This is a genomic window from Pseudomonas urmiensis (assembly GCF_014268815.2).
Lineage (GTDB): Bacteria > Pseudomonadota > Gammaproteobacteria > Pseudomonadales > Pseudomonadaceae > Aquipseudomonas > Aquipseudomonas urmiensis.
In genome coordinates this window covers 4949645-5064987 of record NZ_JABWRE020000001.1, presented here as the reverse complement: position 1 = coordinate 5064987, position 115343 = coordinate 4949645, and the positions used below count along the sequence as shown (strand labels likewise).

General features: G+C 58.5%; 97 protein-coding genes and 1 pseudogene (2 of these 98 running past the window's edge). 64 read left to right on the top strand and 34 right to left on the bottom strand.

The genetic code is table 11. The features are described 5' to 3' along the window. The 4 genes from glyQ to HU737_RS22880 all read left to right on the top strand — a co-directional run. Positions 1-443 carry the 3' end of a glycine--tRNA ligase subunit alpha gene (gene glyQ / locus HU737_RS22895; RefSeq protein WP_186553140.1) on the top strand. Its footprint begins 505 nt before the window's first position, so 443 of the gene's 948 nt are visible here — the last part of the coding sequence; the start codon falls outside the window, past its left edge; it ends in the stop codon at positions 441-443. Beyond that, positions 440-2494, top strand: coding sequence for a glycine--tRNA ligase subunit beta (gene glyS, locus HU737_RS22890; RefSeq protein WP_186553139.1), 2055 nt, complete (start codon positions 440-442; stop codon positions 2492-2494). Before glyQ ends, glyS begins: the two co-directional genes overlap by 4 nt. A gap of 3 nt (positions 2495-2497) precedes the next feature. Beyond that, positions 2498-3025, top strand: coding sequence for a D-glycero-beta-D-manno-heptose 1,7-bisphosphate 7-phosphatase (gene gmhB / locus HU737_RS22885; RefSeq protein WP_186553138.1), 528 nt, complete (start codon positions 2498-2500; stop codon positions 3023-3025). Between the two features lie 64 nt (positions 3026-3089). Beyond that, a complete protein-coding gene (locus tag HU737_RS22880; RefSeq protein WP_186553137.1) occupies positions 3090-3860 on the top strand; it encodes a lysophospholipid acyltransferase family protein in 771 nt (256 codons plus the stop codon). A 191-nt stretch (positions 3861-4051) separates the two neighbouring features. On the opposite strand, the gene HU737_RS22875 is transcribed toward HU737_RS22880, so the two are convergent. Beyond that, positions 4052-5671, bottom strand: a complete 1620-nt coding sequence (locus tag HU737_RS22875; protein ID WP_186553136.1) for an MFS transporter — start codon at positions 5669-5671, stop codon at positions 4052-4054. Positions 5672-5768: 97 nt separating this feature from the next. Next, the gene (locus HU737_RS22870; RefSeq protein WP_186553135.1) at positions 5769-7418 is read right to left on the bottom strand and encodes a GMC family oxidoreductase; all 1650 of its coding nucleotides are present in this window, start codon (positions 7416-7418) and stop codon (positions 5769-5771) included. A 377-nt stretch (positions 7419-7795) separates the two neighbouring features. Between HU737_RS22870 and HU737_RS22865 the strand changes: the two genes are divergently transcribed. After that, positions 7796-8683, top strand: coding sequence for a LysR family transcriptional regulator (locus HU737_RS22865; protein WP_186553134.1), 888 nt, complete (start codon positions 7796-7798; stop codon positions 8681-8683). Here HU737_RS22865 and HU737_RS22860 read toward each other — a convergent pair. The 3 genes from HU737_RS22860 to HU737_RS22850 all read right to left on the bottom strand — a co-directional run bounded on the left by HU737_RS22860 (position 8672) and on the right by HU737_RS22850 (position 11760). Beyond that, positions 8672-9490, bottom strand: coding sequence for a sulfite exporter TauE/SafE family protein (locus tag HU737_RS22860; RefSeq protein ID WP_186553133.1), 819 nt, complete (start codon positions 9488-9490; stop codon positions 8672-8674). The genes HU737_RS22865 and HU737_RS22860 overlap by 12 nt on opposite strands. Beyond that, positions 9487-10767, bottom strand: a complete 1281-nt coding sequence (locus tag HU737_RS22855) for an NAD(P)/FAD-dependent oxidoreductase (RefSeq protein ID WP_186553132.1) — start codon at positions 10765-10767, stop codon at positions 9487-9489. The genes HU737_RS22860 and HU737_RS22855 overlap by 4 nt, the downstream gene beginning before the upstream one ends. A 108-nt stretch (positions 10768-10875) precedes the next feature. Next, positions 10876-11760, bottom strand: a complete 885-nt coding sequence (locus tag HU737_RS22850) for an MBL fold metallo-hydrolase (protein ID WP_186553131.1) — start codon at positions 11758-11760, stop codon at positions 10876-10878. Positions 11761-12068: 308 nt separating this feature from the next. Between HU737_RS22850 and HU737_RS22845 the strand changes: the two genes are divergently transcribed. The 3 genes from HU737_RS22845 (at position 12069) to HU737_RS22835 (ending at position 15933) form a co-directional block, all read left to right on the top strand. Then, a complete protein-coding gene (locus HU737_RS22845) occupies positions 12069-13376 on the top strand; it encodes a sigma-54 interaction domain-containing protein (RefSeq protein WP_225915640.1) in 1308 nt (435 codons plus the stop codon). A 170-nt stretch (positions 13377-13546) separates the two neighbouring features. Next, positions 13547-15028 carry a DUF3300 domain-containing protein gene (locus HU737_RS22840; protein WP_186553129.1) on the top strand — a complete coding sequence of 494 codons (1482 nt, stop codon included), beginning with the start codon at positions 13547-13549 and terminating at the stop codon, positions 15026-15028. A gap of 14 nt (positions 15029-15042) precedes the next feature. Beyond that, positions 15043-15933 carry a DUF2950 domain-containing protein gene (locus HU737_RS22835; RefSeq protein ID WP_186553128.1) on the top strand — a complete coding sequence of 297 codons (891 nt, stop codon included), beginning with the start codon at positions 15043-15045 and terminating at the stop codon, positions 15931-15933. Positions 15934-16035: 102 nt separating this feature from the next. On the opposite strand, the gene gyrB is transcribed toward HU737_RS22835, so the two are convergent. The 4 genes from gyrB to dnaA are packed head-to-tail and all read right to left on the bottom strand — an operon-like array spanning position 16036 to position 22245. Beyond that, complete coding sequence (gene gyrB / locus HU737_RS22830) at positions 16036-18456, bottom strand: DNA topoisomerase (ATP-hydrolyzing) subunit B (protein WP_186553127.1); 2421 nt, start codon at positions 18454-18456, stop codon at positions 16036-16038. A 4-nt stretch (positions 18457-18460) separates the two neighbouring features. Further along, positions 18461-19564: a DNA replication/repair protein RecF gene (gene recF / locus HU737_RS22825; RefSeq protein ID WP_186553126.1), complete on the bottom strand. Its 1104-nt coding sequence runs from the start codon at positions 19562-19564 to the stop codon at positions 18461-18463. A gap of 13 nt (positions 19565-19577) precedes the next feature. Beyond that, entirely contained in the window at positions 19578-20681 is a 1104-nt protein-coding gene (gene dnaN / locus HU737_RS22820; protein ID WP_186553125.1) for a DNA polymerase III subunit beta, read from the bottom strand. Between the two features lie 40 nt (positions 20682-20721). Continuing rightward, positions 20722-22245: a chromosomal replication initiator protein DnaA gene (gene dnaA / locus HU737_RS22815; RefSeq protein WP_186553124.1), complete on the bottom strand. Its 1524-nt coding sequence runs from the start codon at positions 22243-22245 to the stop codon at positions 20722-20724. Positions 22246-22851: 606 nt separating this feature from the next. Here dnaA and rpmH point away from each other — a divergent pair. The 25 genes from rpmH (at position 22852) to HU737_RS22690 (ending at position 49634) form a co-directional block, all read left to right on the top strand. Then, entirely contained in the window at positions 22852-22986 is a 135-nt protein-coding gene (gene rpmH, locus HU737_RS22810) for a 50S ribosomal protein L34 (protein ID WP_002551315.1), read from the top strand. A 13-nt stretch (positions 22987-22999) separates the two neighbouring features. Further along, positions 23000-23404: a ribonuclease P protein component gene (rnpA, locus tag HU737_RS22805; protein WP_186553240.1), complete on the top strand. Its 405-nt coding sequence runs from the start codon at positions 23000-23002 to the stop codon at positions 23402-23404. Further along, positions 23397-23642: a membrane protein insertion efficiency factor YidD gene (yidD, locus tag HU737_RS22800; protein ID WP_011536514.1), complete on the top strand. Its 246-nt coding sequence runs from the start codon at positions 23397-23399 to the stop codon at positions 23640-23642. Before rnpA ends, yidD begins: the two co-directional genes overlap by 8 nt. 2 nt (positions 23643-23644) lie before the next feature. Further along, positions 23645-25330 (top strand): membrane protein insertase YidC, encoded by a 1686-nt coding sequence (yidC, locus tag HU737_RS22795; protein WP_186553123.1) that lies wholly within the window; start codon positions 23645-23647, stop codon positions 25328-25330. A gap of 92 nt (positions 25331-25422) precedes the next feature. Further along, a complete protein-coding gene (mnmE, locus tag HU737_RS22790) occupies positions 25423-26793 on the top strand; it encodes a tRNA uridine-5-carboxymethylaminomethyl(34) synthesis GTPase MnmE (protein ID WP_186553122.1) in 1371 nt (456 codons plus the stop codon). Positions 26794-27387: 594 nt separating this feature from the next. Next, complete coding sequence (mnmG, locus tag HU737_RS22785) at positions 27388-29280, top strand: tRNA uridine-5-carboxymethylaminomethyl(34) synthesis enzyme MnmG (protein WP_186553121.1); 1893 nt, start codon at positions 27388-27390, stop codon at positions 29278-29280. Then, the gene (gene rsmG / locus HU737_RS22780; protein ID WP_186553120.1) at positions 29277-29927 is read left to right on the top strand and encodes a 16S rRNA (guanine(527)-N(7))-methyltransferase RsmG; all 651 of its coding nucleotides are present in this window, start codon (positions 29277-29279) and stop codon (positions 29925-29927) included. Before mnmG ends, rsmG begins: the two co-directional genes overlap by 4 nt. Before the next feature lie 18 nt (positions 29928-29945). Next, the gene (locus HU737_RS22775; RefSeq protein WP_186553119.1) at positions 29946-30737 is read left to right on the top strand and encodes a ParA family protein; all 792 of its coding nucleotides are present in this window, start codon (positions 29946-29948) and stop codon (positions 30735-30737) included. Positions 30738-30746: 9 nt separating this feature from the next. After that, a complete protein-coding gene (locus HU737_RS22770; RefSeq protein WP_186553118.1) occupies positions 30747-31619 on the top strand; it encodes a ParB/RepB/Spo0J family partition protein in 873 nt (290 codons plus the stop codon). Between the two features lie 149 nt (positions 31620-31768). After that, positions 31769-32185, top strand: a complete 417-nt coding sequence (locus HU737_RS22765) for a F0F1 ATP synthase subunit I (protein WP_186553117.1) — start codon at positions 31769-31771, stop codon at positions 32183-32185. 7 nt (positions 32186-32192) lie between these two features. Next, complete coding sequence (atpB, locus tag HU737_RS22760) at positions 32193-33062, top strand: F0F1 ATP synthase subunit A (RefSeq protein WP_186553116.1); 870 nt, start codon at positions 32193-32195, stop codon at positions 33060-33062. A gap of 144 nt (positions 33063-33206) precedes the next feature. Then, on the top strand, positions 33207-33464 hold the full coding sequence (gene atpE, locus HU737_RS22755; protein ID WP_003097235.1) for a F0F1 ATP synthase subunit C: 258 nt from the start codon (positions 33207-33209) through the stop codon (positions 33462-33464). Between the two features lie 57 nt (positions 33465-33521). After that, the gene (locus HU737_RS22750; protein ID WP_186553115.1) at positions 33522-33992 is read left to right on the top strand and encodes a F0F1 ATP synthase subunit B; all 471 of its coding nucleotides are present in this window, start codon (positions 33522-33524) and stop codon (positions 33990-33992) included. 12 nt (positions 33993-34004) lie between these two features. Beyond that, positions 34005-34541, top strand: coding sequence for a F0F1 ATP synthase subunit delta (locus HU737_RS22745; protein ID WP_186553114.1), 537 nt, complete (start codon positions 34005-34007; stop codon positions 34539-34541). Positions 34542-34562: 21 nt separating this feature from the next. After that, complete coding sequence (atpA, locus tag HU737_RS22740; RefSeq protein WP_186553113.1) at positions 34563-36107, top strand: F0F1 ATP synthase subunit alpha; 1545 nt, start codon at positions 34563-34565, stop codon at positions 36105-36107. 48 nt (positions 36108-36155) lie between these two features. Then, complete coding sequence (gene atpG, locus HU737_RS22735) at positions 36156-37016, top strand: F0F1 ATP synthase subunit gamma (RefSeq protein ID WP_016489911.1); 861 nt, start codon at positions 36156-36158, stop codon at positions 37014-37016. Between the two features lie 27 nt (positions 37017-37043). Beyond that, the gene (gene atpD / locus HU737_RS22730) at positions 37044-38420 is read left to right on the top strand and encodes a F0F1 ATP synthase subunit beta (protein WP_016502294.1); all 1377 of its coding nucleotides are present in this window, start codon (positions 37044-37046) and stop codon (positions 38418-38420) included. A gap of 43 nt (positions 38421-38463) precedes the next feature. Next, entirely contained in the window at positions 38464-38883 is a 420-nt protein-coding gene (locus HU737_RS22725) for a F0F1 ATP synthase subunit epsilon (protein WP_186553112.1), read from the top strand. Between the two features lie 124 nt (positions 38884-39007). Beyond that, on the top strand, positions 39008-40375 hold the full coding sequence (gene glmU / locus HU737_RS22720) for a bifunctional UDP-N-acetylglucosamine diphosphorylase/glucosamine-1-phosphate N-acetyltransferase GlmU (protein WP_186553111.1): 1368 nt from the start codon (positions 39008-39010) through the stop codon (positions 40373-40375). Between the two features lie 197 nt (positions 40376-40572). Next, a complete protein-coding gene (locus HU737_RS22715; protein ID WP_186553110.1) occupies positions 40573-41349 on the top strand; it encodes a DeoR/GlpR family DNA-binding transcription regulator in 777 nt (258 codons plus the stop codon). A gap of 2 nt (positions 41350-41351) precedes the next feature. Next, the gene (glmS, locus tag HU737_RS22710) at positions 41352-43187 is read left to right on the top strand and encodes a glutamine--fructose-6-phosphate transaminase (isomerizing) (RefSeq protein WP_186553109.1); all 1836 of its coding nucleotides are present in this window, start codon (positions 41352-41354) and stop codon (positions 43185-43187) included. 284 nt (positions 43188-43471) lie between these two features. Beyond that, on the top strand, positions 43472-44323 hold the full coding sequence (locus HU737_RS22705) for a TnsA endonuclease N-terminal domain-containing protein (RefSeq protein ID WP_186553108.1): 852 nt from the start codon (positions 43472-43474) through the stop codon (positions 44321-44323). After that, on the top strand, positions 44320-46488 hold the full coding sequence (locus tag HU737_RS22700) for a TnsB C-terminal domain-containing protein (protein WP_186553107.1): 2169 nt from the start codon (positions 44320-44322) through the stop codon (positions 46486-46488). Before HU737_RS22705 ends, HU737_RS22700 begins: the two co-directional genes overlap by 4 nt. After that, the gene (locus HU737_RS22695; RefSeq protein ID WP_186553106.1) at positions 46485-47948 is read left to right on the top strand and encodes an ATP-binding protein; all 1464 of its coding nucleotides are present in this window, start codon (positions 46485-46487) and stop codon (positions 47946-47948) included. Before HU737_RS22700 ends, HU737_RS22695 begins: the two co-directional genes overlap by 4 nt. A 15-nt stretch (positions 47949-47963) precedes the next feature. After that, positions 47964-49634: a TnsD family Tn7-like transposition protein gene (locus HU737_RS22690; protein ID WP_186553105.1), complete on the top strand. Its 1671-nt coding sequence runs from the start codon at positions 47964-47966 to the stop codon at positions 49632-49634. A 716-nt stretch (positions 49635-50350) separates the two neighbouring features. Here HU737_RS22690 and HU737_RS22685 read toward each other — a convergent pair. Continuing rightward, on the bottom strand, positions 50351-50749 hold the full coding sequence (locus HU737_RS22685; protein WP_186553104.1) for a hypothetical protein: 399 nt from the start codon (positions 50747-50749) through the stop codon (positions 50351-50353). Positions 50750-51148: 399 nt separating this feature from the next. Here HU737_RS22685 and HU737_RS22680 point away from each other — a divergent pair, with 399 nt between their 5' ends. The 3 genes from HU737_RS22680 (at position 51149) to HU737_RS22670 (ending at position 54452) form a co-directional block, all read left to right on the top strand. Beyond that, positions 51149-51964, top strand: coding sequence for a MarR family transcriptional regulator (locus HU737_RS22680; protein WP_186553103.1), 816 nt, complete (start codon positions 51149-51151; stop codon positions 51962-51964). A 304-nt stretch (positions 51965-52268) separates the two neighbouring features. Then, positions 52269-53966 carry a TnsD family Tn7-like transposition protein gene (locus HU737_RS22675; protein WP_186553102.1) on the top strand — a complete coding sequence of 566 codons (1698 nt, stop codon included), beginning with the start codon at positions 52269-52271 and terminating at the stop codon, positions 53964-53966. Positions 53967-54050: 84 nt separating this feature from the next. Beyond that, positions 54051-54452 carry an antitoxin Xre-like helix-turn-helix domain-containing protein gene (locus HU737_RS22670; protein WP_186553101.1) on the top strand — a complete coding sequence of 134 codons (402 nt, stop codon included), beginning with the start codon at positions 54051-54053 and terminating at the stop codon, positions 54450-54452. 30 nt (positions 54453-54482) lie between these two features. On the opposite strand, the gene HU737_RS22665 is transcribed toward HU737_RS22670, so the two are convergent. The 3 genes and pseudogenes from HU737_RS22665 to HU737_RS26295 all read right to left on the bottom strand — a co-directional run. Then, on the bottom strand, positions 54483-54911 hold the full coding sequence (locus HU737_RS22665; RefSeq protein WP_186553100.1) for a hypothetical protein: 429 nt from the start codon (positions 54909-54911) through the stop codon (positions 54483-54485). Then, on the bottom strand, positions 54908-56761 hold the full coding sequence (locus HU737_RS22660) for a DEAD/DEAH box helicase (protein WP_186553099.1): 1854 nt from the start codon (positions 56759-56761) through the stop codon (positions 54908-54910). Before HU737_RS22660 ends, HU737_RS22665 begins: the two co-directional genes overlap by 4 nt. Positions 56762-57318: 557 nt before the next feature. Further along, positions 57319-57519 (bottom strand): annotated as a pseudogene (locus HU737_RS26295) (cyclase family protein); the annotation flags it as partial. Between the two features lie 985 nt (positions 57520-58504). Between HU737_RS26295 and HU737_RS22655 the strand changes: the two are divergent. The 5 genes from HU737_RS22655 (at position 58505) to HU737_RS22635 (ending at position 68002) form a co-directional block, all read left to right on the top strand. Beyond that, on the top strand, positions 58505-60040 hold the full coding sequence (locus HU737_RS22655; RefSeq protein ID WP_225915639.1) for an alpha/beta fold hydrolase: 1536 nt from the start codon (positions 58505-58507) through the stop codon (positions 60038-60040). Beyond that, positions 60037-62583 carry an AAA-like domain-containing protein gene (locus HU737_RS22650; RefSeq protein ID WP_186553097.1) on the top strand — a complete coding sequence of 849 codons (2547 nt, stop codon included), beginning with the start codon at positions 60037-60039 and terminating at the stop codon, positions 62581-62583. The genes HU737_RS22655 and HU737_RS22650 overlap by 4 nt, the downstream gene beginning before the upstream one ends. Positions 62584-62802: 219 nt before the next feature. Next, a complete protein-coding gene (locus tag HU737_RS22645; protein WP_186553096.1) occupies positions 62803-64722 on the top strand; it encodes an ATP-dependent nuclease in 1920 nt (639 codons plus the stop codon). Next, positions 64719-66629 carry a UvrD-helicase domain-containing protein gene (locus tag HU737_RS22640; RefSeq protein ID WP_186553095.1) on the top strand — a complete coding sequence of 637 codons (1911 nt, stop codon included), beginning with the start codon at positions 64719-64721 and terminating at the stop codon, positions 66627-66629. Before HU737_RS22645 ends, HU737_RS22640 begins: the two co-directional genes overlap by 4 nt. A gap of 446 nt (positions 66630-67075) precedes the next feature. Beyond that, positions 67076-68002, top strand: a complete 927-nt coding sequence (locus tag HU737_RS22635) for a hypothetical protein (protein ID WP_225915638.1) — start codon at positions 67076-67078, stop codon at positions 68000-68002. Between the two features lie 742 nt (positions 68003-68744). Here HU737_RS22635 and HU737_RS22630 read toward each other — a convergent pair. Continuing rightward, entirely contained in the window at positions 68745-69203 is a 459-nt protein-coding gene (locus HU737_RS22630) for an HIT family protein (protein ID WP_186553094.1), read from the bottom strand. Positions 69204-69618: 415 nt separating this feature from the next. Between HU737_RS22630 and hcnA the strand changes: the two genes are divergently transcribed. Genes hcnA through hcnC form a run of 3 tightly spaced genes read left to right on the top strand, consistent with a single transcriptional unit; the run spans position 69619 to position 72556 of the window. After that, positions 69619-69924, top strand: a complete 306-nt coding sequence (hcnA, locus tag HU737_RS22625; RefSeq protein ID WP_186553093.1) for a cyanide-forming glycine dehydrogenase subunit HcnA — start codon at positions 69619-69621, stop codon at positions 69922-69924. After that, a complete protein-coding gene (gene hcnB / locus HU737_RS22620; protein WP_186553092.1) occupies positions 69921-71315 on the top strand; it encodes a cyanide-forming glycine dehydrogenase subunit HcnB in 1395 nt (464 codons plus the stop codon). The genes hcnA and hcnB overlap by 4 nt, the downstream gene beginning before the upstream one ends. Before the next feature lie 2 nt (positions 71316-71317). Continuing rightward, on the top strand, positions 71318-72556 hold the full coding sequence (gene hcnC, locus HU737_RS22615) for a cyanide-forming glycine dehydrogenase subunit HcnC (protein WP_186553091.1): 1239 nt from the start codon (positions 71318-71320) through the stop codon (positions 72554-72556). A 55-nt stretch (positions 72557-72611) separates the two neighbouring features. On the opposite strand, the gene lpdA is transcribed toward hcnC, so the two are convergent. Continuing rightward, positions 72612-74012 (bottom strand): dihydrolipoyl dehydrogenase, encoded by a 1401-nt coding sequence (lpdA, locus tag HU737_RS22610; protein WP_186553090.1) that lies wholly within the window; start codon positions 74010-74012, stop codon positions 72612-72614. A 185-nt stretch (positions 74013-74197) separates the two neighbouring features. Between lpdA and cfaB the strand changes: the two genes are divergently transcribed. Next, the gene (gene cfaB / locus HU737_RS22605; protein WP_186553089.1) at positions 74198-75382 is read left to right on the top strand and encodes a C17 cyclopropane fatty acid synthase CfaB; all 1185 of its coding nucleotides are present in this window, start codon (positions 74198-74200) and stop codon (positions 75380-75382) included. A 7-nt stretch (positions 75383-75389) separates the two neighbouring features. Here the strand turns inward: cfaB and cls are convergent, their stop codons facing one another. Next, a complete protein-coding gene (cls, locus tag HU737_RS22600; protein ID WP_186553088.1) occupies positions 75390-76829 on the bottom strand; it encodes a cardiolipin synthase in 1440 nt (479 codons plus the stop codon). A gap of 130 nt (positions 76830-76959) precedes the next feature. Between cls and HU737_RS22595 the strand changes: the two genes are divergently transcribed. After that, complete coding sequence (locus tag HU737_RS22595) at positions 76960-77487, top strand: DUF3617 domain-containing protein (RefSeq protein WP_186553087.1); 528 nt, start codon at positions 76960-76962, stop codon at positions 77485-77487. A 39-nt stretch (positions 77488-77526) separates the two neighbouring features. Here the strand turns inward: HU737_RS22595 and folE2 are convergent, their stop codons facing one another. Beyond that, positions 77527-78414 carry a GTP cyclohydrolase FolE2 gene (gene folE2 / locus HU737_RS22590; protein ID WP_186553238.1) on the bottom strand — a complete coding sequence of 296 codons (888 nt, stop codon included), beginning with the start codon at positions 78412-78414 and terminating at the stop codon, positions 77527-77529. Positions 78415-78437: 23 nt separating this feature from the next. Next, on the bottom strand, positions 78438-78815 hold the full coding sequence (locus tag HU737_RS22585; RefSeq protein ID WP_186553086.1) for a glutamine synthetase: 378 nt from the start codon (positions 78813-78815) through the stop codon (positions 78438-78440). A gap of 110 nt (positions 78816-78925) precedes the next feature. Between HU737_RS22585 and zigA the strand changes: the two genes are divergently transcribed. Genes zigA through HU737_RS22570 form a run of 3 tightly spaced genes read left to right on the top strand, consistent with a single transcriptional unit; the run spans position 78926 to position 81769 of the window. Further along, on the top strand, positions 78926-80134 hold the full coding sequence (gene zigA, locus HU737_RS22580) for a zinc metallochaperone GTPase ZigA (RefSeq protein ID WP_186553085.1): 1209 nt from the start codon (positions 78926-78928) through the stop codon (positions 80132-80134). Then, positions 80131-80760 carry a DUF1826 domain-containing protein gene (locus HU737_RS22575; protein WP_186553084.1) on the top strand — a complete coding sequence of 210 codons (630 nt, stop codon included), beginning with the start codon at positions 80131-80133 and terminating at the stop codon, positions 80758-80760. Before zigA ends, HU737_RS22575 begins: the two co-directional genes overlap by 4 nt. 40 nt (positions 80761-80800) lie before the next feature. Then, the gene (locus HU737_RS22570; RefSeq protein ID WP_186553083.1) at positions 80801-81769 is read left to right on the top strand and encodes a CobW family GTP-binding protein; all 969 of its coding nucleotides are present in this window, start codon (positions 80801-80803) and stop codon (positions 81767-81769) included. On the opposite strand, the gene HU737_RS22565 is transcribed toward HU737_RS22570, so the two are convergent. Next, positions 81766-82167, bottom strand: coding sequence for a DUF3301 domain-containing protein (locus HU737_RS22565; protein WP_186553082.1), 402 nt, complete (start codon positions 82165-82167; stop codon positions 81766-81768). The genes HU737_RS22570 and HU737_RS22565 overlap by 4 nt on opposite strands. 119 nt (positions 82168-82286) lie before the next feature. Here HU737_RS22565 and pdxY point away from each other — a divergent pair, with 119 nt between their 5' ends. Continuing rightward, positions 82287-83159: a pyridoxal kinase PdxY gene (pdxY, locus tag HU737_RS22560; RefSeq protein WP_186553081.1), complete on the top strand. Its 873-nt coding sequence runs from the start codon at positions 82287-82289 to the stop codon at positions 83157-83159. Here the strand turns inward: pdxY and HU737_RS22555 are convergent. After that, positions 83156-83641 (bottom strand): acyl-CoA thioesterase, encoded by a 486-nt coding sequence (locus HU737_RS22555; RefSeq protein ID WP_186553080.1) that lies wholly within the window; start codon positions 83639-83641, stop codon positions 83156-83158. The two genes, pdxY and HU737_RS22555, sit on opposite strands and share 4 nt — an antisense overlap. Before the next feature lie 322 nt (positions 83642-83963). Between HU737_RS22555 and HU737_RS22550 the strand changes: the two genes are divergently transcribed. Continuing rightward, the gene (locus tag HU737_RS22550) at positions 83964-85724 is read left to right on the top strand and encodes a cation:proton antiporter (protein WP_186553079.1); all 1761 of its coding nucleotides are present in this window, start codon (positions 83964-83966) and stop codon (positions 85722-85724) included. Between the two features lie 137 nt (positions 85725-85861). Here HU737_RS22550 and HU737_RS22545 read toward each other — a convergent pair whose 3' ends face one another. The 3 genes from HU737_RS22545 to uvrD form a co-directional block, all read right to left on the bottom strand. Next, a complete protein-coding gene (locus tag HU737_RS22545; RefSeq protein ID WP_186553078.1) occupies positions 85862-86269 on the bottom strand; it encodes an SMI1/KNR4 family protein in 408 nt (135 codons plus the stop codon). Positions 86270-86383: 114 nt separating this feature from the next. After that, entirely contained in the window at positions 86384-87238 is an 855-nt protein-coding gene (locus HU737_RS22540) for a Tim44 domain-containing protein (RefSeq protein ID WP_186553077.1), read from the bottom strand. Positions 87239-87485: 247 nt separating this feature from the next. Then, entirely contained in the window at positions 87486-89669 is a 2184-nt protein-coding gene (uvrD, locus tag HU737_RS22535; protein WP_186553076.1) for a DNA helicase II, read from the bottom strand. 250 nt (positions 89670-89919) lie between these two features. Here uvrD and HU737_RS22530 point away from each other — a divergent pair, with 250 nt between their 5' ends. Beyond that, positions 89920-92235: a putative bifunctional diguanylate cyclase/phosphodiesterase gene (locus HU737_RS22530; RefSeq protein WP_437182250.1), complete on the top strand. Its 2316-nt coding sequence runs from the start codon at positions 89920-89922 to the stop codon at positions 92233-92235. Between the two features lie 4 nt (positions 92236-92239). On the opposite strand, the gene zwf is transcribed toward HU737_RS22530, so the two are convergent. After that, positions 92240-93682, bottom strand: a complete 1443-nt coding sequence (gene zwf / locus HU737_RS22525) for a glucose-6-phosphate dehydrogenase (RefSeq protein ID WP_186553074.1) — start codon at positions 93680-93682, stop codon at positions 92240-92242. Between the two features lie 103 nt (positions 93683-93785). Here zwf and hexR point away from each other — a divergent pair, with 103 nt between their 5' ends. Both hexR and HU737_RS22515 read left to right on the top strand, forming a co-directional pair. After that, positions 93786-94652 (top strand): transcriptional regulator HexR, encoded by an 867-nt coding sequence (hexR, locus tag HU737_RS22520; RefSeq protein ID WP_186553073.1) that lies wholly within the window; start codon positions 93786-93788, stop codon positions 94650-94652. A gap of 159 nt (positions 94653-94811) precedes the next feature. Next, positions 94812-95030, top strand: coding sequence for a PA3496 family putative envelope integrity protein (locus HU737_RS22515; RefSeq protein ID WP_186553072.1), 219 nt, complete (start codon positions 94812-94814; stop codon positions 95028-95030). Here HU737_RS22515 and HU737_RS22510 read toward each other — a convergent pair. After that, positions 94972-95934: a LysR family transcriptional regulator gene (locus tag HU737_RS22510; RefSeq protein ID WP_186553071.1), complete on the bottom strand. Its 963-nt coding sequence runs from the start codon at positions 95932-95934 to the stop codon at positions 94972-94974. The genes HU737_RS22515 and HU737_RS22510 overlap by 59 nt on opposite strands. A gap of 189 nt (positions 95935-96123) precedes the next feature. Here HU737_RS22510 and HU737_RS22505 point away from each other — a divergent pair, with 189 nt between their 5' ends. Both HU737_RS22505 and oadA read left to right on the top strand, forming a co-directional pair. After that, positions 96124-97539, top strand: coding sequence for an acetyl-CoA carboxylase biotin carboxylase subunit (locus tag HU737_RS22505; RefSeq protein WP_186553070.1), 1416 nt, complete (start codon positions 96124-96126; stop codon positions 97537-97539). A gap of 11 nt (positions 97540-97550) precedes the next feature. Beyond that, complete coding sequence (gene oadA, locus HU737_RS22500; RefSeq protein WP_186553069.1) at positions 97551-99359, top strand: sodium-extruding oxaloacetate decarboxylase subunit alpha; 1809 nt, start codon at positions 97551-97553, stop codon at positions 99357-99359. A 119-nt stretch (positions 99360-99478) separates the two neighbouring features. On the opposite strand, the gene HU737_RS22495 is transcribed toward oadA, so the two are convergent. Genes HU737_RS22495 through HU737_RS22485 form a run of 3 tightly spaced genes read right to left on the bottom strand, consistent with a single transcriptional unit; the run spans position 99479 to position 101259 of the window. Beyond that, on the bottom strand, positions 99479-100156 hold the full coding sequence (locus HU737_RS22495; protein WP_186553068.1) for a GNAT family N-acetyltransferase: 678 nt from the start codon (positions 100154-100156) through the stop codon (positions 99479-99481). 14 nt (positions 100157-100170) lie between these two features. After that, positions 100171-100617 (bottom strand): GNAT family N-acetyltransferase, encoded by a 447-nt coding sequence (locus tag HU737_RS22490; RefSeq protein ID WP_186553067.1) that lies wholly within the window; start codon positions 100615-100617, stop codon positions 100171-100173. 12 nt (positions 100618-100629) lie between these two features. Next, complete coding sequence (locus tag HU737_RS22485; protein WP_186553066.1) at positions 100630-101259, bottom strand: FMN-binding negative transcriptional regulator; 630 nt, start codon at positions 101257-101259, stop codon at positions 100630-100632. Positions 101260-101348: 89 nt separating this feature from the next. On the opposite strand from HU737_RS22485, the gene pdxR reads away from it, so the two are divergent. Next, entirely contained in the window at positions 101349-102875 is a 1527-nt protein-coding gene (gene pdxR, locus HU737_RS22480; RefSeq protein ID WP_186553065.1) for a MocR-like pyridoxine biosynthesis transcription factor PdxR, read from the top strand. Between the two features lie 118 nt (positions 102876-102993). On the opposite strand, the gene HU737_RS22475 is transcribed toward pdxR, so the two are convergent. From HU737_RS22475 to aspA, 4 genes are all read right to left on the bottom strand, one after another. Next, complete coding sequence (locus HU737_RS22475) at positions 102994-104097, bottom strand: polyamine ABC transporter substrate-binding protein (protein ID WP_186553064.1); 1104 nt, start codon at positions 104095-104097, stop codon at positions 102994-102996. Beyond that, positions 104094-105140, bottom strand: a complete 1047-nt coding sequence (locus tag HU737_RS22470; RefSeq protein ID WP_186553063.1) for a histone deacetylase family protein — start codon at positions 105138-105140, stop codon at positions 104094-104096. The genes HU737_RS22475 and HU737_RS22470 overlap by 4 nt, the downstream gene beginning before the upstream one ends. A gap of 271 nt (positions 105141-105411) precedes the next feature. Next, positions 105412-106404, bottom strand: a complete 993-nt coding sequence (locus HU737_RS22465; protein WP_186553062.1) for an AraC family transcriptional regulator — start codon at positions 106402-106404, stop codon at positions 105412-105414. Positions 106405-106567: 163 nt separating this feature from the next. Next, on the bottom strand, positions 106568-107992 hold the full coding sequence (aspA, locus tag HU737_RS22460) for an aspartate ammonia-lyase (protein ID WP_186553061.1): 1425 nt from the start codon (positions 107990-107992) through the stop codon (positions 106568-106570). 180 nt (positions 107993-108172) lie between these two features. On the opposite strand from aspA, the gene HU737_RS22455 reads away from it, so the two are divergent. The 5 genes from HU737_RS22455 to HU737_RS22435 all read left to right on the top strand — a co-directional run bounded on the left by HU737_RS22455 (position 108173) and on the right by HU737_RS22435 (position 111784). After that, complete coding sequence (locus HU737_RS22455) at positions 108173-109102, top strand: LysR substrate-binding domain-containing protein (RefSeq protein WP_186553060.1); 930 nt, start codon at positions 108173-108175, stop codon at positions 109100-109102. 172 nt (positions 109103-109274) lie between these two features. Next, positions 109275-109766 carry a 5-(carboxyamino)imidazole ribonucleotide mutase gene (purE, locus tag HU737_RS22450; protein ID WP_186553059.1) on the top strand — a complete coding sequence of 164 codons (492 nt, stop codon included), beginning with the start codon at positions 109275-109277 and terminating at the stop codon, positions 109764-109766. A 10-nt stretch (positions 109767-109776) separates the two neighbouring features. Continuing rightward, the gene (locus HU737_RS22445) at positions 109777-110859 is read left to right on the top strand and encodes a 5-(carboxyamino)imidazole ribonucleotide synthase (protein ID WP_186553058.1); all 1083 of its coding nucleotides are present in this window, start codon (positions 109777-109779) and stop codon (positions 110857-110859) included. Between the two features lie 96 nt (positions 110860-110955). Then, a complete protein-coding gene (locus tag HU737_RS22440; protein WP_119137131.1) occupies positions 110956-111201 on the top strand; it encodes a GlsB/YeaQ/YmgE family stress response membrane protein in 246 nt (81 codons plus the stop codon). 49 nt (positions 111202-111250) lie between these two features. Continuing rightward, the gene (locus HU737_RS22435) at positions 111251-111784 is read left to right on the top strand and encodes a DUF3299 domain-containing protein (protein ID WP_186553057.1); all 534 of its coding nucleotides are present in this window, start codon (positions 111251-111253) and stop codon (positions 111782-111784) included. A gap of 106 nt (positions 111785-111890) precedes the next feature. On the opposite strand, the gene HU737_RS22430 is transcribed toward HU737_RS22435, so the two are convergent. Next, on the bottom strand, positions 111891-112787 hold the full coding sequence (locus tag HU737_RS22430) for a D-hexose-6-phosphate mutarotase (RefSeq protein WP_186553056.1): 897 nt from the start codon (positions 112785-112787) through the stop codon (positions 111891-111893). A 70-nt stretch (positions 112788-112857) separates the two neighbouring features. Then, positions 112858-113256 (bottom strand): acyl-CoA thioesterase, encoded by a 399-nt coding sequence (locus HU737_RS22425; RefSeq protein ID WP_003253317.1) that lies wholly within the window; start codon positions 113254-113256, stop codon positions 112858-112860. Positions 113257-113615: 359 nt separating this feature from the next. Between HU737_RS22425 and HU737_RS22420 the strand changes: the two genes are divergently transcribed. Then, positions 113616-114905 (top strand): MFS transporter, encoded by a 1290-nt coding sequence (locus HU737_RS22420; protein WP_186553055.1) that lies wholly within the window; start codon positions 113616-113618, stop codon positions 114903-114905. Between the two features lie 200 nt (positions 114906-115105). Next, positions 115106-115343, top strand: partial view of a phosphate ABC transporter substrate-binding protein PstS gene (locus HU737_RS22415; protein ID WP_186553054.1) — the start only. It continues 761 nt past the right edge of the window; only the first 238 of its 999 coding nucleotides appear in the window; it begins with the start codon at positions 115106-115108; its stop codon lies beyond the right edge, outside the window.

The following is a 115343-nucleotide window of genomic DNA, read 5'->3' as shown; positions in this document are numbered from 1 at the left end:
TGGAGCGTCTGGCCATGTACATCCAGGGCGTCGACTCGGTCTACGACCTGATCTGGGCCGATGGCCCGTTCGGCACCGTGACCTATGGCGATGTGTTCCACCAGAACGAAGTGGAGCAGTCGACCTACAACTTCGAGCACGCCAACGTCGAGAAACTGTTCGAGCTGTTCGACTTCTACGAAAGCGAAGCGAACCGTCTGATCAAGCTCGACCTGCCGCTGCCGACCTATGAAATGGTCCTGAAGGCTTCGCACACCTTCAACCTGCTCGACGCCCGCCGCGCCATCTCGGTGACCGAGCGTCAGCGCTACATCCTGCGTGTGCGTACCCTGGCCCGGGACGTGGCGCAAAGCTATCTGCAAGCTCGCGCACGCCTGGGCTTCCCGATGGCGACCCCTGAACTGCGTGATGAAGTGTTGGCTAAGCTGGAGGCTGCACAATGAGTGCTCAAGATTTCCTGGTTGAACTGGGCACCGAAGAGCTGCCACCCAAGGCCCTCGCCAGCCTCGGCGACGCCTTCCTGGCAGGCATCGAGAAAGGCTTGCAGGCCGCTGGCCTGAACTACACCGCCAAGCAGGTCTATGCCGCGCCGCGCCGTCTGGCCGTGCTGATCCGTCAGCTCGACGTGCAGCAGCCAGACCGCAGCATCAACGTCGACGGCCCTCCTGTGCAGGCTGCGTTCGATGCTGAAGGCAAACCGACCCAGGCGGCACTGGGCTTTGCCAAGAAATGTGGCGTCGATCTGTCCGAGATCGACCAGAGCGGCGCCAAGCTGCGCTTCTCCCAGCACATCCCGGGCAAGGCTACCACCAGCCTGTTGCCGACCATCGTCGAAGATTCGCTCAACGACCTGCCGATTCCTAAGCGCATGCGCTGGGCGGCCAGCCGTGAAGAGTTCGTGCGTCCAACCCAGTGGCTGGTCATGCTGCTTGGTGACCAGGTCGTCGACTGCACCATCCTCAAGCAACAGGCCGGGCGCGAGTCGCGTGGCCACCGTTTCCACCACCCGGAAAACGTGGTCATCACCACCCCGGCCAACTACGTCGAAGACCTGCGCAAGGCCTACGTGCTGGCCGACTTCGCCGAGCGCCGCGAGCTGATCGCCAAGCGCACCGCGGAACTTGCCATGCAGCAGGAAGGCACGGCCATCGTGCCGCCGGCGCTGCTCGATGAAGTGACCGCGCTGGTCGAGTGGCCTGTGCCGCTGGTGTGCTCGTTCGAGGAGCGTTTCCTCGACGTGCCGCAAGAAGCGCTGATCACCACCATGCAGGACAACCAGAAGTACTTCTGCCTGCTCGACAGCGAAGGCAAGCTGCTGCCGCGCTTCATCACCGTGGCCAACGTCGAGAGCCGCGATCCGAAGCAGATCGTCCAGGGCAACGAGAAGGTCGTGCGTCCGCGCCTGACCGACGCCGAGTTCTTCTTCAAGCAAGACAAGAAGCAGCCGCTGGCAACCTTCAACGAGCGCCTGAAGAACGTGGTGTTCCAGGCTCAGCTGGGCAGCGTCTACGACAAAGCCGAGCGTGTCTCGAAACTGGCAGCCTTCATTGCCCCGCACATTGGTGGCGACGCCCAGCGTGCCGCGCGTGCTGGCCTGCTGTCCAAGTGCGACCTGGCCACCGAAATGGTTGGCGAATTCCCTGAAATGCAGGGCATCGCGGGCTACTACTACGCCGTCAACGATGGCGAGCCAGAAGACGTTGCCCAGGCCCTGAACGAGCAGTACATGCCGCGCGGTGCTGGCGCTGAACTGCCACAGACCCTGACTGGCGCTGCCGTGGCCATCGCCGACAAGCTCGACACCCTGGTCGGCATCTTCGGCATCGGCATGCTGCCAACCGGTAGCAAAGACCCGTACGCCCTGCGTCGCGCCGCCCTGGGCGTGTTGCGCATCCTGATCGAGAAGCAGCTGGACCTGGACCTGACCGACGCCGTGAGCTTCGCCGTCACCCAGTTCGGCAGCAAGGTCAAGGCTGCTGGGCTGTCCGAGCAAGTCCTGGAGTTCATCTTCGACCGCCTGCGTGCGCGTTATGAAGACGAAGGCATCGACGTTGGCACCTACCTGTCGGTGCGTGCCCTGAAGCCGGGCTCTGCCCTGGACTTCGACCAGCGCGTACAGGCCGTGCAGGCCTTCCGCAAGCTGCCGGAAGCCGAAGCCCTGGCGGCGGTGAACAAGCGCGTGTCGAACCTGCTGAGCAAAGCCGAAGGCGCTATCGCCGAACAGGTCGAGCCGAAGTACTTCGACAATGCCAATGAGTTCTCCCTGTACTCGGCCATCCAGCAGGCCGACCAGGCCGTGCAACCGATGGCAGCTGCGCGTCAGTACAGCGAGTCGCTGGCTCGCCTGGCGGCCCTGCGTGATCCGGTCGACGCCTTCTTCGAGGCGGTGATGGTCAACGCCGAAGACGCCAAGGTGCGCGCCAACCGTTATGCCCTGCTCAGCCGCCTGCGCGGTCTGTTCCTGGGCGTGGCCGACATTTCGCTGCTGGGGTAAGCCTTGAAACTGCTGATTCTCGATCGTGACGGGGTGATCAACTTCGACTCCGACGCCTACATCAAGTCATTGCAGGAGTGGATCCCCATTCCCGGCTCGATCGAGGCCATCGCGCAGTTGAGCAAGGCCGGCTGGACGGTGGCGGTCGCCACCAACCAGTCCGGCATTGCCCGTGGCTATTACCCGCTGCAAACCCTCGAGGCCATGCATGCGCGCCTGCGCGAGCTGGTGGCCGAGCAGGGTGGTGAAGTCGGTCATATCGTCTATTGCCCGCATGGACCGGACGAGGGCTGCGACTGCCGCAAACCCAAGCCTGGCATGTTGCGGGCAATCGCCGAGCATTATCAGGCAGACCTGAGCGGCATCTGGTTTGTTGGAGACAGCAAAGGTGACCTGGAGGCCGCCCTGGCCGTCGGAGCACAACCAGTGCTGGTGAAAACCGGCAAGGGTGAGAAGACCCTGAGTAAAGGCGTCCCGCAAAACACCCTGATTTTTGACGATCTGGCCGCTGTGGCCAGAGCACTTATTTAAGAGGGTGCGCCACGCTGGCGCACTTTTTCATTAGGCGGGCATGCCCGCAACGGTACTTGCCACTATGTCGATCCTGCAGGCGATCAGAATCTTTCTTTTTTACCTGCTGCTGGGCACCAGCTCGTTGCTGTGGTGCACCCTGAGCTTCTTCGTTGCGCCGTTTCTGCCGTTTCGCCAACGCTATCGCTTCATCAACGTCTACTGGTGCCGTTTCGCCGTGCTGCTGGCGCGGGTGATCCTCGGTATCCGCTACAAAATCACCGGCGCCGAGAACGTGCCGGATACGCCGTGCGTGATCCTCTCCAACCACCAGAGCACCTGGGAGACGTTCTTTCTCTCCGCCTACTTCCAGCCGCTGAGCCAGGTGCTCAAGCGTGAGCTGTTGTATGTGCCGTTCTTTGGCTGGGCGATGGCCATGCTGCGGCCGATCGCAATTGATCGCGACAACCCGAAAGAAGCTTTGCGTCATGTCGCCAAGAAGGGCGACGAGCTCCTCAAGCAAGGGGTTTGGGTGTTGATCTTCCCGGAAGGCACCCGCGTGCCCCATGGCCAGATTGGCAAGTTCTCCCGTGGCGGCACTGCGCTGGCAGTCAATGCCGGCCTGCCAGTCCTGCCAATTGCCCACAACGCTGGCAAGTTCTGGCCCAAGTCGGGCTGGGGCAAGCGGGCAGGGGTGATCGAGGTGGTGATTGGTCAGCCAATGTATGCCGAAGGCAGCGGCCCACGGGCGATTGCCGACCTCAATAACCGCGCCGAAGCGTGGAACGAGGCGACCCAGCGGGCCTTGGGGTCACTGCCGCCAGCGGCAGAAAACACCGAGCAGCGCACGGCCTGACGTTCTGTGGATAACTTGTGAGCAACTTTTGGATTAACGCTCAGAGATATGATCTAAGTTGTTGAATTAGCTATTTATTTCTCTGTATGACGTTTTTCTGAAAATCGTGCATAAGTTTTTTTGAGCGATAAAAAAACCGGCTTTTACGCCGGTTTTTTTGTGCCTGCTATAGAGGCGTCTCGCTCTTCAGGTCAAACCTTGTCGATATCCACATCCTTGGTCTCTTTCAGGCAGAAGATCCCCACCACCAAGCTGATCCCGGTGATCAATACCGGGTACCACAGCCCGTAGAAGATATCCCCGGTGTACACCACCAAGGCGAATGAAACCGTCGGCAGGAACCCGCCAAACCAGCCATTACCGATGTGGTAGGGCAGTGACATCGAGGTATAGCGGATCCGCGTCGGGAACAGCTCGACCATCACCGCCGCCAGCGGCCCATAGGTCATGGTGGCAATCAGGATCATCGCGACAATCAGCACCACCACCATGAACTCGTTGACCTGCGACGGATCGGCCTTGGCCGGATAGCCCGCCTGCTCGATGGCCGCACGCATGGCCGCTTCGTCGAAGCCATTGATGGTGGTCTCGCCAATGCTCACCACCACTTCGCTGCTCGCCCCTGCAGCCGAGCTGTACGGCAGACCCTGTTTGACCAGGAAGGTCTTGACCTTGTCGCACGGGCTGTCGAAACGCGCCTTGCCTACTGGGTCGAACTGGAAGGTGCAGCTGTTCGGATCAGCCGTCACCACGATCGGTGCCTGACGGCTGGCAGCGTCGATCTGCGGGTTGGCGTAATGGCTCAGGGCTTTGAACATCGGGAAGTACAGCACTGTCGCCAGCAGCAGGCCGAGCATCAGGATCGGCTTGCGTCCGACCCGATCCGACAGCCAGCCAAAGAACACGAAGAACGGCGCGCCGATCACCACGCTGATGATCAGCAGGGTGTTGGCCTGGGCCGGGTCCATCTTGAGCATCTGGGTCATGAAGAACAGCACATAGAACTGCGCGGTGTAGAAGGTCACCGCTTGCCCGGCGTTGATACTGAACAGGGCAGTCAGCACCACTTTGAGGTTCGGCCAATTGGTGAACGACTCACGAATCGGCGATTTACTCACCTTGCCTTGGGCCTTCATTTTCACGAACGCTGGCGACTCGTGCATGCTCATGCGGATCCAGGTGGAGATGCCCAGCAGCACGATCGACAAGAGGAACGGCAGGCGCCAGCCCCAGGTCTCGAACTGATCGCCGCTGATGTAGCGGCTGCCGAGCACCACCAGCAGCGACAGCAGCAGGCCCAGGGTCGCGGTAGATTGGATGAAGCCGGTGTGGAAACCGCGCTTGCCAGGTGGGGCGTGCTCGGCGACATACGTGGCTGCACCGCCATACTCACCGCCCAGCGCCAGGCCTTGGAGCATGCGCAAGATCACCAGGATGATCGGCGCGGCAATGCCAATGCTGGCGTAGGTTGGCAGCAAGCCCACGGCGAAAGTGGACAAGCCCATCAGCACGATGGTGATCAGGAAGGTGTATTTACGCCCGATCATGTCGCCCAAGCGGCCGAATACCAACGCCCCGAATGGCCGCACCAGGAAGCCTGCGGCGAACGCCATCAGGGCAAAGATGAACGCGGTGGTGTCGTTGACCCCAGCGAAGAACTGCTTGCTGATGACCGCCGCCAACGCGCCATAAAGAAAAAAGTCATACCACTCGAAAACGGTCCCGAGGGATGACGCGAAAATGATCTTTCGTTCCTCGCGACGACTGGAGCTGCTCGCCGCTGCACCCTGCTCTTGGATGTAATCCGACATCGTTGCTGTCCTCGGCCTACAGGCCACAGTGATTATTCTTGTTGTTCCACTGTCGGCAGCCCCTGACCACAAGCCGCCGGTTGTTGCACGCGCCTGGTCAGGGCGTCGGTATCGCGCTTGCGTCGCTGAGGTTGGTCTGGGTAGCAGCCCCCTTGAGGATCAGTTGTGCCGCCTTCTCGGCGATCATCAGTGTGGGTGAACAGGTATTGCCGGAAACGATCTGCGGCATGATCGACGCATCAGCCACGCGCAAACCAGGAATGCCATGCACGCGCAGCTGGTTATCCACAACGTCCAGCGGCCCATTGCCCATGCGGCAAGTGCCAACCGGGTGGAAGATCGTGGTGCCGATCTTGCTGGCCGCCTCGTGCAGTTGTTGCTCGCTCTGCAGGGCGAGGCCTGGCAGATATTCCTGGGGCTCGAAGGCTGCCAGGGCAGGGGCCTGGACGATACGCCGGGTCAGGCGGATAGCGTCGGCGGCGACGCGCAGGTCGTGCGGATCGCTGAGGTAATTGGGATCGATCAGGGGTTCGGCATTCATGTCCGCAGAGCGGATATCGATGCGTCCACGGCTGGCCGGGCGCAGGTTGCAGACCGATGCGGTAAAAGCAGGGAAGCGGTGCAGCGGCTCGCCGAAGCGTTCAAGCGATAGCGGCTGGACGTGGTACTGCAAATTGGCGGTAGCCTGATCAGGGCTGGAGCGTACGAACGCACCCAGCTGACTTGGAGCCATTGCCAAGGGGCCGCTGCGGTCATACAGATAACGCAGGCCCATGCCCATCTTGCCCCACAGGCTGTTGGCCATCTGGTTGAGGGTGCGGGTGTTGCGAATTTGATAGATCAGGCGCAGTTGCAGGTGATCTTGCAGGTTGCCGCCGACGCCGGGCATGTCATGCCGAACGCCGATGCCCAAGCCTTCGAGGAGCTTGCGTGGGCCTATCCCGGAACGCTGGAGAATGCCTGGCGAGCCGACAGATCCTGCGCAGAGGATGATTTCCCGGCGCGCCTTGAACTCATGCCAGGCGCCTTGCCAACGGGCCTTGACCGCGGTCGCACGGGTGTTGTCGAGCAGCACCTGATCAACCTGGACATCAGTCAGGATGGTGACGTTGGGGAGTTTGAGGATCGGCCGCAGAAAGGCCTTGGCCGCATTCCAGCGTACGCCGCTGCGCTGGTTGACCTGAAAGTATCCACAGCCTTGGTTGTCACCGGTGTTGAAGTCATCGACCTTGGCGATCCCGCTTTGCTCGGCGGCGTCGCGGAAGGCATCGAGAATCGGCCAGCTGTAGCGTTGTTGCTCGACCCGCCATTCACCGTCGGCGCCGTGGCTGTCGCTGCTGCCGGCAAAGTGATTCTCGCTGGCCTTGAACAGCGGCAGCACATCGCTCCAGGCCCAGCCGGCATTGCCTTGCTCAGCCCAGCGGTCGTAGTCCGCCGCCTGGCCGCGCATGTAGATCATGCCGTTGATCGATGAACAGCCACCCAGCACTTTGCCCCGTGGATAACCCAGGCTGCGACCGGCCAGGCCGGCTTGCGCTTCGGTTTTGAAGCACCAGTCGGTGCGCGGATTGCCGATGCAATAGAGGTAACCGACGGGAACGTGAATCCACGGATAGTTGTCGCGCCCGCCCGCTTCGAGTAGCAGCACGCGGCAGCTAGGGTCGGCGGACAAACGATTGGCCAGCAGGCAACCGGCGGGACCGGCGCCCACGACCACGTAGTCGTAGACAGAATCGGCTGATGGCATGTGTAACCTCGCGCCTGATTATTATTCTTGTCGCCCTTCATCTTAGTGAGTAATTTCGCAGAGGAAACACGAGATTTTGCGCAACGGCTGTGCGTTTTAGCACAGCCCAGGTAGCTGCGAGAGTCGGTAGTGTGGGGCGGGTATGGGCGCATGCGAGGCGCGTGGGAGCGATATTTGACGGATGCATGTGGGAGCGGGCTTGCCCCGCGACAGCAGTAGTGCTGCCACCATCGCTATCGCGGGGCAAGCCCGCTCCCACGAGATCTACGAGTCCAACGAGATCTACGAGTCCCACGAGCCATACGAGTCCTGCATCCTCCTGCGTAGTGCCTCGACGGCCGCGCTCAGAACCCTCGCCATCACGCACAAGGATCAGCATGTTCGACTGGAATGATCTGCGGTTTTTCCTCGAGTTGCAGCGCAGCGGTCGCCTGCTCAGCGCTGCCAAGCGGCTCAATACCACCCACAGCACCGTCGCCCGGCATATCGAGAACATCGAAAAAAGCTTGGGTACGGCACTGTTCGTCCAGCATGCCCAGGGCTATGAACTGACGCCTTCCGGTCAGGCCCTGCTCAAGCATGCTGAGGCCATGGAAAATGTCGCGCTGCTGGCGCAGGAGGAAATCACCCAGGCGATTACGCCGCTAGGCAAGATTCGCCTAGGGGTCACCGAAGGCATCGGCATCATGTTCTTCACTCCGCGCATGAGCGATCTGTTCGAGCGCTACCCGGGGTTGGAGGTAGAGCTGGTGGCGGTGCCGCGCTTCGTCAGCATCCTTAACCGCGAAGCGGAAATCAGCATCCATCTGGAGCGGCCCAACGCCGATTTGCTGATCACCCGCAAACTCACCGACTACCGCCTGGCGCTCTACGCCAGTCGCGAGTATCTCGACCGTTCCCCACCGCTGCAGACCCGCGAGGACCTGGCCCGGCACAGCTGGATTGGCTACGTCGACGACCTGCTGTTCAGCCAGGAGCTGCTGTTTCTCAACAGCTTTTGCCGGGCGCCGAATGTGGTGTTCCGCAGCACCAGCGTGATCGCCCAGCAACACGCAGCGCGTGCCGGCCTGGGTATCGCCGTGCTGCCGAACTTCATGGCCCGGCATGACCCGACCCTGGTGCGCGTGCTGCCGAGTGAGACAATCCAGCGCAGCTACTGGATCTGCACCCGGCGCGAGCTGCACAAATCAGTACGCCTGCGGGTGGTCTGGGATTACCTGCTCGCCCTGTGCGCAGCCGAGCAGGCAGACCTGCTAGCCGAGTAGCGCCTTGCCCGCCAGCAGCAGTGCAGCGCCGATGCCGACGACGGCGAACAACTGCTGCAGGCGTGGCCCGGCCAGTTTGGCGGCCAAAGGCCGCGCCAGCAGCAGGCCAAGTACCGCGCCCACTGCGAACGGGGCACCGACCTGCCAGTGCATGACGCCGGCAATGCTGGCGCTGACCACACTGCCGGTGGAGACCAGGGCAATCACCGCCAGGGAGGTGGCGACGATGCTCTTCATGTCCAGATTGGTGTAGCGGTTCAACGCAGGGATGATGACGAACCCACCGCCGACGCCCAGTAACCCTGAAAGCAATCCAGACATCGCCCCGGTGAAGGCAAGGGCACGCGCGCAGGGTAGGGTCCAACGTAGTCGGCCCTGCAACGGATTGAGCACGCAGGGCATGATCTGCCGTTCCCCGCATGGCGACTGACCGCGCAGTTCGCGCGCCGCCTTGCGTCCGATGCGCAGGCAGGCGTAAACCAGCACCACAGCGAACACCAGCGCCAATGGCGTGTTGGGCAGACTGTGGGCGAGCATCAAGCCGAACGGCGCAGCGACGATGCCGATCACCGCAATGAACAGCGCCGCCCGATAGCGCACCAAGCCCTGGCGTAAACCCAACACCGCCCCGACCGCCGCCGCCAGGCCCACCGCCAGCAACCCGACCGGGGCCGCCTCGACCATGGTCAGGCCCAGGCCGAACACCAGCAGCGGCACTGCGAGGATGCCGCCGCCAGCGCCGGTCAGCGCCAGCACTGCGCCAATGATTGTGCCCAGCAGCGTGCCGAGCAGTTGATGCTCGATCACTGCTGCCCCTCGATCACCATCGGCTGCGGCTTGGCCAGCCACTCCCGTCCCTTGAGCATGCCACGCCAGTACAGCGGCGGCAGGATCCGTGCCTTGAGCAGCCAGGCCAATCGGGTTGGCTGGCGACCATCGAGCAACCAGCGCGGAAAACTCGGCGCGACCTTACCACCATAGGTGAACTCAGCGAGGACGATCTTGCCGCGCTCCACGGTCAGAGGGCAGGAGCCATAGCCGTCATAGTGGGCGAGGGCAGGCAGCCTGCCGAGCGCCACCAAAACATTGTTCGCCACCACCGGCGCCTGCTTGCGCGCTGCGGCGGCGGTCTTGGCGTTGCTGGTGTTGATCACATCGCCCAGACCATGGATGTTGGCGAATTGACGATGGCGCAAGGTGTGCGGATCGACATCGACCCAGCCACCCGCATCGGCCAGCGGACTGTTCCGGATGAAGTCAGGGGCAACTTGCGGCGGCACCACATGCAACAGGTCGAAGGGTTCGACCTGTGTCTGCGTGCTGCCATCGGGCAAGCTGCGCAGGAAGGTAGCGCGCTTGCCGGGGCCGTCCACGGCGACCAGCCGCTGGGCGTAGTTGAGGTCGACACTGTACTTGTCGATGTAGCTCATCAGTGCCGGTACGTAGTCCGCTACCCCGAACAGCACCGCGCCGGCATTGAAGAAGCTGGCTTTGATCGCGCCAAGATGGCCGTGACGCAACCAGTGATCACAGGACAGGTACAACGCCTTCTGTGGCGCGCCAGCGCACTTGATCGGCATCGGTGGCTGGGTGAACAGCGCGCGACCTTGCTTGAGGTTTTTCACCAGCTCCCAGGTATAGGGCGCCAGGTCATAGCGGTAGTTGGAGGTGACGCCGTTACGCCCCAGGGTCTCACTCAGGCCTTCGATGGCGTTCCAATCGAGCTTGAGGCCGGGGCATACCACCAGCTGTTCGTAGCTGACCGCGCGACCATCCTCGAGCATCACCAGCTGCGCGACCGGATCGAAACCCTGCACGCTGGCCTTGATCCAGCGCACCCCACGCGGAATGGTCGAGGCCATGGTGCGAGCGGTGCTGGGTGCGTTGAACACACCGGCGCCGACCATGGTCCAGCCTGGTTGGTAGTAATGCACCTCGGCAGGATCGATCAGGGCGATGTCCAGTGAAGGATCACGGCTGATCAGGCTCGAAGCGGTGGCGATGCCCGAAGCCCCGGCACCGATGATCACCACCTTGTGGTGATCGGTGCGCGGGCTGGCGGAAGTGGACGGCGACGCAGGCATTTAAATGTTCCTTGTTGATCGAGGTAGCTGCTCTTTCTATCGCGGGGCAAGCCTGCTCCCACGTTAGCTCTCTGTCTCTGCGTGGGAGCGGGCCCTGCGATAGCGGGCTCAAAGTTTGTTGAGGGGGATCTTCAGGTAGCGCACGCCGTTATCTTCCGGCTCAGGCAACTGGCCGCTGCGCATGTTGATCTGTACCGAGGGCAGGATCAGCACCGGCATGTCCAACGTCGCGTCACGCGCTTCGCGCATGGCCACGAATTCGTCCTCGCTGATGCCCTGATGAATGTGGATATTGTTGGCGCGCTGCTCGGCCACGGTGGTGACATAACGCAGTGCGCGGCCATTGGGCAGGTAGTCATGGCACATGAACAGCTGGGTCTGATCGGGGAAGGCCAGCAAACGGCGGATCGAGCGATACAACGTGCGTGCATCGGCGCCAGGGAAGTCGCAGCGGGCTGTGCCGTAGTCGGGCATGAACAAGGTGTCGCCAACGAACACCGCAATCTCGCCAGCATCCTCGACCACGTAGCTCATGCACGCCGGGGTATGCCCTGGGGTATGCAGGGCACGCGCCCGCAGCGTGCCGATCAGAAACACTTGTTCATCTTCGAGCAATACATCGAACTGGCTGCCATCGCGGGCAAAGCCAGGCTCGGCATTGAACAGGGCGCCAAAGGTCTTCTGTACCTGAGTAATACGTGCACCGATGGCGATATGGCCACCGAGCTTTTCCTTGAGGTAGGCCGCCGCAGAAAGGTGGTCGGCATGCACATGGGTTTCAAGAATCCAGTGCACCTTGGCATCCAGCGCCTGGACCCTGCCAATCAGTTTGTCCGCCGAGGCAGTGTTGGTGCGCCCGGACTTGGGGTCATAGTCGAGCACGCTGTCGATCAACGCGCACTCCTGGGTCTGGCGATCCATGACCAGGTAACTGATGGTCGAGGTGGCCTCGTCGAACAAGGCTTCCACATAGATGTTACTGCCGATGATCATTGCACTCTCCAGATTTATCCGCCGCGCCTTGTTAGAGGCGTAGGCAGTAAACAGTGCTTTATCAAGATGCATGCCAGGGCATTGGTCCGAAACCACGGGTGCCTTGCTATTAAGCATAGAGTGAGTGTTCAAGCCCTACTCATCAGGGTTTTAGCCAGCGGGTTTACCGCGAAGAACACGCTGCGCAGCCTGTTCCTATCCATGTGCTCTCGACTGCCAATGCCAGACCTGGCAGTCGACTGGCAGCTAATGGCAGTGATTGGCAGTCCTTGCTACCCTCCGCGATGTACTCTCTTCCGGTCCTGGTCATGTCCGCGTTTTCAGCTTCTGCCAACCAACCCGCGATCCTTGCGCTAGTGTCGTATCTGGAACACGACGTGCATCCGTCCATCGTGCTCGATACCGACTACAACATCCTCGCCGCCAATGCCGCCTACCGCCGCCAGTTCGGCATCAACGACAACGCACCGCTGGGGGAGAAGTGCCACCGGGTATCCCACCACTACGCTGTCCCCTGCGACCAGGCCGGCGAACACTGCCCGATGCGCAAGGCGTGGGACAGCAAGGTGCCGGAGCGGGTGCTGCACATCCATCACACTCCTCGTGGGCCTGAGCATGTGGACGTCGAGTTACGGCCGATCCTGGATGAACAGGGTAGGGTGGTCGCCTTCGTCGAGCGTCTGAACACCGTGACGCTCGCCTCCGCCCAGCCGCAACAGCAAGGCCTGGTAGGCCGTGCTCCGGCATTCAAGACGGCCCTGGCCAGCTTGCAAAGAGCCGCCCCAGCGCAGATCCCGGTGTTGCTCCAGGGTGAGTCTGGAACCGGCAAAGAGCTTTTTGCCCGCGCCCTACATTTGGGTAGCCTGCGCGCCAATGGGCCGTTGGTTGTGGTCGACTGCACTGGTCTTACCGAGAGCCTGTTCGAGAGTGAATTGTTCGGCTACGAAAAAGGCGCCTTCACCGGAGCCACCCAGCGCAAGATCGGTTTGGCCGAAGCGGCGCATGGCGGCACGTTGTTCCTCGATGAAATTGGTGAGGTTCCATTGGCCATGCAGGTGAAGCTGCTGCGCCTGATCGAGTCCGGCAGTTTCCGCCCAGTCGGCAGCCTGCGCACGGTGCACTCGGATTTTCGCCTGGTCTCTGCCACCCACAAACCACTCAAGGAAATGGTCGCTGCGGGCACCTTTCGTGAAGACTTGTACTACCGCATCAGCGGTTTTCCAATCCGGCTGCCTGCCCTGCGCGAACGGGTAGAGGATCTGCCCATGCTGGCCGAGAGTTTGTTGAAGCGCATGGCTGGCGCGCAATCCACCACGCTAACTGCGCAAGCGCAACAACGGCTCAGCTTGCATCCGTTCCCAGGCAATATTCGCGAGCTGCGCAATATTCTCGAACGGGCACGCTTGTTTGCCGACGACGGCTTGATTCGGCCAGAACATTTGCCGCACGACATTGGCCCCCTGCAGAACGTAGCTACACCACGCCGCAGCCGCAACGAACTGGGCGAGCTGGCGCTGGCGCTGGAGCAATTCCAAGGGTCGCGTAGTGAGTTGGCCCAACATCTGGGGTTGAGCGAGCGGACGCTTTATCGGCGCTTGCGTGAGCTGGGTCTGTAAGCGGGTTCAGCGCACCTTGTGGGAGCGGGCTTGTCGGACGCCGAACCGCCGGCAGAGAAATTTTCTTCTACGCTGATACTGCTCTGAGCCTTCCATGCGTCGATTGCCGACCCGGTAACCCGTTGGGCGCCTGACGCTCCGCTCTGTCCCTCAGCTACAGGAGCATCGTCATGTCTGCCTGCCTTCACAGGGCGATCCTGCTCACCCTCACCATGCTCGCGCTCTTGGGCTGTTCCGAAGAGGATGCACCACCTAAGGCAACGGCCCCGGCGCCGGTACCTGCAGCTGTACCTGCCACTGCGGCCGCGCCCAGCGAGCAGGTGTTCAACACCGAACAGCTTGATCAGATGCTTGCACCGTTGGCCCTGTACCCGGATGCTTTACTGGCTCAGGTGCTGATGGCAACCACCTATCCTGGCAATGTCGCCGACGCGGTTGCCTGGTCCAAGGCGCATCCGAACGTCAGTGGCGATGCCGCCGTCCAGCAGGTCGCCGAGCAACCTTGGGACCCCAGTGTGCAATCGTTGGTGGCTTTCCCGCAGGTGCTAGCCACACTTGGCCAGGACCCAGTGTGGGTGCAGCGAGTCGGCGATGCCTTTCTCGCCCAGCCCGACGCGGTGATGAATTCAGTACAGCGCTTGCGCGCTAAGGCCAAGGCTGCTGGCCACCTGGAGTCGAACGATAAGCAGAGGGTTATCGTGCAACCCTCAAACGCTCAAGCAGGCGGCACAACTACGGCGGGGCAAGCTGGCGCGTCGGCACAAACCATCATTATCCAGCCGACCAACCCCCAGGTCGTATACGTCCCAAGCTACAACCCCTCTGAGGTCTACGGTAGTTGGTCCTCTGCGTCCTACCCACCGGCGTACTATCCGCCACCGCCGGGGTATGCCATTGGTACGGCATTGGCGACCGGTCTGGCTTTCGGTGCCGGCGTAGCGATCGTCAATTCTCTGTGGGGGGATTGCGACTGGGACGATCATGACGTTGATATCAACGTCAATCGCTACAACAACATCAACAACGTCAACCGCAGGCTCGAAGCCAACCAGAACAACTGGCGCCATAATCCTACCTATCGTGACGGCGTCCCCTACCGCGATCAAGCCAGTCGAGCCCAGTTCGACCGGCGCTTGCCCGGCAGCGCAGAGCGCACAGCCTATCGCGGTGACACCCCGGCGCGTGTCGAAGATCGCGCGCGCGCCCGAGAAAGTCTCGCCCGGCGTGGCATCCAAGCACCGGCAACCAGCAACCTCGAAGCCCGCCAACGGGTGCAGAGTGCAGAGCGTGAGCGCTCTCAACAAAGCCTGGAAAAACAGGGCATCAACCAGCCCGCTAGCGCCCGCGAGCGCGCACAGGTCGCCGACCGCCAGCACAAGCCTGGCGCGCAGGCACCTTTGAAAACTCGCCAGCATCAGCCGTCGGAGCGTAATCAACAAGCACGCCAGCAAGTCCGCCAACAACATGCTCGCGCCCAGGCGCCGCGCAACAATGCCTTGGCCGATGTGCGCAACCCTTCGCAGGCACGCATGGCAAGCAACCGTGGCCAGATCAGTCAACGTAGCGCCCGCCGCCCCAGTGCAGCACCCGCCGGCCATCAGATGCAACGACCCGTGCGCATGCAATCCAGCGGTGGCGGCGGTCGCCGCTGAGAGGAGAGTCAGTCATGAAAACGGCTAGTCGGATTGCGCTGGTGCTGCTCCTTTGCTGGACCTCCAGCAGTTACGCTCAGAAATACTTCCCAAGCGCGGAGGCGGCAGGCGAAGCGTTGGTGCAGGCCCTGGGTAGTGAAAAGGCCGATAGCCAACAGTTGGCAAACTTGCTCGGCAACGACTGGAACACTTATATCCCGACCAAGGACGTCGATCGTAAAGATGTGGATGCCTTTCTCTCGCTCTACAAGGAATCCCACCAGGTTCAGTCCGATAGCCAGAAGCGTGCACATCTGGTGGTCGGCAACACACCCTGGATTTTCCCAATTCCCATCAGACACAGTGCTGGCGGTTGGGCTTTCGACACCAAAGCAGGTGCCGAGGAAATCCGCCAGCGTCGCATCGGCCGCAACGAATTGGCGACCATTCAAGCAGCCCGTGCCTATCATGACGCGCAGATGGACTACGCCGAAATTGATCGCAATGGCGATGGGCTGCTCGAGTACGCGCAGAAGTTCATGAGTAGCGACGGGGCGTTCGACGGGCTGTACTGGCCGGAAGTGGACGGCGTCGAAGAAAGTCCACTCGGGCCGCTATTCGGTGATGCCGCCAAGCGTGATGACTGGCATGGCTATCACTATCGGATTCTCACCGCCCAAGGCCCTTCGGCACCAGGTGGCGCCTATGACTACAAGATCGGCGATCACATGACCCGCGGCTTTGCCGTGATCGCCTGGCCGGCGAACTACGCGGACACTGGCGTCATGAGTTTTATGATCAGCCACGACGGTGAATTGTTCGAGAAAGACCTCGGCCGTGACAGTGCCAAGCGCGCGGCTGCGATAACGCGTTTCGACCCCGACAGCAGTTGGAGCGAAATAAAGGATGAAGCGGCTGGGCGCTGAATTGGACAGTTCAATACTTGTCGCTCAGATGGCTCTGGCACTCATGAAAAAGCCCGCTTACGCGGGCTTTTTCATGCAGCTTGTCGGTGAAACTACACCTGATCAGAAGTCCAGGTTGGACACCGACAGGGCATTGCTTTCGATGAAGTCGCGGCGTGGTTCCACCGCATCACCCATCAGGGTGTTGAAGATCTGATCGGCAGCGATCGCGTCTTCGATGGTGACCTTGAGCATGCGGCGCACGGTTGGGTCCATGGTGGTTTCCCACAGCTGCTCCGGGTTCATCTCACCCAGACCTTTGTATCGCTGGATGGTGTGACGCTTGGCGGTTTCGTTCATCAGCCAGTCCAAGGCTTCCTTGAACTCGGTGACCGCCTTGCGACGTTCGCCACGCTGCACATACGCACCTTCGCCGAGCAGAGTGCTGAGCTTGCCACCCAGGTTGACCACGGTGCGGTAGTCGTTGCTGCCGAAGAAGTCGCGGTTGAAGGTGATGTAGCTGGCCAGACCGTGCGAAGTGATCTCCACCTCCGGCAGCCAGACATTGCGCTCTTTGTCTTCACGCAGGCTGGCTTTGTAGGCCAGGCCAGACTTCTGGCTGTTGTTCAGGCGCGCCTGGAACTTGGCCAACCAGTTTTCCATGTGCGCGTGATCGCCCAGCTGCTCAAGGGTGACTTCATCCAGGTAGATGAAGTGCTCGGTCAGCTCTTGTGGGTACAGGCGCGACAGACGCTTGAGGGTTTTCATCACACCGCGGAAATCGTTCACCAGGCTTTCCAGCTGTACGCCGGAAACCGCAGGTGCCGATTCGTCCAAGTGCAGGCTGGCGTCATCCAGGGCCGACTGCGTCATGTACTCTTCCATGGCGTCGTCGTCTTTGATGTATTGCTCTTGCTTGCCCTTCTTGACCTTGTACAGCGGCGGCTGAGCGATATAGATGTAGCCACGCTCGACCAGCTCCGGCAACTGACGGAAGAAGAAGGTCAGCAGCAGGGTACGGATGTGCGAACCGTCAACGTCAGCATCGGTCATGATGATGATGTTGTGATAGCGCAGCTTGTCGATGTTGTACTCTTCGCGGCCAATGCCGCAGCCCAGTGCGGTGATCAGCGTACCGACCTCCTGGGACGAGATCATCTTGTCGAAGCGTGCTTTCTCGACGTTGAGGATCTTACCCTTGAGCGGCAGGATCGCCTGGGTGCGACGGTTACGACCTTGCTTGGCCGAACCACCTGCAGAGTCACCCTCCACCAAGTACAGTTCAGAGAGGGCAGGGTCCTTCTCTTGGCAGTCGGCCAATTTGCCCGGCAGGCCAGCGATATCCAATGCGCCTTTGCGGCGAGTCATCTCGCGTGCCTTGCGCGCTGCTTCACGAGCGCGGGCAGCGTCGATCATCTTGCCGACCACCGCCTTGGCTTCGTTGGGGTTTTCCAACAGGAAGTCGGCGAAGTACTTGTTCATTTCTTGTTCCACGGCGGTCTTCACCTCCGAGGAAACCAACTTGTCCTTGGTCTGCGAGCTGAACTTCGGATCCGGCACCTTGACCGAGATGATCGCAGTCAGACCTTCACGGGCATCGTCACCGGTGGTCGCGACCTTGTTCTTCTTGGCCAGGCCTTCTTGCTCGATGTAAGCGTTCAGGCTGCGGGTCAGCGAAGAGCGGAAGCCCACCAGGTGAGTACCACCGTCGCGCTGCGGAATGTTGTTGGTGAAGCACAGCAGGTTTTCGTTGAAGCTGTCGTTCCACTGCAGGGCGACTTCGACACCGACACCGTCGTCACGCTGCACATTGAAGTGGAAGACCTGCGTGTTCACCGGGGTCTTGTTGGTGTTGAGGTATTCAACAAACGCGCGCAGACCACCTTCGTATTTGAAGAACTCTTCTTTACCGCTGCGTTCATCCTTGAGCAGGATGCCAACACCAGAGTTGAGGAAGGACAGCTCGCGGATACGCTTGGCGAGGATGTCCCAGCTGAAGTGGATGTTCTTGAAGGTTTCAGCCGACGGCTTGAAGTGGATGTGGGTACCGGTGGTTTCACTTTCACCGACTACGGCCATAGGTGCCTGAGGCACACCATGCACGTAGGTCTGCTCCCAGATCTTGCCGCTGCGGCGAACAGTAAGGATCAGCTGCTCGGAGAGGGCGTTAACAACGGAAACACCAACCCCGTGCAGACCGCCAGAAACTTTGTAGGAGTTGTCATCGAACTTACCGCCTGCGTGCAGGACGGTCATGATGACCTCAGCCGCCGATACACCTTCTTCTTTGTGCACGTCGACCGGAATGCCGCGACCGTTGTCGCGAACACTGATGGATTCGTCTGGGTGGATGATGACGGTAATGTCATCGCAGTGACCGGCGAGGGCTTCGTCGATCGAGTTGTCGACCACTTCGAAGACCATGTGGTGCAGGCCGCTACCATCATCGGTGTCGCCAATGTACATGCCGGGACGTTTGCGTACGGCATCCAGCCCTTTCAGCACTTTAATGCTGGAGGAATCGTACGTTTGATTTTCGCTCATGCCTTCACTCCCGATGGTCGTGGGTCTGGGTGATACGGCCTTGTTCCACGTGGAACAAAGCAACTGGCGTTTCCGTCTGCCAGCCTTCCCTCAGTAATTCGTGATCTACACAGGTGATGAAAACCTGGCAGCGTAATTCTTCAAGCAAGCGGCATAATGCGCGGCGGTGCTGCTCGTCCAGTTCGGACGGCAAGTCATCCACGAGATAGATACAGAGACCGCGACGGGCTTGGCTGACCAAGTGGCCTTGGGCGATGCGCAATGCACACACCACAAGTTTTTGCTGCCCACGGGACAGGATATCCGCAGCGTTGTTTGCGCCAATACGAAGACGTAAATCAGCACGCTGAGGACCGGCCTGGGTATGGCCCATTTGCTGGTCACGGTGAAGAGAAGAGGCGAGTACTTCGTTGAGTTCCCGGTCCTTGTCCCAGCCGCGGTAATAGCTCAGGGTCAATCCATCCAGCTCGACCAGTTCGCTCAGGGTTCGCTCGAAGACGGGCTTCAAGGCCTTGATATAGTTGCGACGGTATTCATCTATCTCCGCGCTGGCCAGGCACAATTCCCGGTCCCAGGCGGCTTGCGAAGCAGCGTCAAGTGTACCATGCCGCAACCATGAGTTCCGCTGTCGCAGTGCCTTCTGCAGACGTTGCCAGGCCGCCATGAAGCGTGGTTCCACGTGGAACACACCCCAATCGAGGAACTGCCGCCGAATTTTCGGTGCGCCTTCGAGCAAGCGGAAGCTGTCTGGGTTGATCAACTGCAACGGCAGCAGCTCTGCCAATTGAGCAGCACTGCGGGCATTCTGCCCGTCAATGCGGATGGAGAACTCCCCCTGTCGCTCACGCGAAACACCTAGATTACTGGTACCACCTTCGGCCAACTGAACCTCGCCAAACACGGTGCAGGTTGGCTGCTCGTATTGGATAACAGGGTTCAGTCGAGTACTGCGGAAGGAGCGAGCCAGGCCCAATAGATAGACGGCTTCCAGAACACTGGTTTTGCCGCTACCGTTGGCGCCGTAAAGAATGTTGATGCGGGGGGAGGGAGAGAGGGTCACTGGGTGCAGGTTGCGCACCGCAGTGACCATGATGCGTCTTAGGGACATTATCTGCTACAGATTACAGACGCATCGGCATGACAACGTAAGACGAGTCGTCGTTGCCGGCTTCCTGCAGCAGGGCGCTGCTGTTGGAATCGGACAGAATCAGACGAACTTGCTCCGTAGTCATGACGCCCAGCACATCCAGCAGATAGCTGACGTTGAAGCCGATTTCCAGCGAGCTACCGTTGTAGTCGACGCTGATCTCTTCTTCGGCTTCTTCCTGCTCTGGGTTGTTGGCTTGAATCTTCAACTGGCCAGCAGCCAACTGCAGACGAATACCGCGGTACTTCTCGTTGGACAGGATCGCAGTCCGGCTGAACGCTTCGCGCAGGGCCTGACGATCACCGATGACCAGCTTGTCGCCACCCTTGGGCAGAACGCGCTCGTAGTCAGGGAACTTACCGTCGACCAGTTTCGAGGTGAAGGTGAACTCGCCAGTGGTCGCACGAATGTGATGCTGGCCCAGGACGATGCTGACCATGCCTTCTGGATCGGTGAGCAGGCGCGCCAGTTCAAGGATACCTTTGCGTGGAACGATGACCTGGTGGCGCTCCGCCTGGCCGATCGCGGCTTGCATGGAGCACATGGCCAAACGGTGACCGTCGGTGGCAACCGCACGCAGGGTGTCGGTCGACACTTCCAGCAGCATGCCGTTCAGGTAGTAGCGTACATCCTGCTGGGCCATGGCGAAGCTAGTGCGCTCGATCAGACGACGCAGCTTGCTTTGTTCCAGGTTGCAGGTCAGCGAGCCCGGGCCTTCTTCCACAGTCGGGAAGTCATTGGCCGGCAAGGTGGAGAGGGTGAAGCGGCTACGGCCAGCTTTGACCAGCAGCTTCTGCTCGTCCACTTTAATGTCGATCAGGACATCGCTCGGCAGGCTTTTGCAGATGTCCATCAGCTTACGCGCTGGGACAGTAATTTCGCCCGGCTCAGCCGGCTCTTCCAGTTGGACGCGGCCAACCAGCTCGACTTCCAGGTCGGTACCGGTCAACGACAGCTGCTGGCCTTGCACGACCAGCAGGACGTTGGACAGGACCGGCAAGGTCTGGCGGCGCTCGACGACACCTGCGACCAGTTGCAGGGGTTTCAACAGGGCTTCGCGTTGAATGGTGAAATGCATGGTCTAGTCCCTTGCCTTCAAATAGCTGCGCCGACGGCCATCAGGTCGTCAGCGTGCGCAGCAGGTTCTTGTAGTCCTCGCGGATGTCCGCGTCGGATTCCTTCAATTCATTGATCTTGCGGCAGGCGTGCAGCACGGTGGTGTGGTCGCGGCCGCCAAACATGTCGCCGATTTCCGGCAGACTGTGGTTGGTCAGCTCCTTGGACAACGCCATGGCCACCTGACGTGGGCGAGCTACCGATCGCGAACGCCGCTTGGACAGCAGGTCGGAGATCTTGATCTTGTAGTACTCGGCCACGGTGCGCTGAATGTTATCCACACTCACCAGTTTGTCTTGCAGCGCCAGCAGATCCTTGAGCGACTCACGGATCAGCTCGATGGTGATGTCGCGCCCCATGAAGTGCGAGTGAGCGATGACACGCTTGAGCGCGCCTTCCAGCTCACGCACGTTGGAGCGGATGCGCTGGGCGATAAAGAACGCCGCATCGTGAGGAAGTTCCACCTTCGCCTGGTCGGCCTTCTTCATCAGGATCGCTACGCGGGTTTCCAGCTCTGGCGGTTCGACGGCAACCGTCAGGCCCCAACCAAAGCGCGACTTCAGACGCTCTTCAAGGCCTTCGATCTCTTTTGGATAACGGTCGCTGGTAAGAATTACCTGCTGACCACCCTCGAGCAAGGCGTTGAAGGTGTGGAAAAACTCTTCCTGCGAGCGCTCTTTGCGGGCAAAGAACTGGATGTCATCGATCAGCAACGCATCCACCGAACGATAGAAGCGCTTGAACTCGTTGATCGCATTGAGCTGCAACGCCTTGACCATGTCGGCAACGAAGCGCTCCGAGTGCAGGTAGACCACCTTGGCGTTCGGATTCTTCTTGAGCAGGTGGTTACCCACAGCATGCATCAAGTGCGTCTTACCCAGGCCCACACCACCGTAGAGGAACAGCGGGTTGTAGCCATGCTTGGGGTTATCGGCGACCTGCCAGGCAGCTGCCCGAGCCAATTGGTTGGACTTACCTTCAACGAAGGTATCGAACGTGAAGGTTCTGTTGAGGTAGCTGGTGTGCTTGAGCGCACCTTCTACCTGCACGGTCCGTTGCTCAGTGCGCGTGGTAGCACTCGGGACCACTGGCGTATCGCCCATCGAGTCGAAACTGTCGCGCGACGACGGCTGTTCCACTTCGTTGGTCAAAAGCGGCTCGACCGCCTGCACAGCAACCGACTCATTCTGCGTGAGTACAGGCGCTGGCTGCTGGGGCTGAGCTTTGGCGGCGACCGCAGCACTGACCGGAGCATTGGGAGCGGCGCGCGGCGCAGAGCTGCGGCGGCTGCCTATTAATAAGGAAAGCGCTGGCGCCAGGCCATTGCCGTGTTCGCCCAGCAGCTCGAGCAGACGACCCAGGTATTTTTCATTGACCCAATCGAGGACGAAACGGTTGGGCGCATAAACGCGCAACTCGTCGCCTTCGGCTTCGACCTGTAGCGGACGGATCCAGGTGTTGAATTGCTGGGCAGGCAGTTCATCGCGCAGAAGCTCCACGCACTGCTGCCAAAGTTCCACTGACACGGATATCCCCTGAGTTGAAAGCCGGATGAGGCAAAAGCAAACCGCCATTGTACCGGGCGAGCGGTTACTTATCCACATGAGACAGCGACTTGAACCATGACAGAGCAGTCAAATGATGGCCAAAACGCCGTCACTGCCATGTGAATAAGCTCTGTGGATAACCGCCCCTAAGGTCTATGCACAACCCTGGGCTCAAGCCTGTTGATAACTCTGCTGTGGATAACGACCACTTTAATCCACAGCTTGTCCGCATGCGCAGCACAGCCGGAGCACCGGTTGCGGACAAGGTTTCAAAACTCTGTACATGGCGTGAATCATGGCCTGTAGATGGTTATCCACAGATAGTGGCTTGCCTAAGATCTATAAGTTATTCAAAAAAGCTTTTTATATGTCTCTTTTATTTTTTCATGTTGTCCACTCTTTGAGATTCGATCAAGCCTGTCGATCCCTTCTTCTAGAAGTCAGCGAGATGTCAGGTAGAAGCCATGCCATCCATAAGGAAAGGTTGGTTGGAAATTGACCTATTGGCTTGCTTTCTCTAGAATCGCCGATCTCTTAAAACGGGGGCCATTCCGGCCCGTAGTCGACGAACCCAGGTAACACGCCATGAAACGTACTTTCCAACCAAGCACCATCAAGCGCGCGCGCACCCACGGCTTCCGTGCCCGTATGGCCACCAAGAACGGCCGCGCTGTTCTGTCGCGTCGTCGTGCCAAAGGCCGTAAGCGTCTGGCCGTTTGATTTTTCGGCACAGGTGGTGAGTCAGGACTTCAGTCGGGAAAAGCGACTGCTTACACCCCGGCATTTCAAAGCGGTCTTCGACTCGCCAACCGGCAAGGTTCCAGGTAAAAGCCTGCTAATCCTTGCCCGCGAGAACGGCCTCGATCACCCGCGCCTTGGCTTGGTGATCGGCAAGAAGAGCGTCAAGCTCGCCGTTCAACGCAATCGCCTCAAACGCTTGATGCGCGATTCCTTTCGTCTGAATCAGCAGAGTCTTGCTGGATTGGACATCGTGATCGTCGCGCGCAAGGGCTTGGGCGAAGTAGAAAACCCAGAATTGCACCAACACTTTGGCAAGCTCTGGAAGCGCCTCGCTCGTAATCGGCCCTCTCCAGCGGTTAATGCCGATTCTGCAGGGGTAGACAGTCACGATGCGTAAACTGGCCCTCGTCCCGATCCAGTTTTACCGTTACGCCATTAGTCCACTGATGGCCAGCCACTGTCGTTTCTACCCCAGCTGCTCCTGTTACGCCTACGAAGCCATAGAAAACCATGGCCTGTTGCGTGGTGGGTGGCTAGCCGTTCGTCGCCTGGGGCGTTGTCATCCGTGGAACGACGGCGGTTTCGATCCCGTCCCTCCCGCTCCTTCCTCCCGAACTTCTTCGATAGCCGAGTAATCATGGATATTAAACGCACGATCCTGATCGTCGCCCTGGCAATCGTGGCCTACGTGCTGGTCCTCAAATGGAACCAGGACTACGGTCAGGCTGCACTGCCGACTCAGCATACTGCTGCCAGCAACGCTGCCCCGGCCCTGCCCGATACCGTGCCGGCCGGCAGTAACAACGGCGCCAGCGCCGATGTGCCGAGCGCCAATGCTGAATCCAGCCCAGCCGAACTGGCTCCGGTTGCAGTCAGCAAGGACCTGATCCGGGTCAAGACCGACGTCCTTGAACTGGCTATCGATCCGGTCGGTGGTGACATCGTCCAGCTGAACCTGCCCAAGTACCCACGTCGCCAGGACCATCCGGACATTCCGTTCCAGCTGTTCGATAACGGTGGCGAGCGTGTTTACCTGGCCCAGAGTGGTCTGACTGGCGTTAATGGGCCGGATGCTCGTTCTTCCGGTCGTCCGCTGTACGCCGCTGAACAAAAGAGCTTCCAACTGGCCGATGGCCAGGAGCAGCTGGTCGTTGACCTGAAGTTCAGCGAGAACGGCGTCAACTACATCAAGCGCTTCAGCTTCAAGCGCGGTGAGTACGACCTGACCGTCAGCTACCTGATCGACAACCAAAGCGCTCAAGCCTGGTCGGGCAACATGTTCGCCCAGCTCAAGCGTGATGCCAGCTCCGATCCTTCGTCGAGCACGGCTACCGGTACCGCGACCTACCTGGGCGCTGCCCTGTGGACGCCTTCCGAGCCGTACAAGAAAGTGTCGATGAAAGACATCGACAAAGGCAGTTTGAAAGAAAATGTGTCCGGCGGCTGGGTTGCCTGGCTGCAACACTACTTCGTAACTGCCTGGATTCCTGCCAAGTCGGATAACAACGTTATCCAGACTCGTAAGGACAGCCAAGGCAACTACATCATCGGCTACACCGGCCCAGCGCTCAGCGTGCCTGCCGGCGGTAAAGTCGAAACCAGCGCCATGCTGTACGCAGGTCCGAAGATTCAGTCCAAGCTCAAAGAGTTGTCCCCAGGCCTGGAACTGACTGTCGACTATGGCTTCCTGTGGTTCATCGCTCAGCCGATCTTCTGGCTGCTGCAACATATCCACAGCATCCTGGGTAACTGGGGCTGGTCGATCATCGTCCTGACCATGCTCATCAAGGGCCTGTTCTTCCCGCTGTCGGCTGCCAGCTACCGCTCGATGGCGCGCATGCGTGCCGTTTCGCCAAAACTGGCCGCGCTGAAGGAACGCTTCGGTGACGATCGCCAGAAGATGTCCCAGGCGATGATGGAGCTATACAAGAAAGAGAAGATCAATCCGCTGGGTGGCTGCTTGCCAATCCTGGTGCAGATGCCAGTGTTCCTGGCCCTGTACTGGGTACTGCTGGAAAGCGTAGAAATGCGCCAGGCCCCGTGGCTGCTGTGGATTACCGACCTGTCGATCAAGGATCCGTTCTTCATCCTGCCGATCATCATGGGCGCGACCATGTTCATCCAGCAGCGCCTGAACCCGACTCCGCCGGATCCGATGCAGGCCAAGGTGATGAAAATGATGCCAATCATCTTCACCTTCTTCTTCCTGTGGTTCCCAGCGGGTCTGGTGCTGTACTGGGTTGTGAACAACTGCTTGTCGATTTCGCAGCAGTGGTACATCACTCGTAGCATCGAAGCTGCGGCCAAGAAGGCTGCCGCTTGACGGGCTGCTAAGCTAGCCTGTGAATAAAAACGCCCCCTCGTGGGGCGTTTTTGCTATCTGTCTGTTGAATTTGTCGTAAGAGGCTTTCGAGCATGAACACTGTGCGTGAAACCATTGCCGCCATCGCTACCGCTCAGGGCCGCGGCGGGGTCGGCATCGTCCGCCTGTCTGGCCCCCTGGCGAGCCAGGCCGGGCAAGCTATTACCGGGCGCACTCTCACGCCCCGGCATGCTCACTACGGGCCGTTCCGCGATCAGGACGGGCTGGTACTGGATGAGGGCATCGTGCTGTTCTTCCCGGGGCCGAACTCGTTTACCGGTGAAGACGTCCTGGAACTACAAGGCCATGGCGGCCCGGTAGTGATGGACATGCTACTGCAGCGCTGCCTGCAACTGGGCTGCCGCCTGGCGCGTCCTGGTGAATTCAGCGAGCGTGCATTCCTCAACGACAAACTCGACTTGGCCCAGGCCGAAGCGATCGCTGACCTGATCGAGGCCAGCTCGACCCAGGCCGCACGCAATGCCTTGCGTTCGTTGCAGGGCGAATTCTCCAAGCGCGTTCACTCGCTGACCGAGGCACTGATCGCGCTGCGGATCTACGTCGAAGCTGCGATCGACTTCCCTGAGGAAGAAATCGACTTTCTCGCCGACGGCCATGTGCTGTCGATGCTCGATGCAGTGCGCAGCGAGTTGTCCACAGTGCAGAAGGAAGCTGGCCAGGGCGCGCTGCTGCGTGACGGTATGAACGTGGTGATTGCCGGACGGCCCAATGCGGGCAAGTCGAGCCTGCTCAACCGCCTGGCTGGGCGTGAGGCGGCCATCGTCACCGATATCGCCGGCACTACCCGGGATATCTTGCGGGAACATATCCACATCGACGGCATGCCGTTGCACGTGGTCGATACCGCAGGGCTGCGTGACACAGACGACCATGTGGAAAAGATCGGCGTGGAACGTGCGCTCAAAGCGATCAGCGAGGCTGACCGGGTGTTGCTGGTTGTGGATAGCACGGCCCCTGAAGCAAGCGATCCCTTCGCCTTGTGGCCAGAGTTTCTCGATCAGCGCCCAGATTCTGGCAAAGTCACCTTGATTCGTAACAAGGCAGACCTGAGCGGGGAAGCGGTGGCCATGGAGCAATGTGACGATGGCCATGTGACCATTACCCTCAGCGCCAAGGGCGATGACAGCGGCTTGCTGCTGCTGCGCGATCACCTGAAAGCATGCATGGGTTATGAACAGACCTCAGAGAGCAGCTTCAGCGCCCGTCGACGCCACCTGGAGGCCTTGAACCAGGCTAGCGCGCACCTTGAGCATGGTCGTGACCAGCTGACCCTGGCCGGCGCTGGAGAGCTGTTGGCGGAAGATCTGCGTCAAGCTCAGCAGGCGCTGGGAGAGATTACCGGCGCGTTCAGTTCCGATGATCTGCTGGGGCGTATCTTCTCAAGCTTCTGCATCGGCAAGTAATCCACAACCGCTCCCCTCCAGTTACCGCCGATCAGCAAGGTAGTACCTGTGGGAGCGGGTTCACCCCGCGAAGAACACACCCCGATGAATAGCGAGGGCTGCGCTTTCGTCGGTGGATAAACCGCTCCTCCACAGCCTACCCCCATCTATTTTCCAATTTCCTTTGAAGACCCACGCCTTTGATTTCATCAACAGGTGCGTTTTCGTTCGTCTAAGCCCTGTGGAAAACTCACCTTCAGCTCAGTTGATAAACCCCCTTCAGAGCTGAGGACAAATCCACCTGTGGGTAAATAGGCATTTCATCCACAGGCTAAATGCGCTTATCCATAGCCCTCATGGCCACTCAAGCACAGGGTTTAATTTCTCTGTACATACCATGAATATTGGTGTGTAGAGCTTTATCCACAGAAAAGGCGGTGCATAAGAATAAACATAAAAACAAAGCTTTTTTAATTTCTTCCTTTTTAATTTCTGTTATCCCCGTTCATCCACAGCCTGGTCAAAATTTGCTCAAAAGGTTTCTTTAGCAGGTAGGAAGTCCCTATACTTGTCGGCTTACCTTCTCTATTCGCAAAAACAGGCACGAGGTGCGTGGTGGATTTCCCTTCCCGTTTTGAAGTGATCGTCATCGGCGGCGGCCATGCCGGTACCGAGGCTGCGCTTGCGTCTGCACGCATGGGGGTAAAAACCCTGCTGCTGACCCATAACGTGGAAACCCTCGGTCACATGAGTTGCAACCCCGCTATTGGTGGGATCGGCAAGAGTCATCTGGTCAAAGAGATCGATGCGCTCGGCGGCGCCATGGCGTTGGCCACCGACAAGAGCGGCATTCAGTTCCGCGTGTTGAACAACCGCAAAGGCCCGGCCGTCCGTGCGACCCGTGCCCAGGCTGACCGCGCGATCTATAAGGCGGTGGTCCGTGAAATCCTGGAAAACCAACCGAACCTGTGGATATTCCAGCAGTCCTGCGACGACCTGATCGTCGAACAGGACCAGGTCAAGGGCGTGGTCACGCAAATGGGTCTGCGGTTCTTCGCCGACTCGGTGGTACTGACCACTGGCACATTCCTCGCCGGACTTATTCACATTGGCTTGCAGAATTACACCGGCGGCCGCGCCGGTGATCCGCCCGCCATTGCCCTGGCCCACCGCATGCGTGAACTGCCGCTGCGCGTCGGCCGGCTGAAAACCGGTACGCCGCCGCGTATCGATGGCCGCTCTGTGGACTTCTCGGTGATGACCGAGCAGCCCGGCGATACGCCGATTCCGGTGATGTCGTTCATGGGCAATGCGCAGATGCACCCGCGCCAGGTCAGCTGCTGGATCACCCACACCAATGCCCGCACCCACGAAATCATTGCTTCGAACCTCGACCGTTCGCCGATGTATTCCGGGGTTATCGAAGGTGTCGGCCCACGTTACTGCCCGTCGATCGAAGACAAGATCCATCGTTTCGCCGACAAGGAAAGCCATCAGGTGTTCATCGAGCCGGAAGGCCTGACCACCCATGAGCTGTACCCCAATGGCATTTCCACATCGCTGCCGTTCGACGTGCAGCTGGAGTTGGTCCGCTCGATCCGCGGCATGGAAAACGCCCACATCGTGCGCCCGGGCTATGCCATCGAGTATGACTACTTCGATCCGCGTGACCTGAAGTACAGCCTCGAAACCAAAGTGATTGGCGGCCTGTTCTTCGCCGGCCAGATCAACGGCACCACCGGCTACGAAGAAGCTGGCGCTCAAGGTCTGCTGGCCGGAACCAACGCCGCACTGCGTGCGCAGGGTCGGGAAAGCTGGTGCCCGCGTCGCGACGAGGCGTACATCGGCGTACTGGTCGACGACCTGATTACCCTGGGGACCCAGGAGCCGTACCGCATGTTCACGTCGCGCGCCGAGTACCGCTTGATCCTGCGTGAAGACAACGCCGACCTGCGTCTGACCGAGAAGGGCCGCGAGCTGGGCTTGATCGATGACCAGCGTTGGGCTGCGTTCTGCGCCAAGCGCGAAGGCATCGAGCGTGAAGAGCAGCGCCTGAAGTCGACTTGGGTTCGTCCCGGCACGCCGATGGGCCAAGCCGTTGTGGATAAGTTCGGTACGCCGCTGAGCCACGAATACAGCCTGCTCAACCTGCTGGCTCGCCCGGAAATCGACTATGCCGGCCTGATCGAGGCTACTGGCGGTGAGGCACTTGACCCGCAAGTGGCTGAGCAAGTCGAGATCAAGACCAAGTACGCCGGATACATCGACCGTCAACAGGATGAGATCGCTCGTCTGCGCGCCAGCGAAGACACCCGCCTGCCTGTGGATATCGACTACACGACGATCTCCGGCCTGTCCAAGGAGATCCAGGGCAAACTCGGCCAGACTCGCCCGGAGACCCTCGGCCAGGCTTCGCGCATCCCCGGCGTGACCCCGGCGGCGATTTCCCTGTTGCTGATTCATCTGAAAAAACGCGGCGCAGGCCGCGAATTGGAGCAAAGCGCTTGAGTTCCTTGGTCACCCCGCAACACGCAGAAGAGTTGTCCACAGGCGCGCGCCAGCTCGGTGTCGAGTTGAGCCCACAGCAGCACGAGCAACTGCTGGGCTACCTGGCCCTGTTGATCAAATGGAACAAGGCCTACAACCTGACCGCAGTGCGCGACCCGAACGAAATGGTCTCGCGGCATCTGCTCGACAGCCTCAGCGTCATGCCGTTTATCCACAGCGACACGCAAAGTTGGCTGGATGTCGGCAGCGGCGGTGGCATGCCGGGGATTCCTTTGGCTATCCTGCACCCGCACAAGCAAGTGACGCTGCTCGACAGCAATGGCAAGAAAACCCGCTTCCTCACCCAGGTGAAGATGGAGCTGAAACTGGACAACCTGCAGGTTATCCACAGCCGGGTCGAAGAGTATCAACCGGCGCAGCCGTTCAGCGGGATCATCTCGCGGGCATTCAGCAGCATGGAGAACTTCACCGGCTGGACTCGCCACCTGGGCGACACGCGGACGCTTTGGCTTGCAATGAAAGGGCTGCATCCTGCCGACGAACTGGTAGCATTGCCCGCAGACTTCACAGTGGAAAGCGAGCAGGCCCTGACCGTTCCGGGTTGCCAGGGCCAGCGCCATCTGCTGATACTGCGCCGCAAGGCATGACTGGGATTACACGCAACAATGGCTAAGGTATTCGCAATCGCGAACCAGAAAGGTGGTGTGGGCAAGACCACCACCTGTATCAATCTCGCCGCATCGCTGGCTGCGACCAAGCGCCGTGTGCTGCTGATCGACCTCGATCCGCAGGGCAACGCGACCATGGGCAGCGGGGTGGACAAGCACGAGCTCGAGCATTCGGTCTACGACCTGCTCATCGGCGAATGCGACCTGGCCCAGGCGATGCACTACTCCGAGCACGGCGGTTTCCAACTGCTGCCGGCCAACCGCGACCTCACCGCCGCGGAAGTGGTGCTGCTGGAGATGCAGGTCAAGGAGAGCCGTCTGCGCAATGCGCTGGCGCCTATCCGCGAGAATTACGACTACATCCTCATCGACTGCCCACCGTCGCTGTCGATGCTCACCCTCAACGCCTTGGTCGCCTCCGATGGCGTGATTATCCCGATGCAGTGCGAGTACTACGCACTCGAAGGTCTCAGCGACCTTGTGGATAACATCAAGCGCATCGCAGCCCGGCTGAACCCGGCGCTGAAGATCGAAGGCCTGCTGCGGACCATGTACGATCCGCGCCTGAGCCTGAACAACGATGTTTCGGCGCAGCTCAAAGAGCACTTCGGCGAGCAGCTGTACGATACGGTGATCCCGCGCAACATTCGCCTGGCCGAGGCGCCAAGCTTTGGCATGCCGGCCCTGGCCTACGACAAGCAATCGCGTGGCGCACTGGCCTATCTGGCCCTGGCCGGGGAACTGGTACGCCGCCAACGCCGTCAATCACGCACTGCACAAACAACTTAAGGAATCCGCATGGCCGTTAAGAAACGGGGTCTCGGACGTGGGTTGGATGCACTGCTCAGTGGTCCTTCCGTCAGCTCGCTCGAGGAGCAGGCTGTCAAGATCGACCAGAAAGAACTGCAACACCTGCCGGTCGAGCTGATCCAGCGTGGCAAGTACCAGCCACGCCGGGACATGGACCCGGAGGCGCTGGAAGAACTGGCTGCCTCGATTCGCACCCAAGGCGTCATGCAGCCGATCGTGGTTCGGCCGATCGGTGACCAGCGCTACGAGATCATCGCCGGCGAACGCCGCTGGCGCGCCACTCAACTGGCGGGCCTGGACACCATCCCGGCCATGGTCCGTGATGTACCCGATGAAGCCGCCATCGCCATGGCGCTGATCGAGAACATCCAACGTGAGGATCTCAACCCGCTGGAAGAGGCGATTGCCCTGCAACGCCTGCAGCAGGAATTCGAACTGACCCAGCAGCAAGTAGCAGACGCCGTCGGCAAGTCACGGGTGACCGTGGCCAACCTGCTGCGCTTGATCTCGCTGCCGGAGGCAATCAAGACCATGCTCGCCCACGGCGACCTGGAGATGGGCCACGCTCGCGCCTTGCTGGGCCTGGAAGAAGATCGCCAGGAAGAAGGGGCGCGTCATGTTGTCGCACGTGGGCTCACTGTGCGCCAAACCGAGGCACTGGTGCGCCAGTGGCTGAGCGGCAAACCTGATCCGGTCGAACCGAGCAAACCTGATCCGGATATCGCTCGCCTCGAACAGCGTCTGGCAGAGCGCCTGGGCTCGGCGGTGCAGATCCGCCATGGCAACAAGGGCAAAGGTCAGTTGGTGATTCGCTATAACTCGCTCGACGAGTTGCAAGGCGTGCTTGCTCACATCCGCTGAAACAATTCCCGTTGTAGCGCGCAGTCGGAAATCACTACCCAATAGTTGAATAGGGGTTAATCCCCCCCTATACTCTGCGCGCATTTTGTCGGCACAAATTATGCCAAGTCGTTGCTGACTTGATGGTCGACTTTCCAGGAGTAGATGCGATGGAAATCCGCACGCCAAACCGCCTGCCTTTCCATCGCTGGGCAGTTTTTCCAGTACTGCTGACGCAATGTGTCGTAGTCCTGCTGGCAACTTTGGTGTTGTGGCAGTGGAAAGGAGCAGTCAGTGGATATTCAGGCCTCTGTGGAGGGCTGATTGCCTGGCTGCCGAATGTGTATTTCGCCTGGAAGGCTTTTCGCTTTAGCGGAGCCCGGGCAGCGCAGGCCATCGTCAAGTCGTTCTACGCAGGCGAGGCAGGCAAATTGATTTTGACGGCAGTGCTGTTTGCACTGACCTTCGCAGGAGTGAAGCCATTGGCGCCGTTAGCAGTATTCGGCGTCTTCGTGCTGACCCAATTGGTCAGCTGGTTCGCGCCCCTGCTAATGAATAAAAGACTTTCGAGACCTAAGGGCGTTTGAGGCAACCATGGCAGCAGAAACCGCTTCGGGCTATATCCAGCACCACTTGCAGAACCTGACCTACGGTCAACTACCAGACGGCAGCTGGGGCTTGGCCCATTCGGCTGCAGAAGCCAAGGCAATGGGCTTCTGGGCCTTCCACCTGGATACCCTGGGCTGGTCGGTTGCGCTGGGTCTGATCTTCCTCTTCATCTTCCGCATGGCGGCCAAGAAGGCCACTTCCGGCCAACCTGGCGGCCTGCAGAACTTCGTCGAGGTGATGGTCGATTTCGTCCACGGCAGCGTCAAGGACTCGTTCCACGGCCGTAGCCCGGTCATCGCCCCACTGGCCCTGACCATCTTCGTCTGGGTGTTCCTGATGAACGCCATCGACTTGATCCCGGTCGACTGGATCCCGGTGCTGGCTGCCAAGATCTCGGGTGATCCGCACATTGCGTTCCGCGCTGTGCCTACCACCGACCCGAACGCCACCCTGGGCATGGCCTTCTCGGTGTTCGCGCTGATCATCTTCTACAGCATCAAGGTCAAGGGCATCGGCGGCTTCATCGGCGAGCTGACCCTGCACCCGTTCGGCAGCAAGAACATCTTCGTTCAAGCCCTGCTGATCCCGGTGAACTTCCTGCTTGAATTCGTCACCCTGATCGCCAAGCCGATCTCGCTGGCACTGCGTCTGTTCGGCAACATGTATGCCGGCGAACTGGTGTTCATCCTGATCGCGGTAATGTTCGGCAGCGGCCTGCTCTGGCTCAGCGGCCTGGGTGTGGTGCTGCAATGGGCGTGGGCTGTGTTCCACATCCTGATCATCACCCTGCAAGCCTTCATCTTCATGATGCTTACCATCGTCTACCTGTCGATGGCTCACGAAGATAACCATTAAGACCGCCTGGCGTGTCTGATAGCCTTCCCTGCCCGTTTGGGGGGAGGGCTGTAAAAAGTCCGCAAGGGCAGTTGTACCAAACGATTTGTTTTACCGCTTCAAACTAAAAACCTAACCAATACGACGTAAAAGTCGGGAGGAAAGATGGAAACTGTAGTTGGTCTTACCGCTATCGCTGTTGCTCTGCTGATCGGTCTGGGCGCACTGGGCACCGCAATTGGTTTCGGCCTGCTGGGCGGCAAGTTCCTGGAAGGCGCTGCTCGTCAGCCTGAGATGGTTCCGATGCTGCAGGTCAAAATGTTCATCGTTGCCGGTCTGCTCGACGCCGTAACCATGATCGGTGTTGGTATTGCTCTGTTCTTCACCTTCGCAAACCCGTTCGTTGGTCAAATCGCCGGCTAATCACTCGTACCCACGAGTTGATTGCTGTGATGAACAAAGACCGAGCGAGGTGTTGGCGTGAACATTAATGCAACCCTGATTGGCCAATCCGTTGCTTTCCTGATTTTTGTCGTCTTCTGCATGAAGTACGTATGGCCTCCGGTCATCACTGCCCTGCAAGAGCGTCAAAAGAAGATTGCTGATGGCTTGGACGCTGCCAACCGCGCAGCTCGCGACCTGGAGCTGGCCCAAGAGAAAGCGGGTCAGCAACTGCGTGAAGCTAAAGCACAGGCAGCCGAAATCATTGAGCAAGCCAAGAAACGCGCTGCTCAGCTTGTCGAGGAAGCCCGTGATCAGGCCCGCGTCGAAGCTGACCGTGTGAAGGCTCAGGCTCAGGCCGAGATCGAACAGGAACTGAACAGCGTCAAAGACGCCCTGCGTGCCCAACTGGGTGCCCTGGCTGTTGGCGGTGCTGAAAAGATCCTTGGCGCCACAATCGATCAAAACGCGCATGCGGAGCTGGTTAACAAACTGGCCGCTGAAATTTAAGCGAGGGCGATCATGGCAGAACTGACCACGTTGGCCCGACCTTACGCTAAGGCTGCCTTTGAGCACGCCCAGGCCCATCAGCAACTGGCCAATTGGTCAGCCATGCTCGGCCTGGCTGCTGCTGTGTCGCAAGACGACACCATGCAGCGCCTGCTCAAGGCCCCGCGACTGACGAGCGCACAAAAGGCCGCCACTTTCATTGAAGTGTGCGGTGACAAGTTCGATGCACAGGCACAGAATTTCATTCATGTTGCCGCGGAAAATGGCCGTCTCCTGCTCCTGCCGGAGATTGCCGACCTGTTCGAGCTGTACAAGGCCGAACTGGAAAAATCCGTGGACGTGGAAGTCACCAGTGCTTTTGCGTTGAACCAAGAACAGCAAGACAAACTCGCCAAGGTTCTCAGTGCACGGCTCGGCCAGGAAGTTCGCCTGCACGCGTCGGAGGATGCCAGCCTGATCGGCGGCGTCCTCATCCGCGCAGGCGACCTGGTAATCGATGGCTCGGTTCGCGGCAAGATCGCGAAACTGGCCGAAGCATTGAAATCTTGAGTTTGAAGGGGCAGCAGAGCAATGCAGCAACTCAATCCTTCCGAAATTAGTGAAATCATCAAGGGCCGCATCGATAACCTCGATGTAGCCTCTCAAGCCCGCAACGAAGGTACCGTCGTCAGCGTTTCTGACGGTATCGTGCGGATTCACGGTCTGGCCGACGTTATGTACGGCGAAATGATCGAGTTTCCGGGTGGCGTGTACGGCATGGCCCTGAACCTGGAGCAAGACTCCGTAGGTGCAGTGATCCTGGGTGCCTATGACACCCTCGCCGAAGGCATGAGCGCCAAGTGCACCGGCCGCATCCTGGAAGTTCCAGTTGGTAAGGAACTGCTGGGTCGCGTCGTTGACGCACTGGGCAACCCAATCGATGGCAAAGGCCCGCTGGGCAACACCGAGACCGACGCGGTCGAGAAAGTTGCTCCAGGCGTGATCTGGCGTAAGTCGGTAGACCAGCCTGTACAGACTGGCTACAAATCCGTCGACGCCATGATCCCTGTCGGCCGTGGCCAGCGTGAGCTGATCATCGGTGACCGTCAGATCGGCAAGACCGCCATGGCCATCGACGCCATCATCAACCAGAAAGACTCCGGTATTTTCTGCGTTTATGTTGCTGTCGGCCAGAAGCGTTCCACCGTTGCCAACATCGTTCGCAAGCTGGAAGAAAACGACGCACTGAAAAACACCATCGTGGTGGTTGCCAGCGCCTCGGAATCCGCCGCACTGCAATTCCTGGCGCCATACGCCGGTTGCACCATGGGCGAGTTCTTCCGTGACCGCGGTGAAGACGCGCTGATCGTTTACGATGACCTGTCCAAGCAGGCTGTTGCCTACCGTCAGATCTCCCTGCTGCTGCGCCGTCCACCAGGACGTGAAGCGTACCCAGGCGACGTGTTCTATCTCCACTCCCGTCTGCTGGAGCGTGCATCGCGCGTTTCCGAAGAGTACGTCGAGAAGTTCACCAACGGTGCTGTGACTGGCAAAACCGGTTCCCTGACCGCGCTGCCGATCATCGAAACCCAGGCTGGCGACGTTTCCGCGTTCGTTCCGACCAACGTGATCTCGATCACCGACGGTCAGATCTTCCTGGAATCGGCCATGTTCAACTCGGGCATCCGCCCTGCAGTGAACGCCGGTGTTTCGGTATCCCGCGTAGGTGGTGCCGCTCAGACCAAGATCATCAAGAAACTGTCCGGTGGTATCCGTACCGCTCTGGCTCAGTACCGTGAGCTGGCTGCATTCGCCCAGTTCGCTTCCGATCTGGACGAAGCGACCCGCAAGCAGCTGGAGCATGGTCAGCGCGTTACCGAGCTGATGAAGCAGAAGCAGTACGCGCCGATGTCCATCGCGGACATGGCCCTGTCGCTGTATGCCGCTGAGCGTGGCTTCCTGACTGACGTAGAAGTCTCCAAGATCGGCAGCTTCGAGCAAGCACTGATCGCCTTCTTCAACCGTGATCACGCTGAACTGATGGCGAAGATCAACGTGAAGGGTGACTTCAACGACGAAATCGACGCAGGCCTGAAAGCCGGCATCGAGAAGTTCAAGGCCACCCAGACCTGGTAAGCCGCAGCGGGGGCCCAGGCCCCCGCTTGCTAACCTGATAGGTGATACATGGCAGGCGCAAAAGAGATTCGCAGTAAGATTGCGAGCATCAAAAGCACGCAAAAAATTACCAGCGCCATGGAGAAAGTGGCGGTAAGCAAGATGCGCAAGGCACAAATGCGCATGGCTGCTAGCCGTCCTTACGCGGAGCGTATCCGCCAGGTGATCGGTCATCTGGCCAACGCCAACCCGGAATACCGCCACCCATTCATGATCGAGCGCCCTGTAAAGCGCACCGGTTATATCGTGGTGAGCAGTGACCGTGGTCTGTGCGGTGGCTTGAACACCAACCTGTTCAAGGCCCTGGTCAAGGACATGAACGCAAACCGCGAACAGGGCGTGGAAATCGACCTGTGCGTGATCGGCAGCAAGGGTGCAACTTTCTTCCGCATCTTTGGCGGCAACGTCGTAGCAGCGATCAGCCACTTGGGCGAAGAGCCATCGATCAACGATCTGATCGGCTCTGTCAAAGTGATGCTGGACGCCTACCTGGATGGCCGTATCGATCGCCTTTCGGTGGTTTCGAACAAGTTCATCAACACCATGACCCAAAAACCGACGGTCGAGCAATTGGTACCGTTGGTGGCAACCCCGGATCAGGATCTCAAGCATCACTGGGATTACCTGTACGAACCCGACGCAAAAGAGCTGCTGGACGGCTTGATGGTGCGTTACGTGGAGTCGCAGGTATACCAGGCGGTGGTCGAGAACAACGCTGCTGAACAAGCGGCCCGGATGATCGCCATGAAGAACGCCACAGACAACGCCGGTGATTTGATCAAAGAGCTTCAGTTGATCTACAACAAGGCGCGTCAGGCTGCGATCACCCAGGAGATCTCGGAAATCGTCGGCGGCGCTGCCGCGGTTTAACGGTTCAAAAATTCAGAGGATCCAGCTATGAGTAGCGGACGTATCGTTCAAATCATCGGCGCCGTCATCGACGTGGAATTCCCACGTGACGTCGTGCCGAGTGTATACAACGCGCTGAAAGTACAAGGCGCGGAAACCACCCTGGAAGTCCAGCAGCAGCTGGGCGACGGCGTGGTTCGTACCATTGCGATGGGCTCCACCGAAGGCCTGAAGCGCGGTCTGGAAGTCGTTGACTCCGGCGCTGCCATTTCCGTTCCTGTTGGTAAGGCCACCCTGGGCCGTATCATGGACGTACTGGGCAACCCAATCGACGAAGCCGGCCCGATCGGCGAGGAAGAGCGTCGCGGTATCCACCAGCCAGCGCCTTCGTTCGCTGACCAGGCAGGCGGCAACGACCTGCTGGAAACCGGCATCAAGGTTATCGACCTGGTTTGCCCGTTCGCCAAGGGTGGTAAGGTTGGTCTGTTCGGTGGTGCCGGTGTCGGCAAGACCGTAAACATGATGGAACTGATCCGTAACATCGCCATGGAACACAGCGGTTACTCCGTGTTCGCTGGTGTGGGTGAGCGTACTCGTGAGGGTAACGACTTCTACCACGAGATGAAGGACTCCAACGTTCTCGACAAAGTAGCCTTGGTCTACGGTCAGATGAACGAGCCACCAGGAAACCGTCTGCGCGTCGCGCTGACCGGCCTGACCATGGCTGAGAAGTTCCGTGACGAAGGTAACGACGTTCTGCTGTTCGTCGACAACATCTATCGTTACACCCTGGCCGGTACCGAAGTATCCGCACTGCTGGGCCGTATGCCTTCGGCAGTAGGTTACCAGCCGACCCTGGCTGAAGAGATGGGCGTTCTGCAAGAGCGCATCACCTCCACCAAGGAAGGTTCGATCACCTCCGTCCAGGCCGTATACGTACCTGCGGACGACCTGACCGACCCGTCGCCAGCGACCACCTTCGCCCACTTGGACGCCACCGTCGTTCTGTCCCGTGACATCGCCTCCCTGGGTATCTACCCAGCGGTCGACCCACTGGACTCGACTTCGCGTCAGCTGGACCCGAACGTGATCGGCAACGAGCACTACGACACCGCTCGTGGCGTTCAGTATGTTCTGCAGCGCTACAAAGAGCTGAAGGACATCATCGCGATCCTGGGTATGGACGAACTGTCCGAGACCGACAAGCAACTGGTAGCCCGCGCTCGTAAGATCCAGCGCTTCCTGTCGCAGCCGTTCTTCGTGGCCGAAGTCTTCACCGGTTCGCCAGGCAAGTACGTTTCCCTGAAAGACACCATCGCTGGCTTCAGCGGCATCCTCAAAGGTGACTACGACCACCTGCCAGAACAAGCGTTCTACATGGTCGGCAGCATCGACGAAGCGATCGAGAAAGCCAAGAAACTGTAATTCCTGCGCCCCGCAAGGGGCGCTATCAGGTTGAGGCAAGCAGATGGCTATGACAGTCCATTGCGATATCGTCAGCGCGGAAGGAGAGATTTTCTCCGGCCTGGTCGAGATGGTAGTTGCGCACGGTAACCTGGGTGATCTTGGTATCGCTCCAGGCCACGCGCCGCTGATCACCAATCTCAAGCCTGGTCCGATCACGCTGACCAAGCAGGGTGGCGCCCAAGAGGTGTTCTACATCTCTGGTGGTTTCCTCGAGGTTCAGCCGAACATGGTCAAGGTGCTTGCCGATACCGTGCAACGTGCTGCTGACCTGGACGAGGCTCAGGCTCAGGAAGCCCTCAAGGCTGCTGAGAACGCCCTGCACAGCAAAAGCGCTGATTTCGACTACGGCGCCGCTGCCGCACGTCTGGCCGAGGCCGCAGCTCAGCTGCGTACCGTCCAGCAAATGCGCAGAGGCAAGTAATCCGGCCCCGGCCAGATCACTGCTGTTGCGATTGAGTAAAAGGGTAGCCTCGGCTACCCTTTTTCTTTTTCCGAATTTCCCTCATCGGTCACATTGCTGACCGCCCAGGATTGGTAGCCAGTCAATGTCCCTCGATATCGTTATTCTCGCCGCCGGCCAAGGCACCCGCATGCGTTCGGCATTGCCCAAGGTGCTGCATCCGGTGGCTGGCAACTCCATGCTCGGTCACGTTATCCACAGCGCGCGCCAGCTGAAGCCTAGCGGTATCCATGTGGTCATTGGCCATGGTGCCGAGCTGGTGCGCGAGCGGCTAGCCGCGGATGACCTGAACTTCGTCCTGCAAGACAAGCAGCTGGGCACCGGCCACGCCGTCGCCCAGGCGATTCCAGCACTCACCGCCGACACCGTGCTGGTGCTGTACGGCGACGTGCCGCTGATTGAAGTAGAAACCCTGCAGCGCTTGCTGGCCAAGGCCAACCAGCAGCAGTTGGGCCTGCTCACCGTCAATCTTGAAGATCCGACCGGCTACGGCCGCATCGTGCGTGATGCCCAGGGCCAGGTCGCGGCAATCGTCGAGCACAAGGACGCCAGCGACGCGCAGAAAGCGATCAAGGAAGGCAACACCGGCATCCTCGCCATGCCCGCCGCGCGCCTGGCCGACTGGATGGGGCGGCTGTCCAACAACAACGCCCAGGGTGAGTACTACCTCACCGACGTGATCGCCATGGCCGTTGCCGATGGCCTGGTGGTCGCCACCGAACAGCCGCATGATCCGATGGAAGTGCAGGGCGCCAATGATCGCCGGCAGCTGTCTGAGCTTGAGCGTCACTACCAGCTGCGCGAGGGCCGTCGGTTGATGGCCCAGGGCGTAACCCTGCGCGATCCAGCGCGCTTCGATGTCCGAGGTGAGGTGACCGTTGGTCGCGATGTGCTGATCGACGTTAACGTGATTCTCGAAGGCAAGGTGGTGATCGAGGATGACGTACAGATCGGTCCGAACTGCGTCATCAAGGACAGCACCCTGCGCAAAGGCGCAGTAGTCAAAGCCAACAGCCACCTTGATGGTGCGGTGTTGGGCGAGGGCAGCGATGCTGGCCCGTTCGCGCGCCTGCGTCCGGGTAGCGTGCTGGATGCCAAGGCCCATGTGGGTAACTTCGTCGAGCTGAAGAATGCCCACTTGGGCGAGGGCGCCAAGGCCGGTCACCTGACTTACCTGGGTGACGCCGAGGTCGGCGCCCGCACCAACATCGGTGCCGGCACCATTACCTGCAACTATGATGGCGCCAACAAGTTCAAGACAGTGATGGGCGAGGATGTGTTCATCGGCTCGAACAACTCGCTGGTAGCCCCTGTTGAAATCAAGGACGGCGCTACTACGGCGGCGGGTTCTACCATCACCCAGACCGTTGAAGACAAGCAATTGGCCGTGGGCCGTGCGCGCCAACGCAACATTGAAGGCTGGAAACGTCCAGAGAAGATCAAGAAGAGCTGATTGCTTCACCGAGGGTTATCCACAGACCCTATCGCGGGGCAAGCCCGCTCCCACGTTGGACTCCACATCCGGAGCTAGGCGTGGGGGCGGGCTTGCCCCGCGATTTTTTTATCCACAGAGCTATTTAGGCATTGACGAAGCCTTCGTCTTAGGTTTTGATTGCAATCATTATCTTTCGAATCGAAACTTAACCTGTCATGTCGAAACGAAACACGCCCCAGCGCCGTCACAATATCCTGGCCTTGCTCACCGAGCAGGGTGAAGTGAGTGTGGATAACTTGGCCAAGCGTTTCGAAACTTCGGAAGTGACCATCCGCAAAGACCTCGCTGCGCTTGAAGCCAACGGCCTGCTACTGCGCCGTTATGGCGGCGCTGTCCCGGTGCCCCAGGAGTTGCTCGGCGAAGCCGTGCAGCCGGTGTCGCGCTACAAGCAAGCGATCGCCCGCGCCGCCGTTGCCCGGATTCGCGAACATGCGCGGATCATCATCGACAGTGGCAGCACCACCGCCGCCATGATCCCTGAACTGGGCCGCCAGCCGGGTCTGGTAGTAATGACCAACTCGTTGAACGTCGCCCGTGCCATCAGCGAGCTCGAACATGAGCCAGTACTGTTGATGACGGGCGGCACCTGGGATCCGCACTCCGAGTCGTTCCAGGGCCAGGTCGCCGAGCAGGTACTACGCTCATACGATTTCGACCAGCTGTTCATCGGTGCCGATGGCATCGACCTCGAACGTGGCACCACCACCTTCAATGAATTGCTCGGCCTGAGCCGGGTGATGGCGGAGGTGGCCCGCGAAGTGATCGTGATGGTCGAGTCAGACAAGGTCGGGCGCAAGATTCCCAACCTTGAGCTGCCGTGGAGCAGCATCAACACCCTGATTACAGATGACCGCCTGCCAGCAGCGGCACGCGAAGAATTCAAAGCCCGCGGCATTAACCTGATCTGCGCCGCGATCAGCCAGGAGCATTAATTATGTGTGGAATCGTCGGTGCCGTAGCCGAGCGCAACATTACTACCATCCTGATCGAAGGCCTCAAGCGCCTGGAATACCGTGGCTATGACAGCGCAGGGCTGGCCGTCTATACCCAAGACGGTACCCTTGAGCGTCGTCGCCGGATCGGCAAGGTCAGCGAATTGGAAGCCGCTGTTGCCGCCGAGCCGCTGGCGGGCCAACTGGGCATCGCCCACACCCGCTGGGCTACCCACGGTGCACCTACCGAGACCAATGCTCACCCGCATTTCTCCGGCCACGAAGTGGCAGTGGTGCACAACGGCATCATCGAAAACCACGAAGCCCTGCGTGAAGAGCTCAAAGCGCTGGGCTACCCGTTTGTTTCGCAAACCGACACCGAAGTGATCGTCCACCTGATTCACCACACCCTCAAGAGCACGCCAGATCTGGCCGACGCCCTCAAGGTAGCGGTCAAACGCCTGCACGGCGCATATGGCTTGGCGCTGATCAGCGTCAAACAGCCAGACCGCCTGGTTGCAGCGCGTAGCGGTAGCCCGCTGGTAATCGGCCTGGGCCATGGGGAAAACTTCCTCGCTTCCGACCAGTTGGCCCTGCGCCAGGTCACCGACCGCTTCATGTACCTCGAAGAGGGCGATATCGCCGAGATCCGCCGTGACCAGATCAACATCTGGGATCAGGCTGGCAACAAAGTCCAGCGCGAGGCAGTGCAGTACCACGAAGGTGCCGAGGCGGCGGACAAGGGCGCTTATCGCCACTTCATGCTCAAAGAGATCCACGAGCAGCCAACCGTCGTTCAGCGCACCCTGGAAGGTCGCCTGGGCAGTGATCACGTGTTGGTTCAAGCATTTGGCCCACAGGCAGCCGAGCTGTTTGGCAAAGTGCGTAACGTGCAGATCGTCGCCTGCGGCACCAGCTACCACGCCGGTATGGTCGCCCGTTACTGGCTCGAAGGCCTGGCTGGCATTCCGTGCCAGGTCGAAGTGGCCAGCGAGTTCCGCTATCGCAAGGTAGTGGTGCAGCCAGACACCCTGTTCGTCTCGATTTCCCAGTCGGGTGAAACCGCCGATACCTTGGCGGCCCTGCGCAATGCCAAGGAGCTGGGCTTCCTCGGCAGCCTGGCGATCTGCAACGTGGGCATCAGCTCGCTGGTTCGCGAATCCGATCTGACCCTGCTGACCCTGGCCGGCCCAGAAATCGGCGTGGCCTCGACCAAAGCCTTCACCACCCAGCTGGTCTCGCTGATGCTGCTGACCCTGGCATTGGGCCAGGTTCGCGGCACCCTGGAGGCAGGCGTCGAAGCTGAGTTGGTCGAAGAACTGCGTCGCTTGCCGACTCGCCTGGGTGAAGCCCTGGCCATGGACGGCACGGTCGAGAAGATCGCCGAGCTGTTTGCCGACAAGCACCACACCCTGTTCCTCGGCCGTGGCGCGCAGTACCCGGTGGCAATGGAAGGCGCGCTCAAGCTCAAGGAAATCTCCTACATCCACGCCGAAGCCTACCCGGCCGGCGAGCTCAAGCATGGCCCGCTGGCGCTGGTCGACAGCGACATGCCGGTGGTTACCGTGGCCCCGAACAACGAACTGCTGGAGAAGCTCAAGTCCAACCTGCAGGAAGTTCGTGCCCGCGGTGGCGAGCTGGTGGTGTTCGCTGACGAACAGTCGGGCATGAGCAATGGCGAAGGCACCCACGTGGTCAAGGTGCCGCACGTTAGCGATGCGCTGTCGCCGATTCTCTACACCATCCCGCTGCAACTGCTGTCGTACTACGTTGCGGTGCTCAAGGGCACCGACGTAGACCAGCCGCGTAACCTGGCTAAGTCGGTTACCGTGGAGTGATCTAGTGCACTGTGCAGTCTAGATTTTGGCTGTTGGGATTAAAGATTGACACAGAAGGTTAAAGTCTGACACACACTATTAAAGTTTGACACAACGAGCAAACCCCCGTATCTACGGGGGTTTTCCGTTTCTGGGCTTAGCCGTTGGTCCGGATTAACCGCTTCGCTTGGCAGCGGGAGTAGTCTAGGAATGCCTTCGACGAGACCGCCGGAAGGTCCATATTTTCCTATGACTATTTTTTGCGGATCAGGTGAAGCACTCCGGTAGGACTGAGGAGGTAGGAGTTGCGCGGTCGTAGGTTTGCTTCAAAGCAGGATATTGAACGGCACATCGCCAACGGATTTGGATCCGGCGCCGGAGTCGGTTACGTGCCTTGGTTACGTGTGCAGGATGTCCCTTCGATGGGGCGCTCCCACAAAATCCCAGGCGTTAAAGTCGAGCGCATACATCATCTTTTGTCCGATCTCGAACGTGCCTATCTCCTGGTCTGCGAGTTTTCTGAGGACGTAGTCGACATCCGCGAGCAATACCCGTTGCTGCCTGTGGAAAGCACTCTAGCAATCGCAAAGGCTATTGGCGTCCGTTACCCCAGATACAAATCTACTGCCCTGCCGCTGGTAATGACGACAGACTTTCTCTTGACTGTTAGGCAGCCAAACGGAGATTTTAAGTCGGTAGCTAGGACAATTAAGTATCAGCAAGACCTCAAACAGGGTTCTCTTCGGACTTTGGAAAAGTTAGAAGTCGAGAGGCGCTTCTGGATGAGCCTGGGAGTGGACTGGGCCATTGTTACTGAGGAAATGTTTACGCCAGACCTTATAAAGAATCTCGGGCTCCTTAGGCGGTATTCTCAACTACCCTGTGCGCTTATGACTTCGTCACTTCACTCTGAATTCCTTGAACTTTTAGAATCAAGCAAAGCTTACCCTTGGGCCACGTCTGAATGTCTTAGAAGAATTGCTGCACGATTGGGAATAGCGTACGGCGATGCTAGAGATATTTTCTACCATCTGATCTGGCGAAAAGTAATTCAGATTGATTTGAGTAGCGCTCCGTTGCACCTGAAATCGCCACTACCTGATTTCAAGATTATTTACTCTTCTGACCTGGGCGCATTGAGTGAGAGATCGTTATGAATATTTCAATTAATGACGTATTCGAGCCCGTCACAGAACTCTCGGTACTCACAACCTTAGCCAGAGTCCTTTATCTGGATGAGAAGGACGACGCAATGATCGTGATAGACCTCGTCGAGCCGCCGAGAAAGCCCTACCCGTTGGGGCTTGAAGAACTCAGGCTCTCGCTGGAGTCTGGCGACACCAAATCCGTCGTCACGGGAGTACCCGAATTCCTGCTGGTCTTGGAAGGTGATCTCGATGAAAGCACTAAGCGCGATAGGGATGAAAAATGGGCAGTGATTGCGCCGCTTCTGGATCCGGCCTACCCCGGACAGATCTTCGTTCGTGGCGAGATGGGGCGCCTTGTGGGAAACCGCGCCGCTGAACTGGGCATGCATCGAAAGACTATTTATCGTCTTTTGTATAGATATTGGTTCTATGGTCAGGTAAGAAATGCGCTTCTCAAAAATTATTCAGCGGTGGGTGTTGCCAGCAGGAACTACACCCAAGATAAACGGCCCGGTCCTAAGCCTAAGTTTCAGGGAGTTCTGACTACGCCTTCCAAGCTGCTCAGTGTTGTTGATAAGCGGTGTATTCGGGTAGGTTACTCACTTTATGTCAACGATAAAGCGCCCTCAATCCGCATTGCTTATGACAAGATGCTTAAGAAATTCTATTCTGTAAAAGATTATTCGAAGAACGCAGAAAATCGAATTCGCTTACTTCCAGATGCCGAGATACCTAATTACAATCAGTTCGTTTATTGGGGCAAAATATTTTTTGACGAGATAGCAACTGATCGTGGGCGTAAGGGGTTGACGAAGTGGCTCAAAGACTGCCGTCCGCTGTCCGGTACCGTCCGCGATTGGCTTCGGGGGCCTTGTCACCAATTCGAGATTGACGCGACGATTGCAGATATCTACTTGGTCAACAGTTATTCCCGGCGGATGGTGATTGGAAGGCCTGTGGTCTACATCGTGGTGGACAGCTTCTCGGGGATGATTGTTGGCCTGTATGTTGGTCTGGAGGGGCCCAGCTGGAATGGTGCGCGGCAGGCATTGTTCAATGCATTCACCTCCAAGGTGGATTTCTGCGCGCAGAACGGCGTCGTTATCAATTCCGAGGACTGGGACTGCCACCACCTACCTCAGCAAATCTACGCCGACCGAGGCGAGATGTTGTCTTTGGCTGCGGAAGGATTGGCAACTGGTTTGGGCATCGAGATGGGCACGGCACCTCCTTACCGTCCAGATTGGAAGCCCATGGTCGAAAGCAGGTTCGGGATCCTCAATGATTTAACCGGTATCAGGTGGCTTCCGGGCGGTGTGGCCGCGCGGGAGAAAGAGCGAGGCGAGCGCGATTATCGGCTCGACGCCACTCTCAACCTGAAGGAGTTCACGCAGATCGTCATTGAGTGCGTCTTGCACTACAACCGTTATCATCGACAGCCAGAACGCCTCACTCAATCGATGATGCTCGATGGCGTTGAGCCTACTCCCACGGGCATATGGTCCTGGGCTTCGGAGAATGATCTGATCCAGGCCAACAACCGGCCTGACGATTTAATCTATCTCCACCTGTTGCCTCGTGAGCGAGCCACGGTGCAGAAGGGCGGCGTGATTTTCCGCGGCATGCACTATGTGTGTGAGTTTGCGATCCAAGAAAACTGGTTTGCCAAAGCTCGCCGCAATGGAGTGTGGTCGATCGATTGCCGGTTCGATCCGAACTCTGCCGCTCATATCTGGATCCAGGGTGAAAACAAGCAGTTTCTGCGCTGCGACCTTCGACGCTCGGATGCAAAGTACGCCGGTTATCGCTCGGACGAGATCTACGATCTGCTGGAAGCGTATCGGCAAACACCACCCGCTCACAAACGGGCAGAGTTGGAGAGCCGCGTGAGCTTGGTCGACACCGTGGAGCAAATCATCAGCGTCGCTACGGCCGAGCAAAAGCTTGAGCCTCCTGCGAGTACTAAATCTGAAGCGGTGGCCAACATCCGCGAAAATCGTTCTGAAGAGCGCAAGCGGGAGCGTAAAAACGCCACAGTCCCAGAGGGTGTGCGAGCAGAGCCCGAACAACCCGTAGCGGAAGCGACCTCCATTGCACGCGACTCGTATGCGGGCCCTCGCAGCGCGCAGGTCATCGATCTGCTCAGAAGACTTCGTCCAGGACAGAGTAAATGAAAGGCGCACGAATTTTCGCGAGTTATACCAAGCAGGCCATCTCTGAATATGCAGGAAACCCGTTGATTGAGGCTTTGCCGCCGATCCTTCCGGAAGCAGCGGCCATCGAGTTGATATCGAACTTCCCCCAGCCAGTAACACCTGAGGAGCTTGAACTCGACGGAGCGACACGGATTCACTGTATTGAGCGACTGAAGACAGTCGTGCAGCCGTTCCTGCTGCATTTGGAACTGGAGTCTATGTTTTCCCTGTTGGTCCGCCGCGGTTACGTTGGACGCAATCCAACCTCACCTGACACGGTCAGGCACCTGCATTCCTTATCGGGGGCCCAGCGCTATCATGAGTCTTTCAAATCGACGGCTGACTCCTTCACCGTTGTAGGCCTGAGTGGTATTGGGAAGTCGACTGCGCTCCACGCCATTCTGAGCCTCTACCCCCAAACGATTCGGCATGAGCGCTATGATGGGAACCAATTTGTCCACACCCAGATCACCTGGCTCAAATTAGACTGCCCGCGCGATGGGTCGCTGGCTGGATTCTGCCAGCAGTTTTTCCACGCCGTCGGTCAAGCACTCGGCGACCAGGATTATCACAAGCGTCATCGGCACCGGAACATCAACGATGCGCTGCAGCAGATGTACCAGGTAGCCAGTACGTTCTTCATTGGCGCCTTGCTGATTGATGAGCTGCAAAACCTCCACTTGGCGAAAACGGGTGGCAAGGAAAGCATGCTGAACTTCTTCTTACACTTGGTGAACAACATTGGCATCCCTGTCGTGTTCATAGGCACGAATTCAATGATCAGCTTGTTCTCGGATGTCATGCGTGTTGCCCGTCGCAGCGGCAGTACTATCGAGTTCAAGCGGTTCGAGAAGGATGATGAGGAGTGGCAGTTCCTGGTTGAGAACCTCTGGAGTTATCAGTGGTGCAAGCAGACTGCTGAACTGACCCCCGAGATCTTCGATGCGTTGTACGAGTACACCCAAGGCGTAACAGACTTCCTGGTGAAGCTACTCGTTCTGTGCCAGCGCTATGCCATTCAAAGCGGCTCCGAATGCCTGACTGCCGAGGCGATCGCCAAGGTGAGCAATGCCAAGATGCAAATCCTCAAGCCAGCTCTTTCAGCTCTGCGCAGTCGAGACCCTGCTCGTATGCGACAGTTCGATGACCTTCTTCCCATCGAGGAGCAGTTGATCGACATGATGTCGTTTGATGGGCTTCCACGAGCAGACCGGCTTGCATTGCTCCGTGTTGTGAAGACGCATACGAAGCCTGCAGCTACACCTTCAGCAGCAGTTCCGAGCAACCCCGCAGCTCACGCTGCACTTGCTGCTGTTGCAGTAGAGGAATCGCAAGCGAAGGCACTCAGTGATCAGCCTGACACCATAGCAGCGCTCAAGTCCGCGGGTTGGATTACCACGGATCTCTTTGAGTTTTCACCGGTCTACCACAAATCTTGATTCGAAGGTGGCGAAATGGAGCTGAAATTCCATTTCTTCCCGGCGGCTTTTCCCGACGAGACACTTCACAGTGTCCTCTCTCGTTATGCCCAGCTTTGTGGTGGAAGTAGCCGCCGAGCAGCGTTCGCTGGCGAGAGAGCCGCAGCCTCTTTCACGCAGAATGTAGCGTTTCCTAGTCGTTTAGGGGATTTGGTCGGGGCGCTTCCTCCCGGCACGGATCTCTCAGTGGCCCAAATAATCAAGCGTCATAGCGTCTTGCCTTACTACGCCCCCTTTCTCACCAATGACCAACTTCAGTATGCCCATTCCTCAATGGCTGGTGATGGCAGAGGATTGATGCTGAAGCTGGGCGTAAATGCCAGCCGGATCGAAGGTGCTGCAAGAGTTCGATTTTGCCCCTCATGCCTAACTGATGACATTATTAGATTCGGGGCGGCGTACTGGCACCGCGTTCATCAGCTACCCGGTGTCCTGGTATGTCCCCAGCACAGCCAGTTACTCAAAGTAGTGGACCCCAGTTGGTACAGTCGCAACTCACAACAGCTTTGTCTGCCTGGCGATGACGGTGTACAGGCTCATGCGATTCAGCTCAACGCTGGTGTACATACCCTTCCCAGGCTACATCAGATCGCATGCGGTTCATTACAGTTGCTCGGCCTGGAGCGCGGCCCTCTTCCAGCAACAGCGGTACGCGCATTTCTACTGCAGGCCGCTATAGATTTAGGTCTGACATCTGGAGCTGCACACAGGTTGGATCTACGACTTCTGGCTTCACACATGGCCAGCCTTTTTAAGTTTCTTCCAGCCGACTGGGAGTACTCGGTTCTTCGCAAAGCCCCATCAGGGTTACCTGCGACTTGGGTGACGAAGTTGCTTCGAATGCCCAGAGGTACGCACCATCCACTCAAGTACCTCGTTCTGGCAAGCGCTTTGAGGGTCGACTTGGCTTGTATACCTTGCGTCGACAAACCGGCGGGGCCTGAACGTGAGGGACCATCTCACCTTGGAACCCGGACCTCACGAACAGTGGCAAGAGAGCCTGTTACTGATGGGTTAAAAGGCTTAGCAGCTGCGATTTGGAAACTGGCACTTACTGGGGAGGACGCGGCGCAGATCGCCGGTATGCTAGGTGTATCCCAGACCCAGGTTTACCGGACCATCCGCGCCGTAAACCGAGGTCCGAGCGAATGGAAAGAAGCGAGATTTGTGAGGGAGCGCCGGCGGCGACGCGAATCATTCGAGAATGAGTATGGGGGCTTGCAAGCTCACCAATGCCGGGATTATCCCTGGTTGTATCGATGTGACCGAATGTGGGTGTCAAGCTGGATCGCGGAATACGGTAATCGTTATACAAGCCGACCTGGTAGCGCAGGCATGTTTGCGGCTCTTGACGTTCAGCTTGCCGAGGAGATCAGGTGCTGTGCACAGCGGCTGCGTGCCGAGTCCGGAAAACCTATCCGTATTTCGCGTACGAGAATTGGGAGAGAGCTGCACGTCTTGGCGCGTTTCGAGAAACAACTACCTAAGCTCCCTCTTTGCAGGAGAGAACTGAATCAGGTCTGCGAATCTGCCGAGCAGTTTCGCACTCGACGCCTGTTGTGGGCTGAAGCGAAGTTGTTGCATGAACAGCGAAACGTAACGCGATCAGCCTTGTACCGCACCGCGTGCATCAGGCCTGGAGTTTGATTCGCGTGGGGCCATATGAGGCGGCAAAGCCATCCTTGCAACACAACACAACACAACACAACACAACACAACACAACACAACACAACACAACACAACACAACACAACACAACACAACACTGCAGTGCAGGAATGGCCGAAAAATCAGCTGGTGGCAGGAATGCGCTCAAGGATGCCGCTCTTGGCCATTTTGGTGGTCAAGAACCTATGAATAACCTCTGAGTTATTCTCGTTCAACCATAAGCGTGTGGTGCTCAACTGACTCCTTTGTGACACCCAAAGGATCGAGGCTATCCAACACGATTACCCCCACAGCTTTCCATTGCACTCGACTGGCATAGAGCAGCTCCTTGTCCTGCGATTGATCCTGGCGCAATCGGTGCAGAGTGCGCGGTGACTACGGCATCCAGGTGTGCGTAGCAGTGCTGGTAATGGGCGGTACCATCTGCCTGCTGTTGGCGCCTGACCCCTCCGAGCGTATCTCCTGCCCGGTCCACTGATGATCCTAAGGCCCTACCATTTGGTGGAGCCTTTCATATCCAAGATCTGTTGGCTTGGGCGCGACAGTTTTTCGATTGCTGCGGAGCTCCAGGCCGCGAAAGCCGTGCTGCTCTCGCGACAAAATCCAGAGGTTGAGTTGCGCTGGCAAATGTGAGGGAGGTCATCCAGACACAGGCGCAGAGGTCGCGCCTGTGTCAGCGGTATTGAGCGTTCAGGTCAGTGCCGTGGAGCTTTTCTACCAGTCATCGTTTCCAACTGGTAGCTACTGGCCGCTTTAGCGAGCCATTCAGCTTTCAGACGCAACGACTCAGTCTTTTCAGGGGATGCATGACCTTTCGACTCTTCGTATTCGCGCAATGCCACCGAAGCCGCCTCCCATAGAGCCATCTGCTTGTCGATCAATTCATGGTCGCTCTGCTTCAATGGACATCCCCCTGAGGAGTTGTTTTGGAAAACGTTTATCACCGGGCTCGCTACCGCATTGGGTGCAGGGTGGTCCTGCAGCATTTTTGGCCCTCGTACCCCAAGAATCAACATGACAAGCACTATCCATGGGCTTCCCAGTGGGACGCGAATGGTAACGTTCAGCTGAGGGTGAGATGCTTTCTTCTTCATTCAAATCCTGCCTCTAAGCAAAGCAGAGCACGTGTGAGCGTGCTCTGGCGCAGCGTGGATTCGCTTTGCTTAGGGGATTTACAGTTTTCGATTTGAAGGGCTATTCCCTCGCTTTTAGCCCTCTCGAAGGTGTGCTCAAATGAACTATAAAATTTTCATGCAGGCCACGGAAACCAAGGCCTGCAGAGGGAAAATATGATTGCCTCCATCTAGATAAAGCTTCGCTGGTTCTTCATCGTTGAGACCTGATTAGTTTTCGGAGCTTGCAAAGGTGAAAAGCCTCATTAGTTTTTTGGAGAAGGCTCTCTCTTCCAATCCAGTTAACCTTGCGTTGTGTTGCGTAATGCTCAGCCTTTCGCTGGCGTTCTTCGTCGTCTGGCTTGCGTGGGGGAAGGTCTGATGGTGGCAAAGAGTGAATGGGCCAAAATGCCGATCCGGTGGGTTCACGAAGAGGGACTTGTAGCCTTCCGGGGGCGCTCGACGAAGCGGATCACTAACTCATTTCTGCCTGCATGGCCTCCAGAAACAGACAACCTGCAGCTGCGTAACGAGAGCTTGGCGGCACTCAAGCTCTATCTGGTGTTGTGCTGCCGCGCGGACTTCTCAACCGGAATGGCAAAGGTCACCTACACCGAGCTGTGTAAGCTCGGTGTGATGTCCAGGGCGGTGGTAGCGCGGTCTCTTCAGCGTTTAGAAGTAGCAGGTTTGATTAAGCGCGAAACGGGTGCCCTCAAGAACGGTTCGCTGATTCGTCTTGAGAACTGGAACGATGCCTACGGATGGGGAAAAATTCCGAAGTTATGGCTCTACGACGGTAACCACGGACGTATGCTGCTGCTGAGCGAGTTCAACTTCACTCAGCTCTCGTTCCACGCCATTAAGATCTTCATCGCCATCCTGGCGTCCAGGGATCGCCGAGGCATCGCAACCATCAGCTACGATCGCCTATCGGCTTGCACTGGCGTACCCAGGCACCATATCGCTGATGCGGTCACGCGACTCTATGACATGCGGCTGATTTCATTCCGTCCGGGAGAATTCCATAGCGAACATGAGTTCGACCGCACCAACCGATACCTGGTACGCGGCTTTGGTACACGTTGGTCGGCATTGGAAGAAGAAAAGTCAGCGCCCCGAAGTGGTACCGCACGCCAGCGCCCATCGCCAGTCGACGTGGCCAGCACCCTCGCATTCGTCAAACCAGCTGGAAATTGAGCTTGATGCATTCGGGAATTATTGTACGTCTCTGCAGGCGTAATTTTGCGAAAAGGTGTGGGGGCATCTTGGGTGGTGGATTTTCGTGTACCCCCCGTAGTTGCTGATGTATACGTGATTTGTATCGGGTAGATACTGATCGGGATATAGCATGCAAATGTGTCCAAGTGCTAAGGCTAATTGACGGCGTGCTATGTGTAAATTTTCAAAAGTCCTGACCCCGATACAGGATTTCGTGTGTTACAAGTATGCCGATGACTGGATGTGCGTCCTTTCCGAGCCCTACCTTGTAAGTCGGTAACTCATGACTGATCTGCTATTTTTTCCTATGTCGATGCCGGACGAGATGCTGCACTCTCGTATTACGCGCTACCACTTCCTTTCAGGTAACAGAACCGTAGGGGAGACTTTCCGCGATCTGTTTGGCTCGAATCCCTTCAACGTCGGTATGCTTCCGAAGAAGATGGAGGTGCTGGCTGCCAGGCTTCCAGGTGTCACAGCAAGCAATCTTGACGAGCTGATCTGCACCAACACTACCTTTCCCGCTTACCGACCATTTCTAGGGATCAGTGAAGGGACGGAAGGGCTTTCGACAGGTTTCAGCTTCACTGGAGTAGCCCGAATTCCACGCAGGGAGGGGACGGTCCACTGCAAGGCAAAACTCTGTCCAACCTGCGTTCAGCAGGACCTTCTCGAATTGGGTTATGCGTACTGGCATCGCTCGCATCACTTGCCTGGTGTGTCCGTCTGTTCGCGTCACGGTGACCTGTTGATGCAAGCATGCCCGAGATGCTCTCACCCATTCTTCAGAAAGAATCGGATGCTACCGAGCCTTTCTGAGCCGTGTGTATGCGGTTGGAGCACGCTCACCCCTGCGCCAGTTAGTCAGGGTGCTCAGCTTGAAAAGAAATTTGCCCAATTCGCACACGAACTACTACAGCGTAATTTACCGCCGATGAGTAGTGATGCTTTGTGTTCCAGCTATTTACGACAATGCAAAAAACGGGGCTTCATACACGGAAGGTTTGCTGGAACAGCAAAGCTGTTTGACAGCATTCGTGATACATATGGCGATCAAGCCTTGTCGCAGATGTGCAGCGCCTACGCTGCGGGAAAGCATGAGCAGTGGATAAGGTTTACTTCCCACAATGGGCAAATGGACATGCCCCTTGCACGGCATATGATTATCGCGCTGCACTTGTTCGGCAGTGTTGATGCGTTTGAAAGCGCCTTGAAGAAAGAGAGTTTACTTCAAAGTATTGCAGGTGCAAGGCTGCGCGGGCTGCAAGGTAAACCACTCGTGGGCAAAGAAGCCCAGTTCCGTCAGAAAATTGAAACACTCCTGGCGGTTCGGGCGGACATCAACTTAGAGTATCTCTGGCAGAATGCCTATAAAGCAACACGATGGCTTTACGAGAACGACAAGTCGTGGCTGATGGCGAAGCTCAGCAAGCCAAAGCTCACGCCTATTGAGGTTGAAAGCGTCACTGACCCTCGTGACAAAGAGTTTGCTGCCATCTTGATTAAGGGGGCTGAGGAGATGTATCGCATTTCGCGAGGGCAGAAGCGAGTCAACATTAGCAATTTACAGAATCTACTCCCGATCAATCTGCCGAGGCATTGTGCAATCCGTAAGCACAAATTTCCCCTAGCTCTAGAGCAGGTTGATCTGCTCTTGGAATCGGTCTGGCACTTCCGATTGAGGAGGTTGATTTGTGCTGTTGACGATATGGTTAGACTTAACCTTCCCATTAACACTGGCAGTCTCCATGTGGTTTCCAGCGTTGCAAACCCGGTATTTCACGTATTAGTGAGCTTCTTCGAATGGGATTTGGAGGGTTTCGCAAAAAATGGCGTAGAACCGGAAGCCCTACTCAGATCCACTGGCGTATCAAGAGATTGGCAGGGACCTCCCGGCTTCAACGTTGTTCTTGGTGGAAACGCTTACTACCGCAATAGGCCATCGAGCGGTTTTTTGGAAAACGCGAATGATTTGGAGTGATCGAGTCCGGTACAGGGACGGCGGCAGCTTTGATCACCCGCTTGCTCAGCGGTAAGCTCATTAAAAACCGTAGGAGTTGAAATCATGATCAACAGGCAGCGCCTCAGCGGTGAGCAGTGTTCGGTCGGCTTGAAGGTCGCGCTTCGAATCATCAATGCCTGGCGAGCAACACCGGCGCAGGCTTGCAGCATCCTACGGATCTCTCAATCGACCTATCGCCGCGTTGCGCGGGGTCAGGAATGTGGGCAAAGACTGGATTTGGATCAGCAGCAGCGGATTGGCCTGGTGATAGGTATCCACGGATTCTTGAGAGCTGCATTCAGCAATCAGGATAATGTAAAGGGCTTTCCACTGTTCAAGAATGCCAATCCATTCTTTGAGGGGCGCACGCCTCTGGAGATTATGGCCCAAGGAGACCTGATCTCTCTGTACGAGACGTATCGGCGTATTGAGCAGATTCACTGCGGCGAAATCATCTCTGCTTGATGATCAGCCGCAGTGAGGAGAAGGCGAGGGTTAGGCTACCAACTGCAGGCGAGGAGCGATTGCAAGGTAGTCTTGCGGCATGGTCGATAGGATCGCGGCGACGCTCTCCTGTGGCAGCCGGTTAGAGAGCAGCGCTTCAAGTTTGGCCAACCGTTCTTGAACGGCGCGGGTGCGATCCCACTGAATGGCGAAGCGCTTGGCAGCGACCTTCTGCTCCACAAGCACCAGATGACGGCTGAGGTCGTAGGTGTAGCGCATGGTGATCTTGCTCGACGATCCGTCATCATCTGCCTCTTGGAAGGTCAGCTCGAACACCAGGCCCTGAGAGGTTTTCCGGGCCGAGGACTCGACGTAGTCTTCCTCGAAAAGATTGTCGATGAGCTCACTTGGCTGAACGCCATGGGTTACGTGGAGAGTCGAGAGCTCATCAACCAGAATTTTGATGGATTCAAGACTCATTTCAGCATTCTCCTCAGTTCGTTGATGATCACTTCCACGTCCTCAATTGACCTGGTCAGCAAGCCATTGTCGCGGTCAGCAACCCTACCGAATTTCTTCGCCAGCTTGGTGTTGATAAAGCTGACCAGTATACCGTCGTTAGGTGTGTTGGGTTTCACCATCGGCAGGTGGTTTTTGAATATCGGATAAAGGGTAGAAGCTTTTTCTGGGATCTGCAGGTCGCTGAGCAAGGTCGCGACTTCGTCTTGAGCCTTCTTCGTCAGAATTTCACGAAGCTGCTTGCGGGCGATCTCGGGCCGCTTCTCGACAAGGTTGGGATCTATGATTTGAGCCGCTTTCTTCGTCTCGGCGTTCAGGAACACGTTCTTGAGCTGTGCTAACACATCCGCGTCGTAGCCCTCGAGACCTGTAAGCGCCTGGACCTTTTGGGTCGCGATGGATTCGACCTCAGCCCTTTTCTCAGAGAAGATCTTGTTGAAGTCCAGGTCTGCAAGGTAGGAATCCTGATCACTCACGAATGCTTCGGAGGTGGAAACACCACCTAGCTCCTGCTCTTTGCGGGTGTAGTCCTCATCCGTGATGGTGTAGTCGCGTGTCCGCTGATGTTTTGCCCGATCAACCTCAGTCTGAAAGGCCGTCCACATCGCGTCCAGCCCGGTTTCCTTGTGATATATCACCACGGCATTGTTATCGATCTCAAAGGCCGTGATCTCCTCTTCCGGAATCGCTCGCAGGACCCTGCCGACGATCTGCGCAAAGGCGTTTTCACTTCGGTAGGGCCGGAAAAGCGCAAGAACTGTGAGGTAGCGGTGGTCGTAGCCTTCCATCAACATGTTCACGGAGATAACGACATCGCATTGATGGTTGTCGATGACCCGAAACGCTGCAGCGATATCGTCCTGATCCATGTAGCTGTGCACGACAGCCGCCTTCAGGTTTTTGGACTGATACCAGGTGCGCAGGTCCTCCGCATGGGTGATGCTGCAGCCAACAGCGAGAATCTTATGCGGCACATTTGGAGAGGTTTCCCGAAGCTCTCCTAGCTTCTGAATGCTCAGGTCGATGACGTCCATTGAGCATTCTGGAGACAAGGCGACGCTACGCTCTACCCACTCCCGGTCCTTGTATTCGAGAACTTGTTCCTTGGATAGCCGGATGCCTGGCTGTTCAGCGATTGTGAAGTACAGCTCGTGAGCACTGACGGTCTCTTTCCTCAGCCACTTCACGTACCGATCACGCATCACCTCAGAAAGCGGTGTCTTGTGGATTAGCTTTCCTGGTACTTCCTGGTTGTCGCCGCGAAATGGGGTGCCTGTCACGAAAATCTTCTTGGCCTTGGAGAAATGGGCCAAGGTCTTCTGCCAACTGCCCGCCGGCGCATGGTGTCCTTCATCGATGATGATGAGGTCGAAGAAGTCGGAGGTCACGCGCTTTATGAGTGACTGTCCGCGCTCGTTGTACACTTGCTGGATGTTCGAGTAGACGAAGTGGGCCTGCTCCAAGCTGGACTGATGCGTTTCTGATGTGAACTCACACGTGACTGGCAGATCCTCAGCACTGAAAATCACATCGAAATTGATCCAGAAATTGTCCTCCAGCAGATCTTGGGTCTTTCGGATGCTCTGCTTCGTGACCAGGCCCGGTGTGATGATCAATACACGACCCTTAGCCAGGCCGAACGGCACAATCGAAATCAGTCCGCTTTTGCCTGTTCCTGTTGGCAGGACGATCAACGCATCCTCGCTCGAGTTTTCGAAATGCTCCTGAGCCTTTATGTAGGCTTCGATCTGGGGGCTACGCAGCTTTTTATTGCCAAGGATGTTGGCTGCCGTATCGGTGAAGTAATTCATAGGCAGTCGTGGTTCCTTTCGGCGGCGCGCGCCAAGGTGCCCGCTCGTTGCGCGATTGCACGGCGACGGGTAGAAAAAATTGGATTGATTGGAGATGCTGCAGACCTGGGCATTGAAATATCCATATTTCGGGCCGAGCATCATCGGGGTTCGTGATGGCCCAGCGTGTGTGCTTTGGCTGATTGTAGCCTAGTGATATCACGCTTTGCGGCCTGATTTTCTTTCGTTTTGCGCCAAGGAACCAAAGCACTGAACATTTGTACCTTTCTTGAACAGGGTGAAATGCGCGGCACGACAACACCTTGGATATGCCGATAGGGGGCATGACCCATCTCTGACTCAGCGGAAGGATCTTCTCGCATGCTTTTACCTTACCGACGGACAACCTGCTTTCTGCCCTGAATGTGGAAAGCCAATCGACGCACAATCGCTCGGCTGGGAAGCAAAAGACCGTTCTACAATGGCAACCATCTGTTTCTCTGTGGGTGTGGTGCCCGCTAACTCATTGGGGAGGCATCCATGTGAGTACCGCTGTAGATAATGATCTGCAGGCGCTACTCCGCCCAAGAGTCATTACCCCGCAGGTCTTCCTTGCGCAGAACGGGAAACATGGCGTCAATCTCTGGCCAACCCTGCTGCTGGTGGTTTATGTAGTCGATCTTCGGCAACAGAGGCGGCGGATCGGTGTAGGGGTTGTTATTCGGGGTTACGGACAGGTCCAGCAGGCGACCTGTGTTCACAGCCTTGAGAGGTTTCATTGCGGCCGGCAGCGTAGCGGTTGCGACGGATTGGCAGATCGAGAGCATTGGGCAGCGGCCCGGCCACCGAGATCCCACAGCAGCGCGGCCATCAGTGACAGGCACAGCTCGCATACGGCGGAGCGCTCCAACGAAATCGGTCAGCTGGTTGCCTTCAACCAGCGGACGAGCATCCTCTACGTGCCGCTGCTGGAGCATACGCCTGATGGCTAGCCCCATGACTAAATGGCTTTCGCCATGACTTGAGACGCTGCACGAGCGCTTCCAGGCGCAGAGTGTTCAGGTCCACATCACCGGGGCCAAGGTTGTTGGCGAGCTGATCAATGGGCTGCTGCAGATCCTGCAGTTCTTCGCCGCGCCACACGGCTACTGACAACCACATAAAAAATCAGCACCTGCAGCAGGAAGCCTTGGCGCACTTGGCGCTGGAGGGAATCGAGAAATCAGCGGACAAAATCTTATTGTCGACGGTGGCAAGACCGTCGGCGACAAGCGCTTCCACGACGAAAATTGACGGCATGCATGCTTAGGAGGTCGAGTGTCTGCGCTATCTCGCCGAGATGCAGTTCCAAGCGGTCAACACGTACGAGGTCAAAGTTCTAGCCGGCTCTATTGGCATGTCTCACTGCCGGGCTCAATCTGATTGGCCCCATGGCTGTATGCAGCCCTACGATTTTGTTGATAGGTTTTGGTCTGCGTCTATTTGGATAATTTCGGCGGCGGGTGCGAATGAGGTAGAGGAATCACACCCCATCTTTCGTGAGCTCGGATCTGCGTGGTACTGCAGTTAGAGACCCATTACCCATGGACGTCTAGAGGCGCATCGATGTCCTCGGTTCGGAATCAAAGCAAAACCTACCGGCACCATGCCATCACATGCTTGATTTGAGGACTTGGTTGATGCTAAATACGATACAGAATGTAAGAATGCATCTGTCATTATTGTACAAAGGTACATGCGGATCGCGCCCGAAAAAATAAAGAGATGTCGCAATTGGCAAGGAAAACTGAATTGCAAACCACTCGGAGTACCAGAGGGAACGATGTAATTATCTTTATCCATGGGTTGTCTGGCTCAAGTGGAACTTGGGACCAAATGCTGAAGGTACTCATAGGGTATCGCGATTTGGACCATATTGGTTATGATTGTTATCAGTATCCAACTCAGCTATGGCGTGGGCCGTTTGGCAAAAAAATGTCAAGCATTCAAGAGATTTCCGAAGGCCTGAAGACGTTTATTGCATCCAAGCATAAAGGCAAAAATATCCTCATAGTGGCTCATAGTTTGGGCGGTGTAATCGCCAGGCACTACATACTAGAGTCTATGAAATTCAAAAGAGACCACTATGTTACGGGCTTGTTGTTGTACGCCTCTCCATTAGCAGGTGCCGGGTTGGCAAATCTTGCGTCGAGATTTTCGTGGCGACACCCTCACCTTAAACAGCTTTCAGTTAAAGCAGACTTGCTGACCTCGATGAATGGTGAGTGGGTTGCTTTAGATGTCGCCTCCTCGATAAAGGTCCGCAGTGTTATTGCCGGTAGTGATTCTGTTGTTTCGCGGGAAAGTTCGTCACCCTATGTTGGAGATCAAACGACTGATACGCTGATAGAGTATGGGCATATAAATATAACAAAGCCCGATAATGCCGAGGATTTGAGGTTTAAAATCCTGCGGGACTTCATCTCGCAGTGGACTCCCGATTCTAGTCTGTCTGGGTTCAATCCGAATAACTTTAGCGCTTCAGATATATTATTTGATGCTTATAGTACAAGAGTGGAAAAATTCTATGTGCCGCGCGCTGAGGATCAGGTAATTGCTGCTGCAGCAAACGCCTCTAATATTTGGCTGAGTGGGCCACCAGGTGTCGGAAAAACGGCTGCGCTGAAGCGGTTGATTACTAAAGAAAAATGGAAGTTCCATCACCTAATATTAGATAGCTTTCGTGATGTGACGGCGGCAGATCTTATGCGCGAAATCTGTAACGCTCTAAACGAGAGTGCAGGTGTAGATAAAGTGCTGCCGAGAGGTCTTACAGATAGTGATCTGGTGAAAGCGTTCAAAAAAGCTATTGCCAGCCTTGCAAATAATCAAGCGTTAGCATTACTAGTCGAAGAAATACCACTTGCTAGCGGTGCAGAGTATAATAAGTTCATCGATTATTGTTATAGAATGACTTTGGAATGTGAAAGCATTCATGACAATTGTCGTGTGATATGGCTTTTCTCGTCTATTAAAGATCCTACGAAAGATTTGAAAGAGTGCACTGCTAAGCTGTATGAAAAAATACAATTTATTGGGTTTGGCGCTTGGAGAGATACTGACATAACCACGCTGATATCAATGATAAATACCAATCTAAGTACTGGTTTTAGTCCAGAGGACGTAGGTCTTATTGTATCAAGTTGTAACGGTTCACCACGATTTGTAAAAATGCTTTTTAGGAGTACGCGAAACGAAATCGGTGGTTCTGCGCCTTTGCGGGAGCTGTTGGGAAACGTTAAGAGAGATGTTGTAACATGACTGCTCGAGTCCTTGCGCCTGCTACCATTATTCCGGCACATCTATATGTTGAACGATCAGCAGATCGCCAGCTTAAAACTGTGATCGATGAGATGGGACGCCCCGGTTACATTCTGGTGTCCCGTCAGATGGGTAAGACAAACCTGCTTTTAAATATGAAGCGAAACCGCTCCATGGATTTGGTGGTCTATTTCGATTTATCAAATAGGTTTGAGACCGCAAGAAAGTTTTTCAGGAATATAATAGACACTATACTGGAGATGAGTCCTGAGTTATTTGAATCTGCCGCTAAAGTCATAGATGGCCAAAGGCGAGGGGATGAGCTGGAGGACAGTGTAGAATACGATAGGCATTTGCGGTTGTTGCTCAAGTCCGCTAACAAAAAGATTGTTATTATTCTGGATGAGATTGACTCACTAATAGGCTGCACATACTCTGATTCGATTTTGGCACAAGTTAGGAGCATGTATTTCTCTCGAGGGAATCATGAAATATATAATAATTTAACCTACGTTTTGTCAGGCGTCGCTGAGCCAGGCGACTTGATTAAAGATAAGAATATTTCGCCATTTAATATAGGTGAGAAGATCTATCTAGAGGATTTTACTCGCTCAGAGTTTGATGAATTTGTTAGCCGTGCCAAGCTTAAAGTTGGCTCATCTGTTTCCGATCGAATCTATTGGTGGACGGACGGCAACCCTAGAATTTCGTGGGATATATGCTCTGAGGTTGAGCTGGAGATTGCTGCAGGAAAAGACGCAACTCCTTTGCTGGTTGATGAGATTGTAGATCGGCTCTATTATCAGGAGCATGACCGAGCCCCTGTTGATCATATCAGGGCATTGGTGGAGGGCGACGCGAGCATACGTAATGCTATCATGTCGATACGATATGATCGTGGCAACTTTGCTGATGACCGCGTTAAAGGTAAACTATATTTAGCTGGCATTGCAAAATCAGATAGAGCACTTGGCATTGTAATAAAGAATCGAGTAATTGATGGGGCACTTTCAGAGCGCTGGATAAAACAGCTTGAAGACTCAGAGCCGTCAGCACTCACTATCGCAAGCGAGGCATTTTCTGCCAAAGATTACGTTAAAGCAAAAAAATACTTTGCTGAAGTTTTTGCTGCAGATGTTGAGGAATTGGTTGAGTCAAAGCGTATTGATTATGCAAGCTCGCTGTTCTATAGTGGCGATTTTAATGATGCGATTGACCAGTATGAGCTTATTGAAGCTGAAACGGTAGATGAAAGAATTCGACAGCTCTGTAGTTTGCAAGCTGGAGGCGCTTATCTAGCGCTGAAAAATTATCAGTCAGCGCTGAATAAGCTTCAGACTGCATTGGTTGGTCCGGATAGAGCTCTCGTAGTAAGCGCCAAGCTTAATCTTCAAGTTGCGTATGCAAGGATGAAGGTGCAGGAATACAGATCTGCAGCGATCTCTTTGAGTGAAGATTTAATTGAACAAATTCAGTCGATTAACGAGCCAGATCAGAAGTATTTGTTGACCACAGCGCTTGCTAATGCATCCCTGATATATAGCTTGTACGGTAATAAAGATCTTTCAACGGCAGCGCTGGAGAGGGCGAGGTCTGTAGCTCCGCTAGAGTTTATGCCATTCTTACTTGTTGAAGGTTTGAAGCGCTCCGATGAAGCGAATGAGAAAAAGAGCTTGCTGGCTGAGTTTGTTGAGCTTGTAACTGATAATAGGCTAAAGCTTATATCTGATGCTCAGTCGCCACTTGGCTTAACTAAGTTGGTTTTAAGTTTGGCGGTGGTCGGGCTGGCCACATACGCTGATGATCAGTTCGATAGTTTCGTTCGAGTCATTAAGGATAAGTATTACCAACCTACATCTAGCATTGTTTCCATACTGATTGATCTCGCAGAAGCAGTGGAAACGGAGGATAATTCCCCTGGAGCTGTGTTGCTTTTGCGTGCTGAAAGCACTTATTTGACAAGCGATGTTCCGGAGTTTGAGCGAATCCGCCTTTATAGACATTTGGCTAACTCTCAGTCAAATGTGTCTGCAGGTTCTTGGGGGATGAAATTCCTTCGTACTCTTAATGCGCATTGCCCGCCAGACTTGCTTGGTGAGCAAGATGCTATCGTTGCTGCTAACTTCATGGTTGGTCGATTCAGCAGTAAACGGTCCGAGTTGGCTGAGTGTTTTGAGTTGTGGAGAAGATTCGAAGATACGGCAAGTGAAAAATGGCCAGAGTGGGGAATGCTCTTCCTTTATCTGCAAATGCAATGCGCCTTGGACGTAAAAAATGTTGAGGATTCCTCGCTGTTTGCATCCAAGATAATATCTGTTTCTGAAAAGCTTGAGATGAAAGGTAAAGCTTTTGAAGCGTTGGCGCCCTTCCTGAATGGGGCTAATGATCACTTGCGAAGCATAAAGAGCGTCCAACTTAAGAATTTCAAGCGAAACGACAAGGTTGTCGTTAAGTATAAGGACGCAGACCCGATAGTATCAAAGTTCAAGAATGTAGAAGGTGATTTGCGTTCGGGGTTGTGCACGCTGATTGGGCGTAGCTAGCAAAACGAACGTCCATTCGTAGCGCACCTGAAAACCGCCCGTCCAGGCGGTTTTTTTTGTGGCTGGCTTTCAGGCCGTCCTTGCTCGGCAATGGCTCCCTGCTACTAAATTACCCTTCCGACCCGCTTTGTCCCGTGATAAAAGCCAATTTCAGCCACAGAGTGCACGGAGTGCCTTGCTCCATCCGGGTCAGGCTTTCCAACAGGACGGAGAAGCAAAATGCATTTGAAGCGGATCAGGGCGTCGAATTTTAGGGCATTTGGCGATGGTACGGCGGCTCCAGCACTTGATTGGGAGCTCGCCCCCGGCCTCAACATCCTTGTTGGGGAAAACGATTCAGGCAAGACTTCGGTGGTTGACGCGATCCGCTACGTGCTCTGGACAACCAGCTACGAGTTCGTCCGCCTCTTCGAAACTGATTTTCACATCAAGGGTAAGACCCGAGCCCGCTCTTTGTTCATTGAGGCCACCCTTGTGGACCTCGACCCAGCGCAAGAGGCTTCCGTTCTCGAATGGATGACCCACGAAGCGGACGGGTCTCATAGCTTGGTCGTCTATCTGCAAGCGCGTTGGATACCGCCCAAGGCCAACAAGCGTGGGCGAGTCGAGGCAATCACCTGCTCAGGTCCGAATGGCACCGGGCCTGAGATCGGCACTGCGGTTCGTGAACTCATCCGGGCCACCTACTTGCGACCTCTGAGAGATGCCGAAGCTGAGCTACGCCCGGGTCGTCAGTCTCGCTTATCGCAAATTCTGGGCGCTCATAAGCGTATTGATGGACAGGAGAAAAATGACTTCGACATAGCTGCTCCAGCTACCGTCCCCAGTAACTTGGTAGGGTTGATGGCGTTTGCTCAGCACCATCTGGGCGAGCATCAGGTCATTAAGGATGTTCAGGACGACGTCAATGACAACTACCTGAACAAGTTTGCGTTTGCTGGCGATGCGCTGTCCTCACGTATCCAGATCGCTCCGGAGCTGGGCCTGCAGCCCATTCTGGAGCGTTTTGAGTTGGCGCTGCTACCATCCTCTACCATCGATCCAGGTGAGCGATGCATTCGCGGGCTCGGCTATAACAACGCTCTGTTCATGGCAACTGAACTGGTTCTGCTGCGTGACGGTGAAGAGCTCGGATTACTGTTGATCGAGGAGCCTGAGGCCCATCTCCACCCGCAGTTGCAGGAGCGCGTTCAGCAGCTTCTGGAACGCACCTCCAAGGCAGTTGAGCAAGATAGCCGGCCTGTTCAGATCGTGATGACCACCCACAGCCCATCCCTAGCGGCGGGCGCGGACATCGCGAGCCTTACCTTGGTGAACCGTGCTCAGCTGTTCAGCTTGGCTCACGGGAAGACCAAGCTGCTGAAAAGCGACTACGAGTTCTTGAGACGTTTTATCGATGCTACCAAAGCGAACCTGTTCTTCGCTCGAGGTGTTGCGATCGTAGAGGGGCCAGCAGAAACGCTGCTTTTGCCCGCCTTGGCGGCGGCCGCAGGATACTCTTTCAACGAACACGGGATCTCTTGCGTAAACGTCGGCGGGGTTGGGCTTTATCACTACGCTCGAATCCTCCAGCCGAGTGATGGTTCGGCTATTCCCATCCCTGTCGCATGCATCACGGATCGTGACATCGTTCCTGACGAGGCCACTTACGTATCCGCTCCCAAGAAAAGTAAACGATTCGAAAAAGACTACACGCCGGAGGAGGCCGAGGCGTTGGTCAAAACAAAGATCGACCGCGCCCAGGGCGGCAGCACAATTGTCTGTGTCTCCAACAAATGGACATTGGAATACGATCTCGCCTTTTACGGATGCGCCCGGTTGATGCATGACGCGATTCATTTGGCTAAGAAGGCAAATTCGAGGGGTGAACGGCTGACGGAGGAAGATGAAAAGAAAGCCATTGTCGAGTCAGCAGCGTTCTGGGAAAAACTCTCGAATGCCGGGCATTCGAAAGTGGAGCTGGCATCCCTCATCTATCAACCGCTCGTAGAGAAGCAGGCATCAAAAGCCATCACCGCCCAATACGCTGCTCACCTGATTTCAACAGGCGATTATGGGAAAGGAGATGAGTTGTTCAACAATCTGCCGCCTTACCTACAGCGGGCGCTGCGTCATCTGACTGGCAGGACGGAGCCATGACCGTCCCAGTGATCGACGCTACAGATCTTGAGGCTCTAAACGACCTGACTCCCGACTTGAACTTCAATGATCACGAGCGACGTACCGTGCTACTGGAGAACCAGTCTCGTGACATCAACGCCGCGCCAGGTAGTGGTAAGACCACAGTGCTCGCAGCGAAGCTGTTGATGCTGAGCCGCAGATGGACCTCAAGCCGCGCAGGCGTTTGTGTGCTCAGTCATACAAATGTCGCCCGTGATGAAATTCAGCGCCGGTTAGGTACAAGCCATGACGGGAGTCGCCTACTCACGCATCCTCACTTCATAGGGACGATTCACGCCATGGTGAATCAGTTTCTGGCTCTGCCGTACCTGCGAAGTAAGGGGATGACCGTCGATGTGATCGACAACGACATCTTTGCCCGTCGAGCATTAGGTTTAGCCCATGCCAATTACAGCTTGCGGCGCTATATGGAGATGAATCCAGGTGTCGCGCCCATGCTAGAGGGGCTGGTCTACAAAGGATCATCTCTGGACCTAGCCAGTGAATCTGGCTCGCTTCCCAAGCCAAGCGCGAAAACCTATCCGGCAATTGTCGGTATCAAACAAACCCTCGCCGCCGAGGGGGTTTTCCGGCACGCGGACATGTTCGCGTACGCGGAGTGCCTGATGACTCAATTCCCCAAGGTTCGGGCCCAACTATCCCGCAGGTTCCCTGTCGTCTTTATCGACGAAATGCAGGATACGTCCTGGGAGCAAGAGCGTTTGTTGCAGTTGATGTTCGACGACACCGTCATCATTCAGCGCTTCGGCGATATCAATCAGCGAATCCTAGGTAGTTCGGAGGGAGCGGAAAACCTGACGTTCCCACGAGGCGACGCGCTGCCGATCTCCTCCAGCAAACGCTTCGGTCCTCATATCGCTCAGTCCGTGTCCAGAACACAGCTGACAGGTACCGCTGTAACTGGAGAGAGCGAAGACCGTCACGCCTCCATGTTGATCGTCTACAGCACCGAACGTGTACAAGATGTGATCTCGACGTTTGGAGAGCATGTACTAGACCGCTTCAGCGATACCGATCTGACCAATGGGAAAGTCAAAGCTCTTTGCGCTCGCAAACAGGGCGATGCCGCAAAACAGATAGCAGGCCGTACCCTACTGGACTACTGGCCTGCTTCCACAGGCGATCAATTACCTGGGCTCAAGCTTGTGCAATTTTGGGCGCTTCTCGGTGGGTCTAAACCTGCCGTAAATGCATCGTGTTCATCACGATTTGAAGAGATCCGCAGAGCGCTATTTCTGGTGCTGCGCGCCGCCAAAGCGCAGATTGTCGAAGGCTTGAAAGCTGATCATCAGCTGATTCGCAAACTGCGTGATGCTGATAAGGACGTGTCGGCTTTCCGGTTGCTGATGCGTGATTTATGCATGGCAAACGTGGCGGAAGCAGATGAAGAAAGGCGCGTCCGTATAGTGAATGCACTGTACGTAAAGCTGCGCTCGTTGCTCCCAGATCATATGCCACTGCAGATATTCAGCGAGCTTCCGGTTTTTCACCGGCCAGCGACCATGGCTATTCACGGGCTACACCGATCGATTTGTTCAATCGAAAAAAATGGTCGCACCTTAAACGTTCACATCGGGACACTCGCCTCGATGAAAGGTGAAACGCACTTGGCAACCCTCGTCATGGAGTCTCTAGGTTATCCAAGTCGTCGTTTCGATCTGGAGCTCGCGCTGCCCATCATTGCAGGGATCGGTACTCGAGCCAAAAAAACGCCTGAGAGTCAGCTATCTCAGTACCGCAATCTGTATGTCGGAATGTCACGACCTACCAGCTTTCTTTGCCTGGCGGTCAACGCAGAACGGGTTTCAGAAGAGTGTAAAGCGGCGTTGGCCGCGCAGGGGTGGGTTATTACCCACTTGCTGTAGCAGAGCAATGTATACGCAATGGCGGATTTGTGGGGGCCGGTCAACGATATGTAGACAGTTATCGTGCCGTTGTTTCCCTTGCGCCTCCAGCTGAGTAATTGCATGTACTTGACCACCCATTTGCATTCGAGCTGACCGGTCGTTTGCATCGGATTTGACTAGCCCACTGTCCGACTCTAACCGGCAGAAGTCGGCAATCTGCTACATGTTGCAAAGGGCTGCAATCGACCCATAGCAGCCCTTCGCTAAGGGCCGCTAACGGCCAGATGCGGACATTTGGCAGTGACGGTTTTTCGTCCTAGGTTCTGTGCACAAACTAGGGGTGGCACGGTACGAAGATGGTTAGGTAGCCGATATGATTTTTCTCGACTTAGTGAAATACTAAACCGCTAGATCAGCCGAGCCTACCACGACGGCCAAGCAGGCGAGTTAACCACGAGGCGCTCATGCAGAAAACCACCGTCATCCTCGATCAGTACGGAAGACCCATTGTCCAGCAATCTCGTCTGGTTGTGGCTGCGTTGGATGTGCACGGTAACATCGACTCATCGACCATCCAATTCAAGGATGAGTGGGACAATGGCTTGAGGAGTTTGGACCTGGTCGTTGCCACTAGCGGAGCGGACCTGCTGGAGCTGCTCACCTATGAGCTTGGCCTCGTAAGTGTGAATGAGCAAGGGTTGCTACAGCACCGCATTGTATTGACACCGGACGTTCACGTGACCGTGATGCGTGTTCTTGGGCGGATTGCGGAGGCGCTGATCGTTCGGGAGTGTAACCGAAACCCTACTGCAAATCGGCGCTGGGCGATGTATGCGCGTCGGGGCAAAATCCCCCACAGAGGGCTGGATAACTACAAAGCAGTAGGGACTGGGTTACACACCACAGAGAGGCTTTATCCGACCAAATATCGCCCTAGCGATACGCAGCGCGACATCATCTGGGTGCATGTCGAGGACTTGGTGTCCGAGCTGATAGAGAAAAGACAGGTTGGAGCTAGTGCTGGGGTTCCAGCTGGCTTGCAGATCAAGGTGAGCCAGGATGGCTTTCGGTATATTTATAGGTCGGATATCAGGCGTGGCCGCTACGAAATACCACTCGTGTACTTCGATCTTGCAAACGATTATTACAAACTGACCAATGCTATCTACCAAGAAGAAAGGGACAATGTTCGTATTGGTGTAGACATCTTACGAGGGAGAGATGTCTCTCCAGAGATCCACGAGTGGCTGCAGTCATACTATGACGTAGTCTACAACCTCGTAACTGGAAGGCTGACCCTTGACGCACTCATCCGTGACGAATTGCTCCTAGATGCATTCAAAAAGGATGTCCAAGAGCACAACCTTGGAGGTGATCTGATTGTCGTTTAATGAATCAACGGTTAGGGAGTAGCCAAGCGCGAACGTCGGTTAAGTTGACTGTTTAGCTGCATTGGCCGTTGCTGCAATTCCCAAGCGGCGGCTTTGGGTCGGCTTCAGCAGGTTGAGGGCATGCAGTAGGCCGGTCAAGCCTCGCGCAAACGCCTGGTCATGTCGAATACAAATGACTGGTCAGTGGCAATGAAATCAACTGCTCAGATGGTGTGCAATTTCCCACCAGCACTGTGACAAACGATCTCAACTGGCGCGCTGTTATCAGCTCCGGGCAACTCGACGTGCGCGCGGAGGACCTACAGCATTGGTGGGTTGCTTAAAGTGAACTCGTCCCTGTTTGTGTCAAACTATATTATGTGCAGCGGGATGCTTTTTTCGACGAACCATCTGCTTGTGTCGAACTATAATTCGTTCGAAACGGTAGGTCGTATCGCTGGAGGCCACGAATTACGGGGGCTCTGTGTCAAACTATATTATGAGCCTCCAGATTTGGCGGCCGTTGTGCCGCCCAGCGCGGGGCAAGCCTACTCCTACAAAAACGGCGCCTATCCAAAGAAAGCGTCACTCTGTGGGAGCGGGCTTGTCCCGCGATGGACTGCAACGCAGCCCTAATCCGGCATAGGTCAATCTTTTTCAACCGAAGCTGCCTTACCTTACCTCGTAACCAACTACGTGAAAGCCACCATGATCCACGTAAACCTTAGGGGGGATAGGGAAATCATGTTGGATTATAAATCGCTCAACTAAAAGATTTTATATGCGCAGCAAGTTCAGACAGGGCACTGTCATCAGCTCTGGCTGAATCATGCGAAGAAATATAACCTTCATACTTGTCAAAATACGTGTCTACGCATGAGCTGATTTTTCTAAATTTACTGTCCTCACCCGTCCCATGCATGGGGAATAACTTCGCGTGCAGGTGATCAACGCCATAGCCCTCCAAAATCATACCGGTTCTCGCCACGTTTGGCAGGGCGCGGTCAATCAACAGTGCGGTGTTCTTGGCTGCTAGCACCAGCTCGGAAATAACCAAGTCAGTTTGTTCAAATGCGTAACTACTATGGTGTGACTTGGGTATAACGACCGTGAATCCTGGCGTATTGGGGTAGATTGATAAAAACGATAAATGTTTTTCGTCCTCCCAGATAATATGGGATGGAGAAATCCCTTCGGCAATTTGGCAAAAAATACAGTTCATTACTGGGGGCCTTTCGTTAGTTGTAATAATATTCAGTTATAGAATGTTATGAAGTGCTCGCCGCATCCCATACCTTGATCGGTGAATTGAGAAAATCCAAGCGGGAAACTCATTGCAAGGCGTTAGTTGGGAATGGTTTTCATTCCCTTATTCGAGCATACGAGTCTTCTATTTTACTGTCAACGAAGTAGTGCGGGAGCAGTTAGAAATTAAAGCCTCGGTCGTTTAAGGGACGACAGGAGCTCTGTACCGTCAGGCTTCCATAGATATCTCTAACCTTCATGTGTAGGTGACTTTTTCCTTCACATATATAGGAAATATCTCACAGGCTTAATACGGCATAGATCAATATTTCCTATCCGAAGTTGAATTACCTTGTGTCCCTTGTTGAACATGGACGACAAGGTAATACCCAATGGAAAGAATCCTCGATATCCAGCCCCTTCCGGCAGATCACCTGACCCTCCACCTCAACGGCGTTGCCGTTGCCGCCGCTCCGGGTGAAACCGTACTCAGTGTCTTGAACGCCGTTGGCCTGCGCCAAGTGGCGCGTAATGATCATGGCCACGTCAGTGGCGCTTTTTGTGGCATGGGCGTTTGCCATTGCTGCCTGGTCGCCATTGATGGCCGAGCCAAACGCCGCGCCTGTCAGACAGTGGTTCGCGCTGGCATGCACATCGAAACCCAGTTCAACCGCATCTCGCCGGAGGAGCACTCATGAGCCTGCGTCCGGTGATCGTTGGTGGTGGTTCGGCAGGCATGGCGGCAGCTATCGAGCTGGCTGAGCATGGCGTCGCCAGCCTGCTGTTCGACGAGGCTTCGCGCCCAGGCGGGGTGGTCTATCGCGGTCCGCTGCGGGCGGGCGTCGACCTCGGCTATCTGGGGGCACGCTATGCCAAGGCGTTGAATACGCTGCACGAAGATTTCGCCCTGTGTGCCGAGCATATCGACTTGCGTCTGAACAGCCGCGTGGTTGGAGGCAATGAGCAGTGCTTGATGGTGCTCGATGGTGACGAGCACCTGCATGAAATCGACTATGCCCAACTGCTGCTGGCGGCCGGTTGTCATGAACGTAACGTGCCTTTCCCTGGCTGGACTTTACCCGGCGTGATGCTGCTCGGCGGCCTGCAGCTGCAGATCAAGAGTGGGGTGGTCAAGCCGCTGGGCAGTACTTTGATCGCCGGTACTGGGCCACTGCTGCCACTGGTGGCCTGCCAGTTGCACGCTGCCGGAGCCAAAGTTGCGGGGGTTTACGAAGCGTGCGCGTTCAACCGCATAGCGCGCGAGAGCCTGGCGCTGTTGAACAAGCCTCAGCTATTTCTCGACGGCCTGAGCATGCTGGCCTACATGAAGCTCAATGGAATTCCCATGCACTATGGCTGGGGCGTGGTCGCTGCCCAAGGCGACGGCGAGCTGAATGAGGTGAGCGTCGCGCCTTACACCCAGGACTGGCAGCCGGATTTGACTCGCCTGCAGCGGGAACGGGTGCAAACGCTCGCCGTCGGCTACGGCTTCATTCCCCGTACTCAGCTCAGCCAGCAACTGGGGCTGGCGCATGGTTTCAGCGACGACGGCTACCTGCGGCCTGAGGTTAATGTATGGCAGCAAAGCAGCCTGCCGCATATCCACTTGGCGGGTGACATGGCAGGTATACGCGGGGGTGAGGCGGCAATGCTGACCGGGCGTCTAGCCGCCGTATCGATATTGCAGCAGTTGGCGGTGCTCAGCGCCGAGCAGGCGATCGAGCGGCGTGAGCTGTACTTGGGCAAGCTGGCTTCGATCCAACGCTTTCGCTCCGGGGTCGAGCGCTTTACCGCACGCGGCGCAGCGCAGATTGAGTTGCCCCAGGCTGATACGCTGATCTGTCGCTGTGAGCAGGTTACCCGCGACGCTATCGACCTGGCGCTCGAACAGGGCGTGCAAGACATGGCCAGTTTGAAGATGCGCACTCGGGTGAGCATGGGCGACTGCCAAGGGCGCATGTGCGTGGGCTATTGCACTGATCGCCTTCGGGCGGCTACCGGCCGGGCCGATGTCGGCTGGCTGCGCCCCCGGTTTCCGGTCGACCCGGTGCCTTTCTCAGCCTTTCAGCACCTGGCCACGGAGGCCTGAGCATGACCAAGACATACGATATCGTGATTGCCGGCGGCGGCGTTATCGGCGCTTCGTGCGCCTATCAGCTGTCCAAGCGCGGCAACCTGCGCATTGCCTTGATCGATGACAAGCGCCCCGGCAATGCCACTCGCGCGTCGGCTGGAGGTTTGTGGGCCATTGGTGAATCGGTGGGGCTGGGCTGCGGGGTGATCTTCTTTCGCATGCTGTCTTCGCGGGCCAAGCGTGAAGCCCATGGGGCCGCGGTGGCCGTGGATTCGAGCACGCCGCATATCCTCCCGCAGTGCTTCTTCGACCTGGCGCTGCAGTCGAACGCGCTTTATCCACAGCTGCATCAGGAGCTGATCGAGCGCCATGGCATGGACTTCAAGTTCGAGCGTACCGGATTGAAGTACGTGATTCAGGATGAAGAGGACCAGCTCTACGCCGAACACATCGTCAAGCAGATCCCCCACCTGGCCGAGCAGGTACGTTGGCTTGATCGCAGGGCGTTGCGTGAAGCAGAGCCGGCAGTGACCTTGCAGGCAACCGGAGCGCTCGAGTTTCTCTGCGATCACCAGGTGAGCCCGTTCCGCCTGGGCGATGCCTATCTGGAGGCGGCTCGGCAGAATGGCGTCGACTTGTATCTGAATACCCGGGTCACGGGTGTCATGCATCAAGGGGCGCGGATCAAGGGTGTGCGCACCGAACAAGCGGGAGACTTCCACTGCCATACCCTGCTCAATGCGGCTGGTGCCTGGGCTGCCGAGCTGAGCGAGTGGGCGACTGGAACGGCTATTCCAGTCAAGCCGGTCAAGGGCCAGATCGTGCTCACCGAACGCCTGCCGAAACTGCTGGATGGCTGCATTACCACCAGCGATTGCTACATGGCGCAAAAGGACAACGGCGAGATCCTGATTGGCAGTACTACTGAAGAGAAGGGCTTTGATGTCAACAACACCTTCCCGGAAATCAGTGGACTGGTGCAGGGCGCGGTGCGCTGCGTGCCGGAGCTGGCGCAGGTGAACCTCAAGCGGACCTGGGCGGGGCTGCGGCCGGGATCACCGGATGAGCTGCCGATCCTTGGGGCTGTGGATGAGGTGGAGGGATACTTAAATGCCTGTGGACATTTCCGTACCGGGATTCTGACATCGGCGATTACCGGGGTGATATTGGACAAGGTTATCCACAACGAGACATCGCCGGTGGATATCACCCCGTTTTTGGCGGCTCGTTTTCAGCAGCCTGTGTTGCCAGCGTGATAACGCGCGGGTAAATCGCAGCGGCGGCGCGCCGCTGCGATTGGGCTGCGCACTATCAGATCTGCATCGCCATCCCATCCACATTCATCGCCGCCTGGCGCAAGGCCTCGGAGCGGGTTGGATGCGGGTGGCAGGTGAGGGCGATATCCTCGGCCGACGCTGAGAACTCCATCGCCACACAGAACTCGCCGATCATTTCACTAACGCTCGGGCCGACCAGATGCACGCCCAAGACCTCATCGGTATTGGCATCGGCCAGCACCTTGGCGAAGCCTTCGGTCTCATGGTTGATCTTCGCCCGGCTGTTGGCAGTGAAGGGGAACTTGCCGACCTTGTAGGCGCGGCCTTCGGCCTTGAGCTGCTCTTCGGTCTTGCCGACGCTGGCCAGTTCCGGACGGGTGTAGATCACCCCAGGGATGAGGTTGTAGTTCACCTCGTGAGCCTTGCCGGCGATTCGCTCGATACACGACACCGCTTCATCCTCAGCCTTGTGCGCAAGCATTGGCCCGGAGGTGACATCGCCAATCACCCAGATGCCTGGCACGCTGCTGCGGTGATGTTCGTTGGTGAGCATGCCGCGCTTGTCGGTTTGAATGCCGACGCTTTCCAGGTTGAGGCCCTGAGTGTACGGACGACGACCGATAGCCACCAGCACGTAGTCAGCCTGCAGGGTTTCAGCGGCGCCACCTGCTGCCGGCTCCAGGCTCAGGCTGACGCCATCAGCTGAAGGGGTGGCCTGGGTAACCTTGCTGCCGAGCTTGAAGCGCATGCCTTGTTTGGCCAACGCCTTCTGCAAGGTCTTGGCGGTCTCTTCGTCGGTGCCGGGGCAGATTCGATCCAGGTACTCGATCACGGTGACTTCACTACCCAATCGGCGCCAAACCGAGCCGAGCTCCAGGCCGATCACACCAGCGCCGATCACTACCAGATGCTTGGGCACCTGTGGCAGCGATAGCGCGCCAGTGGAGTCGATAATGCGCTGGTTGTCGATGGTCACGCCGGGCAGGGGAGTGGGCTCGGAGCCGGTGGCAATGACAATGTCCTTGGCTTGCAGGGTGGTTTCGTTGCCATCCTCAGCTTTGACGATGACTTTGCCCACGCCATCCAGACGGCCCCAGCCCTTGATCCAGTCGACCTTGTTCTTGCGAAACAGGTACTCGATACCCTTGGTCAGGCCGGTCACGCTTTCGTCTTTCTGCTTCATCATCTGCGCCAGGTTCAAGGTCGGTTTGACCTCGATGCCTAGGTGAGCGAACTCCTCACCACTGGCCGCTTCGTACAGCTCGGAGGCGTGCAGCAATGCCTTGGAGGGCATGCAGCCTACGTTCAGGCAAGTGCCACCGAGGGTACTGCGACCTTCGACGCAGGCCACGCTCAGGCCCAATTGGCCAGCGCGGATGGCTGCGTTGTAGCCACCAGGGCCGCCACCGATGATCACGACATCATAAGATTTCATGGGATTACTCCAGGATGAGGAAGCGCAGAGGGGCACAAGATTAGTCGCAGCGAAGATTGTATACAATCCTTCGGGCGCTACTGGCAGCCAGGAAGTTTTAGACCAAGGTCGGGTTAAACGGAAACTTCGCATGAATGAACTACCCTATTTCGCAGACGTCCGAAATTCAAAGGGAGGGTCATTTCATGCTTGCGCAACTTCCACCTGCGTTGCAGAGCCTGCATTTGCCACTACGCCTGAAGCTCTGGGACGGTAACCAGTTCGATCTGGGGCCAAGCCCGCAAGTGACGATACTGGTCAAGGAGCCTCAGCTGATCAGTCAGTTGACCCATCCGAGCATGGGGCAACTGGGAGCGGCGTTTGTTGAAGGCAAGCTGGAACTGGAAGGCGATATCGGTGAAGCCATAAGGGTCTGCGATGAGCTCAGCGATGCCCTGCTGACTGATGAACAGGATGTCTCGCCAGTACGCAGCGCTCATGACAAAAGTACCGACGCCGAGTCCATCGCCTATCACTATGATGTCTCCAATGCGTTCTATCAGCTCTGGCTGGATCAGGACATGGCCTACTCCTGCGCCTACTTCAAGGAACAGGACAACACCCTCGATCAGGCCCAGCAGGACAAGTTCGACCACTTGTGCCGCAAGCTTCGACTGCAACAGGACGACTACCTGCTCGATGTCGGTTGTGGCTGGGGAGGGCTGGCGCGGTTCGCTGCGCGTGAATATGGCGCCAAGGTCTTCGGCATAACCCTGAGTAAGCAGCAACTCAAGCTGGCGCGCGAGCGGGTCAAACAGGAAGGCCTGGCCAAGCGCGTCGACCTACAGATTCTCGATTATCGTGACCTGCCGCAGGATGGACGTTTCGACAAGGTGGTCAGCGTTGGCATGTTCGAACATGTCGGCCACGCCAATCTCGACCTGTATTGCCAGAGGCTGTTTGGCGCTGTGCGCGAAGGTGGCGTGGTGATGAACCACGGCATCACCGCCAAACACGTCGATGGGCGTCCGGTGGGTCGAGGGGCGGGCGAGTTCATCGACCGCTATGTATTCCCCAACGGTGAGCTGCCACACCTGTCGATGATCACCAGCAGCATTTGCCAAGCCGGCATGGAAGTAGTGGATATCGAAAGCCTGCGCCTGCACTACGCCAAGACCCTGCATCACTGGAGCGAAAACCTCGAGCACCAGTTGCACCGGGCGGCGGCCCTGGTGCCGGAGAAGACCCTGCGCATTTGGCGTCTGTACCTGGCAGGCTGCGCCTATGCCTTCAGCAAGGGCTGGATCAACCTGCACCAGATTCTAGCAGTGAAGCCTTACGCGGATGGTCACCATGACCTGCCCTGGACCCGCGAAGACCTCTACCGCTAATTGACCCTCAAAGGATCGGCGAGATCAGCCGCGCGATACGCATCCCCAGTTGTTGCAGGCGATGGGTATCGCGGCTGTCCTCGGCAGTGATCTCCTTGGCTTGGTCAAAGTCGTTGAGCAGCATCGCTTGCACCTGATCGGCAAAGGTCCGGTCTACGGTCAGCAGGGTGATTTCGAAGTTCAAGCGAAACGAACGGTTGTCCAAGTTGGCACTACCGATCGCGCTGACCTCGTCATCCACCAGCACCACCTTCTGGTGCAGGAAGCCCGGCTGATAGCGGAACATACGCACCCCAGCACGCACCGCTTCGAAGGCAAACAGGCTGGAAGCGGCATAGACAATCCGATGGTCAGGCCGAGCGGGGATCAGGATGCGCACATCCACTCCGCGCATGACCGCCAGGCGCAAGGCGGCGAACACGGCTTCGTCGGGGATGAAGTAGGGGGTAGTGATCCACACCCGGTGGGTGGCGGATTGGATGGCCTCGACGAAGAACAGTGAACAGGTTTCCTGCGGGTCGGCCGGACCGCTGGCGAGCAATTGGCACAGCACACCGTTGTCCGGATAGGTGTCGGGAAGGATCAGAGGGGGGAGCTCGCGGGTGGCCCAGTACCAATCTTCGGCGAATGACTCTTGCAGGCACGCCACCACCGGCCCACTGATTTGCACATGGGTATCGCGCCAGGGCGACAGCCGAGGGTGGCCCCCCAGGTATTCGTCGCCGACGTTATGCCCGCCGACAAAACCCTCCAGCCCGTCGACCACGACGATCTTGCGATGGTTGCGGAAGTTGACCTGGAAGCGATTGAACCAGCCACTGCGAGTTGCGAACGCCTTGATCTGTACTCCGCCATCGCGCAATACCTGGCTGTAGCTGGCGGGTAGGGCGTGGCTGCCCACCCGGTCATACAAGACGAAAATCTGCACACCTTCAGCCGCCTTGCGCAACAGCAGCTGTTGCAGCTCACGGCCAATAGCATCGTCGTGGATGATGAAGAACTGCACCAACACCACCCGCCGCGCTTGAGCGATGGCAGCGAAGATGGCATCGAAAGTGGCTTGTCCATCGATCAACAGTTTGACGTCGTTGTTGGCCAGGCACGGCATGCGACCCAACTTGGGCATTGCCCGCAGCGCCGCATAACTGTCGGACTCGCGCGCGGTGAGTGCTTCCTCGACCCATGGCCGCCAGTTGAGGTTGGCCATCGCCACGTGCATTTCCTGGTTGGCCTGGCGCCTGGCCTGGATGTAGGCATTGAAGGAGCGGGCGCCGAAAACCAGATAGGGGATCAAGGTCAGGTAGGGAATGAAGAACAGCGGCATCGCCCAGGCGATTGCACCTTGGGCAGTGCGCACGGTGAATACTGCATGGAGCGCGGCAATGATGCCGAGCAAATGGATGAGGCCGAGCACGTAACCGAAGAAGTAGGGGCTGTGGTAATCCATACGCATCCTGCTTGCCGAAATCACTTCAGCTAACAGACCACGTTAATGGGCTGGCTTGCAACCCAATCACGAAAATGACGTCTAAGCTCTGTCCGGCCAGATTGCCGGTAATGCTAAGGAGCATCCATCGATGAAGATTCGTCTGCCACTTTTCGCCTTGGTCGTGGGCCTGGCCAGCCCGCTGGTCAATGCGCAGATGTTGCAACCCGGCCTGTGGGAGCTGACCACCAGCAATATGCAGGTCGACGGCAAGCCGTTGCCCGACATGGGCTTCATGCTCGGTCAGTTGAAGAACCTACCGCCCGAGCAGCGCGCCATGATGGAAGGTGTGCTGGCAAAACAGGGGATTACCGTGGCAGGTAATGGAGTGCGTTCGTGCCTGACGCCGGAGCAGGTCAAGACTGATGACATCCCGTTGCAGGATCCGCAGTCGGGCTGTACGCAAAAGATCACCGACCGCAGCGGCAATGTCTGGAAGTTTCAGTTTAGCTGCCCAAAGGCGCAGGGTACCGGGGAGGCGACTTTTCTTAGCGATCGGGAGTTCACCACCAAGGTCAACGGCACGTTCAATGCTTCGGGTGTTCAACAGCAGGGCAGCATGAATACGCGAGCGGTGTGGTTGGGCAACGACTGTGGAACAGTCAAACCACGTTCTTGAAGTTAAGTCATTTGGGGTCGCAGCGCGGCCCCTCGGCAATTACCACTGCCACTCGCTGACCGCCACAGCGTCATGGGCATGCAGGCTTTCGGCATGTTCCACGCGCACGTTAAATCCGCTCGACCATTCCACTTCCCGTAGGGCGAGGTGGACTCGCCTGGCGGCGTCTTCGCAGAACATGAGATTTTGTCCATTGGCCAATGCGAAGGCCTGTTCATCGGCGCGCTTGACCGCAGTTTGTACTGCCGTGCGCAAGGCGCCTTCTACTCGATCGATCAGGCCTGTAATCGGCAACGTTTGCATAGCATCACGCAGGCGCACTTTTACTTGTGCATCGCTGCGCTGGCTGTGAGGCGTGGCTACGATTCCCTGACTGCTACCCAACCATTGCAAAAGCGCCTCGCGATTCAAGTCAGCATGGCTGAAGTCAGCTAGAAACTGCTGCTGAATAAGCTGCCGAGCTAGCGCCGCCGAGCAAGGGCAGGTGGATGAATAGGGAATTTGCACAAATAGTTCCACGTGGAACATCTCATTTTTGATGCTGGCATCAACCGTCACCGGGTAGCTTTTCCAACCGGAGAGTGGGCTGACCAACGCAGGCCTTTTCAGCAGATGCTCGAAGGTGAGGCTCAGGTAAGCGGCAGAAGAAAGCCCTGCATGGCTGTCGAGAAAGGTCGCCAGCAAACGCCTTAATACCTGCGGGCTCAGTTCGCTTTGCTCCAGGCTCTCCAAGGCCAGATACAGCCGCGACATATGAATACCCCGCGACTTGCCGTCATCCAGGTTAACCCCTGCACTGGCACGAGCACTTAGCGTTCGCCCTTCAAACTGTACGGGCAAGGCGATGCCCTGCATGCCGACCCAATCCAAAGGCTGGGTGCGCTGAGTGGTTTGTTTTGCCACATCGGGGAGTTTCAAGCTGGTCATCAGGGTACCCATCAAAAATATCGTCAGCGGCATCCGCCAATCAGGCTGCAGTGCAAGTTGAAGCGTTGTCCGCTGGAGCTGGACACTCGGTTCAAGGTGGTCCAGCCAACTCGACGGCTGTAGCCGAACCAAGCCTCTCCGTCGCTCGCCAGACCGGTATAGAAGGTCGTAGGGCCGTAACCGGTGTTGGTTTGCGCCCACAGTCTTTTGCTCGCCGCTTCGAAGCCGCGCAGATATAGAGAGCTACCTTCGCTGCGCACACTGTAGTAGTTGCCGTTGCCATCCTTGCAGGCAAGCAGCGTGGCGCTTCGCGTACACAGCGCCAGATTGGTTTGCGGCAGCGCCAGCAGGTGTGCCGGCGTCACAATCAGCAATAGCGCCAAGGCACAGGGCAGTTTCATAGGCTTCTCCAGGAATGCCATTGGGCAGCACGGCTTGGCGAAATTGTATTGTTATATTATAACATTGTGCAATGCATCGTTTCGAATGCGTCCGCCTGAAGAGGTCCACCATGTCCAACCGTCTCCCTGTCACCGTGTTGTCCGGCTTTCTAGGCGCGGGCAAAAGTACCTTGCTCAATCACATCCTGCGCAACCGTGATGGCTTGCGCGTCGCTGTGATCGTCAACGACATGAGCGAAATCAACATCGACGCCAGCGAGGTGCAGCGCAACGTGAGCCTCAACCGCGCTGAAGAAAAACTGGTCGAGATGAGCAATGGCTGCATCTGCTGCACCTTGCGCGAAGACCTGCTTGAGGAAGTGGCGCGGCTCGCCGAGGAAGGGCGTTTCGATTACCTGCTGATCGAGTCGACCGGTATTTCCGAACCCCTGCCGGTGGCCGAGACGTTCACGTTCCGAGATGAACAAGGCCGTAGCCTGTCCGATATGGCGCGCTTGGATACCATGGTCACCGTGGTCGACGGGTTGAATTTTTTGCGCGATTACCAAGCGGCGGAGAGCTTGGCCAGCCGCGGCGAAACCTTGGGCGAAGAGGATGAGCGCTCGATCAGCGACTTGCTGATCGAGCAGATCGAGTTCGCCGACGTGCTGCTGCTGAGCAAGATCGACCTGATCAGCCAGGACCTGCGTGAAGAGCTCACGGCGATCCTGCGTAGCCTCAATGCCCGGGCGCAGATCGTGCCGATGGTGATGGGCCAAGTGCCGCTGGCGCGAATCCTCGATACCGGCTTGTTCGACTTCGATCAGGCGGCGCAGGCGCCGGGTTGGCTGCAAGAGCTGCGTGGCGAGCACGTGCCCGAGACCGAGGAGTATGGCATCGCTGCCAGCAGCTGGCAGGCGCGTCGTCCGCTACACCCGCAGCGTTTCTTCGACTTTATCCACAAGCCGTGGGGCAATGGCCGCTTGCTGCGCTCCAAGGGCTTCTTCTGGCTGGCCAGCAAGTACCAGGAAGCCGGCAGCTGGTCCCAGGCAGGCGGCATGATGCGCCATGGTTTGGCCGGGCGCTGGTGGCGCTTCGTGCCGCGCGAGCAATGGCCACAGGATGAAGACAATACTGCGGCGATTCTCAAGCAGTGGACAGCAGAGGTAGGCGATTGCCGGCAGGAGCTGGTATTCATTGGTCAGAACATCGACTTTGCCAGGTTATCCACAGAGCTGGACGCCTGCTTGTTGACTGATGAAGAGATGGAGACGGGTCCAATGGCTTGGCTACGTTTACCCGATCCGTTCGGTGCTTGGCATGACGAGATGGCGGCATGAGTACCACTCGCACTGTGGATATCTCCCAGGTGTTCGGCCAATCGCCGCAGGTGTTGGCTGAAATACTGCAGGATGGCGTTAACCTCGCGGCTTGGCAGCGACGCTTGCCAGCGCAGGTCGAAGACTTTTCCACAGTGCTGCTCAGCCTTGACCCGCTATTGGCAGATGAACGGGTGATCGATGTGGATGAACGTCACCCGCCGCAGTTACCAGGCCTGCTGCCGGAAGCGGCGGATCTGCATGGCTATGAGAGCTTCGTCGCCGACGTGGCCTGGCTGGTGGCCGCTTACACCTGCCTGCTGGGCGCGCGCCGGATTGGCCTGCGCTTGCGGGTGCTGGAGGGCGCCATGTGTCCGCGCTTCCATGTGGATAAAGTCCCTTTGCGACTGTTGACCACCTATACCGGTGCCGGCAGCGAGTGGCTCAAGGAAGAGGCAATAGACCGTGGACATCTTCACAACGCTCAGCCGGCTGTGGATAACATTCAGCGCTTGCAGGCCGGTGAAGTTGCAATACTCAAGGGCGAGAAGTGGCTGGGCAATGAAGGGGCAGGGCTGGTGCACCGCTCACCGATGACCGCACCCGGCGAGCGCCGCCTGCTGCTTAGCCTTGACTGGTTGGCATGACGGGGCATAGTGAAGGTTGATTCCGTCTCGATGCCCAACCATGTTGCAGAACATTCCTACCCACGTTATCGCTGGCCCACTGGGCGCTGGCAAGACCAGCCTGATCCGGCAGCTGCTCGCTCAACGTCCGGCCACCGAGCGCTGGGCGGTACTGGTCAATGAATTCGGCCAGATCGGCCTCGATGCTGCCCTGCTCAGCCGCGACGAGGATGGCGTGGCGATTGGCGAAGTGGCGGGAGGATGTCTGTGTTGCGTCAACGGCATGCCGTTTCAGGTCGGCTTGGCTCGCTTGCTGCGCAAAGCCCGTCCTGATCGCTTGTTCATAGAGCCGTCTGGTTTGGGTCATCCACTCCAGCTGCTCAAGCAGCTGGGGCAGGCACCGTGGACGGGAGTGCTCAATGTGCAGCCCATGATCATGGTGCTCGATGCCCTTGCTCTGGCCCAAGGTGAACCATTACCGGAGACGCAAAAGGAGGCGTTGTCGGCCGCTAACTTGTTGATATTTAACAAATCTCAAGCTGTGGATGAACAGCGGAGGTTGTTGATAACTCAACAGCTGCCTGGCCTTCCCAGTTACTGGACCGAGCACGGCGAGTTTCCCCTGGCGCAGCTGCCAATGTTTTCCACATGCGATATAGCCAATTCTGCGGAGATTGAGCTGCCTGTGGAAAACACATCTGCGCCGCTTGCAGCCCTGTGGACAGATCCATCCCAGCCGATTTGTCTGGCGCAACAAGGTGAAGGGGGTTGGAGTATCGGCTGGCGCTGGCATCCCAGCCAGCGGTTCGATGTGTCGCGATTACAGGCGTTTCTCCGCGCTTGGCCCTGGCGTAGGGCCAAGGGAGTTATCCACAGCGCAGAGGGCTGGCAATCCTTCAATGGCCTGCAGGCCAGTGCCGTGGCTTGGCACTCAAGCGAATGGCGCAAGGATTCACGCATCGAGCTGATCTTCGCTCAGCCGCAGCCCACGCCAGCCCTGCAGAGCGCCCTGGCCGCCTGCCGCCTTTAGCGCTGATCGTTGCGCCAGCGATTGTGCTCCTGGCGCCACTGCTGCATCTCGATGACGTTATCGCTGCGTGGCGGGGTCTTGATCTCGAACGGGTAGGGCGCCAGCTCGATCTGCATGGTGTGTGCACCGAACTGGGTGACAGTGCCCGGGTGACGCTGTTCGCCGGTGACGGTGAATTCGAAGTTGTAGATCCGCGCCAGGCGCTTGCGGCCGTTGGCGTCACGCACGAACGCAATGCGCTTGAGCGCGACGGCGTCGTCCAAAAGCTCCAGATCGAGTTTGGCGCAATGCTGCTTGACCCGTACCAGGGCCTTCTCGCGCAGGCCATGGTTGTGCCACAGCCAGGCGCCGACCGTGGCGAGCAGCATCAGGACGAAGAGGTTCTCCAGGGTCAACATTTGCGTAGGCTCCAAACAAGTAGATCCAGCTTAACTGCGTCCCTGGTCTGTCGTACAGGTGGCAATCGAGTTCATACTGCGCGACGCTCTCATCCTGAATCGTCTTTGGAAAACTCCGCATGAAACGTACACCGCATCTGCTCGCTATCCAGTCCCATGTGGTCTTTGGCCACGCCGGAAACAGCGCCGCGGTGTTTCCCATGCAGCGGATCGGGGTCAACGTCTGGCCACTCAATACCGTGCAATTCTCCAATCACACTCAGTATGGCCAGTGGGCGGGAGAAGTGCTTGCTCCAGCGCAAATTCCTGCGTTGGTAGAAGGCATTTGCAACATTGGCGAGCTGGGCCACTGCGATGCGGTGTTGTCCGGCTACCTGGGCAGTGCCGAGCAAGGTCGGGCGATTCTCGCTGGCGTCGAGCGGATCAAGGCGGTCAACCCCAAGGCGCTGTACCTGTGCGATCCGGTCATGGGCCATGCCGAGAAGGGCTGCATCGTCCCCGAGGAAGTCAGTGAGTTCCTGCTCGAACAAGCGGCTTCAAAGGCCGATATCCTCTGCCCCAATCAGCTTGAACTGGACAGCTTCAGTGGGCGTCGGGCGCAGTCGCTGGAAGATTGTGTGGCGATGGCGCGCGGCCTGCTCGAGCGTGGGCCGCAAGTGGTCCTGGTCAAGCACCTAAGCTACCCGGGCCGCGCTGAAGACGCCTTTGAAATGCTGTTGGTGACCCGCGAGGAAAGCTGGCACCTGCGTCGGCCGCTGCTGTGCTTCCCGCGTCAGCCGGTAGGCGTCGGCGACCTCACCTCTGGGCTGTTCCTGGCCCGGGTGCTGTTGGGTGACAGCTGGGTACAGGCGTTCGAGTTCACCGCTGCCGCCGTGCACGAGGTTCTGCTCGAAACCCAGGCCAGCGCCAGCTACGAATTGCAGCTGGTACGGGCCCAGGATCGTATTGCCCATCCGCGCGTGCGCTTCGAAGCACAGCGCCTGACGGTTTAAATGGCGTCGGTCTTCAGGTCCTGGTAACGCTTTTCCAGTTCCTGGCGGATCTGCCGGCGCTGCTTGCCTTGCAGGAAGCGGCGTTTCTCTTCGCTGCTCTGCGGTAGGCGCGCAGGCACCGGGACCGGACGGCGATTGTCATCGACTGCAACCATGGTGAAGAAGCAGCTGTTGGAGTGGCGCACCGAGCGCTCGCGAATGTTCTCGGTCACCACTTTGATGCCCACCTCCATCGAGGTGTTGCCGGTGTAGTTGACCGAGGCCAGGAAGGTGACCAGCTCGCCGACGTGGACCGGCTCGCGGAATACCACCTGATCGACCGACAGGGTCACCACGTAAGTGCCGGCATAGCGGCTGGCGCACGCATAGGCCACCTCATCGAGGTACTTGAGCAAGGTGCCGCCGTGTACGTTGCCGGAGAAGTTGGCCATGTCCGGAGTCATCAGGACGGTCATAGTCAGCTGGGCGTTTCCAGGTTCCATAGTGTGCTCACGGTGAGGTTGCGCTGAAACGGGGCGGGCATCTTCGGACACTTCTTCGTCCCCTGTTGAAATTTCCCATCCTGGTACGGGACGTCGGCAGACGCTCCATCGTCACGCGGTTCGCGCCATTAGCTGAGGCGAAGCGGCCGACATGTTTCTGCATATTGCACCAACGTTTTGCGCAGAAGCGCGATGTTAACCTGAGCAAGCCCATGCAACATGGGCTTTCCTGCATTAAACACAGTATGTATCTGCTGCTCGCTAAGGATGACCTCGGCAGAGGAGCGGTCTGCCCGGGCAACGTGAAAAGGAGTACCACGCCATGCATGCCATCAGCTTTATTCAGGACCTGGCAGTGATCATGCTGGTGGCGGGGGTGGTCACCATCCTGTTCCATCGCTTCAAGCAACCTGTGGTGCTTGGCTATATCGTTGCCGGCTTCATCATTGGCCCGCACACCCCACCGTTTGGCCTGATTCACGACGAAGACACGATCAAGACCCTGGCCGAGCTGGGGGTAATCTTCCTGATGTTCTGCCTGGGCCTGGAATTCAGCCTACGCAAGTTATTCAAGGTCGGCGCGACGGCATTTATCGCGGCGTTCCTGGAAATCGTCCTGATGATCTGGATCGGTTTCGAAATCGGTCGCTGGTTCGGCTGGAGCACCATGGATTCGCTGTTCCTCGGCGCGATCCTGGCGATTTCCTCGACCACCATCATCGTCAAGGCGCTCAACGACCTGAAGATGAAGAACGAGCGCTTCGCCCAGCTGATCTTCGGCGTGCTCATCGTTGAAGATATCTTGGGCATTGGCATCATTGCCCTGTTGTCGGGTATCGCAGTCAGCGGTTCGGTCAGCTCCGGCGAAGTGTTCTCCACCGTCGGCAAGCTGTCGCTGTTCATGATCGTCGCGCTGGTCATTGGTATCTTGCTGGTGCCAAGGCTGTTGGCCTATGTGGCCAAGTTCGAAAGCAACGAAATGCTGCTGATTACCGTGCTGGGCTTGTGTTTCGGCTTCTGCCTGCTGGTGGTCAAGCTTGAGTACAGCATGGTGCTGGGCGCCTTCCTGATCGGTGCGATCATGGCCGAGTCGCGCCAACTGCTGAAGATCGAGCGGCTGATCGAGCCGGTTCGCGACCTGTTCAGTGCGATTTTCTTCGTTGCCATCGGCCTGATGATCGACCCTCAGGTCCTGATCGATTACGCCTGGCCAATCGTGGTGATCACCCTGGCGGTGGTGCTGGGCAAGATGCTCTCTTGCGGCATGGGTGCTTTTATCGCCGGTAATGACGGTCGCACTTCACTTCGGGTGGGCATGGGCCTTTCGCAGATCGGCGAGTTCTCTTTCATCATTGCCGCGCTGGGCATGACGTTGCAGGTCACTAGCGACTTCCTCTATCCGGTAGCGGTGGCTGTCTCGGCGATCACCACACTGCTCACGCCTTACTTGATTCGTGCGGCCGATCCGCTGTCGATCAAGCTTGGCAAAATTGTCCCGAGCCGCCTTTCGCGGGTGCTGTCGCTGTATGGCGAATGGTTGCGCAGTATTCAGCCGCAAGGCGAGGGGGCAATGCTGGCGGCGATGATCCGGCGCATCTTGCTGCAGGTCGGGGTCAATCTGGCGCTGGTGATCGCGATCTTCTTCAGTGGCGGTTACTTCGCCGAACGGCTCGGTAGTTGGTTGAGCGAGTGGGTGGGCGACATTGGCCAGCAGAAGGCGCTGATCTGGGGCGCGGCACTGCTGTTGTCGTTGCCATTCCTGATCGCTGCCTATCGCAAGCTCAAGGCGCTATCGATGCTGTTGGCGGAGATGGGCGTGAAGCCTGAGATGGCCGGGCGGCATACCCAGCGTGTGCGTCGGGTGATCGCCGAGGTAATCCCGCTGCTGTCGCTGCTGGTGATCTTCCTGCTGCTGTCGGCGTTGTCGGCGAGCATTTTGCCGACCAATGAGTTGCTGCTGGTGATAGTGGTGGTAGCGGCAGTGGTCGTGGCGCTGCTGTGGCGCTGGTTGATTCGGGTGCATACGCGCATGCAGATCGCGTTGCTGGAGACCCTGGAAAACAACCGTGATCACTCGCACTGACAGAGAAATGCTCTCTGCGCGAGATTTCATCGAAGTCCGAGGGGATGACACGGTAGCGAGTCGCCAGGCGCAGAAAGCCTGGCGATTTTACGGCCATTAATGGCTAAGAGCCATTAGTTTGTGCGGATAACTCTCGTTCAGCTTTCCAGCCAGACGTCACGCGCCCAATGCCAGACCGATTCCCAGCTCTCTTCGGTGACGATCTCTTCTTCGCCGGACCACAGCACCACGGTGCCGTCCTCTTCGACGCAGTAGTAGTCGTCGCCATCCTTGCAGATCGGGATCAATTCCCGTGGGACGCCAGCGTCCCAGGCATTGGCCGCCACTTCCGGCAGGTAGGTGTGCGACTGCGGATCGGTCGCGGTCACGGGCTCAAGGCTGCCATAGACCACGTCGCTGACGGTCAGCAGGTATTCCTTGAACACGAACGGAATGTTGATGAACAGCTGCTCCTCGACCTCAACCAGCTGATCTTCATCAGGAAGCTCCAGGGGTACCGGTACCGGCTCATTGGCTTCACGCAGTTGTTCGATCACTTCTTCCACGGTTCACATCCTCTACCTTGATGACAACGCTGCGCGTTATACCCTAGTAGCCCGCTGAGGCAAAAGCAAAAACCCCGGGCAAGCCCGGGGTTTTTTTGTTGCAACGTGTCAGGATCAGCCGTTCTGGCGGATACCGGCGAGCAGCCAAGGCTGGTTTTCGCCCTGAGCGCGCTCCATGTGCCAGCTTTCGCTGAAGGCTTCGCCCTGGTCGAAGCGCGAGGTCTTCGACTGACCACGGAAGGTCAGGGTGGCGATGGTCTTGTCGGCGCGATCATCGACGCCTTCCAGCTGCACATCGAGGTTATCGATGTAGGTGGACTGGAAGCCATCACCCAGGTCAGCACGCTCGCGCTTGAGGAACTCGAGCAGTTGCGGGGTGACGAACTCGGCGATCTTGTCCATCTCGTTGGCATCCCAGTGCTGCTGCAGCGACTGGAAGTGGTTGCGCGCGGCGGCCAGGAAGCTTTGCTCGTTGAACCAGGCCGGGGCGTTGATCACCGGCGCGGCGGCGGCAGGTGCGGCGGCGCCACCGAAGATCGACGGTTGAGCCGGTTGCTGGGTGTGTGCTTCGCGCTGGAACGGCGCGTGGCCGGCAGGCGCAGCGTGAGCCTGTTGCTGGCGACGGCGGGCGGCGATGAAGCGGAACACCAGGAAGGCGATCAGGCCCATGATCAGGAAGTCCATGATCTGCATGCCCTGGAAGCCGTCACCCATGAACATGGAGGCCAGCAGGCCACCGGCGGCCAGGCCGGCAAGTGGGCCCAGCCAGCGCGAAGCACCGCTGGCGGCGGCCGGCGCGCGACCTGGAGCGGTCGGTGCGGCAGCAGGCGTGGTTGGCGTAGCCTGGCGAGTCTGGTGGATAGGCGCGGAGCCCGAGCTCTTGCCGCCGCCGAAGCGTTTGGCGTTGGCGTCCAGGCTCAGCGTCAGGCCGACGCACAGCGCCAGGGCGATGCTAAGAAAACGTTGCATAAGTGGGATATCCCCTGATTGTGGATTGCACGCGCGTCATGGTGCACACGATGGAGCAGACATGGCTAGCGCCATAATGTTTCCAGCTTTTGCCTGAATGGTTCTACGGAAAGAGGAAAACAGGTTGTAGGGCTTTTGCTTCGTGGTTGTAAGAGAAATCGTGCCATGTCAGTTCTGGCCTCATCGCGGGCCAGCCCGCTCCTACAGGGAAAGGGAAAATCCGTCCTGCGATGAGGCCAGTACGGCTTCAGATTGCCTCGAGCTTGGCATACCCCAGCATCAACCACTTGCTGCCCTCGGCGAAGTTCACCTGCACTCGCGCCTGCGCGCCGGAGCCTTCGAAGTTGAGGATTACACCCTCGCCAAACACCGAATGCTGCACGCGCTGGCCGAGGGAGAAGGCTGTCTGCGGAATGCTGGCATTGGCGAAGATGCTGCTCGATTGTGTCTGCGCACCGCCGAACGGGCGGCTCACCGAGTTGGAAAGGCGTACTTCCTGTACCAGCCCCGGCGGGATCTCTCGGACGAAGCGCGACACCTTGTTGTAGGTCTCGCTGCCATACAGGCGCCGGGTTTCGGCGTAGGTCATGTACAGCTGGCGCATGGCGCGGGTGATCCCCACATAGGCCAGGCGGCGCTCTTCGGCCAGACGACCGGGCTCCTCCAGGCTCATCTTGTGCGGGAACAGCCCTTCTTCCATGCCCACCAGGAACACGTAGGGGAATTCCAGGCCCTTGGCGCTGTGCAAGGTCATCAGCTGAATGCTGTCTTCGTGCTCGTCCGCCTGCGATTCACCGGCTTCCAGCGAAGCGTGGCCAAGAAACGCCGACAGCGGGGACAGCTCGGCGTCTTCTTCGCTGCTTTCGAAGTTACGCGCGGCGCTGACCAGTTCCTCAAGGTTTTCTACCCGCGCCTGGCCTTTTTCACCTTTCTCTTCCTGGTGATAGATGATCAGTCCGGACTGCTCGATAACGGTTTGAGTCATCAGGTGCAGTGGCATCTCAGCAGCTTTGGCGGCGAGGTTCTCGATCAGTTCGATGAACGCGCCCAGGGCGCTGGCAGCGCGACCCTTGAGGCCTTTGGCGGCGAGTAGTTGGCACATCGCCTCCCACATCGACAGTTGACTGTGGCGGGCGTGGTCGCGGATAGCCTCGACGGTTTTCTCGCCAATGCCACGTGGCGGTACGTTGATCACCCGTTCCAACGCTGCATCGTTACCACGGCCTTCGAGTAGGCGCAGGTAGGCCATCGCGTTCTTGATCTCGGCGCGCTCGAAGAAGCGCTGGCCGCCATAGATACGATACGGAATACGCTCGCGCAGCAACGCCTCTTCGAGCACCCGCGATTGGGCGTTGGAGCGATACAAGATGGCAATGTCGCTACGCGCGCTGCCTTGCTTGATCACGCTTTCGATCGACTCGACCACGTAGCGCGCTTCATCGTGTTCGTTGTAGGCGGCGTAAAGCGTCAGCGGCTCGCCTTCACCGACGTCGGTCCACAGCTCCTTGCCCAGGCGATCGCTGTTGTTGGCGATCAGGGCGTTGGCGGCCTTGAGGATGCCGCCGGTGGAGCGGTAGTTCTGCTCCAGGCGGATCATCTCGGCGTCGGGGAAGTCGTCGGTGTACTGATGGATGTTCTCGATCTTGGCGCCGCGCCAGCCATAGATCGACTGGTCGTCATCGCCCACCACCATCAGGCTGTCGCCGCCTTTGGCCAGCAGGCGCAACCAGGCGTACTGGACGGCGTTGGTATCCTGGAACTCGTCTACCAGCAGGTGGCGGAAGCGCCGCTGGTAGTGCTCAAGCAGACCTGGGTTGTCGCGCCACAAGTCCAGCGCGCGCAACAGCAGCTCGGAGAAGTCGATGACTCCGGCGCGCTCACAGGCCTGCTCGTAGGCCACATAGATGCTGCGCATGGTGCCCAGGAACAGGTCGCCACCCGGCTGGATATGCTGCGGGCGCAGGCCTTCATCCTTCTGCCCGTTGATGAACCACTGCGCTTGGCGGACTGGCCAGCGTTGTTCGTCCAGGCCCAGTTCACGGATCACCCGTTTGACCAGCCGTTGCTGATCATCGCTGTCGAGGATCTGGAAGTTCTGCGCCAGCCGCGCTTCCTGCCAGTGCGCCCGCAGCAGGCGGTGCGCCAGGCCGTGGAAGGTGCCCACCCACATGCCGGCGGGGTTGATCCCCATCAGCTGCTCGATCCGCTGGCGCATTTCGGCTGCGGCCTTGTTGGTGAAGGTCACCGACAGGATCGAGTGCGGCGAGGCCTGTTCGACCTGGATCAGCCAGGCGATACGGTGCACCAGCACGCGGGTTTTTCCGGAACCGGCGCCGGCAAGCACCAGTTGACGCCCCACCGAGGCTGCTACGGCCTGGCGTTGGGCATCGTTGAGAGAGTTCAGCAGGAGGGAGAGGTCATCTGTGCGCATCCGGCCATTCTAGGGCGGCGTCGGGGAACGGGCAAACCTCTACTGTATAAATATTCACCTGGCAGACTGGCCATTCATCGGGCTGACCGATACGTCAGTGTGCCTGGCATGACTTAGAGCAGTTTGGCCGCAAGCAGCGTTTGTGTATTCTCCCAGCACGTTTGCGGTCATCCCTAACAAGAACACAACAAGAACCAGCCCTATGACCCAGGATTGCACGACGATCGGCGCATCGTCGCAGACCAGGAGCGTGCGACGGCAATTTGCCACCCAGCTCTCCATCGAGCGCACCCGCCTGCTCTACCAAGGCTCGCTGCTGCCAACATTGTTCATGCTGCTCAACGGCTTGCTCTGCGCCTGGCTGTTGTGGAGCCCTGGGCGCTATCTGCTGGTTGCCGTATGGCTGGTCTGGCTGTTGGCGCTGGTGGCCCTGCGGGTGATCCAGGTCGCCGCGTTCGACAGGGCCTCGGCTGAGCGCCAAGCTAGCCCTAACTGGTGGCGCATGTTCCTGGCAGGCTCTGCCTTCAGTGGCCTGACCCTGGCCTGCGCCGCAATCGCTTGGGTGCCTGTGGACAATTTCGCCGAACAGGCGTGGATCTTCGGTTTGCTGGGGATGGCGGCGTTGTCGGCCAGCGTCGCCTATGCCGTCAGCCTGCCGGCGTTTCTCAGTTTTGCCTTGCCCTGTCTGCTGCCGCCGATTGCCTACTTGTTCTATTTCGAGGCCGGTCACCAGCGTGGCTGGGGCTGGCTTGGCCTGATCTTGCTGGCAGCGCTGATGGTGGTGGCCTGGCAGGTCAACCGGTTGATCGACCGCAGCCTGGTGCGACGTTTCCAGAACCAGGCGCTGAGCGAGGACCTGCAGCGTATCTATGCGCAAAAAGCCCTCGAAGAGCAGCAGCGCCTCGCCTCGACGGTGTTCGAGGCGTGCAATGAAGGCATCGTTATCCTCAACGCCGAATTCTCACTGCTAGCGGTCAACCAGGCGTTTTGCCAGATGACCGGCTACGCGCGTGCCGAACTGCTGGCGCGTGACCTGCTCGAGCTGCCTTGTAGCAGCGATGTGCGTCGTCACAACCTGGCCATCGATCAAGCCCTGCGCCAACACGGCCACTGGCAGGGCGAACTGGTGGAGGCCCGCAAGAATGGTGAGCTGTACCCACAATGGTTGCAGCTCACTGGGGTGCGCGATGCCCACGGCAATCTGAGCAATGTGGTCGGCTTCTTCACCGATCTGTCGGCGCGGCGAGCATCGGAAGAGCGTCTGCGTTACTTGGCCCACTATGACGAATTGAGCGGTCTGGCCAACCGCGCGCTATTTCGCCTGCGTTTGCATGAGGCCTGCCAACGGGTGCGGGTCAATGGCCGTAGCCTGGCGTTGCTGCACATCGACCTGGATCGCTTCAAGCTGCTCAACGAAAGCCTCGGTCATGAACTGGCCGACCAACTGATCAAGAAAATCGCCCAGCGCATCGCCAATGCCGTGCCGGAGGCCGATACCGTGGCGCGGCTGTCTGGTGACGAATTCGCCGTATTGTTCGATGGCTACAGCAACCTTTCCAGCCTGGTGCGGGTGACTACCCGCCTGTTGGACAAACTGCGTGTACCGCAGCGCCTGGATGGCCACGAGGTGGTCATCAGCGCCTCGGTAGGCATCAGTGTGCTGGCCGATGCCAGCTTCGATGGCAATACCCTGATCAGCCAGGCCGACATGGCCAAGCAGCATGCCAAGCATCTGGGCGGGGATAACTTCCAGTTCTATACCGAAAGCCTGCGCGCCAGTACCGTCGAACGCCTGCAGTTGGAGAACCAACTGCGCAAGGCCATCGATGAAGGCCAACTGCTGGTTTATTACCAGCCCAAGTTGTGCCTGCGCACTGGCCGCCTGCACGCGGCCGAAGCCCTGGTGCGCTGGCAGCATCCGCAGTGGGGCATGGTCCCGCCAGGCGAATTCATTGGTCTAGCCGAGGAGACCGGCTTGATCGCACCCATGGGCGAATTCGTCCTGCGCCAAGCCTGCTGGCAAGCCTGTGAGTGGTTGCGCGAAGGGTTGCAGATTCGTGTGTCGGTGAACCTGTCGGTCTATCAGCTGCGTCAAGGCAAGCTAGTCAGCCTGGTGCGCCGGGTGCTGGAGGAAACCGGGCTGGCGCCCCATCTGCTGGAGTTGGAACTGACCGAGAGCCAATTGCTCGACAGCGTCGAGCACATCATCGCCACCTTCGAGCAACTGCATGAGCTGGGGGTGAAGTTGGCCATCGATGATTTCGGCACCGGCTACTCGTCACTGAGCTACCTCAAGCGCTTCCCGGTGGACTACGTGAAGATCGACCAGGCGTTCATCCGCGGGCTGCACGAGGGCAGTCAGGATGCCGCCATCACCCGCGCGATCATTGTCATGGCCCAGAGCCTGGGGTTGGGGGTAGTGGCCGAGGGGGTGGAAACCCAGGAGCAACTGAACTTCCTACGCGAGCAAGGCTGCGACGAAGCGCAGGGCTATCTGATCAGTCGGCCTATCGACGCCTGTGCGTTCAAGGCCTTGCTGACCCGCTCGCCGGTGATTGTGGAGTAATGGCTCAGCTGTGCCAGGTTCTACCCTGGCGAGTGAGCAGGGTATTGGCTTGCTCAGGGCCATTGCTGCCCGCGTGATAGGGGCGCGGTGCCTGGAAGTGTTCTTCCCAACCCTTGAGCATCGGGTCGATCCAGGCCCAAGCCGCCTCGACCTCGTCGCGGCGCATGAACAAGGTCGAGTCGCCGTCGAGCACATCCAGCAGCAGCCGCTCGTAGGCTTCCCAACGGCGGGTCTGGCCGAATACCTGGGCCAGGTTCAGGTCAAGTTCTACCGGTTCCAGGCGCATGCCCTTGCCTGGGCTTTTGGTCATCATGCGCAGGCTGATGCGCTCGTCGGGTTGCAGTTGGATAAGCAGTTGGTTGACCTGGCCGCCGCTGAACAGCTCATGCGGCACCGGCTTGAACTGGATGACGATCTGCGAGGTGCGGCGTGCCATGCGTTTGCCGGTGCGCAGGTAGAACGGCACGCCGGCCCAGCGCCAGTTGTCGATCTGCGCCTGGACGGCAACGAAGGTCTCGGTGTCGCTGTCATTGTCGACGTCTTTTTCGAAGTAGTAGGCCGGCACTTCCTGGCCACCGATCCGCCCGGCACTGTATTGGCCGCGTACGGTCTTGTCCTGCACATCCTGGCCGGTGATCGGCTTGAGCGCTCGCAAAATCTTCACCTTCTCGTCGCGCACCGCTTCGGCGTCGAACTGTGCCGGGGGCTCCATCGCCACCAGGCACAGCAACTGCAGCAGGTGGTTTTGCAGCATGTCGCGGGTGGCGCCAGCGCGGTCGTAGTAGCCGCCGCGATTCTCCACCCCCAGGGTTTCACAGACGCTGATCTGCACGTGGTCGACCTGGCCATTGCGCCACACCGGCTCCAGCAGGGCATTGGCAAAGCGCAGCGCCATCAGGTTCTGTACGGTTTCCTTGCCCAGGTAGTGGTCGATACGAAACACCTGCGATTCATCGAACACCGCGCCGATCGCTTCGTTGATCGCGGTGGCCGACTCCAGCGAATGGCCGATGGGCTTTTCCAGCACGATACGGGCTTCGTGATCGGCCAGCCCGGCGATGCGCAGGTGGTTGGCAATGGCTACGAACAGGTTGGGCGCGGTCGCCAGGTAGTAGATCCGCGCCAGTCCTCCCGGCTCGCCGAGATAGCGCGCCAGACGGCCGAAGTCGGCGCTTTGCGAGGCGTCCATGGGGAAGTAGTCGAGCCTGGCGCTGAAGCGCCACCAGACGTCTTCTTCGAAATCGTGGCGGGCGATCTGTGCCCGGCAATGGCGCTCGGCGAGTTTCAGGTAGTCGTCACGGCTCAGGTTGCGCCGGGCCAGGGAGATGATCCGCACCGCATTGTGCAGACGTGCCTCGCGATACAGGTGGTAGAGCGCCGGCAGCAATTTGTGCAGGGCCAGGTCGCCCGTGCCGCCGAAGACCAGAATGTCGCAAGGAATAGTCAAGCCACCACTCTCCACGTTCGTTTAACTGGGCGGGTCGCCGGTCATGTAGTATAACTACAAGAAAGCTACATCCCGGCCAGCCGATCATAACCGAGTCCAGCCCGTGAATCTGTTGCAACATATCGCCCAATCGCGCCATCTGCTGCGCAAATCGGAACTGAAAGTGGCTGACCATGTGCTACTTGATCCGGCTGCCGTCATGCACAGTTCCATGGCGGATCTGGCGCATAACGTCGGTATCAGCGAGCCGACCATCGTGCGTTTCTGCCGGGCGATTGGCTGCTCTGGGTTTCAGGACCTCAAGCTCAAGCTGGCGCAAAGCCTGGCCGCTGGCGCCAGCTTCGGCCAATTCGCGATCCATGAAGACGACTCGGTCGCCGACTACAGCCTGAAGATCTTCGACACCACCCTGCACACCTTGATGGAAGTGCGCGAGCATCTCGATCCGCACGCGCTGCAGCAGGCGGTAACGGCCATGGCCCATGCCCAGCGCGTGGAGTTCTATGGTTTTGGCGCGTCGGGTGCGGTGGCTGCCGATGCCCAGCACAAGTTCTTCCGCCTGCTGCTCAGCGCGGCGGCCTATTCCGACCCGCACATGCAAGCGATGTCGGCGGTGACCTTGAAGCCTGGCGATGTGGCGGTGTGTATCTCTCAGTCGGGGCGTTCCAAGGATCTGTTGATCACGGCCAACCTGGTGCGTGAGAGCGGCGCAAACCTGATTACCCTGTGCCCGAGCCAGACGCCGTTGGCCGAGTTGTCCACGGTCAATCTGGCGATCGATGTGCATGAAGACACCGAGATCTACACCCCGCTGACTTCGCGCATCGCTCACCTGGTGGTCATCGACGTGCTGGCCATGGGCGTGGCCATGGCGCGTGGGCCGAGCCTGGTCAATCACCTCAAGAGCGTCAAGCGCAGCTTGCGCAGCCTGAGGTTGTCGCCCAAGTCGATCAAGGCCATGGACGATTGATTCAGGGTGCCGGTGGCGGTTTCATCGCGGGGCAAGCCCGCTCCCAGGTGAGAGCGGCACTGACACTGCAAATTTCATCGATCTGTCACCCTTCGGCAGCGAAATCGTAAAATCTTCGAGCCAGTCTGAAACTCCCGCACTCGATCAGGGAGACAGGCAATGGCTCGTGACTTCGATGGCTCGTACCAACCCAACGCCAAGGCTCGCAAGCAAGCTGAGAAAGATCAGCGCCGGATGGAGTTTCGCCGCGCGATCGAAAGCTACTCCGAGCAACGTCAATTGCTGCGCGAAATCGCCGATTATCCCGAACTGAGGGAGATCACCGTGTGGCAGGTATCGGCGGCAGCTTCCCCGAAAAACGCTCCACAAGCGCGCTGATCATCGCACGTTCGCTGCGAATGAACGCCAGAAATGCCAAGGCCACCGGCGACTGCCGCTTGGCCTTGGACTGCACCACGCACCAGCTGCGGTACAGCGGCAGTTCCTCGACCGGCAACTCCTTGAGCACTCCGGTGGCCAATTCCATGTTCACCGCGTGGCGGGTCAGCAGGGCAACTCCCAAGCCTGCGATCACGCATTCGCGCTGGGCATCGGCGGAGGCCACTTCGAGGGTCTGGGTGAAGTGCACGCGCTTGTCCTTGAAGTACTCCTCGCAGGCCTTGCGCGTACCCGAACCCTGTTCACGGATCAGCAGGGTATGAGGTTCCAGGTCCTGCAGGCGCAGCTGTTCAAGTTTGCACAGCGGATGATCCGGCGGCGCCACGGCAATGATCGGATTGTTCAGGAATGGCAAGAACTCCAGACCCATATCCTGCGGCACCATGGACATGATGATCAGGTCGTCGCGGTTATCCGAAAGGCGCCGAATGGCCTGGGCGCGGTTGACCACCGTCAGGGTCAGGTTGACCTCCGGGTGACGCTGCTTGAAGGCGGCGAACAGGTGTGGCACGAAGTACTTGGCGCTGGACTCGATCGCCAGCTTCAGCTGCCCTTGCAGTGAACCCTGCATGTCCGACAGCTGCATATCGAGGTTTTCCAACCGCCCGAAGATATCCCGGCTGGCGCGCTGCAAGGCCTCGGCCGCTTCGGTGAGGTAGAGTTTCTTGCCGACATACTCGAACAGTGGCTGACCCACCAGCTCTTCAAGCTGGCGGATCTGTAGACTAACGGCGGGTTGCGTCAGCGCCATCTCCTCGGCGGCCCGGCTGTAAGAACGCAAATCGCACACCTCATTGAAGATCTGCAATTGACGCAATGTCATACGCATCAATGACTTACGCATTTTTATCCGGGCTCCGGCAAAACCTTGTTACGTGACTATAAGCTTTTGCTAATGCTGCCCCTAATAAATATTGATTTTTGTTTATCGTCCTTCAGCGCTAGGGTGAATATGCGACTGGCCAACTGCATCTGGTCACGCGCCGACCGGTAGAACCGGATCGTATGTTCCATCGGCTTTGGGAAGACTCCAGTGATAAAAAAAATCCTGATCGCCAACCGGGGTGAAATCGCAGTTCGGATCGTGCGTGCCTGCGCTGAAATGGGCATTCGCTCGGTGGCGATCTTTTCCGACGCCGACCGGCATGCCTTGCACGTCAAGCGCGCCGACGAGGCCTACAGCATTGGTGCCGAGCCACTGGCCGGCTATTTGAACCCGCGCAAGCTGGTCAACCTGGCTGTGGAAACCGGCTGTGATGCCTTGCATCCTGGCTACGGTTTCCTTTCGGAAAACGCCGAACTGGCAGAAATCTGCGCCGAGCGCGGGATCAAGTTCATCGGCCCGTCCGCCGACGTCATTCGCCGCATGGGCGACAAGACCGAAGCGCGCCGCACCATGATCCAGGCCGGGGTGCCCGTGACCCCAGGTACCGAAGGCAACGTGGCGGATATCCACGAAGCCTTGAGCGAAGGCGAGCGCATTGGTTACCCGGTCATGCTCAAGGCCACCTCCGGTGGTGGCGGCCGTGGTATTCGTCGCTGCAACAGCCGTGAGGAGCTCGAGCAAGCCTTCCCCCGGGTGATCTCCGAAGCGACCAAGGCGTTCGGTTCGGCCGAAGTGTTCCTGGAAAAGTGCATCGTCAATCCCAAGCACATCGAGGCGCAGATCCTGGGTGACAGCTTTGGCAATGTGGTGCACCTGTTCGAGCGCGATTGCTCGATCCAGCGCCGCAACCAGAAGCTCATCGAGATCGCCCCAAGCCCACAGCTGACTCCAGAGCAGCGCGCCTACATCGGCGACCTGGCGGTACGTGCGGCCAAGGCGGTGGACTACGAGAACGCCGGTACCGTGGAGTTCCTGCTCGCCGATGGCGAGGTGTACTTCATGGAGATGAACACCCGGGTTCAGGTGGAGCACACCATCACTGAAGAAATCACCGGCATCGACGTGGTCCGTGAGCAGATTCGCATCGCCTCCGGCCTGCCACTGTCGGTCAAGCAGGAAGACATCCAGCATCGCGGCTATGCATTGCAGTTCCGCATCAATGCCGAAGACCCGAAAAACAACTTCCTCCCCAGCTTCGGCAAGATCACCCGTTACTACGCACCGGGCGGCCCAGGCGTGCGTACCGACACGGCGATCTATACCGGCTACACCATTCCGCCGTTCTACGACTCGATGTGCCTGAAACTGGTGGTCTGGGCGTTGACCTGGGAAGAGGCCATGGACCGCGGCCTGCGGGCCCTGGACGACATGCGCGTACAGGGGGTCAAGACCACCGCCGCGTACTACCAGGAAATTCTGCGTAATCCGGAATTCCGTAGCGGCCAGTTCAATACCAGCTTCGTTGAAAGCCACCCAGAACTGACCAACTACTCGATCAAGCGCAAACCCGAAGAGCTGGCCCTGGCCATCGCCGCCGCCATCGCCGCCCACGCAGGCCTGTGAGGAACCCCATAATGTCCAAGAAAATTCACGTAACCGACACGATCCTGCGCGACGCCCACCAGTCCCTGCTGGCCACCCGCATGCGCACCGAAGACATGCTGCCGATCTGCGAAAAGCTCGACAAGGTCGGCTACTGGTCGCTGGAAGTGTGGGGCGGCGCCACCTTCGACGCCTGCGTGCGCTTCCTCAAGGAAGACCCGTGGGAGCGCCTGCGCAAACTGCGTGCGGCACTGCCCAACACCCGCCTGCAGATGCTCCTGCGCGGGCAGAACCTGCTCGGCTATCGCCACTACAGCGATGATGTGGTCAAAGCCTTCGTGGCCAAGGCGGCGGTCAACGGCATCGACGTATTCCGCATCTTCGATGCGATGAACGACGTGCGTAACCTGCGCGTGGCCATCGAAGCGGTCAAGGCTGCCGGCAAGCACGCCCAGGGCACCATCGCCTACACCACCAGCCCGGTGCACACCATCGATGCCTTCGTTGCCCAGGCCAAGCAGATGGAAGCCATGGGTTGCGACTCGGTGGCAATCAAGGACATGGCCGGCCTGCTGACCCCATACGCCACCGGCGAGCTGGTCAAGGCGCTGAAGGCCGAGCAGTCGCTGCCGGTGTTCATCCACTCGCACGACACCGCCGGCCTGGCAGCCATGTGCCAGCTCAAGGCGGTAGAAAACGGCGCCGACCACATCGACACCGCCATCTCCAGCTTCGCCTGGGGCACCAGCCACCCAGGCACCGAGTCGATGGTCGCCGCGCTAAAGGGCAGCGAGTTCGATACCGGTCTGGATCTGGAACTGCTGCAGGAAATCGGCCTGTACTTCTACGCGGTGCGTAAGAAGTACCACCAGTTCGAGAGCGAATTCACTGCGGTGGACACTCGCGTGCAGGTCAACCAGGTGCCTGGTGGGATGATTTCCAACCTGGCCAACCAGCTCAAGGAGCAGGGCGCCCTCAACCGCATGAACGAAGTGCTGGCGGAAATCCCACGGGTGCGTGAAGACCTCGGCTTCCCGCCGCTGGTCACCCCGACTTCGCAGATCGTCGGTACCCAGGCGTTCTTCAACGTGCTGGCCGGCGAGCGCTACAAGACCATCACCAACGAGGTGAAGCTGTACCTGCAAGGCGGTTACGGCAAAGCGCCAGGCGTGGTCAACGAGCAGCTGCGCCGTCAGGCGATCGGCAGCGAAGAGGTGATCGACGTCCGCCCAGCCGATCTGCTCAAACCAGAAATGACCAAGCTGCGTGCCGACATCGGTGCCCTGGCCCATAGCGAAGAGGACGTACTGACCTTCGCCATGTTCCCGGACATTGGCCGCAAGTTCCTCGAAGAGCGTGAAGCCGGCAGCCTCAAGCCTGAAGAGCTGCTGCCAATCCCTGAAGCGGGCGCTGCTGCGTCGGTGGGCGGCGAGGGCGTACCGACCGAGTTCGTCATCGACGTACACGGCGAGACCTACCGCGTCGACATCACTGGTGTCGGCGTCAAGGCCGAAGGCAAGCGGCACTTCTATCTGTCGATCGATGGCATGCCGGAAGAAGTGGTGTTCGAACCGCTCAACGACTTCGTTGGCGGTGGCGGCAGCAAGCGCAAGCAGGCCAGTGGTCCGGGCCACGTCAGCACCACCATGCCAGGCAACATCGTCGATGTGCTGGTCAAGGAAGGTGATGTGGTCAAGGCGGGTCAGGCGGTACTGATCACCGAAGCGATGAAGATGGAGACCGAAGTGCAAGCGGCCATCGCAGGCAAAGTCGTCGCCATTCATGTGGCTAAAGGTGACCGGGTAACCCCGGGCGAGATCCTGATCGAGATCGAAGGCTGAGCCCAGCCTTCATCTACAAGCGGTTAACCTCATTGGGGAGCGATAGCTCCCCTTTTTTTGTGTGCTTGACCGCTATCGCGGGCAAGCCTACCCGCGATAGCGGTGGTACTGACAACGCCTCACTTCACCTGTGCACGACACGCTTGCAGTGATTCCACCTGCCCCTGGGCCGATTGGTTGTCCTCGCTCAACCACCGTTCAAACCCCGCCGCCACCGCCGGCCACTCTTGATCGGTAATCGAATACCAGGCCGTATCGCGGTTCTGCCCCTTGATCACCATGTGATTGCGGAACACCCCCTCGTAGGTAAAGCCAAAGCGCTCTGCTGCCCGCTTGGAACGGGCGTTGGCGTTGTTGCACTTCCACTCCAGGCGACGATTGCCCAACTCAAAACCCAGCTTGCCCAGCAAATACACCGCTTCAGTACCCTTCGGTGTGCGCTGCATGGCTGCACCAAAGGCGATGTGGCCGATCTCGATGCGGCCATGCTCGGGCACGATCGACATCAGGCTGAGAATCCCCTGTACCTGGCCGTTGGTGCGGTCGATGACGCTATAGAACAGCGGGTCGCGGCTGGCCGCGTTGCCCTCCAGCCAACGATCGAAGGCGGCGCGCTCGGCAAATGGACCGTATGGCAGGTAGTTCCATAGCACCGGGTCAGACTCGGGGCCTTGCAGCACTTCCCACAGGTCTTCGCCATGGCGTGTCGGATCAAGCTTTTCCAGGCGAATGAACCGCCCCTCGATGGGCTCGGCCTGAGGAACGATAGCGGGCTTCCATTGCGACAGCTGACTCATATGTGGCTCCTGTCTTACAGCGCTTTGCGAAATTGGATGAAGCCCGGACGTTCCGCGACCTGCTCGTAGAGGCTGATGGCGGTAGCGTTGGTCTCGTGAGTCAGCCAGTGCACCTTGATGCAGCCAGCGGCCTTGGCTGTGCCATAGACCTGTTCGATCAACTGGCGGCCAACACCCAGGCCACGCTGATCTGCGTCTACGTACAGATCCTGCAGGTAGCAGGAATTTTCGATGCTCCAGTTGGAACGATGATAGATCCAGTTGACCATGCCCACCGCCTTGCCATCGACCCAGGCCAGCGCTGAATGGGTGGGCTCCTGCGGGTCGAGCAGGCGTTGCCAGGTTACTGCGCTGACCTCGGCGGGCAGCTCGGTCTGGTAGAAGCGCAGATAGGCTTGCCACAGAGGCAGCCAGGCAGCGTGGTCGTTGGCGTTGACCGGGCGGATGGTGACGGTGGGCATGGGGCTATTCCTTCAGAGTGGGCGCATGTGCGCGGCAAGTTGTTGGTCCTGATGATCGGCGCTGCTGGCCAAGCCTTCGCGCACGCCTGCGATGTCCTCGGCCGAGCGGTTCTGACTGAGTTTGCGCGCACCTTGCAGGCGGGTGATGGGCAAGCGGAAACCGACAATCGCGCGCAGCATGCCGTCGATGTAGTCACTGGGCGCGTCACTGACACTCCACGGCTCGCTGCGCCCTTGCTCATGCAGGTCGCTCAGGCGGCTGACGATGTCCAGCAGGCCGGCTGCATCGTGGATCACTTGAACACAGCCGTAGGCATGCACGGCCAGGTAGTTCCAGGTGGGGACCACCTTGTGCTGCTCGGCCTTGCTTGGGTAGAAACTCGGGCTGACGTAGGCGTCGGGGCCGGCGAACACCACTAGCGCTTCGCCGCCTTGCTCCAGCGCCTGCCATTGCTTGTTGGCTTTGGCCAAGTGGCCGTAGACGGTGCCGAACTCGCCTTCGCCTGTGTCGATCAGCACCGGCAGGTGGCTGGCGAGCAAGCCTTGCTCGCCATGCGTCACCAGCACGGCCAGGCGGGTTTCCAGCATCTGCTGGTGCAGGCGCCCAAGGTCGTGCTCCTGATGGGGTTTGCTGTTGTACATGGCAGGTTCCTTGTCGAATGGCTTCATCCTAGGCAGGCTATTGGTCTAGGTTAAGAGCCATTCAAGACAGATTTGATAGGTCCAATCCCATGAGCGATCACCCCATCGTGTTGCCCTTCGACCCGGCTGGGATCGTCCTCGACCAACGTCGCGGCCTGAGCCAGCAGCTCTACCAGGCTTTGCGCGCGCGGGTGCTGGATGGGCGCCTGAGCAGCGGCACACGGCTGCCGGCCACCCGCGATCTGGCCAGTATGTTGGCGCTTTCGCGCAACAGCGTAGTGCGCGCCTACGACCAGTTGTATGCCGAGGGGTACATCGAAAGCCGGGTAGGGGATGGCACCTATGTAAGCCAGCTGCCAAAACTATCCACACAACTGTCCACAGGGTTATCCCGTAGGTTATCAACAGGGTTATCCACATTTTCTGTGTCTGATACTGTGGATTTGTCCAGCAGTGACCGCTCCAGCGAGCCTCTTGAGCGTCTGAAAAATCATCATTTGCCTGCGCCCAGAAGCGGTCCACCGCGGGCGTTTCGGGTGGGTATTCCTGCCTTCGATCTATTCCCATTCGACGTGTGGGCCAAGCTGCAAGCGGGTTTCTGGCGAAATCCAGAGCCTGCGCAGCTAGGCTATGGCGACCCGGCAGGAGAGCCTCAGCTGCGTGAACTGATTGCCGCCTACCTGCGCCGCTCCAGGGGCATGTCGTGCAGCGCTGGACAAATTGTGATCACCAGTGGCGCACAGGAGGCAATCAGCCTTTGTGCACAGCTGCTATTGCAGCCTGGCGAGGCAGTGGCTGTGGAAAACCCAGGGTATCGCGCCGCTGGGCACGCCTTTGCCATCGCCGGTGGGCGAGTGCGTGGGGTACCAGTGGATGACGAGGGGCTCGATTGCGCCAAGCTCGCACAATTGGCTGATTGTCGTTTGGCCTATGTAACGCCGGCCCATCAGTACCCCACAGGGGTGACCATGAGCCTGGCCCGGCGTTTGTCGCTGCTGGCCTGGGCCGAGCGCCAGGATGGCTGGATCATCGAGGACGACTACGACGGTGAGTACCGCTACAGCGGCGCGCCGCTGGCGCCGTTGGCGGCACTCGATCGGCAGGGGCGGGTGCTGTACGTCGGCACCTTCGGCAAGATTGCCTTTCCCGCGCTGCGCTTGGGTTACCTGGTGTTGCCGCAGCGTTTGGTCGAGGCGTTCAGTCAGGCCCGCGCCTTGGCGGTGCGGCATTCGGAAGTGGGTACCCAGTGTGTGATGGCCCAGTTCATGGCCCAGGGACATTTTCTGCGGCATATCCGTCGCATGCGCCGGGCGGCGTTGAGCCGGCGCAATGTGCTCAAGGCCGGGTGGCCGGAGGGGGTTGCCGGCTTGGGGGCGATGCCGGAGGTGTCGGCGGGGCTGCATGTGAAAGTGGCTGTGGATAACCTTGCCCGCGAGCGTGAATTGGTCGCACAGGCCGAGGCGGTAGGGGTGGAGGTGAATCCGCTGAGTAGTTATTGGTTGGAGGACAGCGAGGTGCCTGTGGATAAGCGCGCGGGGCTGGTGCTGGGGTTTGCGGCGGTGCCGCAGGCGCAGATTGCCGATGCGTTGATGCGCTTGCGTAAGGTGTGGAGGTAGCTGGGGCCGCGTTGCGGCCCATCGCAGGCTGCGCCAGCTCCCACGAGCGCTCTAGGGATCGTTGCGTGGGAGCGGGCTTGCCCCGCGATGGGCTGCGTCGCAGCCCCAAGATCTCCAATCAGGTCCCGGACTTGATTCGCGTCCAAGCCCGAGTCCGCGCCCGTTCGGCATCCCGTGGCAGCGGCTTGAGCGTGTACAGCTTGGCCATCGCTTCCTCGGTCGGATACAGATTCGGGTTGTTCCGAATCGCTGGGCTGACCTTCTGCGTCGCATCTTTGTTCGGATTCGGATACCCGACAAAGTCACTGATCGGGGCAATTACCTCAGGCCGCAGCAGGTAGTTGATGAACACATGCGCATCCTCAGGATTGGCCGCGCCTTTCGGAATCGCCAGCATATCGAACCAGATCGGCGCACCTTCCTTGGGCAGGCGCATATCCACCACCACGCCATTCTTGGCATCGCGCGCGCGGTTGGCGGCTTGGGAGAAACTGCCGGAGTAGCCTACGGCCACACAGATATCGCCATTGGCGATGTCCGCCATGTACTTGGAGGAGTGGAAGTAGGTGATGTGCGGGCGAATCTTCAGCAACAGTGCTTCGGCTTTCTTGTAGTCATCCGGCTTGCCGCTATTAGGGTCCAGGCCCAGGTACTTCAACGCCAGTGGCAGGATCTCGGACGGCGAATCGAGCAGGGCCACACCACACTGCTTGAGCTTGGCGATGTTCTCTTCCTTGAAGATCAGGTCCCAGCTGTCCACCGGGGCATCGGCGCCGAGCACGGCCTTGACCTTGTCTGGGTTGAAGCCGATCAGCACGGTGCCGTACATGTAGGGCACGGCGAACTTGTTACCGGGGTCGTTGGCTTCGATCAGCTTCATCAGTGCCGGGTCCAGGTGCTGCCAGTTCGGCAGTTTGCTGCGCTCCAGCGGCTGGAACACGCCAGCCTCGATCTGCTTGGCCAGGAACACGTTGGACGGCACCACCACGTCATACCCGGAGTTGCCGGTGAGCAGCTTGGCTTCCAGCGCCTCGTTGGTGTCGAAGATGTCGTAGACCAGCTTGACCTGGCTGTCCTTCTGGAAGTCGGTCAGGGTCTGCGGGGTGATGTAGTCGAACCAGTTGTAGACGCGCAGGGTGCGCTGTTCGGCATGGGCTTGCAGGGCGCCAGCGGCAAGGCCGGCGACCAGCAAGGGGGCAAACAGTCGCTTGAGTCGTTTCATGGCCTGGCTCCTGGTTGGGCGCGCTGGAAGCCCTCCAGCACATTGACCGCGTTGATGCCGATTTCCTCAACAGCGTAGCCACCTTCCATCACGAACAAGGTCGGCTTGCCGAGGCGTGCGATGCGCTCGCCCATTTGCAGGTAGTCGGGGCTGTCGAGTTTGAACTGCGAGATCGGGTCATCCTTGAAGGTGTCCACGCCCAGGGATATCACCAGCACGTCCGCTGCATAGGCATCGATGCGCTGGCAGGCGTCTTCCAGGGCCTGGCTCCAGGCCGCCCAGTCGCTACCGGCGGGCAATGGATAATTGATGTTGCAGCCTTCGCCAGCGCCCTCGCCGGTCTCGTCGGCATAGCCGAGGAAGAACGGGAACTCATCGACCGGATCGCCGTGGATCGAGGCGAAGAACACATCGTTGCGGCTGTAGAAGATGTCCTGGGTGCCGTTACCGTGGTGGTAGTCGACGTCGAGGATCGCCACCTTGCTGTGGCCCTGGTCGAGAAACGCTTGGGCGGCGATGGCGGCGTTGTTCAGGTAGCAGTAGCCGCCCATGACTTCGCCAGCGGCGTGGTGCCCGGGTGGTCGGCACAGGGCGAACGCCGAATGGGCGCCTTGCTGGATGGCTGCCTGGGCAGTCAGCGCGACTTGCGCGGCGCTGTAGGCTGCTTGCCAGGTGCCAGCGGTGATCGGCGCGCCGGCATCGAAGCTGTAGTAGCCCAGCTCGCCGTGCAGCCCGGTGGGTTTGACCTGGCGCAGGGTGCGTGCCGGCCAGGTGAACGGCAGCAAGTCGCCGTCATGGCCCAGTGCGGCCCAGCGCGCCCAGGCGCCTTCGAAGAAGTTCAGGTAGTCGGCGCTGTGGATCCGCTGCAGCGGTGAACGGCCGAAATCGGTCGGGCCTTGGACTGGGCCCAGGTTGCGCTTGTTGACTTGATCAAGGACATGATCGGCGCGCGAGGGCATCTCGAAGCAAGGCATCAGCTTGCCATCGATCAGCTCGCAACGGCCGTGGTGCAGGCGGTGATCATCGGAATAGATCGTCAGCATTTGTTGTTCTCCGAAGGTTACTGGCGTTGGTCCATTGTCAGTGGCTGGCCGGTGGTGGAGAACGATGGTGGTGGCCAAAAGGGGATCGATGTGGCCAGGTTCGATGGCCGTTGTCGTTTGTGCTTTCGCTATCGCGGGGCAAGCCCGCTCCCACGTGAATTCCACACGAGCATTCCTCACGTGAATTCCACATGAGGATTTCCAACGAGGATTCAACGCGTGAACGCTACTGCGTGGGAGCGGGCTTGCCCCGCGATGGAGGCGCTGCCGATCAGCCGCGAAAATGACTAGGCGCCACGCCGCTCCAGCGCTGGAAGGCATGGCGGAAACTGGCGGTCTCGCTGAAGCCCAAGGTCTCGGCAATCCGATAGATCGGCATTTGGTCCTCGGCCAGCAGCTGCTTGGCTCGCTCGAAGCGCAGCTCATCCAGCAGCTGTTGATAACTACTGCCCAGCGCTTGCAGATGGCGGCGCAGGGTGCGCGACGAGCAGTTCATCTGTCGCGCCAAACCTTCCAGCCCAGGCGCTGCGTCCAACTGCTGGATCAGCAGCTGGCGAATCCGCCCCAGCCAGGCCTGGCGCCCGGTGAACTCAAGGTTCAACTGCCGGCAGCGCTCGCTCATGGCCTTGTGGGTCACCGGATCGGCCAACGGCAGCGGCATGTCCAACCAGCGCCGTTCGAAGGCAAAGGCGTTGTCGCCGGCGGCAAACCCCAACGGGCAGGGGAATGCACCGCTATAAAGCGCGTGATAGCTGGGCTGGGCATGTTCGAAGCGTGCTGCCAGCAACGGCAGCGGGCGGCCGAGCAGGTCGTCGCAGATGGTTTTCAGCGACACCAGGCAGAACTCGGCATTGAAGGTCGCCAGCGCTGGGCTGTCGCGGTAATCGCTGGCGCTGAACCAGATCCGCTGGCCATCGTCGATCAGGCGAAGCTCGAAAACTGTTCCCAGCAGTGCCGGATAGCGCAGGGCCAGGCGCAGGGCGTCACCCAAAGTGGCACTGGAGAGCAAGGCGTAACCAAGCATGCCGTAGCACGACACATGCATGCGCCGGCCGAGCTCCAGGCCGATCTCCTCGCGCCGGGCCACGGCGTTGGCGCACACCTGCAATTCTTGCTGGGTGGTGATGCGCGCATCGGCATGGCCCAGGTCCGCTGGGCCAATGCCGCTGCCGGCTAGCAGGCTCGACGCATCGCAGCCGCTCTCTTGGAAAACCTTGAGAATCAGCGAAACGGCGTTGAGGGTGGTCAGGTGGCTGTGCAGCATGCTCGGCAATCCCGTGGGTTGGGAGGCATTATGGAGCAAGTTGTGTGCCGGGCGTCTGTTCAGGGCCGGGATAAAAAAAGGGCCCTGAGCGTGCGCTCGGGCCCTTGAAAGGTCGAGAGGTGTCTAGTCCCTCAAACCTGGTGAGACAGGTTGCAGTCGTCGGTTACGCCTTCAGCGGCACCAGACGTGGAGCGATCATGTTTTCCGGACGCAGGATGTCGTTGAGCATCGCTTCGTCCAGCAGCTTCTCTTCGCGCACCAGTTCCAGTACGCCGCGGCCGGTTTCCAGGGCAACGCGGGCGATACGGGTGGCGTTTTCGTAGCCGATGTACGGGTTCAGGGCGGTGACCAGGCCGATCGAGTGCTCGACCAGTTCACGGCAGCGCTGTTCGTTGGCAGTGATGCCGACGATGCAGTGCTCGCGCAGCATGTCCATGGCGCGTTGCAGCAGGCGGATCGAGTCGAAGATCTTGTAGGCGATCAGCGGCTCCATCACGTTCAGCTGCAGCTGGCCACCTTCGGCGGCGACGGTCAGTGCCAGGTCGTTGCCCATGATGGCGAAGGCCACTTGGTTGACCGCTTCCGGGATTACCGGGTTGACCTTGCCTGGCATGATCGAGCTGCCTGGCTGACGCGCTGGCAGGTTGATTTCGTTGATGCCGGTGCGTGGGCCGCTGGACAGCAGGCGCAAGTCGTTGCAGATCTTCGACAGCTTGACCGCGGTACGCTTGAGCATGCCGGAGAACAGCACGAAGGCGCCCATGTCGGAGGTGGCTTCGATCAGGTCGGCAGCCGGAACCAGCGGCTGGCCGCTGATGGTCGCCAGGCGCTGTACTGCCAGCATCTGGTAGCCCGGGTCGGCGTTGATGCCGGTACCGATGGCGGTGCCACCCAGGTTGATTTCGGTGAGCAGTTCCGGCGCCAGCGAACGCAGACGGTTGAGGTCTTCGGTCATGGTGGTGGCGAAGGCGCGGAATTCCTGGCCGAGGGTCATCGGCACGGCGTCTTGCAGCTGGGTACGACCCATCTTCAGGACGTGGTCGAACTCTTTACCCTTGGCCGCGAAGGCTTGGATCAGGCTGTCGAGGCTGGCCAGCAGGGCGTCGTGACCCAGCAGCAGACCCAGGCGGATCGCGGTCGGGTAGGCGTCGTTGGTCGACTGCGCCATGTTCACGTCGTTGTTGGGGTGCAGGTACTGGTACTCACCCTTCTGGTGACCCATGGCCTCCAGCGCGATGTTGGCGATCACTTCGTTGGCGTTCATGTTGGTAGAAGTACCAGCACCGCCTTGAATCATGTCCACCACGAACTGCTCATGGTAGTCACCGCGGATCAGACGGGCGCAAGCCTCGCTGATAGCGGCGTGCTTGGCATCGCTCAAGTGCCCCAGCTCACGGTTGGCGTCAGCAGCTGCCTGCTTGACCATCGCCAGGCCGACTACCAGTTTCGGGTAGTGCGACAGCGGAACACCGGAGAGGTGGAAGTTGTTGGCAGCGCGCAGAGTCTGGATGCCGTAGTAGGCATCGGCAGGGACTTCAAGGGTACCAAGCAGATCTTTTTCGACGCGGAACGATGCAGCGGAGGACATGATGGATATCATCTCGAGTTTGACCCGGCACCTGCCGGAATGGCGCCAATCCTAGGCCGGGGCAGATTTGTCGGCCAATGCTGTTAGACGCTAACCTATGCACAAACGGCATAGTGATTGATGTGACGTCAATTGACATTCGAGCGTGTTCCATTTTGGTGCACGCCGGGAGATGGCTTCATGAACCTCGAAAGCAAATGGCTGGAAGATTTCAGCGCGCTGGCCTCAACGCGTAGTTTTTCCCAGGCGGCGGAGCGACGTTTCGTCACCCAGCCAGCCTTCAGTCGACGCATACGCAGCCTGGAGGCGGCACTCGGGCTGACCTTGGTGAATCGTTCCCGCACGCCAATCGAACTGACCGAAGCGGGGCAGCTGTTTCTCGTCACGGCGCGTACGGTTGTCGACCAGTTGAGCGAAGTTTTGCGCCATTTGCATCATCTCGAAGGTGGCCAGGGTGAGGTTATCCAGGTAGCGGCGGCGCACTCGCTGGCGTCGGGGTTTTTCCCCCGTTGGGTGGCGCAGTTGCGCAACGATGGTTTGAACATTGCCACGCGCCTGGTCGCGACCAACGTCGGTGATGCCGTGCATGCCTTGCGCGAAGGTGGCTGCGATTTGATGCTGGCCTTCTATGACCCCGATGCAGCGTTGCAGATGGACGCCGAGATCTTCCCGTCATTGCACATGGGCACCACCGAGATGCTGCCGGTGTGCGCCGTTGGCCCTGACGGCAAACCGTTGTTCGATCTGGAGGGTGACGCCAGCGTGCCGCTGCTGGCCTACAGCGCTGGAGCATTCCTTGGGCGTTCGGTGAGCCTTCTGCTGCGCCAGCGCAACCTGCGCTATACCACTGTCTATGAAACGGCGATGGCCGACAGCCTTAAAAGCATGGCCCTCGAGGGTATGGGCGTGGCCTGGGTGCCACGGCTGTCGATGCAGGGCGAACTGGCCCGCGGTGAGCTGGCCGTTTGCGGCAGCAGCGCCTGGCACGTGCCGCTGGAAATTCGCCTGTACCGCTGCGCCCTGGTGCGCAAGGCCAACGTGCGCTTGCTGTGGCGTAAGCTCGAAGGCGGCGCAGTTGACCCAAAAGTCAGCCAAACCCCCGAAAAATAAGGCCGACAGTTGGTCGCCAGGGGTGCCGGGATGCTATCGCGTTACGTTATACTGCGCGGCCCCTCGACCGGATAGATTCCGGTCATGATCAGCAAACAAGCCACGCCGGTCGTCCCGCGTGGCTTGTTGTTTTTTGACGCGCCTGCGGGCGCACAAGCGAAGAGGCTCGACGATGAGTGCACTGGTTGGCGTGATCATGGGCTCCAAGTCCGATTGGTCCACCCTTAGCCACACCGCCGATATGCTGGAAAAACTCGGCATTCCCTACGAAGTGAAGGTGGTTTCCGCCCACCGCACCCCGGATCTGCTGTTCCAGTATGCCGATGAGGCCGAAGGCCGCGGCATCGAGGTGATCATCGCCGGTGCCGGTGGCGCCGCCCACCTGCCAGGCATGTGCGCCGCCAAGACTCATCTGCCGGTGCTCGGCGTGCCAGTGCAGTCGTCGATGCTGTCGGGCGTCGACTCGCTGCTGTCGATCGTACAGATGCCAGCCGGTATTCCGGTTGCCACCCTGGCCATCGGCAAGGCTGGCGCGATCAATGCCGCACTGCTGTCGGCGAGCATTCTCGGTGCCAAGCACCCGCAGTTCCACGCGGCGCTCAAGCAGTTCCGCACGGAGCAGACCGAAACCGTCCTGGACAATCCTGACCCGCGTCTGGCTTGAGGCTTACGACATGAAGATCGGTGTAATCGGTGGCGGCCAGTTGGGCCGCATGCTGGCCCTGGCGGGCACTCCGCTGGGCATGAACTTCGCTTTCCTCGACCCGGCGCCGGACGCTTGCGCCGCGCCATTGGGCGAGCACCTGCGTGCCGACTACGGCGACCAGGACCATCTGCGCCAGTTGGCCGACGAAGTCGACCTGGTCACCTTCGAGTTCGAAAGCGTCCCGGCCGAGACCGTGGCATTCCTCTCGCAGTTCGTCCCGGTGTACCCGAGCGCCGAAGCGCTGCGCATCGCCCGTGACCGCCTGTTCGAAAAGAGCATGTTCCGCGACCTGGGCATCCCCACCCCGGCGTTCGCCGACATCCTGTCCCAGGCGGACCTCGATGCGGCAGTCGCCAGCATTGGCCTGCCAGCTGTGCTCAAGACCCGCACCCTGGGTTACGACGGCAAGGGCCAGAAGGTGCTGCGCAGCGCTGAAGACGTGGTCGGCACCTTTGCCGAACTGGGCAGCGTGCCATGCCTGCTGGAAGGCTTCGTGCCGTTCACGGGCGAAGTGTCGCTGGTGGCCGTGCGTGGCCGCGATGGCGAAACCCGCTTCTACCCGTTGGTGCACAACACCCACGAGAGCGGCATCCTGCGCTTGTCGGTGGCCAGCGAAGACCACCCGCTGCAGTCGCTGGCTGAAGACTACGTCGGTCGTGTGCTCAAGCAGCTCGACTATGTTGGCGTGATGGCCTTCGAGTTCTTCGAGGTCGACGGTGGCCTGAAAGCCAACGAAATCGCCCCACGCGTGCACAACTCGGGGCACTGGACCATCGAAGGCGCCGAGTGCAGCCAGTTCCAGAACCACCTGCGCGCCATTGCCGGCTTGCCGCTGGGCTCGACTGCCAAGGTCGGCGAGAGCGCCATGCTCAACTTCATCGGCGAAGTGCCGGCAGTGGACAAGATCGTCGCCCTCGACGACTGCCACCTGCACCACTATGGCAAGGCCTTCAAGGTTGGCCGCAAGGTCGGTCACGCCACCCTGCGTTGCTCGGACATGGCCACCCTGCAAGACAAGATCGCCGAAGTTGAGGCGTTGATCGCCGGCTGATTGAACCTCTGTGGCCAGCAAGGCCTCTGAAATGGCAACAAGCCAAAGCGCTGACTAGGCTTTGGCTTGTTTCATCTTCATATCAGAGGGATTGCCATGGGCATCATTGGAACCATCTTCATCGGCCTGATCGTCGGCCTGCTGGCCCGCTTCCTCAAGCCTGGGGACGACAGCATGGGCTGGATCATGACCATCCTGCTGGGTATCGCCGGCTCCCTGCTGGCCACCTATGGCGGCCAGGCATTGGGCATCTACCAGGCCGGGCAAGCGGCAGGCTTCTTCGGCGCACTGGTTGGCGCCGTCGTGCTCCTGGTGATCTACGGTCTGATCAAGAAACGCTGATTCCAGATAGAATGCCCGGCAATTCCACCTGAGTTGCCGGGCATTTTTTATGCGTGCGTTTTTCCTTATCCCGATGTTGCTGTTAGCTAGCCTGGCTCACGCCGAACTGCCTGAAACCGACTGGCTCGAACTGATGCCCAAGTCGGACCAGAAGGCGCTGGAGCTGATGCCGGAAATCGATCACAACTCGCCGGAAGCGATGGGCACCTTCACCGACAAGGGCGGCCTCAAGCAGAGCAAAGGCTTGCCGGCGGTGATGTACTCGACCAAGACCGTAGCGGCGATGAATGGTAAACAGATTCGCCTGGGTGGGTATCCGGTGCCGCTGGAGAGCGATGCCAAGGGCAACAGCACATTGTTCTTCCTGGTGCCGTATCCAGGGGCCTGCATCCACGTGCCGCCGCCGCCGCCCAACCAGCTGGTGCTGGTGCGCTATCCGCACGGGTTGAAGATCGATGACATCTATACGCCGCTGTGGGTCAGCGGGACGTTGAAGGTGGAAACCGTCAGCAATGACCTGGCGGATGCGGCGTATGCGCTGGATGCAGGGCAGGTGAGGGTGGTGGAGGATGCCGACCTCTGATGGAATCTGAGCCGGCCTCATCGCGGGGCAAGCCCTCTCCCACGCAGCCCGCGTCATCAGGAGGCTGGCGTGGGAGAGGGCTTGCCCCGCGATGAGGTCGGTCAGATCAGAGCGCCTCGCTGCCAATCACCACGCTTAGGGCATGACTCGCCCCAGGCCTGAGCACCACCACATCATCCCAGACATTCGCCGTCTCGATGCACAGCATCCGCTGCCAGCCATCATCGGCCATGTCCGCCAGCTCCTTGGCTCGCTCGGTCCACGGGTTCCAGATCACTGCCGAGCGCGAGCCGCTGCTGGCCAGGGTAATCCGTCGATTCCAGTGCGGGTCGACAATGCTCAAGCGCTCAGGGGTGTGCAGATAGATCCGGTCGGTCTCCCCGGCAAAGCCCAGCGCGCCGGTTTGCGTGCGCTGCTGCCAATCGGCCAGGGTCTCGATGTAGTCCAGCCCCTGCACACCCTCAACGCGCGCCTGGCGTACGTCGCTGACGGCGAAGTAGCTGTGCAGGGCCTGGCTGATGGTCACGCTGTCGTTGCCCAGGTTGTAGCTGGTCAGAGTCACGCGCAATTGCTCACCCAGCTCGATCAGCAGCTTCAACTCGACCTCATGCGCCCAGCCGGGCAGATCGCCTTGCGCCTCGGGCAGTTCGAACTCGATCTGAAGGTTGGCGCCGACCTCTTCGACCCTGCGCAATTGCCAGTCGCGTCCGCGCGCCAACCCGTGGGCCGGAGCCTGGTCGCCTTTGTACATGGCTTGGACGGATTCGGGGTTGCGCTGCAAGTTGCCAAACCACGGCCAGCACACCGGTACCCCGGCGCGCACGGATTTACCCTGGCGGAAGATGGCCTGGTCGCTCAGCCACAGCAACGGCGGCTCGCCGATTCGCTGATAGCTGAGGATCTGTGCGCCTTGCTGGGCGATCAGTAGTTCGGCATGAGCGCTGCTGATGCGCCAGCAATTGAGCTCGCCGTGGAGCTCGGTTTCAACCTTGAAATTAGCCATACGCTTGTCTCGTTGATTGCATGTAGGCCTTGGACCTTGTGCCTTGCAACGAGTTTACCGCCAGCCAGACTCAGCGACGAGGCACAGAACGGGTACGGCCACTGCCATCGATGGCGACGAACACGAACACCGCTTCGGTGACCTTGCGCCATTCGCTGGACAGCGGATCGTCGCTCCACACTTCGACCATCATCTGGATCGAGCTGCGGCCGATTTCCAGGGTCTGGGTATAGAAGGACAGTTGTGCGCCTACCGCTACCGGGACCAGGAAGGCCATGCGGTCGATCGCCACGGTGGCCACCCGGCCGCCTGCGACACGGCTAGCCATGGCGGTGCCGGCCAGGTCCATCTGCGCGACCAGCCAGCCGCCGAAGATGTCACCAAAGCCGTTGGTTTCGCGGGGTAACGCAGTAATTTGCAAGGCCAGGTCGCCCTGCGGGATAGGATCTTCTTGTTCGAGCTCAATCATGCCGTGGGGCCTCTGACCCGTGACGCTTCGTTGGTTGGCGCAATGAAGGACGCCGAGAAATCGATTCAGCTAAAAACATACTACGCTGATTTCGCTTCGCAGGGCGGCCGAAGGGAAACTCTGCGAAACCGCCTGAGCATAGTGACCGGCGTTTTCGCACAACATCCCACATCGGGAGCAACCTTTTGCTACGAATGGGCAGTATATAGAGCCTCACAGCCAGCGACGACCGCGCATTCATGTATATCTGTAGTGTTTTTGTATCGCTATGAGCGTAGCGCGCCAATTTGCTATCTTCGCTGCTCACCAATCCAGAAGCCGCGTGCCAAGCGGCCTGCACGACCTACAAGAGATAATCGATGACCTCCGTGCCCAGCAGTATCGAGCAGCCCTCGCGGCCGCTGACCCGCAGTGACTACAAGACGCTCTCATTGTCCGCCCTGGGCGGCGCGCTGGAGTTCTACGACTTCATCATCTTCGTGTTCTTCGCCACGGTGGTGGGCAAGCTGTTCTTCCCGCCAGACATGCCCGAATGGCTACGCCTGATGCAGACCTTCGGCATCTTTGCTGCCGGTTACTTGGCGCGCCCGCTCGGCGGCATCGTCATGGCGCACTTCGGCGACCTGCTGGGGCGCAAGAAGATGTTCACCTTGAGCATCTTCATGATGGCCCTGCCGACGCTGATCATGGGCCTGCTGCCAACCTACGCGCAGATCGGCCTGTGGGCGCCGATCCTGCTGCTGTTGATGCGGGTCATTCAGGGCGCGGCGATTGGTGGAGAGGTGCCGGGCGCCTGGGTGTTCGTCTCCGAGCATGTGCCGGCGCGCAACACCGGCTACGCCTGCGGCACGCTGACTGCCGGGCTTACCGCCGGGATTTTGCTGGGCTCGCTGGTAGCGACGCTGATCAACACGGTTTATACCGTCGAGGAAGTGGCGGATTACGCCTGGCGGATTCCGTTCCTGCTCGGTGGTGTGTTCGGCCTGTTCGCGGTCTACCTGCGCCGCTGGTTGCACGAGACCCCAGTGTTCGCCGAGATGCAGCAGCGCAAGGCGCTGGCTGAAGAGCTGCCACTGCGCGCGGTGCTGCGTGATCACCGCGGGGCGATCATCCTGTCGATGCTGCTGACCTGGCTGCTGTCGGCTGGCGTCGTGGTGGTGATCCTGATGACCCCGGCGCTGCTGCAGAGTCTCTATCACATCAGCCCGACCGACTCGCTCAAGGCCAACAGCCTGGCGATCGTGCTGCTCAGCCTGGGCTGCATTGGTTCCGGCAGTCTGGCGGATCGCTTTGGTGCTGGGCGAGTATTCGTGATCGGCAGCCTGGCGTTGCTGGTGACCTCGTGGACGTTCTACCACAGCCTGCCGACTCGGCCGGACCTGCTGTTCCCGCTGTACGCGCTGACTGGCCTGTGCGTCGGGGTGATTGGCGCAGTGCCGTATGTGATGGTCAAGGCGTTCCCGGCGGTGGTGCGGTTCAGTGGGTTGTCATTCTCCTACAACGTCGCCTACGCCATTTTCGGTGGTCTGACGCCGATGGTGGTGACGGCGTTGCTCAAGCTTAGCCCGATGGCGCCTGCTTACTATGTGGCGGGTTTGTGCGCCGTTGGTCTGTTGGTGGGGCTTTACCTGTTGGCGAACAAGCGCTGAGTAATCGGTAAGGCTTGAGGATTTGGGGCTGATTTGCAGCCTATCCGCATAACCTTGAAACATCCTGAAAGGCCATCCCGCATTCGCGGTGATGGCCTTTCATCCAATTGTCACATTGGAGTCATATCGTGTTCATGCGGCCTGCAGATACTTGGGCCCGATCCATCCAACACCCCAAATATTCCTGCTAGGAGCAAGGCATGAAACTGAAGCGTTTGATGGCGGCCCTTACCTTCGCCGCCGCTGGCGTTGCCACCGCCAATGCGGTAGCCGCTGTCGACCCAGCAATCCCGACCTACACCAAGACCACCGGTGTTTCGGGCAACCTCTCCAGCGTAGGTTCCGACACCCTCGCCAACCTGATGACGCTGTGGGCCGAGGCCTACAAGAAGGAATATCCGAACGTAAACATCCAGATCCAGGCTGCCGGCTCCTCCA

Excerpts from the sequence above, each read along its gene's own strand:
- glyS (WP_186553139.1), top strand. The coding sequence starts at position 440 with ATGAGTGCTCAAGATTTCCTGGTTGAACTGGGCACCGAAGAGCTGCCA.
- HU737_RS22880 (WP_186553137.1), top strand. The coding sequence starts at position 3,090 with ATGTCGATCCTGCAGGCGATCAGAATCTTTCTTTTTTACCTGCTGCTG.
- HU737_RS22875 (WP_186553136.1), bottom strand. The coding sequence starts at position 5,671 with ATGTCGGATTACATCCAAGAGCAGGGTGCAGCGGCGAGCAGCTCCAGT.
- HU737_RS22870 (WP_186553135.1), bottom strand. The coding sequence starts at position 7,418 with ATGCCATCAGCCGATTCTGTCTACGACTACGTGGTCGTGGGCGCCGGT.
- HU737_RS22865 (WP_186553134.1), top strand. The coding sequence starts at position 7,796 with ATGTTCGACTGGAATGATCTGCGGTTTTTCCTCGAGTTGCAGCGCAGC.
- HU737_RS22855 (WP_186553132.1), bottom strand. The coding sequence starts at position 10,767 with ATGCCTGCGTCGCCGTCCACTTCCGCCAGCCCGCGCACCGATCACCAC.
- HU737_RS22850 (WP_186553131.1), bottom strand. The coding sequence starts at position 11,760 with ATGATCATCGGCAGTAACATCTATGTGGAAGCCTTGTTCGACGAGGCC.
- HU737_RS22845 (WP_225915640.1), top strand. The coding sequence starts at position 12,069 with ATGTCCGCGTTTTCAGCTTCTGCCAACCAACCCGCGATCCTTGCGCTA.
- HU737_RS22840 (WP_186553129.1), top strand. The coding sequence starts at position 13,547 with ATGTCTGCCTGCCTTCACAGGGCGATCCTGCTCACCCTCACCATGCTC.
- HU737_RS22835 (WP_186553128.1), top strand. The coding sequence starts at position 15,043 with ATGAAAACGGCTAGTCGGATTGCGCTGGTGCTGCTCCTTTGCTGGACC.
- gyrB (WP_186553127.1), bottom strand. The coding sequence starts at position 18,456 with ATGAGCGAAAATCAAACGTACGATTCCTCCAGCATTAAAGTGCTGAAA.
- recF (WP_186553126.1), bottom strand. The coding sequence starts at position 19,564 with ATGTCCCTAAGACGCATCATGGTCACTGCGGTGCGCAACCTGCACCCA.
- dnaN (WP_186553125.1), bottom strand. The coding sequence starts at position 20,681 with ATGCATTTCACCATTCAACGCGAAGCCCTGTTGAAACCCCTGCAACTG.
- rpmH (WP_002551315.1), top strand. The coding sequence starts at position 22,852 with ATGAAACGTACTTTCCAACCAAGCACCATCAAGCGCGCGCGCACCCAC.
- yidD (WP_011536514.1), top strand. The coding sequence starts at position 23,397 with ATGCGTAAACTGGCCCTCGTCCCGATCCAGTTTTACCGTTACGCCATT.
- yidC (WP_186553123.1), top strand. The coding sequence starts at position 23,645 with ATGGATATTAAACGCACGATCCTGATCGTCGCCCTGGCAATCGTGGCC.
- mnmE (WP_186553122.1), top strand. The coding sequence starts at position 25,423 with ATGAACACTGTGCGTGAAACCATTGCCGCCATCGCTACCGCTCAGGGC.
- HU737_RS22775 (WP_186553119.1), top strand. The coding sequence starts at position 29,946 with ATGGCTAAGGTATTCGCAATCGCGAACCAGAAAGGTGGTGTGGGCAAG.
- HU737_RS22770 (WP_186553118.1), top strand. The coding sequence starts at position 30,747 with ATGGCCGTTAAGAAACGGGGTCTCGGACGTGGGTTGGATGCACTGCTC.
- HU737_RS22765 (WP_186553117.1), top strand. The coding sequence starts at position 31,769 with ATGGAAATCCGCACGCCAAACCGCCTGCCTTTCCATCGCTGGGCAGTT.
- atpB (WP_186553116.1), top strand. The coding sequence starts at position 32,193 with ATGGCAGCAGAAACCGCTTCGGGCTATATCCAGCACCACTTGCAGAAC.
- atpE (WP_003097235.1), top strand. The coding sequence starts at position 33,207 with ATGGAAACTGTAGTTGGTCTTACCGCTATCGCTGTTGCTCTGCTGATC.
- HU737_RS22745 (WP_186553114.1), top strand. The coding sequence starts at position 34,005 with ATGGCAGAACTGACCACGTTGGCCCGACCTTACGCTAAGGCTGCCTTT.
- atpA (WP_186553113.1), top strand. The coding sequence starts at position 34,563 with ATGCAGCAACTCAATCCTTCCGAAATTAGTGAAATCATCAAGGGCCGC.
- atpG (WP_016489911.1), top strand. The coding sequence starts at position 36,156 with ATGGCAGGCGCAAAAGAGATTCGCAGTAAGATTGCGAGCATCAAAAGC.
- atpD (WP_016502294.1), top strand. The coding sequence starts at position 37,044 with ATGAGTAGCGGACGTATCGTTCAAATCATCGGCGCCGTCATCGACGTG.
- HU737_RS22725 (WP_186553112.1), top strand. The coding sequence starts at position 38,464 with ATGGCTATGACAGTCCATTGCGATATCGTCAGCGCGGAAGGAGAGATT.
- glmU (WP_186553111.1), top strand. The coding sequence starts at position 39,008 with ATGTCCCTCGATATCGTTATTCTCGCCGCCGGCCAAGGCACCCGCATG.
- HU737_RS22715 (WP_186553110.1), top strand. The coding sequence starts at position 40,573 with ATGTCGAAACGAAACACGCCCCAGCGCCGTCACAATATCCTGGCCTTG.
- glmS (WP_186553109.1), top strand. The coding sequence starts at position 41,352 with ATGTGTGGAATCGTCGGTGCCGTAGCCGAGCGCAACATTACTACCATC.
- HU737_RS22700 (WP_186553107.1), top strand. The coding sequence starts at position 44,320 with ATGAATATTTCAATTAATGACGTATTCGAGCCCGTCACAGAACTCTCG.
- HU737_RS22695 (WP_186553106.1), top strand. The coding sequence starts at position 46,485 with ATGAAAGGCGCACGAATTTTCGCGAGTTATACCAAGCAGGCCATCTCT.
- HU737_RS22690 (WP_186553105.1), top strand. The coding sequence starts at position 47,964 with ATGGAGCTGAAATTCCATTTCTTCCCGGCGGCTTTTCCCGACGAGACA.
- HU737_RS22685 (WP_186553104.1), bottom strand. The coding sequence starts at position 50,749 with ATGAAGAAGAAAGCATCTCACCCTCAGCTGAACGTTACCATTCGCGTC.
- HU737_RS22680 (WP_186553103.1), top strand. The coding sequence starts at position 51,149 with ATGGTGGCAAAGAGTGAATGGGCCAAAATGCCGATCCGGTGGGTTCAC.
- HU737_RS22675 (WP_186553102.1), top strand. The coding sequence starts at position 52,269 with ATGACTGATCTGCTATTTTTTCCTATGTCGATGCCGGACGAGATGCTG.
- HU737_RS22670 (WP_186553101.1), top strand. The coding sequence starts at position 54,051 with ATGATCAACAGGCAGCGCCTCAGCGGTGAGCAGTGTTCGGTCGGCTTG.
- HU737_RS22665 (WP_186553100.1), bottom strand. The coding sequence starts at position 54,911 with ATGAGTCTTGAATCCATCAAAATTCTGGTTGATGAGCTCTCGACTCTC.
- HU737_RS22660 (WP_186553099.1), bottom strand. The coding sequence starts at position 56,761 with ATGAATTACTTCACCGATACGGCAGCCAACATCCTTGGCAATAAAAAG.
- HU737_RS22655 (WP_225915639.1), top strand. The coding sequence starts at position 58,505 with ATGTCGCAATTGGCAAGGAAAACTGAATTGCAAACCACTCGGAGTACC.
- HU737_RS22650 (WP_186553097.1), top strand. The coding sequence starts at position 60,037 with ATGACTGCTCGAGTCCTTGCGCCTGCTACCATTATTCCGGCACATCTA.
- HU737_RS22645 (WP_186553096.1), top strand. The coding sequence starts at position 62,803 with ATGCATTTGAAGCGGATCAGGGCGTCGAATTTTAGGGCATTTGGCGAT.
- HU737_RS22640 (WP_186553095.1), top strand. The coding sequence starts at position 64,719 with ATGACCGTCCCAGTGATCGACGCTACAGATCTTGAGGCTCTAAACGAC.
- HU737_RS22635 (WP_225915638.1), top strand. The coding sequence starts at position 67,076 with ATGCAGAAAACCACCGTCATCCTCGATCAGTACGGAAGACCCATTGTC.
- HU737_RS22630 (WP_186553094.1), bottom strand. The coding sequence starts at position 69,203 with ATGAACTGTATTTTTTGCCAAATTGCCGAAGGGATTTCTCCATCCCAT.
- hcnA (WP_186553093.1), top strand. The coding sequence starts at position 69,619 with ATGGAAAGAATCCTCGATATCCAGCCCCTTCCGGCAGATCACCTGACC.
- hcnB (WP_186553092.1), top strand. The coding sequence starts at position 69,921 with ATGAGCCTGCGTCCGGTGATCGTTGGTGGTGGTTCGGCAGGCATGGCG.
- hcnC (WP_186553091.1), top strand. The coding sequence starts at position 71,318 with ATGACCAAGACATACGATATCGTGATTGCCGGCGGCGGCGTTATCGGC.
- lpdA (WP_186553090.1), bottom strand. The coding sequence starts at position 74,012 with ATGAAATCTTATGATGTCGTGATCATCGGTGGCGGCCCTGGTGGCTAC.
- cfaB (WP_186553089.1), top strand. The coding sequence starts at position 74,198 with ATGCTTGCGCAACTTCCACCTGCGTTGCAGAGCCTGCATTTGCCACTA.
- cls (WP_186553088.1), bottom strand. The coding sequence starts at position 76,829 with ATGGATTACCACAGCCCCTACTTCTTCGGTTACGTGCTCGGCCTCATC.
- HU737_RS22595 (WP_186553087.1), top strand. The coding sequence starts at position 76,960 with ATGAAGATTCGTCTGCCACTTTTCGCCTTGGTCGTGGGCCTGGCCAGC.
- folE2 (WP_186553238.1), bottom strand. The coding sequence starts at position 78,414 with ATGACCAGCTTGAAACTCCCCGATGTGGCAAAACAAACCACTCAGCGC.
- HU737_RS22585 (WP_186553086.1), bottom strand. The coding sequence starts at position 78,815 with ATGAAACTGCCCTGTGCCTTGGCGCTATTGCTGATTGTGACGCCGGCA.
- zigA (WP_186553085.1), top strand. The coding sequence starts at position 78,926 with ATGTCCAACCGTCTCCCTGTCACCGTGTTGTCCGGCTTTCTAGGCGCG.
- HU737_RS22575 (WP_186553084.1), top strand. The coding sequence starts at position 80,131 with ATGAGTACCACTCGCACTGTGGATATCTCCCAGGTGTTCGGCCAATCG.
- HU737_RS22570 (WP_186553083.1), top strand. The coding sequence starts at position 80,801 with ATGTTGCAGAACATTCCTACCCACGTTATCGCTGGCCCACTGGGCGCT.
- HU737_RS22565 (WP_186553082.1), bottom strand. The coding sequence starts at position 82,167 with ATGTTGACCCTGGAGAACCTCTTCGTCCTGATGCTGCTCGCCACGGTC.
- pdxY (WP_186553081.1), top strand. The coding sequence starts at position 82,287 with ATGAAACGTACACCGCATCTGCTCGCTATCCAGTCCCATGTGGTCTTT.
- HU737_RS22555 (WP_186553080.1), bottom strand. The coding sequence starts at position 83,641 with ATGGAACCTGGAAACGCCCAGCTGACTATGACCGTCCTGATGACTCCG.
- HU737_RS22550 (WP_186553079.1), top strand. The coding sequence starts at position 83,964 with ATGCATGCCATCAGCTTTATTCAGGACCTGGCAGTGATCATGCTGGTG.
- HU737_RS22540 (WP_186553077.1), bottom strand. The coding sequence starts at position 87,238 with ATGCAACGTTTTCTTAGCATCGCCCTGGCGCTGTGCGTCGGCCTGACG.
- uvrD (WP_186553076.1), bottom strand. The coding sequence starts at position 89,669 with ATGCGCACAGATGACCTCTCCCTCCTGCTGAACTCTCTCAACGATGCC.
- HU737_RS22515 (WP_186553072.1), top strand. The coding sequence starts at position 94,812 with ATGGCTCGTGACTTCGATGGCTCGTACCAACCCAACGCCAAGGCTCGC.
- HU737_RS22510 (WP_186553071.1), bottom strand. The coding sequence starts at position 95,934 with ATGCGTAAGTCATTGATGCGTATGACATTGCGTCAATTGCAGATCTTC.
- oadA (WP_186553069.1), top strand. The coding sequence starts at position 97,551 with ATGTCCAAGAAAATTCACGTAACCGACACGATCCTGCGCGACGCCCAC.
- HU737_RS22495 (WP_186553068.1), bottom strand. The coding sequence starts at position 100,156 with ATGAGTCAGCTGTCGCAATGGAAGCCCGCTATCGTTCCTCAGGCCGAG.
- HU737_RS22490 (WP_186553067.1), bottom strand. The coding sequence starts at position 100,617 with ATGCCCACCGTCACCATCCGCCCGGTCAACGCCAACGACCACGCTGCC.
- HU737_RS22485 (WP_186553066.1), bottom strand. The coding sequence starts at position 101,259 with ATGTACAACAGCAAACCCCATCAGGAGCACGACCTTGGGCGCCTGCAC.
- pdxR (WP_186553065.1), top strand. The coding sequence starts at position 101,349 with ATGAGCGATCACCCCATCGTGTTGCCCTTCGACCCGGCTGGGATCGTC.
- HU737_RS22475 (WP_186553064.1), bottom strand. The coding sequence starts at position 104,097 with ATGAAACGACTCAAGCGACTGTTTGCCCCCTTGCTGGTCGCCGGCCTT.
- HU737_RS22470 (WP_186553063.1), bottom strand. The coding sequence starts at position 105,140 with ATGCTGACGATCTATTCCGATGATCACCGCCTGCACCACGGCCGTTGC.
- HU737_RS22465 (WP_186553062.1), bottom strand. The coding sequence starts at position 106,404 with ATGCTGCACAGCCACCTGACCACCCTCAACGCCGTTTCGCTGATTCTC.
- aspA (WP_186553061.1), bottom strand. The coding sequence starts at position 107,992 with ATGTCCTCCGCTGCATCGTTCCGCGTCGAAAAAGATCTGCTTGGTACC.
- HU737_RS22455 (WP_186553060.1), top strand. The coding sequence starts at position 108,173 with ATGAACCTCGAAAGCAAATGGCTGGAAGATTTCAGCGCGCTGGCCTCA.
- purE (WP_186553059.1), top strand. The coding sequence starts at position 109,275 with ATGAGTGCACTGGTTGGCGTGATCATGGGCTCCAAGTCCGATTGGTCC.
- HU737_RS22445 (WP_186553058.1), top strand. The coding sequence starts at position 109,777 with ATGAAGATCGGTGTAATCGGTGGCGGCCAGTTGGGCCGCATGCTGGCC.
- HU737_RS22440 (WP_119137131.1), top strand. The coding sequence starts at position 110,956 with ATGGGCATCATTGGAACCATCTTCATCGGCCTGATCGTCGGCCTGCTG.
- HU737_RS22435 (WP_186553057.1), top strand. The coding sequence starts at position 111,251 with ATGCGTGCGTTTTTCCTTATCCCGATGTTGCTGTTAGCTAGCCTGGCT.
- HU737_RS22430 (WP_186553056.1), bottom strand. The coding sequence starts at position 112,787 with ATGGCTAATTTCAAGGTTGAAACCGAGCTCCACGGCGAGCTCAATTGC.
- HU737_RS22425 (WP_003253317.1), bottom strand. The coding sequence starts at position 113,256 with ATGATTGAGCTCGAACAAGAAGATCCTATCCCGCAGGGCGACCTGGCC.
- HU737_RS22420 (WP_186553055.1), top strand. The coding sequence starts at position 113,616 with ATGACCTCCGTGCCCAGCAGTATCGAGCAGCCCTCGCGGCCGCTGACC.